At 72.0% G+C, this 115,343-nt stretch carries 83 protein-coding genes, 1 pseudogene and 1 riboswitch (2 of these 85 only partly in view); of the genes and pseudogenes, 39 read left to right on the top strand and 45 right to left on the bottom strand.

All coding sequences use genetic code 11. The features are described 5' to 3' along the window. Positions 1-184: the final stretch of an MFS transporter gene (locus ACIBI5_RS47180; protein WP_397257276.1), read on the top strand. It extends 1,064 nt beyond the left edge of the window; only the last 184 of its 1,248 coding nucleotides appear in the window; its start codon lies beyond the left edge, outside the window; it ends in the stop codon at positions 182-184. A gap of 67 nt (positions 185-251) precedes the next feature. On the opposite strand, the gene ACIBI5_RS47175 is transcribed toward ACIBI5_RS47180, so the two are convergent. Together ACIBI5_RS47175 and ACIBI5_RS47170 are read right to left on the bottom strand one after the other, a co-directional pair. Beyond that, positions 252-713, bottom strand: coding sequence for a flavin reductase family protein (locus ACIBI5_RS47175; protein ID WP_397257313.1), 462 nt, complete (start codon positions 711-713; stop codon positions 252-254). A 20-nt stretch (positions 714-733) separates the two neighbouring features. Further along, positions 734-1,699 carry an LLM class oxidoreductase gene (locus ACIBI5_RS47170; RefSeq protein WP_397257274.1) on the bottom strand — a complete coding sequence of 322 codons (966 nt, stop codon included), beginning with the start codon at positions 1,697-1,699 and terminating at the stop codon, positions 734-736. An 80-nt stretch (positions 1,700-1,779) separates the two neighbouring features. On the opposite strand from ACIBI5_RS47170, the gene ACIBI5_RS47165 reads away from it, so the two are divergent. Further along, positions 1,780-2,382, top strand: coding sequence for a TetR/AcrR family transcriptional regulator (locus ACIBI5_RS47165; protein WP_397257272.1), 603 nt, complete (start codon positions 1,780-1,782; stop codon positions 2,380-2,382). A gap of 109 nt (positions 2,383-2,491) precedes the next feature. On the opposite strand, the gene ACIBI5_RS47160 is transcribed toward ACIBI5_RS47165, so the two are convergent. Genes ACIBI5_RS47160 through ACIBI5_RS47140 form a run of 5 tightly spaced genes read right to left on the bottom strand, consistent with a single transcriptional unit; the run spans position 2,492 to position 7,902 of the window. Further along, on the bottom strand, positions 2,492-3,733 hold the full coding sequence (locus tag ACIBI5_RS47160; protein ID WP_397257270.1) for a Gfo/Idh/MocA family protein: 1,242 nt from the start codon (positions 3,731-3,733) through the stop codon (positions 2,492-2,494). Between the two features lie 10 nt (positions 3,734-3,743). Then, entirely contained in the window at positions 3,744-4,910 is a 1,167-nt protein-coding gene (locus ACIBI5_RS47155; protein ID WP_397257268.1) for an ROK family protein, read from the bottom strand. A gap of 60 nt (positions 4,911-4,970) precedes the next feature. After that, on the bottom strand, positions 4,971-5,789 hold the full coding sequence (locus tag ACIBI5_RS47150; RefSeq protein WP_397257266.1) for a carbohydrate ABC transporter permease: 819 nt from the start codon (positions 5,787-5,789) through the stop codon (positions 4,971-4,973). Continuing rightward, positions 5,786-6,601 (bottom strand): carbohydrate ABC transporter permease, encoded by an 816-nt coding sequence (locus ACIBI5_RS47145; protein ID WP_397257264.1) that lies wholly within the window; start codon positions 6,599-6,601, stop codon positions 5,786-5,788. Before ACIBI5_RS47145 ends, ACIBI5_RS47150 begins: the two co-directional genes overlap by 4 nt. A 35-nt stretch (positions 6,602-6,636) precedes the next feature. Then, a complete protein-coding gene (locus tag ACIBI5_RS47140) occupies positions 6,637-7,902 on the bottom strand; it encodes an extracellular solute-binding protein (protein ID WP_397257263.1) in 1,266 nt (421 codons plus the stop codon). Positions 7,903-8,148: 246 nt separating this feature from the next. Here ACIBI5_RS47140 and ACIBI5_RS47135 point away from each other — a divergent pair, with 246 nt between their 5' ends. The 4 genes from ACIBI5_RS47135 to ACIBI5_RS47120 all read left to right on the top strand — a co-directional run bounded on the left by ACIBI5_RS47135 (position 8,149) and on the right by ACIBI5_RS47120 (position 11,818). Further along, positions 8,149-9,678, top strand: a complete 1,530-nt coding sequence (locus ACIBI5_RS47135) for a phosphodiester glycosidase family protein (RefSeq protein ID WP_397257261.1) — start codon at positions 8,149-8,151, stop codon at positions 9,676-9,678. A 123-nt stretch (positions 9,679-9,801) separates the two neighbouring features. Continuing rightward, complete coding sequence (locus ACIBI5_RS47130; RefSeq protein WP_397257260.1) at positions 9,802-10,200, top strand: VOC family protein; 399 nt, start codon at positions 9,802-9,804, stop codon at positions 10,198-10,200. Between the two features lie 41 nt (positions 10,201-10,241). Next, positions 10,242-10,580 (top strand): YciI family protein, encoded by a 339-nt coding sequence (locus ACIBI5_RS47125; protein ID WP_397257259.1) that lies wholly within the window; start codon positions 10,242-10,244, stop codon positions 10,578-10,580. Then, a complete protein-coding gene (locus tag ACIBI5_RS47120) occupies positions 10,577-11,818 on the top strand; it encodes an RNA polymerase sigma factor (RefSeq protein ID WP_397257257.1) in 1,242 nt (413 codons plus the stop codon). Before ACIBI5_RS47125 ends, ACIBI5_RS47120 begins: the two co-directional genes overlap by 4 nt. Positions 11,819-11,842: 24 nt before the next feature. Here ACIBI5_RS47120 and ACIBI5_RS47115 read toward each other — a convergent pair whose 3' ends face one another. Further along, positions 11,843-12,520, bottom strand: a complete 678-nt coding sequence (locus ACIBI5_RS47115; protein ID WP_397257255.1) for a response regulator — start codon at positions 12,518-12,520, stop codon at positions 11,843-11,845. After that, positions 12,517-13,719 (bottom strand): sensor histidine kinase, encoded by a 1,203-nt coding sequence (locus ACIBI5_RS47110; RefSeq protein WP_397257253.1) that lies wholly within the window; start codon positions 13,717-13,719, stop codon positions 12,517-12,519. Before ACIBI5_RS47110 ends, ACIBI5_RS47115 begins: the two co-directional genes overlap by 4 nt. A 198-nt stretch (positions 13,720-13,917) precedes the next feature. Between ACIBI5_RS47110 and ACIBI5_RS47105 the strand changes: the two genes are divergently transcribed. The 5 genes from ACIBI5_RS47105 (at position 13,918) to ACIBI5_RS47085 (ending at position 17,015) form a co-directional block, all read left to right on the top strand. Next, the gene (locus ACIBI5_RS47105) at positions 13,918-14,265 is read left to right on the top strand and encodes a DUF6223 family protein (protein WP_397257251.1); all 348 of its coding nucleotides are present in this window, start codon (positions 13,918-13,920) and stop codon (positions 14,263-14,265) included. Between the two features lie 66 nt (positions 14,266-14,331). Next, a complete protein-coding gene (locus ACIBI5_RS47100; protein ID WP_397257249.1) occupies positions 14,332-14,961 on the top strand; it encodes a MarR family winged helix-turn-helix transcriptional regulator in 630 nt (209 codons plus the stop codon). 164 nt (positions 14,962-15,125) lie between these two features. Further along, positions 15,126-15,863, top strand: coding sequence for an MOSC domain-containing protein (locus ACIBI5_RS47095; RefSeq protein WP_397257247.1), 738 nt, complete (start codon positions 15,126-15,128; stop codon positions 15,861-15,863). Then, positions 15,860-16,450: a protoglobin domain-containing protein gene (locus ACIBI5_RS47090; RefSeq protein ID WP_397257245.1), complete on the top strand. Its 591-nt coding sequence runs from the start codon at positions 15,860-15,862 to the stop codon at positions 16,448-16,450. Before ACIBI5_RS47095 ends, ACIBI5_RS47090 begins: the two co-directional genes overlap by 4 nt. A 166-nt stretch (positions 16,451-16,616) precedes the next feature. Further along, positions 16,617-17,015 (top strand): hypothetical protein, encoded by a 399-nt coding sequence (locus ACIBI5_RS47085; RefSeq protein WP_397257243.1) that lies wholly within the window; start codon positions 16,617-16,619, stop codon positions 17,013-17,015. Between the two features lie 21 nt (positions 17,016-17,036). On the opposite strand, the gene ACIBI5_RS47080 is transcribed toward ACIBI5_RS47085, so the two are convergent. Together ACIBI5_RS47080 and ACIBI5_RS47075 are read right to left on the bottom strand one after the other, a co-directional pair. Then, positions 17,037-17,489 (bottom strand): hypothetical protein, encoded by a 453-nt coding sequence (locus ACIBI5_RS47080; RefSeq protein ID WP_397257241.1) that lies wholly within the window; start codon positions 17,487-17,489, stop codon positions 17,037-17,039. A 152-nt stretch (positions 17,490-17,641) separates the two neighbouring features. After that, the gene (locus ACIBI5_RS47075) at positions 17,642-22,951 is read right to left on the bottom strand and encodes an SDR family NAD(P)-dependent oxidoreductase (RefSeq protein WP_397257240.1); all 5,310 of its coding nucleotides are present in this window, start codon (positions 22,949-22,951) and stop codon (positions 17,642-17,644) included. A 370-nt stretch (positions 22,952-23,321) separates the two neighbouring features. Between ACIBI5_RS47075 and ACIBI5_RS47070 the strand changes: the two genes are divergently transcribed. Continuing rightward, the gene (locus ACIBI5_RS47070; RefSeq protein ID WP_397257238.1) at positions 23,322-29,609 is read left to right on the top strand and encodes an amino acid adenylation domain-containing protein; all 6,288 of its coding nucleotides are present in this window, start codon (positions 23,322-23,324) and stop codon (positions 29,607-29,609) included. Then, the gene (locus tag ACIBI5_RS47065; protein ID WP_397257236.1) at positions 29,600-32,659 is read left to right on the top strand and encodes an amino acid adenylation domain-containing protein; all 3,060 of its coding nucleotides are present in this window, start codon (positions 29,600-29,602) and stop codon (positions 32,657-32,659) included. Before ACIBI5_RS47070 ends, ACIBI5_RS47065 begins: the two co-directional genes overlap by 10 nt. 22 nt (positions 32,660-32,681) lie before the next feature. On the opposite strand, the gene ACIBI5_RS47060 is transcribed toward ACIBI5_RS47065, so the two are convergent. Next, positions 32,682-33,155, bottom strand: coding sequence for an Lrp/AsnC family transcriptional regulator (locus tag ACIBI5_RS47060; RefSeq protein ID WP_397257234.1), 474 nt, complete (start codon positions 33,153-33,155; stop codon positions 32,682-32,684). A gap of 204 nt (positions 33,156-33,359) precedes the next feature. Between ACIBI5_RS47060 and ACIBI5_RS47055 the strand changes: the two genes are divergently transcribed. Further along, positions 33,360-34,703 carry a transaminase gene (locus tag ACIBI5_RS47055; protein ID WP_397257233.1) on the top strand — a complete coding sequence of 448 codons (1,344 nt, stop codon included), beginning with the start codon at positions 33,360-33,362 and terminating at the stop codon, positions 34,701-34,703. Here ACIBI5_RS47055 and ACIBI5_RS47050 read toward each other — a convergent pair whose 3' ends face one another. Beyond that, positions 34,704-36,131, bottom strand: coding sequence for an MFS transporter (locus ACIBI5_RS47050; protein WP_397257231.1), 1,428 nt, complete (start codon positions 36,129-36,131; stop codon positions 34,704-34,706). It lies immediately after the preceding gene. A gap of 24 nt (positions 36,132-36,155) precedes the next feature. After that, positions 36,156-36,599, bottom strand: a complete 444-nt coding sequence (locus ACIBI5_RS47045) for a MarR family winged helix-turn-helix transcriptional regulator (RefSeq protein WP_397257229.1) — start codon at positions 36,597-36,599, stop codon at positions 36,156-36,158. A 131-nt stretch (positions 36,600-36,730) separates the two neighbouring features. Between ACIBI5_RS47045 and ACIBI5_RS47040 the strand changes: the two genes are divergently transcribed. The 7 genes from ACIBI5_RS47040 to ACIBI5_RS47010 are packed head-to-tail and all read left to right on the top strand — an operon-like array spanning position 36,731 to position 46,689. Beyond that, positions 36,731-38,167, top strand: coding sequence for an amidase (locus tag ACIBI5_RS47040; RefSeq protein WP_397257227.1), 1,437 nt, complete (start codon positions 36,731-36,733; stop codon positions 38,165-38,167). After that, on the top strand, positions 38,164-39,402 hold the full coding sequence (locus tag ACIBI5_RS47035) for an alpha/beta hydrolase family protein (RefSeq protein WP_397257225.1): 1,239 nt from the start codon (positions 38,164-38,166) through the stop codon (positions 39,400-39,402). The genes ACIBI5_RS47040 and ACIBI5_RS47035 overlap by 4 nt, the downstream gene beginning before the upstream one ends. Positions 39,403-39,429: 27 nt before the next feature. Continuing rightward, the gene (locus ACIBI5_RS47030; RefSeq protein WP_397257223.1) at positions 39,430-40,797 is read left to right on the top strand and encodes an MFS transporter; all 1,368 of its coding nucleotides are present in this window, start codon (positions 39,430-39,432) and stop codon (positions 40,795-40,797) included. Between the two features lie 4 nt (positions 40,798-40,801). Continuing rightward, positions 40,802-41,545, top strand: coding sequence for an SDR family NAD(P)-dependent oxidoreductase (locus ACIBI5_RS47025; protein ID WP_397257221.1), 744 nt, complete (start codon positions 40,802-40,804; stop codon positions 41,543-41,545). A 20-nt stretch (positions 41,546-41,565) separates the two neighbouring features. Then, the gene (locus ACIBI5_RS47020; RefSeq protein WP_397257220.1) at positions 41,566-42,819 is read left to right on the top strand and encodes an aminotransferase class V-fold PLP-dependent enzyme; all 1,254 of its coding nucleotides are present in this window, start codon (positions 41,566-41,568) and stop codon (positions 42,817-42,819) included. Further along, positions 42,809-44,890: a hydantoinase/oxoprolinase family protein gene (locus ACIBI5_RS47015; RefSeq protein ID WP_397257219.1), complete on the top strand. Its 2,082-nt coding sequence runs from the start codon at positions 42,809-42,811 to the stop codon at positions 44,888-44,890. The genes ACIBI5_RS47020 and ACIBI5_RS47015 overlap by 11 nt, the downstream gene beginning before the upstream one ends. Next, positions 44,887-46,689: a hydantoinase B/oxoprolinase family protein gene (locus tag ACIBI5_RS47010; protein WP_397257218.1), complete on the top strand. Its 1,803-nt coding sequence runs from the start codon at positions 44,887-44,889 to the stop codon at positions 46,687-46,689. Before ACIBI5_RS47015 ends, ACIBI5_RS47010 begins: the two co-directional genes overlap by 4 nt. On the opposite strand, the gene ACIBI5_RS47005 is transcribed toward ACIBI5_RS47010, so the two are convergent. Then, positions 46,668-46,970, bottom strand: coding sequence for a flavin reductase family protein (locus ACIBI5_RS47005; RefSeq protein ID WP_397257217.1), 303 nt, complete (start codon positions 46,968-46,970; stop codon positions 46,668-46,670). The genes ACIBI5_RS47010 and ACIBI5_RS47005 overlap by 22 nt on opposite strands. Before the next feature lie 300 nt (positions 46,971-47,270). Here ACIBI5_RS47005 and ACIBI5_RS47000 point away from each other — a divergent pair, with 300 nt between their 5' ends. Then, entirely contained in the window at positions 47,271-48,161 is an 891-nt protein-coding gene (locus tag ACIBI5_RS47000; RefSeq protein ID WP_397257216.1) for an oxidoreductase, read from the top strand. A 42-nt stretch (positions 48,162-48,203) separates the two neighbouring features. Continuing rightward, positions 48,204-48,503, top strand: a pseudogene (locus ACIBI5_RS46995) (hypothetical protein); the annotation flags it as partial. 58 nt (positions 48,504-48,561) lie between these two features. On the opposite strand, the gene ACIBI5_RS46990 reads toward ACIBI5_RS46995, so the two are convergent. The 13 genes from ACIBI5_RS46990 to ACIBI5_RS46930 form a co-directional block, all read right to left on the bottom strand. Beyond that, on the bottom strand, positions 48,562-49,782 hold the full coding sequence (locus ACIBI5_RS46990) for a helix-turn-helix domain-containing protein (protein ID WP_397257215.1): 1,221 nt from the start codon (positions 49,780-49,782) through the stop codon (positions 48,562-48,564). A 14-nt stretch (positions 49,783-49,796) separates the two neighbouring features. After that, complete coding sequence (locus ACIBI5_RS46985; protein WP_397257214.1) at positions 49,797-52,148, bottom strand: S8 family peptidase; 2,352 nt, start codon at positions 52,146-52,148, stop codon at positions 49,797-49,799. An 80-nt stretch (positions 52,149-52,228) separates the two neighbouring features. Beyond that, complete coding sequence (locus tag ACIBI5_RS46980; protein ID WP_397257213.1) at positions 52,229-53,878, bottom strand: BTAD domain-containing putative transcriptional regulator; 1,650 nt, start codon at positions 53,876-53,878, stop codon at positions 52,229-52,231. A gap of 157 nt (positions 53,879-54,035) precedes the next feature. After that, positions 54,036-54,455: an SMI1/KNR4 family protein gene (locus ACIBI5_RS46975; protein ID WP_397257212.1), complete on the bottom strand. Its 420-nt coding sequence runs from the start codon at positions 54,453-54,455 to the stop codon at positions 54,036-54,038. Then, positions 54,452-61,276 (bottom strand): RHS repeat-associated core domain-containing protein, encoded by a 6,825-nt coding sequence (locus ACIBI5_RS46970; RefSeq protein ID WP_397257211.1) that lies wholly within the window; start codon positions 61,274-61,276, stop codon positions 54,452-54,454. The genes ACIBI5_RS46975 and ACIBI5_RS46970 overlap by 4 nt, the downstream gene beginning before the upstream one ends. 67 nt (positions 61,277-61,343) lie before the next feature. Continuing rightward, positions 61,344-65,777 carry a LamG-like jellyroll fold domain-containing protein gene (locus ACIBI5_RS46965; RefSeq protein ID WP_397257210.1) on the bottom strand — a complete coding sequence of 1,478 codons (4,434 nt, stop codon included), beginning with the start codon at positions 65,775-65,777 and terminating at the stop codon, positions 61,344-61,346. A 133-nt stretch (positions 65,778-65,910) separates the two neighbouring features. Beyond that, the gene (locus tag ACIBI5_RS46960) at positions 65,911-66,324 is read right to left on the bottom strand and encodes a hypothetical protein (protein ID WP_397257209.1); all 414 of its coding nucleotides are present in this window, start codon (positions 66,322-66,324) and stop codon (positions 65,911-65,913) included. 96 nt (positions 66,325-66,420) lie between these two features. Further along, positions 66,421-66,981, bottom strand: a complete 561-nt coding sequence (locus tag ACIBI5_RS46955) for a YbhB/YbcL family Raf kinase inhibitor-like protein (protein WP_397257208.1) — start codon at positions 66,979-66,981, stop codon at positions 66,421-66,423. A 192-nt stretch (positions 66,982-67,173) separates the two neighbouring features. Beyond that, on the bottom strand, positions 67,174-68,265 hold the full coding sequence (locus ACIBI5_RS46950) for a DUF917 domain-containing protein (protein ID WP_397257207.1): 1,092 nt from the start codon (positions 68,263-68,265) through the stop codon (positions 67,174-67,176). After that, the gene (locus ACIBI5_RS46945; protein WP_397257206.1) at positions 68,250-69,836 is read right to left on the bottom strand and encodes a hydantoinase/oxoprolinase N-terminal domain-containing protein; all 1,587 of its coding nucleotides are present in this window, start codon (positions 69,834-69,836) and stop codon (positions 68,250-68,252) included. The genes ACIBI5_RS46950 and ACIBI5_RS46945 overlap by 16 nt, the downstream gene beginning before the upstream one ends. Before the next feature lie 46 nt (positions 69,837-69,882). After that, the gene (locus ACIBI5_RS46940; protein ID WP_397257204.1) at positions 69,883-71,217 is read right to left on the bottom strand and encodes a purine-cytosine permease family protein; all 1,335 of its coding nucleotides are present in this window, start codon (positions 71,215-71,217) and stop codon (positions 69,883-69,885) included. 343 nt (positions 71,218-71,560) lie between these two features. After that, positions 71,561-71,977, bottom strand: a complete 417-nt coding sequence (locus ACIBI5_RS46935; RefSeq protein ID WP_397257202.1) for a hypothetical protein — start codon at positions 71,975-71,977, stop codon at positions 71,561-71,563. Between the two features lie 138 nt (positions 71,978-72,115). Next, positions 72,116-72,751 carry an NADPH-dependent F420 reductase gene (locus ACIBI5_RS46930; protein WP_397257200.1) on the bottom strand — a complete coding sequence of 212 codons (636 nt, stop codon included), beginning with the start codon at positions 72,749-72,751 and terminating at the stop codon, positions 72,116-72,118. Between the two features lie 102 nt (positions 72,752-72,853). Between ACIBI5_RS46930 and ACIBI5_RS46925 the strand changes: the two genes are divergently transcribed. From ACIBI5_RS46925 to ACIBI5_RS46910, 4 genes are all read left to right on the top strand, one after another. After that, the gene (locus ACIBI5_RS46925; RefSeq protein WP_397257198.1) at positions 72,854-73,195 is read left to right on the top strand and encodes a winged helix-turn-helix transcriptional regulator; all 342 of its coding nucleotides are present in this window, start codon (positions 72,854-72,856) and stop codon (positions 73,193-73,195) included. 55 nt (positions 73,196-73,250) lie between these two features. After that, positions 73,251-74,414 carry a hypothetical protein gene (locus tag ACIBI5_RS46920; RefSeq protein WP_397257197.1) on the top strand — a complete coding sequence of 388 codons (1,164 nt, stop codon included), beginning with the start codon at positions 73,251-73,253 and terminating at the stop codon, positions 74,412-74,414. 78 nt (positions 74,415-74,492) lie between these two features. Beyond that, complete coding sequence (locus ACIBI5_RS46915) at positions 74,493-75,416, top strand: SMP-30/gluconolactonase/LRE family protein (protein WP_397257195.1); 924 nt, start codon at positions 74,493-74,495, stop codon at positions 75,414-75,416. 282 nt (positions 75,417-75,698) lie between these two features. After that, positions 75,699-75,902, top strand: a riboswitch (cobalamin riboswitch). A 43-nt stretch (positions 75,903-75,945) separates the two neighbouring features. Continuing rightward, the gene (locus tag ACIBI5_RS46910) at positions 75,946-76,758 is read left to right on the top strand and encodes a hypothetical protein (protein ID WP_397257193.1); all 813 of its coding nucleotides are present in this window, start codon (positions 75,946-75,948) and stop codon (positions 76,756-76,758) included. A gap of 329 nt (positions 76,759-77,087) precedes the next feature. Here the strand turns inward: ACIBI5_RS46910 and ACIBI5_RS46905 are convergent, their stop codons facing one another. The 8 genes from ACIBI5_RS46905 to ACIBI5_RS46870 form a co-directional block, all read right to left on the bottom strand. Beyond that, complete coding sequence (locus tag ACIBI5_RS46905; RefSeq protein ID WP_397257191.1) at positions 77,088-78,239, bottom strand: DUF418 domain-containing protein; 1,152 nt, start codon at positions 78,237-78,239, stop codon at positions 77,088-77,090. Positions 78,240-78,340: 101 nt separating this feature from the next. Continuing rightward, on the bottom strand, positions 78,341-79,126 hold the full coding sequence (locus ACIBI5_RS46900; protein WP_397257189.1) for an ABC transporter permease: 786 nt from the start codon (positions 79,124-79,126) through the stop codon (positions 78,341-78,343). Next, positions 79,123-80,046, bottom strand: coding sequence for an ATP-binding cassette domain-containing protein (locus tag ACIBI5_RS46895; RefSeq protein ID WP_397257187.1), 924 nt, complete (start codon positions 80,044-80,046; stop codon positions 79,123-79,125). Before ACIBI5_RS46895 ends, ACIBI5_RS46900 begins: the two co-directional genes overlap by 4 nt. A gap of 19 nt (positions 80,047-80,065) precedes the next feature. Continuing rightward, on the bottom strand, positions 80,066-80,857 hold the full coding sequence (locus tag ACIBI5_RS46890; protein WP_397257185.1) for a DUF4097 family beta strand repeat-containing protein: 792 nt from the start codon (positions 80,855-80,857) through the stop codon (positions 80,066-80,068). Between the two features lies 1 nt (position 80,858). Then, positions 80,859-81,386: a sigma-70 family RNA polymerase sigma factor gene (locus ACIBI5_RS46885; protein WP_397257183.1), complete on the bottom strand. Its 528-nt coding sequence runs from the start codon at positions 81,384-81,386 to the stop codon at positions 80,859-80,861. Positions 81,387-81,417: 31 nt separating this feature from the next. Continuing rightward, positions 81,418-82,599, bottom strand: a complete 1,182-nt coding sequence (locus ACIBI5_RS46880; protein ID WP_397257181.1) for a cytochrome P450 — start codon at positions 82,597-82,599, stop codon at positions 81,418-81,420. 19 nt (positions 82,600-82,618) lie between these two features. After that, positions 82,619-83,404 carry a DUF4097 family beta strand repeat-containing protein gene (locus ACIBI5_RS46875; RefSeq protein WP_397257179.1) on the bottom strand — a complete coding sequence of 262 codons (786 nt, stop codon included), beginning with the start codon at positions 83,402-83,404 and terminating at the stop codon, positions 82,619-82,621. A gap of 97 nt (positions 83,405-83,501) precedes the next feature. After that, on the bottom strand, positions 83,502-84,698 hold the full coding sequence (locus ACIBI5_RS46870; RefSeq protein WP_397257178.1) for a cytochrome P450: 1,197 nt from the start codon (positions 84,696-84,698) through the stop codon (positions 83,502-83,504). A 46-nt stretch (positions 84,699-84,744) separates the two neighbouring features. Here ACIBI5_RS46870 and ACIBI5_RS46865 point away from each other — a divergent pair, with 46 nt between their 5' ends. Further along, entirely contained in the window at positions 84,745-84,870 is a 126-nt protein-coding gene (locus ACIBI5_RS46865) for a hypothetical protein (RefSeq protein ID WP_397257176.1), read from the top strand. Here the strand turns inward: ACIBI5_RS46865 and ACIBI5_RS46860 are convergent. The 3 genes from ACIBI5_RS46860 to ACIBI5_RS46850 all read right to left on the bottom strand — a co-directional run bounded on the left by ACIBI5_RS46860 (position 84,867) and on the right by ACIBI5_RS46850 (position 89,849). Then, positions 84,867-86,402 carry a gamma-glutamyltransferase gene (locus tag ACIBI5_RS46860; RefSeq protein ID WP_397257175.1) on the bottom strand — a complete coding sequence of 512 codons (1,536 nt, stop codon included), beginning with the start codon at positions 86,400-86,402 and terminating at the stop codon, positions 84,867-84,869. The genes ACIBI5_RS46865 and ACIBI5_RS46860 overlap by 4 nt on opposite strands. An 81-nt stretch (positions 86,403-86,483) precedes the next feature. Further along, a complete protein-coding gene (locus ACIBI5_RS46855) occupies positions 86,484-88,763 on the bottom strand; it encodes a DPP IV N-terminal domain-containing protein (RefSeq protein ID WP_397257173.1) in 2,280 nt (759 codons plus the stop codon). A 150-nt stretch (positions 88,764-88,913) separates the two neighbouring features. Beyond that, a complete protein-coding gene (locus ACIBI5_RS46850; RefSeq protein WP_397257172.1) occupies positions 88,914-89,849 on the bottom strand; it encodes an AraC family transcriptional regulator in 936 nt (311 codons plus the stop codon). Positions 89,850-89,938: 89 nt separating this feature from the next. On the opposite strand from ACIBI5_RS46850, the gene ACIBI5_RS46845 reads away from it, so the two are divergent. Further along, complete coding sequence (locus ACIBI5_RS46845; protein ID WP_397257171.1) at positions 89,939-91,582, top strand: alcohol dehydrogenase catalytic domain-containing protein; 1,644 nt, start codon at positions 89,939-89,941, stop codon at positions 91,580-91,582. Positions 91,583-91,585: 3 nt separating this feature from the next. Here the strand turns inward: ACIBI5_RS46845 and ACIBI5_RS46840 are convergent, their stop codons facing one another. After that, positions 91,586-92,821, bottom strand: a complete 1,236-nt coding sequence (locus ACIBI5_RS46840) for an RICIN domain-containing protein (RefSeq protein WP_397257169.1) — start codon at positions 92,819-92,821, stop codon at positions 91,586-91,588. 34 nt (positions 92,822-92,855) lie between these two features. Then, positions 92,856-93,740, bottom strand: a complete 885-nt coding sequence (locus tag ACIBI5_RS46835; RefSeq protein WP_397257167.1) for a helix-turn-helix domain-containing protein — start codon at positions 93,738-93,740, stop codon at positions 92,856-92,858. Between the two features lie 75 nt (positions 93,741-93,815). Between ACIBI5_RS46835 and ACIBI5_RS46830 the strand changes: the two genes are divergently transcribed. Continuing rightward, positions 93,816-94,598, top strand: coding sequence for an alpha/beta fold hydrolase (locus tag ACIBI5_RS46830; protein WP_397257165.1), 783 nt, complete (start codon positions 93,816-93,818; stop codon positions 94,596-94,598). On the opposite strand, the gene ACIBI5_RS46825 is transcribed toward ACIBI5_RS46830, so the two are convergent. Then, positions 94,586-95,077, bottom strand: a complete 492-nt coding sequence (locus tag ACIBI5_RS46825; RefSeq protein WP_397257163.1) for a cupin domain-containing protein — start codon at positions 95,075-95,077, stop codon at positions 94,586-94,588. The genes ACIBI5_RS46830 and ACIBI5_RS46825 overlap by 13 nt on opposite strands. Before the next feature lie 2 nt (positions 95,078-95,079). Next, the gene (locus tag ACIBI5_RS46820) at positions 95,080-95,868 is read right to left on the bottom strand and encodes an alpha/beta fold hydrolase (protein ID WP_397257161.1); all 789 of its coding nucleotides are present in this window, start codon (positions 95,866-95,868) and stop codon (positions 95,080-95,082) included. 108 nt (positions 95,869-95,976) lie between these two features. On the opposite strand from ACIBI5_RS46820, the gene ACIBI5_RS46815 reads away from it, so the two are divergent. After that, the gene (locus tag ACIBI5_RS46815) at positions 95,977-96,486 is read left to right on the top strand and encodes a MarR family winged helix-turn-helix transcriptional regulator (RefSeq protein WP_397257159.1); all 510 of its coding nucleotides are present in this window, start codon (positions 95,977-95,979) and stop codon (positions 96,484-96,486) included. A 203-nt stretch (positions 96,487-96,689) separates the two neighbouring features. Continuing rightward, complete coding sequence (locus ACIBI5_RS46810; RefSeq protein WP_397257158.1) at positions 96,690-98,465, top strand: discoidin domain-containing protein; 1,776 nt, start codon at positions 96,690-96,692, stop codon at positions 98,463-98,465. Positions 98,466-98,667: 202 nt separating this feature from the next. Here ACIBI5_RS46810 and ACIBI5_RS46805 read toward each other — a convergent pair whose 3' ends face one another. Continuing rightward, on the bottom strand, positions 98,668-99,069 hold the full coding sequence (locus ACIBI5_RS46805) for a hypothetical protein (RefSeq protein WP_397257156.1): 402 nt from the start codon (positions 99,067-99,069) through the stop codon (positions 98,668-98,670). Between the two features lie 138 nt (positions 99,070-99,207). Then, the gene (locus ACIBI5_RS46800) at positions 99,208-99,930 is read right to left on the bottom strand and encodes a TetR/AcrR family transcriptional regulator (protein ID WP_397257154.1); all 723 of its coding nucleotides are present in this window, start codon (positions 99,928-99,930) and stop codon (positions 99,208-99,210) included. Positions 99,931-100,047: 117 nt separating this feature from the next. On the opposite strand from ACIBI5_RS46800, the gene ACIBI5_RS46795 reads away from it, so the two are divergent. The 7 genes from ACIBI5_RS46795 to ACIBI5_RS46765 form a co-directional block, all read left to right on the top strand. Beyond that, positions 100,048-100,743 (top strand): DUF2306 domain-containing protein, encoded by a 696-nt coding sequence (locus ACIBI5_RS46795; protein WP_397257152.1) that lies wholly within the window; start codon positions 100,048-100,050, stop codon positions 100,741-100,743. A 31-nt stretch (positions 100,744-100,774) separates the two neighbouring features. After that, on the top strand, positions 100,775-101,758 hold the full coding sequence (locus tag ACIBI5_RS46790; RefSeq protein WP_397257150.1) for a linear amide C-N hydrolase: 984 nt from the start codon (positions 100,775-100,777) through the stop codon (positions 101,756-101,758). Between the two features lie 911 nt (positions 101,759-102,669). Further along, positions 102,670-103,899, top strand: a complete 1,230-nt coding sequence (locus ACIBI5_RS46785; protein WP_397257148.1) for a thioesterase II family protein — start codon at positions 102,670-102,672, stop codon at positions 103,897-103,899. Between the two features lie 11 nt (positions 103,900-103,910). After that, entirely contained in the window at positions 103,911-108,920 is a 5,010-nt protein-coding gene (locus ACIBI5_RS46780) for an amino acid adenylation domain-containing protein (RefSeq protein WP_397257146.1), read from the top strand. Next, positions 108,917-114,421: an SDR family NAD(P)-dependent oxidoreductase gene (locus tag ACIBI5_RS46775; protein ID WP_397257145.1), complete on the top strand. Its 5,505-nt coding sequence runs from the start codon at positions 108,917-108,919 to the stop codon at positions 114,419-114,421. Before ACIBI5_RS46780 ends, ACIBI5_RS46775 begins: the two co-directional genes overlap by 4 nt. A gap of 1 nt (position 114,422) precedes the next feature. Beyond that, positions 114,423-114,614 (top strand): MbtH family protein, encoded by a 192-nt coding sequence (locus ACIBI5_RS46770; RefSeq protein ID WP_397257143.1) that lies wholly within the window; start codon positions 114,423-114,425, stop codon positions 114,612-114,614. A gap of 13 nt (positions 114,615-114,627) precedes the next feature. After that, positions 114,628-115,343, top strand: partial view of an amino acid adenylation domain-containing protein gene (locus ACIBI5_RS46765; RefSeq protein WP_397257142.1) — the start only. It continues 2,368 nt past the right edge of the window; 716 of the gene's 3,084 nt are visible here — the first part of the coding sequence; the start codon lies at positions 114,628-114,630; its stop codon lies beyond the right edge, outside the window.

Genomic DNA, 115,343 nt, shown 5'->3' with positions numbered 1-115,343 from the left:
ATGGAGTGCCGGCGCCGTGTTCGGCCCGCTGGCCGGCACCGCCCTGCTCGACCATGCCGGACGGACCGCCCTGGGAGCGGCGGGTGCGATCGCCGGGCTCGCTCTCTTCGCCGCCCAGCAAGCGCTCGGCCCGGCCCTCCGCGACCGAACCGCGGCGCGAGCGGACGCTCCGCCGTGCTGCTAGGCGATGGAGCCCAGCGCCAGGGCGGCGAGGGGGAGCCTGGTCCTTGGTGGTCGGTCCGGGTCCTTCGCTACGGTTCGGCGAGCCTGTGGTAGACGCGTCTGGCGTACACCAGCGGCTCCTCGGACGTACGCAGGTGGTGCACCTCCTCGACGGCGCCGACGAACAGGGTGTGGTCGGCGGCCGGGACGGTCGCGGTGATCGTGCAGTCCATCGCGGCCAGCGCCCCGGCCAGGACCGCGTTGCCGGAACACGGGGAGGGCGACCAGCCCACGCCCAGGAACTCGCTCTCCCCGACGGGACGCTCGCCGGCGAAGTGCGCGGCGAGGCCGCTCTGCCCGGCGGCCAGGAGATTGGCGGTGAAGCTCCGGTTCTCCATGATGAGCTGATGGGTACGGCTGCGCCGGCTCAGTGACACGAGGAGCGTCGGCGGCTCCAGCGACACCGACAGCAGGCTGTTGATCGTGACGCCGTGCGGCCCCGTGGCGGAGCGGGTGGTGACGACGGCGACCCCGGTGGGCCACTGGCGCATCACGGCCCGCATCCTGGTGCTCACCACGCGGGCACCAGGGGCGCGGCGGTCTCGATGGCCGGGAAGTGCGGCAGTACCTCCTCGCCGAGCTGGGCGATGACCTCGTGGGCGGGCCGCCTGCCGTGCTGGACGCCCAGGGCGGCGTGGTTGATGCCGGCGTCCTGCCAGCGTCCGAGGAGTTCCAGCAGGCCCTGGCTGCCGGTGCGCAGGATGAAGCCGCCACGCAGCGGGGTGGGCGGGTGGCGCGGGTCCTCGGCCAGGTCGATCCATTCGTTGGTGGCCACGGGCTTGAACGCGCCGCCGGGGATCAGGCCGCGCCAGCCCGCCGCCTTCTTGCCCAGCGCGATCGGGCCTTCGGGGACGACGCTGGCGCCGGGGTAGACCAGCCATCCGTCGGCGTGCTCGGCGATCCACTCCAGAGGCTGCTGGGATGAGCCCGTCACCAGCACCGGAATGTGCCCGTGCACCGGCTTGGGAAGCAGGTCCACGCCGGAGGCGGAGGGCCGGAGGAGGTCGCGGAACGCGTTCACCGCCTCCCGGAAGCGGAGGCCGCGGCCCTCGTAGTCGACGCCATAGGCGGGGAACTCGCTGGGCCGGTCGCCCGAGGCGGCGCCGAGCACCAACCGGCCTCCGGACAGGTGGTCGATGGAGGCCGCCTGCTTGGCCAGGTCGATGGGGTGCCGCAGGCTGAAGATCACGCTGCCGGTCGCCAGGGTGATCCGCGAGGTGTGCGCGGCCAGCCAGGTCAGCGCGGACCAGGGGTCGTACACCTGCCCGACGTCCCCGAAGCTCGCGTCCGCCAGCGGGATGTCCCTGACCCACGCGGCGGCGAAGCCCGACCGTTCGGCTTCCTGGACCAGCTTGCTCTGCCCGTGCAACGCCGCCATGTCACCGGTGTAGGGCCACAACGGCAGGAACAGCCCGACTGTCAGCCGGCCGTTCGCGAACATGCGGTCGAAGCCGACGTGGGCGGTTCGGTCACTCATGACATCCCCTTCTGGTTGGAACGTTCGATCCAGAGCATAGCTGGATTGGGTCGAACGTTCCAACCAGGTAGGGTGAAATCATGCACTCCCAGGACACGCGCACGCGGATCGTGCGGGCCGCCGCCGAACTGCTGCAGCGGCAGGGTTACGAGGGCGCCTCCGTCAAGCCCATCGCGAAGGCGGCCGGAGCCTCGGTGAGCTCGGTATACCACTTCTTCCCCGGCGGTAAGCAGGAGCTCGCGGTCGAGGCCCTGCGCCACGGCGCGGCCGAGTACGCCGACCTGCTCAGCCAGGGCATGGCCACCAGCGCCGATCCGGCGGAGGGCGTCGCCGCCTGCGCCCATCTGATGGTGTCCTCGCTCAAGACCTCGTCCTGGGTCGACGGCTGCCCGGTGGCGGTCACGGCGCTGGAGACCGTGGGACGGGTGCCGGGCATCCAGCAGGCGGCCGAGGAGGCGCTCGCCCACTGGCAGCAGCTCGTCAGCACCTCGATCCAGGCCTCGGGAGTCCCCGCAGAGACGGCGGACGAGCTGGCCAGCACCGTCATCAGCACGCTGGAGGGCGCCGAACTGCTCAGCCGGGTCCGGCGCGACGACCTTCCCCTCCTGCGCGCCGCCGGCCACCTGTCCCAGCTCGTACGTCTCGCGACGCGAGGGGCGACCGCCTCCGCGGCGACCGGCTGACACGGCCCAGGGCCGGCGCAACGCTCTGTCCTTCTCCGCCGGCGGCTCGCTCCTGGCCACCTGCGCCGAGAGCGGCGAGATCTCCCTGTGGGACGGCGGGCCGGGAAACTCACTCCACCGTGACGGTCCTGCCGGTGAGCCTGGCTCGTTCGGCGGCGAAGACCGCGAGGTGGGAGGCGAGGGATTCGGCGGGGCCGGAGCGGATCCGGTCGTGCTCGCCGGTGGCGACCGCGGCGACGAACGCGGCCATGAGGCGCTCGTCGCCGCCCGCGTGGCCGCCGCCCGCCGTCGCGTCCCCGTCCGGCGTCACCGCGATGACCGCCGAGGCGCCCGTGCGGAAGTCGTCGACCCGCACGTGCTCGCCGTCGCACGACAGCTCGCCGTGCGTTCCGAAGATCCGGGTACGGCGGTGCCCCCCGGTGGTGAAGGCGGTCATGGTGAACGTCGCGCTGGCCCCGCCGTCGAACTCCATGGCGACGACCTGGTGATCGACGACGTCGTTGTCGCAGTCGTAGACGCATCTGCCGTATGGACCGTCCCGGAGCGCGCCGCTGAGTGCCTCCTCGGTAAAGGTGGGCGTGACCACGCTCAGCGGCCACCCGTGCCGCCCCTCGCGCAACCGGCCGAAGTACAGCCGCGGGGCCGAATAGGGGCATTCCGGCTCGACGCCGCAGTCCAGGCATCGCGCGGTGGCCCCTTCCGGACGATTGCCCGCGCGGAAGTGCTGGAGCCCGCCGAAGCTGGAGACCCGCCGGATGCGGCGGCCCACGACGTACTGCAGCCAGTCGAGGTCGTGGCACGACTTGGCCAGCAGCATGAACGCCGACCGGTCCGCGCGGCGCCAGTTGCCGCGCACGTAGGAGTGCGCCTGGTGCCAGAAGCCCACGGGCTCGAGGTGCTGGACCGACACGATCTCCCCGATGCGCCCGGAGTCCAGCACCGCCTTGACGGTGTCGGTGTAGGGCGCGTACCGCAGGACGTGACAGACGGCGAAGATCACGCCGGCCTTCTCGACGGCCGCGACGATGTCACGGCACTCGGCCTCGGTCGGCGCCAGCGGCTTCTCCACCAGGATGTGGTAGCCGAGCTCGGCGAAGGCCTTGGCGGGCTCGGCATGCTCACCGTCCTGGGTGGCGATCACCACGGCGTCGGCGATCCTGCCCCGCCCGGCCAGGTGCCGCCAGTCGGTGAAGTGCTCGGCGCCGCTCTCGGCGGCCAGGGCCGGGCCCCGCTCCGCCGCCGGGTCGGCGACGGCCACGATCCGCGCCTGCTCGGGCCGCGCCAGCGCCCACCGGGCGTATCCGGTGCCGCGGTCTCCGGCTCCGGCGATGGCCAAGGACACGGGTGACATGCTTCTCCACTCAGGTGTTCAGGTCGTCCAGCAGGGAACTCTCGACCGCGTCCAGCGCGGTGCGCAGCGCGCCGGCGGTGACCGCCCGGTCGCCCAGCAGCGAGACCCTCAACTGGGGTGGCAGGGAGGTCATCTGCGGCAGCCTGCGCCGGATCGGCTCGGCTATCTGCTCACCGGCCGCCGCCACACCGCCTCCGATGACGATCAGCTCGGGGTTCAGGAGCAGTGCCAGGGTGCCGACCGCCCTGGCCATGCGGGCGAGGATCTGTTCGAGCACCTGCTGGGCCTCGGCGTCGCCGTCACGGGCGGCGGCCAGCAGGAGCGCGGCGTCACCGGTCAGCTCGTGGGTGTGCTCGCGCAGCCGGGCCACGACCTCCTTGCCGATGTTGGTGGCCAGCGCGCCGATGCCCTCGGCTCCGGGTGTGTGCTCCAGCAGGCTGAGGAAGGCCATTTCCCCCGCTCCCCCGTCATGGCCGCGGAAAACCTGGCCGCCCGAGACGATGCCCGCGCCCAGCCGTTCACCGGCCAGCACGTAGATGACGTCCTGGCTCTCGGCCGCGACGCCGCGCCAGCGCTCGCCGACCACGGCGAGGTTGGCGTCGTTGTCGGCCAGCACGGGCGCGGCGAAGGAGCGTCCCAGTTCGGCCCGCAGGTTCATGCCCGTCCATTCGGGCAGGACGTCGCAGGTCAGCACCACCCCGGTGCGGGGGTCGACGATGCCGGGCGTCGCCGTGCAGGCGGCCAGTACGGCCGAGCGCTCGACGCCGGCCCGCTTCAGGGTGTCACGTACGGCACGGCGGACCCCGTCCAGCCGCGCCTTGCGGCCCAGTTCCTGACCGAGTGCCCGCACCTCGGTGGCCAGGACGGTCCCGCGCAGGTCCGCCACCGAGACCATGCACTTGTGGACCCCGATGTCGATGCCGACGACATGCCCGTTCTCCGCCTTCAGCCGGACGAGCCGGGCGGGACGGCCGCGCCGTCCGGGAGTGTCGTCCTCCACCTCGGCGATCAGCCCGATCCGCCGCAGGTCCTCGATCACCGCGTCGACCGTCGGCCGGGACAGTCCCGCGGCGTCGGCGAGTTCGGTGTGCCGGATCGCCTCGACCTCCCTGAGCACGTCGAGGACTCGTTCGGCGTTGAGCCGGCGAAGCAGGGGGGCGGTCGCGGAAGCGGTCATGGATACACCTTCGGGTAGACACCGGTGATTCTGGCAAGATCGGCGAGTTCCCGCATGAGATCACCCCTTGACCGCGCCGGAGGTGAGCCCGGCGACGATGCGGCGCTGGCTGAGCAGCACGAGAATCACGACGGGCACGGTCACCAGAAGGGCGGCCGCGGCGATGGCGCCGTACGGCTGCTGGAACTCCGAGTCCCCGGTGAAGAAGGCCAGGGCGGCGGGCACCGTACGGGAGGACTCCGTCGAGGTGAGCGAGATCGCGAACAGGAACTCGCCCCAGCAGGCCAGGAAAGTGAGCAGGAACGTGGTGACCACCCCCGGCGCGGCGACCGGAAGGATCACCCTGACCAGCGCCTGGAGGCGGGTGGCGCCGTCCATCTGCGCGGATTCCTCCAGATCCCACGGGATGGTACGGAAGAAGGCGGTCATCAGCCAGATCGCCAGCGGCAGGGAGAACGACACGTAGGGGATGATCAGCCCGAGCCACGTGTCGAACAGGCCGATGTCCGTCCACAGCGTGAACAGCGGGCCCACCAGCGCGATCGCCGGGAACATCGTCAGGCTCAGCGCGACGCCGAGCACCAGGCGTCCGCCCCGGAAGCGCAGGCGGGCGATCGCGTACGCGGCCAGCACCGCGACGAGCACCGACACGCCCGTGGCCACCAGCGAGATGCCCACGGAGTTGCCCAGCGCGCTGGTGAACACCGGCTTGGTGAACAGCCCGGTGTAGTTGTCCAGCGTGGGCGAGGCGGGCAGGAAGCGGCCGTCGTTCTGCAGCGCGGGCGGCTTCAGCGACAGGCTGACCACCCAGGCCAGCGGGGCCAGCGTCCAGACCGCGACGACGAAGGTGACCAGCGGGTCGCCGACGCGACGGCTCATCGCCCGCCTCCCAGCTCGGATCGGAACGCCCTGACGAAGCCGCTCGCGATCAGCGCGACGCACACGAACAGCAGCACCGACACGGCCGAGCCCAGCCCGACCTCCAGGTCCCTGATCAGGAAGCGGTAGCTCAGGAACGACAACGTCTCGGTGCCGACCGCGCCCTGGGTCTGGATGTAGACGGTGTCGAAGATCCGGAAGGCGTCCATGGTGCGGAACAACAGGGCGACCATGATCGCCGGCCGTACGCACGGGACCGTCACACGCCAGAACCGCTGCCAGGCGCCCGCCCCGTCCACCTTCGCGGCCTCATACACCTCGCCGGGCACGGTGACCAGCCCGGCCAGCAGCATCAGCGCCATGAACGGCGTGGTCTTCCAGACTTCGGTGAGCACGATCACGGTGTAGGCCGACCAGGTCTCGCCGAACCAGTTGAAGTCGCCGCCGACGAACCCCACCGACGGCTGGAAGGCGAAGCGGAAGGCGAAGGCGGACACCACCGTGAGCACCGCGTACGGCACGAGCACGACCGTGCGCAGCAGCCGCCTGCCCCACAGGACCTTGTGCATGGCCATCGCGAGGGCGAAGCCCAGCACGAACTCGACGCCCACGCTGGTCACGGTCAGCACGATCGTGGCGGCGAGGTCCTGCCACCAGTCCCGTGCGGTGAGGATCTCGCGGAAGTTGTCCAGCCCGGCGAACGCGCGCTCGTCCGGGGCGCTCAGCGAGTAGCGCTCCAGCGACAGCCCGGCGGTGCGCAGGATCGGCACGACCGTCACCGCCGTCATGAGCAGCAGCGCGGGCCCGGCCATGAGCCGGCCCAGCCGCCGCTCGGCGCGCGCCCCGTTCAGCTCCCCACCGCCTCGGTGACGGCCGCGTTCGCCTTGGCCGCGGTCTCCGCGGACACCGACGCGGGCGGGTGGAAGGCCGTCTGGACGGCGGTGGACAGGGCGTTGTACTTGCGGACCATCGGACGGGGCGCGGCCTCGGCGATCGAGTCGCGCATCACGTCGGCGAACGGGAACGCGGCGCGGATCTCCGCGTCGTCGTAGACCGCCGCGCGCGCGGCGGGGATGCCCGCCCGCGTCATGAAGCCCTTCTGCGCCTGCTCGGAGGTCAGGCAGGTCAGGGCGGCGAAGGCGTTGCCGCGCTGGTCCTCGGGGGTGCCGGCCCCGACGGCGATGTTGGAACCGCCGAGAGGGGGTGCGCTGGCCTGCCCGGCCGTGACCCTCGGGTAGCGGGCCCAGCCGTAGTCGTCGAAGACCTTCTTGAACGCCGGCTCCTTCCGGGCGCGTTCGGCGGCGGCGGCGTAGACGTAGCCCCAGTTCGTCATGAACGAGGCCTCGCCCTTCTCGAAGGCGGCGCGCATGGTCTCCTCGTCCAGGGTGCTCATGCCCTTGAGCGCGGACGGGCCGGTGGCCAGGGATCCGATGACGGCCGCCGCCGCCCGTCCGGCGTCGCTGTCGAGAGCGGGCCTGCCGCCGGCGTCGACGATCTGACCGCCCGCCGAGGCGACGAGCGCGTTGACGAAGACGGTGTAGCCCTCGTAGCGGTTGCCGGGCGTGGCCACGCCGCGCTCGCCCTCGGGCAACCGGGCGGCGGCCGCGAGCAGCTGTTCCCAGGTCGGCTCGCCCTTGGCCAGGTCGATGCCCGCCCGCTGGGCGCGCGACTTGCGGTACCAGAGCAGTTGCGAACCGGACAGCAGCGGCGCGGCGTACAGCTTGTCCTTCCACGTCGCGGACTTGAGCGCGCCCTCCAGCGTGCCCCGCGTGACGGTGTCGGCGGTGGCGGCGGGGAGCGGCAGAATCCAGCCGGCCTCGGCGAACTCGGCCGTCCAGACGACGTCCATGGTGACCAGGTTCACCGCCCTGTCCTTCGCCGACAGCCGCCGAACGAGCTGCTCGCGCTGCTTGTCCGACCCTTCGGGCAGGGTCTCGACCTTGATCGCGTACTTGCCGTCGCGGGTGCAGGCGGCCACGGCTGCCTGGGTGGGGGTTTCGGCGTTGGGGCCCTGCCACCAGGTGAGCGTGACGGGGCCCTCGCTCCCGGCGGAGCACGCGGCCAGCGGCAGCGCCGTGAGCGCCGCGGCGGCCAGGCGAAGCGGGTTCTTCATGGGGGTCCTCCGGGGGCGAGAGGCTTTATTTAATGACATTTATTAATTGACCCGGAAGAATAAGGTCGTGTGGCGCCGTCGTCAAGCGTCAGCGACCGCGCAGGTCAGATGGGGTGAACGGCGCGTGTACGCGATCAGTCTCGGCGGCGGCGGTACGGCGCAGCCCCCGTACATCGTCTTGACGGCAGCTCCGAGAGACCGGTAGTCAATGAGGCCTCACGACGGCCAGAGACCAGAAGGACGCCCATGCAGCACAGAGTTGGACCCGCCTTGACGTGCCTGGCGGCGCTCGCCGTCCTGCTGCCCGCCGCCGCGGCGGCACCCGCGGCGGCGGCCCCCGCGCCGCTCCCTCCGGGCGTGACGCTGAGCACGCTCTCGCTGGGCGCGCAGGACACCGACGACGTCTGGACGGTGCACGTCTACCTCCCCGCCACCATCGACGGCCCACTCGGCACGGCCGCGACCGCGCTCGGCTCGAAGGAGATCGCCGACCGGGTCGCCGCCGCGCTGCGGGACAAGGGCTTCGAACCCCGCCTGGAGCAGGTTGACCTGCCCGAGTTCGCCGACCGTCCGGCGGGCGTGCTCGGCTGGATCGTACGGCTGGGCCGCTACCCCACCAGCGGCGCGGCGGCGACGGCGCTGGCCCAGGTCAAGGCGGCGGGCTTCGCCGGCGGCACCCGCTACACCGCGCAGGACGGCGCCGACCCGGGCGCGCCGCAGAAGGTCCATGTGCTGCGCGTCGACTTCCGCCGGTTCCGCGGCACCGTGGACACCGACTTCGGTCCGGCGCTGAAGGGCGCGGAGACGTTGACGGACCTGATGGCGGCGAGCGGCGCCGCGGCCGGGATCAACGCCCAGTGGTTCTACAACAGCGCCCCGGGCGGGCTGTACGTCAAGGACGGCAGGCTTCTCGGCTCCGCCACTCAGGGCCGCGGCGGCATCAAGATCACCCATGGCGGCCGGAGGGTCGACGTCGACGCGTACACCGCACGCGTGACCCTGCGCGCGGGCAGGGAGTCGATCGAGCTCGACGGGGTCAACCGGGTGCCGGGCGAGATCTGGAACTGCGGCGGCGTCGGCGGCGACCAGCCCACGCAGAAGCCGCAGCACGACCTGAAGTGCACCGACGCCAGCGAGCTGGTGCGCTTCACCCCCGAGTGGGGCGTTCCCCCGCAGGGTGACGGCGCCGAAGCCCTACTCGACGCGCGTGGCAGGGTCCTCGCGGTCAACACCACGCGCGGTGCGAGCGTCCCGCCCGGCGGGTCGGTCATCCAGGCCATCGGCGACAGCACGGCCTGGCTGCTCGAACACGCCAGGCCGGGACGGCGGCTGACCGTCTCGGAACGCGTCGAGGACAGCCGGGGACACCGCGTCCCCCTCACCCCCGGCACCACGATCCTGCAGGTCGGACCCACTCTGGTCCGCGACGGGCGGACGTCGGTCAACGCCGGGGCCGACGGCCTGATCCGTGAGGGCGCGGACCAGACGTTCACCTACAACTGGACCGTGCGCGCCAACCCGCGCTCCATGATCGGCGTCGACGCGCGCGGCCGGTTGATGCTCGTGGTGGTCGACGGCCGCCAGGCCGGCTACAGCGAAGGGCTCGGCATCGCGCAGACCGCCGAGCTGATGAAGCGGCTCGGCGCGGTGGAGGCCATGAACCTCGACGGCGGCGGCTCCAGCGTCATGGCCACCGCCGGAACCGGCATCGTCAACCGTCCCTCGGACGCGGCGGGCCAGCGCTCGCTTGGCAACGTCATCCTGGTCCGGCCGTAGCGAGCGGAGATCCCGGCCGCCCGGAACACGTGCGCAGGTGTCGTATCGAGGATCCCGCCGATCGTCGTCCTGGTGAAGGGGCCGGTCCACAGGCCCCCCGGGAGCACACAGGGAGCGCGCGTCATGAATCCGACGCTCAACATCATCGGCATCGTGGTGTCCGATCTGCGGGCCTCGATCGCCTTCTATGGCCGGCTCGGGCTGGAGTTCAAGATCGACGAGTACTCGCCGGAGCACGCCGGCTGTGACCTGCCCAGCGTGTTGCACGTGATGCTCGACACCGAGGGATTTCGCACCCCGTTCCTGCCCGGCTGGAGCAAGCCGTCCGGCGGGCCGCGCACGCTGCTGTGCTTCGAGTTCGAGACCCCGGCCGGGGTGGACGCCAAGTACCGCGAGCTCGCCGAGGCCGGGTACCGGGGGATCGCCGAGCCGTTCGACGCCTTCTGGGGCATGCGCTATGCCACGGTGGCCGACCCGGACGGGTGCGGCGTCGACCTGTACGCCACGTTGCCGGCCGGCTGAGCGCTCACGGGTACATCATCGACAAGCGGGAGGAAACAGAGATGAAGTATGTGCTGATGTTCATCGAGACCGAGCGGTTCGCCCGGCAACTGGAGGAGATGGGCGAGCTGGAGCAGCGCGAGGCGTATGAGGCGGTGGGCCGGTGGTTCGCCGACAACGCCGCCGTGATCACCCACCATGTGCATCTGGCGCCGGTGCACACCGCCACCACCATGCGCCTGGACGGTGCCGAGCCGGTCGTCACCGACGGGCCGTACATGGAGGGCAAGGAGGTGGTGAGCGGGTTCGCCGAGGTCGAGGTGGCCGACCTGGACGAGGTGCTGAAGCTGGCCCGCTCGTGGCCGGCGTGCCCGATCGTGGAGATCCGCCCCGTCTCATGACCGGCCCCGACGACCCGCCCGCACGTACCGGGGAGTACCCGGACGGCGACAGCGGGCGCGTGCTCGCGCAGGTGCTGCGTGAGCACGCGGGCCGGCTGGCGGCGAGCCTGATCTCGCTGCTGGGCGACTTCTCGGCCGCCGAGGATCTGGTGCAGGACGCGGTGGAGACGGCGCTGCGCCGCTGGCCGGTGGAGGGGGTTCCCGACCGGCCGCAGGCGTGGCTGTACACGGTCGCCCGGCGGCGGGGCCTGGACGTGCTGCGGCGCGAGTCGAACTACCGGGCCAAGCTGGCTCAGCTGCGCTGGCCGGAGCCGCAGGAGGCCGATGACCGGCTGCGGCTGATCTTCACCTGCTGTCATCCGGCGCTGGCCCCGGAGGCCAGGATCGCCCTCACCCTGCGGGTGGTGTGCGGGCTGTCGGTGCCCCAGATCGCCGCGGCGTTCGTCGTGCCGGAGGCGACGGTCGCCCAGCGGATCACCCGGGCGAAGAAGAAGATCGGCGAGGCCGGCATCCCCTACCGTGTCCCCGAGGCCGAGGAACTGCCGGAGCGGCTGGCCTCGGTGCTGTCGGTCGTCTATCTGTTGTTCAACGAAGGCTACCTGTCCAGCACTCCCGAGCGGGCCCAGGCGCGTGACCTGGTCGACGACGCCGAATGGCTGGCCGCGCTGCTGGCCAACCTGGTGCCCGGCGAGCCGGAGGTGGCCGGGCTGCTGGCGCTGATCCGGCTGCACCGGGCCCGCGGCCCGGCCCGGTTCGACGACCGCGGCCGGCTGGTGCTGCTGGCCGACCAGGACCGCTCCCGCTGGGACCACCAGGCGATCGAGCAGGCGGCCACGCTGCTGACACGGGCGGCGCGGGCGCACCGGCGGCCGGGGCCGTACCAGCTGCAGGCGGCGATCGCGGCCTGCCACGCCGAGGCGCCGTCGTTCGCCGACACCGACTGGGCGCAGATCCTGGTGCTCTACGACATGCTTGCGCACTTCGCTCCCTCGCCCATCACCCGGTTGCACCGGGCGATCGCGGTACGCCAGGTGCACGGCGCGGCGGTGGCGCTGACCGAGGTCGACGCGCTGGAGCACGGCCTGGCCACCTACGCGCTCTGGCACGCCACCCGCGCCGAGCTGCTACGCGAGCTGGGCCGGGCCGGGCAGGCGCGGGCCTGCGACGAGCGGGCACTGGAGCTGACCACCAACCCCGCCCAGCAGGCGCTGCTGACCGAGCGGCTCACCTGGACCTGAGCGAGGCCGCCGGCGGTTCGGGCGTCAGCGGTCGGCCAGGCCCGTCTGGTAGGCGATGACGACCAGTTGCGCGCGGTCGCGGGCGCCGAGTTTGGTCATCGCGTGGCTGACGTGGGTGCGCGCGGTGGCCGGGCTGAGAAACAGTTCCCTGCCGATCTCGTCGTTGTTCAGGCCCCGGCCCACCAGGGCCAGCACCTCGCGTTCGCGGTCGGTCAGCACGGCGAGCCGTTCCTCGGCGGCCTGGGCGGCTCGGCGCCGCGCGGTGAACTGGCCGATGAGGCGCCGGGTGATCCGTGGCGCGAGCAGCGCCTGCCCGGCGACGATCACCCGGATGGCGTGCAGGAGTTCGGCCGGTCCCGCGTCCTTGAGCAGGAAGCCGCTGGCCCCGGCCTGCAAAGCGTCGAAGACGTGCTCGTCGGTGTCGTAGGTGGTGAGGATGAGGACACGAACCTCTTCCAGGCCGCGCGTCCGGGCGATCTGGGCGGTGGCTTGGATGCCGTCCAGCCCCGGCATGCGGATGTCCATCAGGACGATGTCGGGACGCAGGGCGCGGGCCCGCTCGACCGCTTCGGCGCCGGTGGTGGCCTCGCCCACGACCGTGATGTCGTCTTCAAGGTCGAGCAGCACCTTGAAGCCCGACCGCACCAGACCTTCGTCGTCGGCGAGCAGCACCCGGATCGGAGCGTGGTCCGCCGCGCTCACGCGCGTGAACCGCTCGGGAGGAGAGGCAGCCGGGCATGGACCTCGAACCCGCCGCCGGGAAGCGGACCGGCCTCGAGCTCCCCGCCCAGCAGCAGGCAGCGCTCGCGCATGCCGAGGATGCCCCTTCCGGGCCCGCCGTCCGGGCCCGCGACGGCCCGGCGCCCTTCGTCGCGCACGCGCACCTCCAGGGCCTCCGCGCCGGCGGTCAGCGCCACCGTCACCCGGGTCGGGCCGGCGTGCCGGATCACGTTGGTGATCGATTCCTGCAGGATGCGGTAGGCGGCGCCGCTCACCGCGCTCGGCACCGGCACCGCGGGTGAGATCTCCTCAAGCTCGAGGTCGAGTCCGGCCGCGCGCGCCTTGGCGGCCAGTTCGCCGATCTGTCCCAGTCCGGGGTACGGCGCGCGCCCGTCGTGGTCCCCGTCGTCGCCGCGCAGGACCCCGAGAATGGCCCGCATCTCCCCCAGCGCCCGCGAACTCGTCTGCTCGATGACCCGCAGCGCCTCGCGCGCCACCTCCGGCCGCCTGTCGAGCACGTGCGCGCTGACACCGGACTGCACGTTGATGATCGCTACGGCGTGCGCGACCGTGTCGTGCACCTCGCGGGCGATCCGCAGCCGCTCGGCGTCGACGCGCGCCCGCGCCTCCTCCTCACGGGTCCGTTCGGCACGCTCGGCGCGCTGCTGAGCCTCGGCCGCGATCACCCGCCGGGAACGGACGGACTCGCCCAGGGCCGCGCTCATCACCGAGGCGCCGATGCGGAAGAACACCCAGCCGATGGCGGCGCGCGGCTCGATGTCGGCCGCGGCGGCCAGCCAGACGACGGTGAGCACCGTGATGCCCGCACCGGCGATCACCAGCGACCGCCGCCCGTCACCGTAGGCCGTGAGGGTATACAGGGCGACGAAAAGGGCGAGCCAGCCGGGTCCGTCGGGGAAGTCCAGGCCGTAGTACACCAGGCTGGCCAGCGCCGTGGTGAGGAACACCGGCACCGGCCACCGGCGGCGCACCACGAGGGCCAGGCCGCCGGCGATCAGCAGGCCGTACCCCGCGTATCCCAGGTCGGTGAGCGGCCGCTGCACCACCTCGCCGGCATTGCGGACGACCGTGCCCTGAACCTGCATCACGGTGACGAACAGCGCGAGCAGCGCCTCCTGCGCCCATGCGGGCGGGCGCAACGGCACGCCGCGGTGTTCCATGCCGCGATCCTATGGTCGCCGCCCGCCGGAACACTCCGCCCCAGAGCGCGAGCGCCTACGACAACGAGCGTAGACGGGTCACCGCCGGCCGCGCCGGAGGGCGTAGAGGCCGCCATCCCCTGCCGCAGGCGCCGCCGCTTCGACGCGGAGACGATCGAATCGTCGCGAGTAGCGCACCACGCCCCCGAAAGGATCCCCATGTCCGTCCACCCCTTGACCGCAACCGTTCTCGCGCAGCCCGTGGGCGCATACGACCTGACCTCCGGCCGGCTCTGGTCGGTGATCGCCGCAGTGATAGGGCTGGCCGGCGTGGTCGTCGGCGGGCTGGCTCTGGCCCGATCCACCGCTCCTCGGAGGAGAGGGGCTGTGGTGGCGCTGGTGGCGGGGGCCGCCTGCATGGTCATCGGCGCCCTGGTGGTGGCCGCCGCCAAGGGTGGGCCCGGCACCGGCTACGGCATCGTCGGAGGCTTCGTGGACCTGGCGGTCGGGCTGGTCGCCCTGGTTCTCGGCGGCGTGGCCGCGGCCCGGACCCGCCGCACCACCTGACTCCGGCCCGGAGCGCCGGGGCTGTAGTCTGGTTGGGTTAGGAGTCCTATCTTTACGGGCGGGTACATGACGGAGACGGACGGCGTGGGCAGCCTGGAGCATGGCGCGGGAGACGACCTGGAACGGCGGCTGGCCGACGCCGTCGAGCGCCTCGGGCACGGTTTGCGCTCGCTCGCCCAGAGCAGCGCCCGCGAGCACGGGTTGTCTCCGCTGCAGCAGCAGGCGGTGCTCGCCCTCGTCCGCATGCCGGCGGCCCGCCGGGAGGTGAGCGCGCTGGCGGCGGAGTTCGACGTCACCTCGCCGACCTTGTCCGACGCCGTCGCCGCGCTGCAGCGCAAGGGGCTCGTGACGCGCTCGCCCGGCCCCGACGGGCGCCGGCGGCTGCTCAGCCTGACCGACGACGGCCAGGAGGTCGCGCGGCGGCTCGCGCCATGGGACGGGCCGCTGCTGGAGGCGTTCGCGAGGCTGCCGGACGCCGACCGGGCCACGACGCTGCACAGCCTGCTGCGGGTGATCGCGGACCTGCAGCGCCGGGGCGTGGTGAGCGTCGTGCGCACGTGTACGACCTGCCGCTTCTTCGAGTCCGACGCCCACGCCGACCCCGCCGCGCCACACCACTGCCACCTGCTAAGGGCGCCGCTGCCCCTGGCCGACCTGCGTATCGACTGCCCCGAACACGAGCCGGCCACGGCGTAGCCCGCCGGTCCGCGCGCGGTGTCGCCGAACAACGCCCGCCGCTGCTTGCCCGCAAGTAGGTAGGACTCCTAACAAGATTGTGGCATGCTTCCTGAAGGCGCCACAACCGACAGGAGGCCCATGGTGGTTCAGCACGTCTCGTTCGAGTCGCGGAAGTCCTGGTCATGACCGGCGGACGCGTACTGGTCGTGTCCACCGGCGCCGTGCGGCCGCTGTCCTGGCGCGGCCGTACCGTGCCGTCGGGCATCGAGAAGACTCCCGTCCACGGCCCGGTCGAGGTCACCAGGCTGGGCTTGACCGGTGACGAGCAGGCCGACCGCAAACATCACGGCGGACCGGACAAGGCGGTCCTCCTCTACCCCGGCGAGCACTACCGGGCCTGGGCACCGCGGCTCGGCCCGATCACCCCGCCGGCGTTCGGCGAGAACCTCACCATCTCCGGCATCGTCGAGAGCGACGCGGTGCTGGGATCGGTCTACGCCGTCGGAACCGTCGTCCTGCAGGTGACCCAGCCGCGCCGGCCCTGCTACAAGCTGGCCGCCCACCACGGCGTCCGCGACCTGGCCGTCCTGACCCAGCGCAGCGGCAGGACCGGGTTCTACTGCCGCGTCCTGCGCCCCGGCCACCTGGCCGCCGGCGACCACATCCGTCTGCTCTCCCGTCCCGGACACGGCGTCACCGCGGCCGAGGCGCACCGCGTACTCAACGTCGACCGCGCCGACCGGGCGGCCGCCCGGCGGCTGCTCGACCACCCGCAGGTGCTGCCCACCTCCTGGGCGGGCGTGCTCCGCGACCGCCTCGACGGGCATCTCGACGACCAGGCGGAACGCCTGCACGGCTCGCTCCACGCGGCCGAAACCTCATCCACGCCCAATCCACGACACGACCAAGGAGCGACATGAGCACCACAAGCCCGATCCCCGGATACGCCCACGACGACCCGACGCTCGCCGCGTCACCGGTCACCCTGGACGACCTCGCCAAGCTGCAGGCCAGTGTGCTGTTCGGCCCCGACGACCAGGCCGCGCTGAAGACCGCCGGAGACGTCCTCGGCGGGCAGATCGAGCAAATCCTCGACGTCTGGTACGGCTTCGTCGGCTCGCACCCGCATCTGCTCGCCTACTTCTCCACGCCCGGCGGCGAGCCGATCGGCGACTACCTGACGCGCGTGCGGGCGCGCTTCGGCCGCTGGATCGTCGACACCTGCACCCGGCCCTACGACCAGCGCTGGCTGGCCTACCAGCACGAGATCGCCCTGCGCCACACCCGGGAGAAGAAGAACCACACCGATCGGGCCGGCTCCGTGCCCGACATCCCGCTGCGCTACCTCATCGCGTTCATCTACCCGATCACCGCGACGATCCGGCCCTTCCTGGCCGCGGACGGGCACGACGAGGACCAGGTCGAGGCCATGTTCCAGGCCTGGTTCAAGGCCGTCACCCTGCAGATCGCCCTGTGGTCGCAGCCCTACGCCGGCCCCGCCTGGTAGCCACCGTGACGTCACGGGAGGAGCGCCGGCGCCTCCTCGGCGTTGTCCTCGACCACGGCGACGTCCGTCCGATACCGACGCCATCGTGAAACGAGCTCAGGAGCCCACCTTGTGCGGGCTCCTGAGGTCATGGCGTTCCCAGCCGGAATGGGGCAGTATCGCCGCCATGACGACCAGCGGGGGCGACCTGATCGCGATCACGATGTCGGTCGATCACTGGCTGGTCATCGACACCGCGCTGGACAACGAGAGCGCCGTCCTCGCCGACGACCACGGCCGGAGCCTGCGTGAGCTGCGCGCTCTCGGCTGGGCCGCGCTGCCTGAGCGGCCCGTCGACGCCGAAGGCGTACGGTGCCGGCCGCGCCTCGGCCAGACCGTGACGCTCACGCTGGCTCGCGGCCAGTGGAGCGCGATCGCCTCCGTGCTGCGCAGGGAAGCCGACGCCATCGCCGCCGGCACCGATCCCGGCAGCGGGGCTGCGGGCCTTCATCGTGCGATCGCCGCGTTTCTCGGCTCCCGCACCGGCGACGCCGACCCGCCGCCGCCGGCGTCAAGCACCCTGTAGCGGGCCGCAGACCCGGCCGGCCTACTTGATCGCGGCCAGGCCCAGGACGTACATCTCGTTCTTGATCGGATAGGTCATCAGACGGTCCAGGCCGCCGTCGGGGATCGCCATGCTGCCCCGCGCGTCCGGGCGGACGCCGAGATCGGCGGATCTGCCGGTGTCGGCGTCGTACAGGGTCAGGACGGACCGGTCTCCCGGTCCTCGCAGCGTGACCTTGAAGAAGCGCTCCAAGCCGGCGTCGTCGCCGAACTGGAAGGTGCTCGGCAGTTCGCGTTCCCGGGAACCATCGCGATCGCGGACGAACCATCGCAGGATGGTCTGGGACTGAACCGTGTCCGGGCACCGGCGCGTTCCGCACCGGATCTCCTTGCCGGAGCGGTCACGGGGGCGTTCGACCTTGACGGTCTTGTTGCGCACCAGCACGCCCGCGCACCGCTCGACGCCGCACCTGACCTCCTCGCCGGCCTTGACCACGGCGTCGCGCCGTTCCCCGGTCTCGGCTCGGCCACGAAGTCGTCGAAGCCGGGTTCGTCATCCACGTGTCGTCCCTTCGGTCGTCATGTCCCAGACGACCGAAGGGACGACGATGTTGCATCGCCCGGCGAATGTCTTGCGGAGACCGGTGCTCAGGCGCGGGCGTTCCTGGGCTGGGGTGTGATGCCGGTGGACGGCGGCGCCGTGCCCTCCGCTCTCGCCTGTGCCACCAGGGCGGCCATCCCGGTGACCGTCGCCTCCCTGAAAAGGCTGCGCATCGGCAGCCGGACACCCAGCTTCTTGCGGATGAGCGAGATGAGCTGGACCGCGACCAGCGAGTTGCCGCCCAGCTCGAAGAAGTCGTCCTCGACGCCGACCCGCGGCGTGCCCAGCACCTCCGACCACAGCGCGGCCATGGCGGCCTCCACCCCGTCCCGCGGCGCGACGTAGCCGGTGCCGTCCTGCTCGCCGCCCTCGGCGGCGGCGCCCGCGGGAAGCGCGGACTCCAGGGTCTCCTTGGTCAGCGTACGCACGCCGGTCACGAACTCGGCCAGCGGCGTGGCGTTGACCACCACCTGGGTGCCGACCGCGTGCGCGAGCAGGCGGCGGAAGGCGTCGGCGCCCAGCGCGGGCAGGATGCCGGCCTGGGCGCCCTCGCGGTCGAGCGCGACACCGGCCGCCGCCGACTTCTCCGGCACCTCCGGCTGCCCGTCGTCCTCCCCCACGCTCTGGGTGACCGACTCGACGTCGACCCGCCGCAACACGAACTCCGAGATCTCCACGACCGGCCGCCCGGTGTCGTCGTACATCGTGAGGTCCACGGCGATGATCTCGCCGCCGCCCTCCCGGTGTACGGCGTGGCTCCACACCTTGGCCGGCAGCGGCGCGCGCACGGTCAGCCGGCCGTACCCGAGCGGGAGATGGCTGTGCTCGCCGGCGGCGCTGACGAACGCGGTGGCCTCGTCGAGCAGTGCCGGATGCAGGCCGTAGCGGTCGAGCTCGGCGGCGGTCTCCGGCGCCGCCTCCAGCAGGGCGATCTCCTCCCCCGCGCCCTGATCGACCGAGCGCAGGCTGCGCCAGCGGGGGCCGAAGGTGACCAGGCCGGAGGCGGAGGCGAACATGTTCTCCGTGCGCGTGCCGTACGAGCAGCGGGCACGGATCCCGGCGAGGTCGGCCGTGCTCGCGGCGGCGCCGGCCACCCAGGCGGCGCTGCCTCTCGCGTGGGTGCGCGGGGCGCCGCCGGCGACGCTGACCACCTCGAAGTCGGCGCCCTCGCCGGTCGCGGTGAACAGCACCCGCAGCTCGGCGGAGGTGGTCACCGGCAGCGGCGCGGTGAAGGCCACGTCGCGCAGTTCGACCACGTGCTCCGGGCCGGGGGCGGGCACCACGGAGGTGAAGGCGAAGCGGGCGCATTCGAGGTAGCCGGTGCCGGGCATGACGGGGACGCCGGCCAGGCGGTGCTCGTCCAGCACCCAGTGGGTGGCGGGTGCGAGCCTGCCGCCGCACCAGGCCGGGCGGCCGTCGCCCGGCTCGTGCAGCTCGGTGAGCAGCGGATGCGCCAGGGGGCTGGTCCGGTCGCCGCGCTGGAGCGCGCGGAAGACCTTGGGCGCCTCGACCTCGGCGGCCATGCCCACTTCCAGCCAGGCGCCCCAGTTGACCGACAGCACCCGGCCGGGCCAGGTGGCGGCGTAGGCGTCGAGGAAGGCGTTGGCCGCGCAGTAGTCGACCTGGCCGAAGCCGCCCGCCACGGCGGTGACGGACGAGCAGAGCATGACGAAGTCGAGGTCCAGGTCGCCGAAGACGTCGCGCAGCGCCCGCGTCCCGGCGATCTTCGGGGCCATGACGCGCTCGGCGTCGGCGCGATCCTTGACCTCGGCCATGCCGCCACCGGGCAGTCCGGCGGCGTGGACCAGGCCGTCCACGCGGCCGAAGCGCTCCAGCGCGCTCGCGCGCACGCGGCGCAGCGCCTCCGGGTCGGTGACGTCGGCCGCCAGCACGAGTACCCCGGCTCCGGCCGCCTCCATGCGCGCGACGGCCGCCCGCGCCCGCGGTCCGGGCGTGCCGGTGCGGCTGAGCAGGACCACCGCGCCGCGCGTGCGCGTGGCCAGGTCCTCGGCCAGGGTGAGGCCGATGCCGCCCAGGCCGCCGGTGATGACGTAGACGCCGCCTTCGCGCAGCCCGGCCATCGGGTCGGGGGACGGCGGCAGTTCGACGGCCTCGTGGTGCAGCGTCCACCGGCGCCCCGAACGCAGGACGACCGGTGTGGTCGTGGCGCCGGTCAGCTCGGCCACCAGCGCGTCCAGGTCGCCGGCGGCCGACTCCACGTCGATGTGGCGCACCGACAACCACGGCGCCTCCAGCGGCAGCACGTTCGCGATGCCGGTCACGGTGGCGTGCTCCGGACGGCGAACGTCGTGGCCGAGCACGTTCTGTACGCCTTCGGTGAGGACGTCGAGCCGGACCTCGTTCTCCCGTTCGGACTGGGCCAGCGCCTGGAACAACGCCAGCAGGGTGTAGAAGCCGTCCTCCTCCGCGGTGCCCGGGTCCAGGGCCCAGGCGTGGACGACGTGCCCGGGTGTCCCGATCTCCGCCAGCAGACGCTCGCAGTCCTCCCGCGATCCCGGGCGCAGGGTGAACGAGCCGTCGGCGGCGCCGTACGCCTCGCCCTTGCGGACGGTCACCACGTCGGCGCCGGCCGAGCGCAGCGCGGCCGTCAGCGGCTCGCTCGCGGGTCCGGCGAACACGAGCACGCGCTCCGTCAGCGGTGCGCCGGCGACGGGCCTCGGGGTCTGCCGCCAGGCGGGCAGGTTGAACCACTGCTCGATCGGCAGCGCGCCGGTCCGGGGCGACCTGGGGTAGATCAGCTCGGGGTCGGCCGTGATCGGCACCCAGTGGCGGGTGCGCTCGAAGGGGTAGGTGGGCAGCGGGACGCGGCGGCCGGGCTCGCCGGGGGCCTCCAGCGGCGCCCCGGCGACCCAGAGCGCGCCCGCCGCCGCGTACAGCACCCGCAGGTCGGAGCCGGAGTCGGCGGGACCGGGCAGGCTGGGCAGCGGCTTCGGCGCGCTCTTCGGGAGCTGGCTCCTGACCAGGCCGGAGAGCTGCCGGCCGGGGCCGCACTCGACGAGCTGCCACTCGCCCTCGGCCGCCAGCGCGGCCACGCAGTCGCCGAACCTGACCGGTTCGCGCAGGTGGCGGGCCCAGTAGGCCGGATCGACCGCTTCCCCGGGGGTGATCCAGGTGCCGCTCACGTTGGACAGGAACGGCAGCGCCGGCGCACGCCGCTCGGTGGCGGCGACGAGCTCGTGGAACTCACCCACGATCGGGTCCATCATCGGCGAGTGGAAGGCGTGTGAGGTGCGTAACGCGGTCGAGGTGACGCCCTGCCCGGTGAGCCGGTCGTGGTACTCGGCGACCAGGCTCTCCGGCCCCGCGACCACGCAGGTGCCGGGGCCGTTGACGGTGGCGATCACCAGGCCGTCGGGCAGGCCGGGCCGTACGTCGTGCTCGTCGAGGCGGACGGCCAGCATCGAGCCGGCCGGCATGGTCTGCATCAGCCGCCCGCGGGCGGCGACCAGGCGGATCGCGCCGGGCAGGTCGAAGACGCCCGCGACGGTGGCGGCGACGTACTCGCCGATGCTGTGGCCGATCATCGCGGCCGGCTCGATGCCCCACGAGCGCCAGAGCCGGGCCAGCGCGTACTCGATGGTGAACAGCGCGGGCTGGGTGAGCTCGGTGCGCCGCAGTGCTTCGGCGTCGTGGGTGAGCGGGTCGAAGCCGAGCAGCCGGGCGCACTCGTCGACGGCGTCGCGGAAGACCGCTTCCGTCTGGTAAAGCTCCCGGCCCATGCCCTCGTACTGGGCGCCCTGGCCGGGGAACAGCCAGGCCACGCGCGGATTGCCGGCCACGCCCTTGACCAGGCGCCGCTGGTCGGCGAGCGCCCGTACGGCCTCCTCGTGGCTGCCCGCCACCACGACCGCGCGGTGCTTGAACCGGCGGCGGCCGGTTCGCAGGGTCTGCGCGACGTCGGCCAGGTCGAGGTCGTCGGTGGCGAGCCGGGCGGCCAGCCGTTCCGTCATGGCGGCCAGCGCGGACGGCGTGCGGGCCGACAGCCGCAGCAGGTGCTGACCGCGGTGCTCACGCACGGCCGGAGGAAGCGGTGGCGCCTCCTCGACCACGATGTGGGCGTTGGTGCCGCCGATGCCGAAGGAGCTGACGCCCGCCCGGCGGGGCACGCCGTTCGACTTCCACTCGGTCAGCTCGGCCGCCACGTGGAACGGGTTGGCGCCGAAGGGGATGCGCGGGTTGGGCCGCTCGTAGTTGAGCGTGGGCGGGATCTGGCCGTGCTCGATCGCCAGGACGGTCTTGGTCAGCCCGGCGATGCCGGCGGCCGGGCCCAGGTGGCCGATGTTGGTCTTGACCGACCCGATCGCGCACCAGCCCGCGTCGTCGGTGTCCCGGCCGAACACCGAGCTCAGCCCGCTCACCTCGATCGGGTCGCCGACGGAGGTGCCGGTGCCGTGCGCCTCCACGTAGGTGATCGTGCGCGGGTCGATGCCGGCGACCGCGAGCGCGCCCGCGACCGCCCCGGCCTGTCCCTCGGAGCTGGGCGCGGAGAAGCCGGCCTTCGAGGAGCCGTCGTTGTTGATGGCGTTGCCGCGGATGACCGCGCGGATGTGGTCGCCGTCGGCGACCGCGTCGGACAGTCTCTTGAGTACGGCGACGCCGCCCCCGCCGCCCCAGATGGTGCCCTGGGCCGAGGCGTCGAAGGCGCGGCAGTGGCCGTCGGGCGAGTAGATGCCGTCCTGGTGGTACAGATACCCCCACTCCGGCGGCAGCTCGAAGGAGGCGCCGCCGGTCAGCGCCATGTCGCACTCCCCGCCCCGTAGCGCCTCGCACGCCACGTGCACGGCCACCAGCGAGGAGGAGCAGGCGGTGTGCAGGGTGAGGCTGGGGCCACGCAGGTCGAGCTTGTAGGAGACGAACGTGGCCAGGTAGTCGGGGTGGTTGCCCACGTAGACGGCGAGGTTGCCGGCCGAGGCGTGGGTCTTGCGGTCGCGCCGGATGTAGACCCACTGGTACTCGTCGGAGCCGATGGCCCCGTACACGCCGATCTCGCCGTCGTAGCGGGCCGGGTCGTAGCCCGCGTCCTCCAGAGCGGTGTGCGCCAGTTCCAGGAAGAGGCGCTGCTGCGGGTCGCGCAGCTCGGCCTCCCGTGGGGACATGCCGAAGAAGGCGGCGTCGAGGGCGCCGTACTCGGCGGCGATGGACGAGGCCCGGACGAAGTTCGGGTCGTCCAGCAGGTAGCCGGGCACGCCGAGTTCGGCCTGCTCCTCCCGGCTGTAGAAACGCACAGACTCCACGCCGTCCACGAGGTTGCGCCAGAACTGCGGCACATCCCCCGCGCCGGGCAGCCGGCAGGCCAGCCCGACGACTGCGATGGGCTCGACCGTCGGTTCGGTCATGTCTCACTCTTTCCTTGTGGGCCTGGTCCGGGCGCGGCTTGCGGCGATCCGCCGAGCGGCGCGGCCGGAACCGGGGGTGGTGCTGCGGCCGTCGGGGTGGGCGGCCGGTGGGCGTTCGCGCCGCCGCCCGCGTGGGGGAGGCGGAAGAGCTGGACGTCGGCTGGCGACGGGAACGCCATACTCAATGGTTCACCAGGCATTCACTAGAGTCCGGATAAATCCTTATAGCCAAGGACATAATTCCGAGTCAACGCCGATTTCGGGCGTATACAAAACCGATAAAGAGCGTGACAGAAAGTAGTGATTGTCAGCCCTGTGGTGAATGTGTATGAATCTCGTTTAATGTGGCGTTCACCGAGAAAGTGAGGCAGTGGTGACATCCTCGGCGGGGCTGTCCTCAGACGAAATCCAGCTTTCCGACACCAAGCGAGCTCTGCTGGAGCAACGCCTCCGCCGCCGGTCCACCGGCAAGTCAGCGGGCATCCCGCGGCGGGAGCCGGATGCCGAGATCCCCTTGTCCTATGCCCAGGAGGGCCTGTGGTTCATGGAGCAATTCGCTCCGGGCACAGCCGCCTACACCATCCCTTTCGTCCTCCGGCTGCGCGGAGGCCTCGATGGTGAACGACTTCACCAAGCGCTTGAAACGGTCGTGTCCAGGCACGAGATTTTGCGCACCCGATTTCCGGCCGACGCGGACGGCAGGCCCCGCGTGGAGGTGTCCGATACCGGACACGTCGAGTTGCGGCGGCTGACCGCCACCGACGAGGCGCACGCCCGCGACCTCCTGGGCGCCGAACTCGCCCGCCCCTTCGTGATCGCCACCGAGCTGCCCGTACGCGCCGCGCTCGTCCGCCTGGCCGACGACGACCACATCCTGCTGGTGACGCTCCACCACATCGCCGGTGACGGATGGTCACTGGAGATCCTGGCCGGGGAACTGCGCACGCTCTACGCCGGCGAGACCCCGCCCGAACTGGCCCTGCAGTACGCCGACTTCGCCCTCTGGCAGCGCACCCGCCCGGCCGACCAGGCCGACCTGGCCTACTGGCGCGAACGGCTGGCCGGCGTGCCACCCATCGACCTGCCCCTCGACGGCCGGCGCGGCGCCGTGGCCACCTTCGACGGCGCCTCCCACTCCTTCCGGCTCGGCCCCGGCCTGCTGGCCGCCGCCAACCGCCTGGCCAGGAAGCACGACGCGACGCTCTACATGGTCGTGCTGGCCGCCTACCAGGTGCTGCTCGGCCGCCACAGCGGGCAGACCGACTTCGCCGTCGGCACGCCGGTCGGCGGGCGCCCGCGCAGCGAGCTCGAACCCCTCATCGGCATGTTCGTCAACATGCTGGCCATGCGCGCCGACCTCGAAGGCGACCCCACCTTCACCGAACTGCTCACCCGGGTCAGGCAGAACACGCTGGACGCCTTCACCCACCAGCGGCTGCCGTTCGAGCAGTTCGTCGGGGAGCTCGGGCACGCCCGGGACGTCTCGCGCACCGCCGTCTTCCAGGCCGCGCTCGCCCTGCAGAGCTACGACGAGGACAGCTTCGCCTGGCCGGGGCTGGCGGCCGAGCCGTACCCGCTGACCGCGCGGGCCGCGCCGTACGAGCTGGAGTTGTTCCTCACCGAACGCGAGGACGGGCTCGACGCGCTGTTCGTCTACAACCGGAACCTGCTGGACCCGGTCACGGTCGAGGAACTCGGCACCCGGTTCGCCGCGCTCCTGCGCGCCGCCGTCGCCGGGCCGGACGTACGGGTGTCGGACCTGGAGATGCTGACCCCGCCGGAACACGAACACCTCCTGGCGCTGGCCGAGGGGCCGCACGAGCCGTACCCCGGAGAGAAGACGCTGGGCGGGCTGTTCGAGGAGCAGGCCGCCCGCACGCCCGGCGCCGTCGCCCTGGAGTACGGCCGGCAGCGCCTCACCTACGCCGAGCTGGAGCGGCGCTCGGGCCTGCTGGCCGGGCGATTACGCGAACGGGGCGCCGGACCGGGAGTCCGGGTCGCGGTGGGCATGGAACGTTCGCTGGAGCTGGTCGTGAGCCTGCTGGCCGTGGTCAGGTCGGGCGCCGCGTACGTGCCGCTGGACCCCGACTACCCGCGGGAGCGCCTGGACTTCATGCTGGAGGACGCGCGGGCCGCGATCCTGCTGCCGCAGGAGACGGTCCGCGCGCCGAGCCCGGCGGCGGACACGCCGCCGGCCTCGGCCCACCCGGCCTACATGATCTACACCTCCGGCTCGACCGGCCGCCCCAAGGGCGTGCCCAACACGCACGCAGCCATCGTCAACCGCCTGGACTGGATGCAGCGCCGCTTCGGCCTGACCGGCGCGGACGCGGTCGTGCAGAAGACGCCCGCGGGCTTCGACGTCTCCGTCTGGGAGTTCTTCTGGCCGATCGTCACCGGGGCCCGTCTCGTGGTGGCCGAGCCGGGCGGGCACCGGGACACCGCCTACCTGCGTGACCTGATCATCGGCAGCGGCGTGACGACCGTGCACTTCGTGCCGTCGATGCTCGCCGCCTTCCTGGAGGAGGAGGGCGTCGAGGGCTGTACCTCGCTCAAGAGGGTCATCTGCAGTGGCGAGGAACTGCCGCCGGCGGTCGCCGCCCGGTTCTTCGAGCGTCTGCCGGACACCGAACTGCACAACCTCTACGGCCCCACCGAGGCCGCCGTCGACGTCACCGCCTGGCGGTGCGCGCCCGGCGAGAGCCGGATCCCGATCGGCCATCCGGTGCAGAACACCCGCATCCACGTCCTCGACGCGCGGCTGCGGCCGGTGCCGTCCGGCGTGCCCGGTGAGCTGCACATCGGCGGCGTCCAGGTCGCCCTCGGCTACCACGACCGCCCCGCGCTGACCGCCGACCGCTTCGTGCCCGACCCTTACGGCCCGCCCGGCTCACGCCTGTACCGCACCGGCGACCTGGCCCGGGTACGGCGCGACGGCGCCGTGGAGTTCCTCGGCCGGCTGGACGACCAGGTCAAGATCCGCGGCCAGCGGGTGGAGCTGGGGGAGATCGAGGCCGTGCTGCGCGAGCAGGCGGGCGTGCGCGAGGCGCTCGTCGTCGCCGGCGCGGACGGCCTGGTGGCCTACGTCGTCACCGACGTCCCGGACACCGGCCTCCGGGCGGCGCTGAAGGAGATCCTGCCCGACCACATGGTGCCCGGCGCCTACGTGACCATGGACGCGCTGCCCCTCGGTCCCAACGGCAAGGTGGACCGGGCCGCGCTGCCCGCCCCCACCCGGACCGCCGGGGACGGCGCCCCGCCCACCACCCCGGCCGAGATCGCCGTCGCCGGGATCTGGGGCGAACTGCTCGGCCTGACCGGCATCCGGGCCGACGACGACTTCTTCGAGATCGGCGGGCACTCCCTGGTCGCCATCCAGGTGGTGGCCCGGCTGCGCAAACTGCTCGCGCCGGTCGAAGGACGCTCGATCGGCGTCATGGACCTGTTCCGGAACTCCACCGTGCGGGCGCTGGCCGAGCTCATCGAGGGCCCCGCCCCGGCCGAGGACACGCCGCGCGAGCTCCTGCACCGCCTCACGCGCTCGCGCACCACGCCCGCGCTCACCCTCGTCTGCTTCCCCTACGGCGGCGGGAGCGCCCTGGTCTACCAGCCGCTGGCCGACGCCCTGCCGGAGGAGTGCGCGCTGTACTCCATGGCCTTCCCCGGCCACGACCCCGGGCGCCCGGACGAGCCGGTGATGCCCCTGGACGAGGTCATCGGCCAGTGCGTGCGCGAGATCCTCGACGGCATCGAGGGACCGATCGCCCTGTACGGCCACTGCGGCATCGGCGGCGCCGTCACGGCCGAGGTCGCCCGGCGCCTGGAGGCCGCCGGCCGCGAGCTGCGGGCCGTCTACATCGGCGCCATCTTCCCCTTCGCCCGGCCGCAGGGCCGCGTCGCCGGGCCCCTGGGCAGGCTGCTGCGCTCCGACCGGCTGCGCGGCGACCGTACCTACGAGAACCGCATGAAGGCCATGGGCAACGACATCTCCGGCCTGGACGAGGAGCAGGTCAGGTTCATGGTCCGCAACCAGCGCCGGGACACGCTGATCGCGGAGGAGTCGTTCACCCGCATGCTCGGCGAGCCCGCCGAGCCGCTGCGCGCCCCGGTCATCGCGGTCGTCGGCGAGCAGGACCCGGCGACCGACTACTACCGCGAGCGTTACCGGGAGTGGCGGTTCCTGTCGCCCACCACCGCGCTCGTCGTGCTCAGCGAGGCCGGCCACTACTACCTGAAGTACCGCGCCGACGACCTCGCCCAGATCCTCACCAACACGCACATCGCGATGGAGTACGGCTCGTCCGCCGCGCTGAACCGCTCCGCGAGAGGACCGGCCGCCCGGTGGTGGGTCGAGGAGACGGAACAGGAGCGGCCGGCGAGGCAGGCGCCGCCCCCGAGCATGCGGCGCTTCCTGAGCGTGTCGGCCGCCCAGCTCGTCGCCCTGGTCGGCACCGCGATCACCGACTTCGCGATCCCGATCTGGGTCTACACCACGACAGGATCCCTGCTGAACTTCGCCCTCCTGGTCGCCCTGGCGATCATGCCGGGCGTCCTGGCCGCCCCGCTCCTCGGCGCGATCGTCGACCGGTCGGGCAAACGCGCGATGATGGCGCTGGGCAACAGCCTCGCCGGCGGCGTGCAGCTGATCTTCGGCGCGCTGTTGTGGACCGGCGCCCTGGCCACCTGGCACATCTATCCGCTCGTGGCGACGCTCTCGGTCATGATGGTCTTCCAGCGGCTCGCCTACTCCGCGGCGCTGCCGCAACTCGTGCCCAAGCGCTATCTCGGACACGCGGCGGGCGTGGTCCAGATGCTCCTCGGCACCTCCCAGTTCGTCGCCCCGCTCCTGGCCGTCGCGCTCCTGGCCGGTGTCGGCCTCAGCGGCATCCTGGCGATCAACGTCGCCGGCTTCTGCGTGATGCTGGGCGCGCTGGCCGTCATCCGCTTCCCCGCCACCCTCGGGCTGGAGCGGCGCGAGACGCTGGCCGCCGAGATCGCCGGCGGGTTCCGCATGTCGCTGGGCAACCGGCACCTGCGGGCCGCGCTGCTCTACTTCGCCGTGCTCAACGTCATGCTGGCCGCCGTGCTGATGTCGATCTCGCCGCTGGTGCTGTCGTTCTCCGACCTCGGCACCGCCGGGCGCATCGCGTTCGCCGGCGGCCTCGGCGCCACGCTCGGCGGCATGATCGTCGCGCTGTGGGGCGGGCCGCGCCGGCGCCGCATGCGCGCCGTGCTGCTGGGCACCCTGGGGCTCAGCCTGTTCGCCGTCGTCACCGGGGCGTACGCCTCGCCGCTGACCGTCGGTCTCGGCGCGTTCGGGCTGTGGTGCAGCCTGTCCGTGGTCAACGGCGTCTTCATGACGATCATCCATGTGAAGGTGCCGCAGCGCTTCCACGGCCGGGTCATGGCGTTCAACCAGATGATCTCCTGGTCCACGCTGCCGGTCGGCATGGCCGTGGTCGCGCCACTGGGCGAGCGGGTGCTGGAACCGCTGCTCATGCCGGACGGCGCGCTGGCCACGACCGTCGGCGCGGTGATCGGGGTGGGGCCGGGGCGCGGGATCGGGTTCATGTACGTCCTGCTCGGCCTGGGCATCGCCGTGCACGCGCTGGTGTCGATGCGGATCCCGGTCCTGGCCAGGTTCGACCGGGAGGTGCCGGAGGCCGATCCCGACGACCTCGTCGGCGCGCAGGCGCTGCAGGCCGGCGCGGGCAACACCGTCAGCCTCGCCTGGAGCGCGCCCGCCTTCGCCAAGGCGCTGACCATGCCGCTGAGCGCGGACACGGCGGCCGCCCTGCTCGGGGAGCCGGTCGAGCGGGTCCTGCTGCGCACCGGCGGCGAGATCAGCGCGGTCTACGAGGTCAGGACGCCGAGCCGCGAGCTGATCTTCAAGCTGTACCCCGGCCTGTTCACCGACCGCATGCGCAAGGAACAGCGGGTGTACGAGCTGCTCGGCCGTACCGGCGCGGCGGCGCCCGGTGTGGTCCTGGCCGACGACTCCAAGCGTGACCTGCCCCAGGCGTACCTGGTGATGACGAAGATCCCCGGCCGGCCGCTCTCGCAGGTCTCCGCCTCCCTCGACGGCGAGACCGTCGAACGGCTCTACCACGAGATGGGCCGCGTGCTGCGGGCCGTGCACAGCGTGGAACTCAGCGCGTACGGCCCGCTGGACGGCGTTCAGGAGCCCACGAACGACGCCTACCTCGGCGGCCAGTTCGACCTCAAGGTCGCCCAGTTCGCCGAGTTCGGCGGCGACCCCGACGTGCACGCGGCGCTCGTCGCCCGCGTGCGGGCCGACCGCCACCTGCTGGGGCGCTGCGCCTCCCCCGTCCTGCTCCACCACGACTTCCACGAGCGCAACGTCATGGTCGACGAGCTCGACGGCCGATGGGAGCTGACCGGCGTCATCGACGTCGAGAACGCGCTCGCCGGCGACCCCCTCATGGACCTGGCCCGCACCGAGTACTTCGCGGTCCAGGACGACCCCGCCCGCCGCCGCGCCCTCCTGGACGGGTACGGCACGCTGCCCGGCGACTGGGCCGAGCGGCTGGCCTTCTACCGGCTCTACCACGCGCTGGACCAATGGCACTGGCTGGCCACGCTCGGCGAGGTCAGCGCGCTGGAGCCGATCACCCGGGAGATTCGCGCATGCCTGTGACCGAAGACGCCTTCCCCGCCTCCTCCGCACAGGAACGGGTCTGGTTTCTCAGCACGCTTCTGCCCGGCCTGCCCCTCTACAACATCGCGGGCATCTCCCGGCTGGAACGGCTCGGCGAGGTCGACCCCGCGCTCATGGAGCGGGCGCTCGGGATGGTGGCCGAGCGGCACGAGCCGATGCGCACCCGCTTCGAGCTGCGCGAGGAGAAGGTCATGCAGCTCATCGCACCCGAGATCCCGGTACGGCTGGCCTACACGGACCTGACCGCCGACGAGGGGGCTTTGGAAGCGCTGGCCGCGCGGGACGCCGCGGAGCCGTTCGCCCTCGACCGGGCGCCGCTGTGGCGGGCCAGGCTGGTCAGGCTCGGCGGCGGCCGGTGGCGGCTCGTCCAGGTCTTCCACCACGCCGTTTACGACGCGTGGTCCGCGGAGATCTTCGGCGCCGACCTGACCGAGGCGTACCTGTCGCTGCGCGAGCGACGCGCCCCCCGCTTCGCCAAGCTGACCGTCCAGTACGCCGACTACGCCGTCTGGCAGCGCGAGCAGCCCTTCGAGGACGACCTGGCGTACTGGAAGCGGCGCCTGGCCGGATCCAGCCCCCTCGAACTGCCCGCCGACCACCCCCGCCCCGCCGAACTCGGCTACGCCGGAGCCAACCACCCGTTCACCGTGCCGGCCGAACTGACGGCCCGGGTGGCGGCGCTGGCCAGGCATCGCGGCGCCACCCCCTTCATGGTGCTGTTCACGGCCTTCGCCGCCCTGCTCGCCCGCTGGAGCGGCCGGAACGACGTCGTGATCGGCTCACCCGTGGCCGGCCGCGAGCAGGACGAGCTCAACCCGCTCATCGGCATGTTCGTCAACACCCTGCCCCTCCGCGCCGACCTGGGCGGCGACCCCGGCTTCGGCGAGGCACTGGACCGCGTGCGCACCACCGTCCTGGAGGCGCTCGAACACCAGGACGTGCCCTTCGCCCGCATCGTCGGCGCGCTCAACCCGCCCCGCGACCCCGCCCGCACCCCGCTCTACCAGGTCGCCTTCAACCAGCTCCCCTTCGACGTCCGCGGCCAGATCGGCACCGGGACCACCAAGACCGACCTCACGCTGGAGCTGCAGAACGCGCGGGGCGACATGAGCGGGTGGCTGGAGTACAGCACCGGCCTCTACGACCCGGCCACGATCGCCGGGCTCGCGGAGGGATATCTCGCCCTGCTCGACGCGGCCACCGCCGATCCGTCGCTGCCGCTGTCGCGCCTGCCGCTCATGCCCGCCTCCCGCCGTTGCGAGGTGGCCGGCGCCTGGCACGGGCCGCGCCTGCCGTACCCCTCGCTGCCTCTTCACGACCTCGTGGCGGCGCGCGCCGCCGAAAGCCCGGATGCCCCCGCGGTGATCGTCCCGCACGAGGACCGCACCCTGACCTACGCCGAGCTGGACGCCCGCGCCGAGGCCCTGGCCAGGACGCTCGTCTCCCGCGGCGTGGGAGTCGAGTCCCCCGTCGCGGTCTGCCTCCCGCCCGGCGCCGACCTCGTGATCGCCCTGCTGGCCGTCCTGAAGTCCGGTGCCTGTTATGTCCCCCTCGACCCCCGCTACCCGGCCGACCGGCTGCGCTTCATGCTCGAGGACTCCGGGACCGAACTCGCGATCACCACCCCGGGACTGGCGAGCAGCCTGCCCGGCGTCGCCCTGCTGACCGACCTGGCCGCGGAGGTCCTGGATCACCGCCCGCTGCCGGCCGTCACGCTCGACCACCTCGCCTACGTGATCTACACCTCCGGCTCCACCGGCGTGCCCAAGGGCGTCATGGTCCCGCACCGGGGCGTGGTCAACCTCGCCGAAAGCCTGGCGTTCCCGGCGGCCGAGCGCGTGCTGCTGCTGACGCCGCTCTCCTTCGACATCGCCGCGCTCGAACTGTTCGGGCCGCTGCTGCGGGGAGGGGCCGTCGTGGTCGCCCCGCCGGACGGCAAGCTCACCCCGGCCCTGGCGGAGGTGACGACCGTCCAGGCGCCCCCGTCCGTCCTGGAGGAGATCATCGCCGACCTCCCGGACGGCCTGCCGAAGATCCTGAGCGGCGGCGAACCCCTCGGCCTGCCCCTGGCCCGCCGCCTGCTGGGCAAGACCAAAGAGCTCCACAACATGTACGGCCCCACCGAGACCACCATCTGGTCCCTCACCCACCGGGTTCGTCCGGAGGACACGGCCATCTCGATCGGCCGCCCCGTGGCCAACACCACGTCCTACGTCCTGGGCCCCGGCCTGGACCCGCTCCCGCCCGGCGTGGTCGGCGAGCTCTACCTGGGCGGCGACGCCCTGGCCCGCGGCTACCACCGCCGCCCGTCCCTGACCGCCGCCCGCTTCGTCCCCGACCCCTTCGGTCCGGCCGGCGGCCGCCTCTACCGCACCGGCGACCTGGTCCGCCGCCGGCCCGACGGCACCCTCGAATTCGTCGGCCGGGCGGACGACCAGGTGAAGGTCCGCGGCGTCCGCATCGAACTGGGCGAGGTCGAAACCGCCCTCGCCACCCATCCCGGCGTCACCCGCGCCGTGGCCGCCGTCCGCGACGACGCCCCCGGCGGTCGCGCCCTCGTCGCCTACGTGGACGACCGGGCCCCGCTGGCCGAGCTGCGCGCCTACCTCCAGGACCGGCTGCCGCCCACCATGGTCCCCAGCCTCTACGTGCCGGTGGACCGGTTCCCGAGACTCCCCAACGGCAAACTCGACCGCGCCGCCCTCCCCTCCCCCCAGGCCACTCCCGCCACCGCCGCACCCGCCACCCCGGAGACGGCCGCGGAGGAACTGGTCCACGACGTCTGGACCGACGTCCTGGGCAGGGACGCGTTCGGCGTCGACGACGACTTCTTCGACCTCGGCGGCCACTCGATGCTCGGCACCCGGGTCGTGGCCAGGATCTGCTCGGAGCTGGAGATCGAGCTGCCGCTCAACACGCTCTTCCTGACCCGGACGGTCCGCCGGCTGGCGGCGGCGGTGGAGGCGCACCTGGCGGCGGAGATCGACCAGCTCTCGGAGGAGGAGGCGGCGGCGCTGATGGAGGGGTGAGGTCAGGTGGCGGGCGTCTCCGTCACAGCGCGCCCCAGGAGTACGTGACCTTCTCGATCTTCATGTAGGTGAACAACTCCGTGCTGCGCACACCGGGAATGCGCCGGACGACGTCGTTCAGGATGGCCAGCAGTTCGCCCGAGTCGCGCCCGATGACCTCGACGAGGATGTCGTAGCGCCCGGAGGACAGCACCACGTACACGATCTGGTCGACGTCCGACAACGCCGCGGCGACCGCCCGCAGGTCCCCGTCCGCGTTGATCCCGATCATGGCCTGGACGTTGAAGCCCATCTTGAACGGCTCGGAGACGGCGACCACCTCGATGACGCCGCTGTCGAGGAGCCGTTGCACCCGCTGGCGTACGGCGGCGCGCGACAGCCCGACCTCCGGCCCCAGCTTGGAGTACGGCATGCGGCCGTCCACCTGGAGAACCCGGATGATCGACTTGTCGATCTCGTCGAGTTCGACCTGGTGTGCCCGGATGTCCTCGGCCACGCGGCGCCTCCCACGCTGATCTTTACTGCGGCGGGTCCCACCGTACGGCACCCGGCCGCCACGTCGGCCCCTCGATCGTATCGCTTCCCGATACCGAACATGGCGAGCGATTAGCTTGCTCAGACTTAAAGAGCCAACGAAAAGCTTGAAAACAGCGCGAACCGGTGTACAGAATGACTGTCTCATCCATAGGAGGCAGTCACGATGAGCGACCTGTTGAGCGAACTTCTGGCCAAGGAGCGGGCCGCCTACGCCGCCCGCAACCCCCGATCGCGCGCGGCGCACGAGCGCGCGGACCATCTGCTGGGCCGGGTGCCGATGACCTGGATGGCCAAGTCGGCGGCGGAGTTCCCGCTGTACCTGGATCGTGCCTCCGGGGCGCGGGTGTGGGACGCCGACGGCCATGAGCTCGCCGACTTCTGCCTGGGAGACACCGGGGCGATGGCCGGGCACTCGCCCCCGGCCACGGTCGAGGCGGTGAGCAGGCGCTACGCCCAGCTCGGCGGCGCCACCACGATGATGCCGACCGAGGACGCCGCGGCCGTGGCCGAGGAGCTGTCCCGGAGGTTCGGCCTCAGCCGGTGGAGCTTCGCCCTGACCGCCACCGACGCGAACCGGTGGGCGTTGCGGCTGGCCCGCGCGGTCACCGAGCGGCCGCGGGTGCTGGTGATGAGCTTCAGCTACCACGGCAGCGTCGACGAGTCGTTCATCGTGACCGGGCCGGACGGCCCGGTGTCGCGGCCGGGCAACGTCGGCGCGCCCTACGACGTCACGCGGACCAGCCGGGTGGTGGAGTTCAACGACGTGGAGGCGCTGGAGCGGGAGCTGGCTCCCTGCGACGTGGCCGCCGTGCTGATGGAGCCGGCCATGACCAACATGGGCATCGTCCTGCCGGAGCCGGGCTACCTGGCCGCGGTCCGCGAGCTGACCAGGCGGGCCGGGACACTGCTGATCAACGACGAGACGCACACCGTCTCGGCGGGACCGGGCGGCTGCACCAGGGCGTGGGGGCTGCGGCCCGACGTCGTGACCGTGGGCAAGGCGATCGCCGGCGGACTGCCCATCGGCGCCTACGGGCTGACCGGCGAGCTGGCCGAGCGGCTGCTGGGACGCGGCGACCTCGACCTGGTCGACACCGGCGGCGTCGGCGGCACGCTGGCCGGCAACGCGCTGTCGATGGCGGCGGCGCGGGCGACCCTCGGCGAGGTGCTCACCGAGGGCGCCTACGACCGGATGATCGCCCTGTCGGCCCGGTACACCGAGGGCGTCCAGCGGCTCATCGACACCCACGGGCTGCCGTGGGTGGTGACCCAGCTCGGCGCGCGCTCGGAGTACCGGTTCATGACGCCCGGGCCGCGCAACGGCACCGAGTCCTACCTGTCGACCGACGCCGAGCTTGAGGACTACCTCCACCTGTACCTGCTCAACCGGGGCGTGATGCTGACGCCCTTCCACAACATGGCCCTGATGTGCCCGGACACCACCGGGGCCGACGTCGATCTGCACCTGGAGATCCTCGGCGCCGCGGTCGCCGGGCTGACCGCCTGATCAGGTGCGCAGGGGGACCGCCCTGATCGCCAGCGCGGCCAGCAGGCTGACCACCGCCAGCCCGGCCGAGACGGCGAAGACGGTTCCCGTCGCCCCGGCATAGGCGTCCCGTACGGCCGGGCCGTACCCCTGGGCGGCGCCCACGGCGTGGGTGACGATCGCGCCCAGCACGGACATCCCCATCACCCCGCCGAGCGAGCGGAAGAACGACACCGACGCGCTCGCCGCGCCGACCCGGTCGGCGGGCGCGCTGTTCTGGACGGCGAGCACATAGTTCTGCATCACGACCCCGATGCCGAGACCGACGAGGATGGTCGATGCGACGACGTACCAGGTGGGCGGCCCCGAGCCGAGGACCGCCAGCAGCGCCAGGCCGGTGGCCAGCGCGGCGGAGCCGCCCACCAGAAAACCCTTCCAGCGTCCGAACCGGGTGATGAGATGACCGGAGCCGAGCGAGGCGAGCGTGGTGCTCACCATCATGGGCATGCACAGCAGCCCGGCCTCGGTCGGCGAGTAGCCGCGGGCGAGCTGGAAGTACTGGCTGATGAAGACGATCGAGCTGAACATGACCATCCCCACCGCCGAGCTCCCGGCGATCGCCAGCGCCGTGGTGCGCAGGCGCAGCAGGGACAACGGTACGACGGGGTCGGGGTGCCGCCGTTCGGCGAGGCAGAGAAGGACGCCGGCGACGAGCGTGCCCGCCAGGCACGCGGCGCTCTGCCAGGACCACCACGGGTAGGCGCGGCCGGCGAAGGTCACCCACACCGCGGGGGTCGTGGCGGTCACGGTGGTCAGCAGCGCGCCGAGGTAGTCGACGCGGGCCTCGCGCCGGATCCAGGGCACGCGCAGGTACCGGTTCAGGATGACCAGGCTCACGATCGCGAAGGGGACCACCACGAAGAAGCACCAGCGCCAGCCCAGCCAGGCGGTGTCGACGATCGCGCCGCCGATCAGCGGTCCGCACAGGGTGCCGAGGGCCATCACGGTGGCGATGTAGCCGCCGTAGCGCCCGCCCTGCCGCGGCGGGACGATGCCGGCCACGATGGCCTGGGCCGTCGCCAGCAACCCGCCCATCGCGACGCCCTGGACGGCGCGCATGCCGATGAGCATCTCGATGGTGGGGGACGTCCCGGCGGCCACCGACCCGGCGGCGAACAGCGTGAGCGCCACCTGAACGACCTTGCGCTTGTCGAACTGGTCGGCCAGCCGCCCCCACAGGGGGATGCTGACGGTCATCGTGAGCAGGGAGGTCGCCACGAGCCAGGTGTACTGCGCCTGGCTTCCGCCGAGCGCGGCCACGATCGACGGCACCGCGTTGGTGACGATCAGCGTGCTGGACACGGCGGAGAACAAGGCGAGCAGCAACCCGGCCAGTGCCTTCAGGATCTCGCGCTCGGACAGCCGGGAGGGGGGAGCATCTAGTTCCATGCTTTAACTATATGGACATACGCACTACTTGGCAGGACCGAAGTCCTTGTCCGCCTGACGTTCGAGCGCCTCCTCGAGCGCCTCGCTGTTGAGCACCTTGAGGACCTCCCGGGCGTCGCCGAGCACTTCCTGGAAGCGCTCAACGAGCAGGCGGTTCACGGTGTCCAGGACCTCGTGCCCATGCCGGGTGACGTCGAAGACCACGCCGCGCCCGTCGGAGGCCAGCCCTCCGCGCTCGATCAGGCCGCTCCTGACCATGCCGTTGGTGAGGGCGGAGATGGCCGGCCGGCTGACGGCCGTGTACCTGGCCAGCTCGTAGGCCCGCTGCCGGCCGGCCGCCGCGCTGGTCAGGGCCCGGTACTGCGGCATGGTCAGACCGCCCTCCTCGCACGCCTGCTGGGCGATGCGGGCCAGGCGGACGATCGTCCGGACGGCGGCGAGCAGGTCGGCGTCCATACCCTTGTCCATGTCTCTCCTTCACACTGCGTCCTTGATCGGCCACAGCCTAATTGAATGGATTGAGGCGCTCCGCCCCATTGCGTACGACGAGAAAGTGGCTACACTCCCCATATGATTAAAGCACTTAACTACTTCTGGCCATGGGCGGCCGAGTAGCGCCCGACGGCCTGGACGCACTGGCCCAGGCCGAGCTCGTCCGCACCGGCCAGGTCACCCCGGCCGAACTCCTGGACGACACGATCGACCGCATCGGGAAGACGAACCCGGCGATCAACGCGGTCGTCACCACGATGTACGACGAGGCCCGCGCGACGCTGGCCGCCCCGCTGCCGGAAGGGCCGTTCACCGGCGTGCCGTTCCTGCTGAAGGACGGCGGCGGCGTGGCCTACGCGGGCGTTCCGATGACCTCCGCCAGCAGGTTCCTGGCCGGCTACGTCCCCGACCGGGACGGCGAGCTCACCCGCAGGTACAAGGCCGCCGGGCTCGTCGTCTGCGGCAAGACCAACCTGCCCGAGTTCGGGCTCCAGCCGACCACCGAACCGGAGCTGTTCGGCCCCACCAGGAACCCCTGGGACCCGGACCTGTCGGCCGGCGGCTCCAGCGGCGGCGCCGCCGCGGCGGTCGCGGCCCGCATGGTCACGATGGCCAACGCCAGCGACAGCGGCGGGTCCATCCGGGTGCCGGCCTCGTGCTGCGGCGTGTTCGGCATGAAGCCGACCCGGCTGCGCATCGCCTCCGCACGCCGGCGGGCCGGGGTCTCCATGCGCATCGCGGTGCTGAGCGAACACGCGATCACGCTCAGCGTCCGCGACTGCGCGGCCCTGCTCGACGCCACCGCCGGACCGCTGCCCGGCGACCCGTTCGTCGCACCCCCGCCACCGCGCCCCTACCTGGAGGAGACCAGAACCGACCCCGGCAGGCTGCGGATCGTCTTCACCAGGGAGCCGCTCCTCGGCGCGCCGCTCCACCCGGACGCCGTCGCGGCCGTGGAGGACGCGGCCCGCCTGTGCGAAAGCCTCGGCCACCACGTGGAGGAGGGCACGCCCCGGCTGGACTCCGACCTCGCCAGGCCGTTCACGACCGTCTCCGCGGGCGGTCTGGCCTGGGACATCGCCCACCTCGAACGCGTCACCGGCAAGAAGGCCCGGCCGGAGGACTTCGAGGCGGCCACCTGGGCCATGATCGAACAGGGCCGGTCCGGCTCGACGAGCCTGAGCGCCTACATGGACGCCCTGGCCGAGTTGCAGACCCTGTGCGACGACCTGGCCGCCTTCCAGGCGCCCTACGACCTCTGGCTCACGCCCGCCACCGCCGCCCCGGCCCCGCCGCTCGGCGCGTTCGCCACCGGCGGCCTCGCCCTCATGGGCGCCTTCCTGCAGTTCACCACGCTCATCAACATCACCGGCCAGCCGGCCGTGTCGATCCCCCTCTACTGGAACGCCGCCGGGATCCCTCTCGGCGCCCACTTCGTCGCGCCCTACGGCGACGAAGGCATGCTCTTCCGTCTCGCCGCCCAGCTCGAGGCCGCGCGCCCCTGGGCCGCGCGGGCTCCCCACCAAGCAGAGAGGTTCTCATGACGACGTCCACCGACACCCGGCCCAATCCGTACTTCCCCGGCGACCACTGGACCTCCCACGTGTTCATCGGCAACGAGGTGATGGACGACCAGCTCAAGCACACGCTCGGCATGATGTTCTTCGGCATGTCCGACCTCGGCGAATGCCTGGAGGCCGCGGGGAAGATCCGGGTCGACGACGAGGAGAGCTGGGTCACGGCCTGGTCCGACGTGGCCTCGCGGCTGCAGCAGCGGGCCGAGGCGGCCGAGCGCAAGGGCCGGCTGGTCAGCGCCGCCGGCGCCTACCTGCGGGCCTCGACGTACTGGCGCACCTCGCTGCTGCACTTCAGCTTCCCCGACGACCCCAGGGTCAGGGCGAACGCGGTCGCGGCCTACGCCTGCTACGACCGCTACCTCGAGCTGTCGGACTATCCGGGGCAGCTGCTCAAGATCCCCTACCAGGACAGCTTCCTGCCCTCCTACCTCTACCGTTCCCCGCTGGCCAAGGGGCCGGCGCCCCTGCTGATCTTCTTCCAGGGGCGTGACGCCTGGGCGGAGGACACCCGCTGGGTCTACGACAACGCGATCCGCCGCGGTTACCACTGCCTCGCCGTACAGGGACCGGGGCAGGGCGCGGCGCTGCGGGTGAACAACCTCCACTTCCGCCACGACTGGGAGAACGTCGTCTCCCCCATCGTGGACGTGGCCGAGAAGCTCGACGGCGTCGACCGCGAGCGCATCGGCCTCATGGGACTGAGCTTCGGCGGCTACCTCGCGCCCCGGGCGGCGGCGTTCGAGTCCCGGCTGAAGGTGTGCGTGGCCAACCCGGGCGTGCTGAAGTGGGGCGCCTCCATCAAGGAGAACCTGCCGGAGGCGCTCAGCCACGCCCTGGAGGAGGGACCCGGCGCGTTCAACGCCGCCGCGGGCGCCCTCTGCGAGGCCTCCCCGCTGGCCGAGTGGTTCATCCGCGACGCCTCCTGGAAGCACGGCGTGCAGACACCGTACGAGCTGTTCAAGGAGCTCGACGCCTGCGACCTGACCGACGTGGCCGGGCAGATCACCTGCCGCACGCTGGTCATGGACGGCGCCGAAGAGCGGTTCTCCGCGGGACACGCCGAGCAGCTCTACGACGCGCTGACCTGCCCGAAGGACTTCCTGCTCTTCGACACGACCTCGACCGCGCAGCTGCACTGCCAGACCGGCGGGACCGCGACGGCGGCCGAGTTCACCTTCGACTGGCTGGACGAGCACCTCTAACGGCGCCCTGAAGGAAGAGGGCGACACATGACCGCCGCCGATGTGCCGGATTCGTCCGAACCCGTCGTCCTGCCGGACGACCTGCTGCCCGGTGCCGAAGCCACGGAGCCGGGACTGCTCGACACACTCCGCCACGGCGGCTGGTCGATCTGCGCGACCGCCATCCCGCTCGTGGCCCTCGAACAACTCACCCGCGAGGCGACCACCACGCTCGCGCCGGACATCAGGGACTACTTCGGCATCTCCGCCGCCTTCCTCACCGCGATGGCCGGGCTGGCGGGCGTCGCGCTGACGGTCGGCGGCATCCCCATGGCGTGGCTGGCCGACCGGGTCAACCGCAAGCATCTCGTGGTCGCCTCCGGCGCGCTGGGCACGTTCGCGCTGACACTGGCCGGCCTGGCGCAGGACACCTGGCAACTGCTCGTCGCCTACCTGCTGACCGGCGTCGCCGCCGCGTACTCCAACCCGGTCTTCCTGTCGATGTTGTCCGACGCCTACCCGGTTCAGGGGCGCGGCCGGATCCTGTCGCTGCACGCCATGGCCACTCCGCTGGGACAGGCGCTGGGCCCGGCCCTGGCCGGCGGGGTCGCCGGGCTGGTGGGCGGACCGCAGGCGTGGCGGTGGGCCTACTTCGCACTGGCCGTGCCGTACGCGCTGGCCGCCCTCGCCGCGGCCGTCTTCCTGAGGGAGCCCGGCCGCGGCCGGGCCGAGCACCAGCCGTTCTCCGGTACGGCGGGCCCGCCGGTCGGGATCACGCAGGCGTTCCGCCAGATGATGCGGGTGAAGACCTTCGTCCACATGTGCGTGGGCATCGGCGTCCTGGGCCTGGCGCTGGCCACGCTCCCTCTCCAGATGTCGATCCTGCTGGGCGACGAGTACGGGTTCGACGCCTCCGCCCGCGGCGTCGTCTTCTCCCTGGCCCAGATCCCGGTCATCGCCGCGATGATCATCACCGGGCACCACTTCGACCGTTCCTACCGGCGCCATCCCGAACGGATCATGCACCTGGCCGGCTTCGCCATGCTCGCCTTCGGCGTGCTCGTCCTGGCCGGCGTCTGGTTCCCCTCGGTCTGGCCCCTGCTCACCTTCTACGTGCTGGCCTGCATGTGCAGCGGCGTCGCCCTCACCGCGGTCAACCCGCTGATCGCCTCGGTCACCCCGCCCCGGGTGCGGACCCAGGCGTTCGCGATCCTGCCGGTGTTCACCTTCCTCATGGGCGGCTTCCTCGGGTCCGTCTTCGCCGGATTCGTCGCCGACTCCTTCGGGCCGCGCATGGCGCTGACGGTGGTCATGCCGATCTCGGCGTTCGCCGCCGGATACGTGTTCCTCCACAGTGCCCGCTTCCTGCGGCCGGACATCGCCGCGGCGCTGTCCGAACTCACCAGAAAGGCGTGACAGCATGTTCGACCTGTCAGGCAAGGTCGCCGTGGTCACCGGCGCCAGCTCCGGCATCGGGGCGGAGATCGCCCGCGCGGCCGGCGCGGCGGGCGCCCGCGTGGTCCTGGCCGGCCGCTCCGAGTCCCGGCTGGAGGAGGCCGCGAAGGCGGTGACCGCCGCCGGGGCCGACGCGGCCACCGTGGCCGTGGACCTGCGCGCCGACGACGCGCCCGAGGCGATCGTCGCGGCGGCGCTGGCCCGGTTCGGCCGGATCGACGTCCTGATCCACTCGGCCGGCATCTACACCCAGGCATCCCTGGCGGAGACCACCGACGAGGTGTTCGACGACCAGTGGACGATCAACGTGCGGGCGCCCTTCCGGCTCACCCGGGCGGTCCTGCCCCACCTCGGCCACGGCGCCTCGATCATCTTCGTCTCCTCCATGTCAGGACATGTCGGCTCGCCCGGCGACAGCGCGTACTGCGCCTCCAAGGGCGCCGTGGAGCTCATGGTCAAGGCCCTGGCCACGGAGCTGGCGCCGGCGGGGATCCGGGTCAACGCGGTCGCGCCGGGAAACGTGCACACCCCGATCAACCGGGAGCTGATCACCACCGAGGTGGAGCGGGAGATCGTGGCCGCCACCCCGGCCGGGCGCATCGGGCTGGTGCACGACATCAGCCCGGCGGTCGTGTTCCTGGCCTCCGACGCCGCGGCGTACGTGGTCGGCGCGAGCCTGCCCATCGACGGCGGCTTCATCGCCCAGTAGCTGATTTCTAGGAGTTTGGCATGACCCGTTTTCCCAGTGGCGTCGGATCCGCCGACTGGCACCGCGAACTCGACCGGCTGGAGCTGGTCTCCCGATTCCCCGAGACCGCGCGCAACCTCTTCGACGAAGGCCCGCACCTGGTCTCGACACCCGATCTGCCCTGGGGAGACGCGGTCCGCGAGGCGTCGGTGGAGGCGTATCGCCGCTTCATCCACGGTGAAACCTGGATCACCGGGGGCGGCGCGCGCGAGATGGAAGCCGAGATCGTGCGGTGGATGGGCCGCCTGCTCGGCGCCGAGGAACCGGCCGGTTTCGTGACGTCCGGCGGCTCGGAGTCCAACATGTGCGCCATCCTGACCGCCAGGCAGCTGTCCGGGCGCCGTACCGGAAGCGTCGTCTATCCCGACAACGGCCACTACTCCCTGCCCAAGCTGTGCGCGATGTTCGGCCTCGACCCGGTGCCCGTCCCCGCTCCCGCCGAGGGGCTGCACCTGGTGGACCCGGCCGCGATCGAGGCGGCGATCCGCCCGGACACCATCGCCCTGATCGCGACCGCCGGCACGTGGGCGTACGGCAGCGTCGACCCGATCGAGGCGATGAGCGAGATCGCGCGCAGGCGGGGCCTTTACCTCCACGTCGACGGCGCGTTCGGCGGCTACATCCTGCCCTTCCTGGAGCGTTCCGGCTACGACCCCGGCATCCCGCCCTGGGACTTCCGCCTGCCCGGCGTGTGCTCGATCAGCGCCGACCTGCACAAGAACGGCATGGCCCCGCCGCCGGCCGGGACGTTGTTCTTCCGTGACACCTCCCTGCTCGCCGCGGCGAAGGAGATCTGCCCGCCCAACGGCACGATGTCCGGCACCCGCGGCACCGGGCCCATCGCGGGCGCCTGGACCATGGTCAAGCTCCTGGGCGAGGCCGGGTACACCGCCGTCTCCCTGGCGTCGATGGCCATGCGCGACGAACTGGCCGCGGGCGTGGGCGAGATCGACGGCCTGAGCGTGTATCCCGGGTCGCGGATCAACATGTCGCTCATCCACTCCGGCACCCTGGACCTGCGGCCGGTGGCCGACGAGCTGCGGGCGCGCGGGTGGATGTTCGCCGCCCGCGCGGTGCCCGCCCCGGTCGGCATCGTCGTGGTGCCCATGCCGCACAACCATGGGCAGATCCCCCACTTCCTCGACGATCTCCGCGATGCGGTACGGCTGGCCGTACCGCTGAACGGCGACGCGGACGAGGCCGAGCGAGAGAGCGTGTCCAGCTATGGCTTCTGAAGCCTCCCTGCGGGTGTCGGTGGACATCGGCGGGACCTTCACCGATCTGGTGGTGGAACGCGAGGCCTGCCTGCGCCTGTTCAAGTCGCCGACGGTGCCGGACGACCCGGTGCTCGGCATCCTGAACGTCCTGGGCATGGCCGCGGCGGCCGACGGCCTGCCGCTGGAGGCGTTCCTCGGCCGGGTGGAGACGTTCGTGCACGCCACCACCCGCGGCCTGAACGCCGTCCTCACCGGCACCACGGCCCGGACGGCGCTGCTCACCACCGCCGGTCATCCGGACATCCTGCTGCTGCGCGAGGGCGGCAGGCGGGACCCGTTCGACTTCACCACGCCCTTCCCCGAGCCGTACGTCCCCCGCTCGCTCACCTTCGAGGTGGACGAACGCGTCTCGGCCACCGGCGCGGTCCTGCGGCCGCTCGACGTGGCGGAGCTGGAACGCACCTGCGACCGGCTGATCGAGGCGGAGATCGAGGCGGTCGCGGTCTGCCTGCTGTGGGCCACGGTCAACCCCGAGCATGAACGGGCCGTGGGCGAGGTGCTCCGGCGCCGGCTGCCCGGGGTGCCGCACACGCTCTCCCACGCGCTCAACCCGTCCCTGCGCGAGTACCGCCGGGCCTCCTCGGCGGCCATCGACGCCTCGCTCAAGCCGTTGATGAGCGCCTACTTCGACGGGCTCACCGCACGGCTGCGCGCGGCCGGGCTGACGGGCCGGGTTCTGATGGTCACCTCCGTCGGCGGCGTCGCCGACGTGGACGACGCCATCGCCATGCCGATTCTCACGATCAACTCGGGCCCGTCGATGGCGCCGGTGGCCGGGCGCGCCTACGCCTTCACCGATCTGGGCGCGGACGAGGTGATCGTCGCGGACGCGGGCGGCACCACCTACGACGTGACGCTGGTGCGCAAGGGCGAGATCCCCTCGACCCGCTCGGCGTGGGTGGGCGCCGAGGGCACCGGGCACATGACCGGCCTGGCGTCCATCGACGTCAAGAGCGTCGGCGCGGGCGGCGGCAGCATCGCCTGGGTGGACTCCGGCGGCCTGCTGCACGTCGGTCCGCACAGCGCGGGCTCGGTGCCGGGCCCCGCCTGCTACGGGCGCGGCGGCACCGCGGCCACGGTGACCGACGCCGCGCTGGTGCTGGGCTACCTGGACCCGGACTCCTTCTCCAACGGCTCGATGACCCTGGACCCGGCCGCCGCCGTGGCCGCGGTCACCCGGGACGTCGCCGGGCCGCTCGGGCTCGATCCGGTCGGCGCCGCCCAGGCGATCCTGGAGCTGACCACCGAGCAGATGGTCCGCGCCATCGAGGAGATCACGCTGCAGCAGGGCATCGATCCCGGCCGCGCCGTCCTGGTCGGCGGGGGCGGCGCCGCCGGGCTCAACGCGGTCGCGGTGGCGAGCCGCCTGGGCAGCCGCAGCCTGGTCGTCCCCGCGGTGGGCGCCGCCCTCGCCGCGGCGGGCGCGCTCATGTCCGACCTCACCGCGGTGTACTCCGCCACGGTCCCGGCCGTGACCAGCTCCTTCGACACCGGGAAGGTCAACCTCGCGCTCGCCGGCCTGCTCGGCCGCTGCCGGGAGTTCGTCGCCAGGATGCCGGGCTCCGGCGCCTCCATCACCCTGTACGCCGAAGCGCGCTACCCGCAGCAGATCTGGGAGCTGGAGGTGCCGTTGCGGGTGCGCGCCTTCGAGCCCGGCGACGTCGGGGAGTTCGAGACCGACTTCCACGCCATGCACCGGCAGATCCTCGGCATCAGCGACGAGGCCTCGCCGGTGGAGGTGGTGAGCTGGGACGCGAGGGTACGCGTCGCGCTGCCCGGCTCCGGGGGCACGCTGACGACCCGGCTCACCGATCCGCGGCGGCCGTCGGTACGGCGGGCCTTCGTGACCGGTCACGGCATGGCCGACGTTCCCGTACGGCCCCTGGCCACGATCGCGCCGGGCGAACGGGTGCCGGGACCGGTGCTCATCGAGTCGCCGTTCACCACGGTGGTGATCGCCGACACCATCAGCACGGCGGAGCTGGGCCCCTCCGGCTCCCTGATCATCAACAGAGGTGACGCCGCATGACCAGTGTGGAAGCGCCAGCGCCGGGCCGTACCGGGGAGAGGCTGGACGGAGCCCGGCTCGCGGTGCTCAGCCACCGCTTCGAGGCCATCGTGCGCCGGATGTCGAACACTCTTGCCCGGTCGGGACGCTCCGGCGTGCTGAACACCGCCAGGGACTTCTCCTGCTGCGTGCTCACCGCGGCCGGCGAGGTGCTGATGACCGGCGACAGCCCGCCGATCCACGTGATGGGCGGCCCGGACCTGCAGGCCCGGTCGATGCTGGAGTTCTATCCCCGGCCCCGGGCCGGTGACGCCTTCCTGCACAACTCGCCCTACCACGGCAACACGCACGCGGCCGACCACTCCATCCTCGTGCCGGTCATGGACGACGACGGCGTGCACCGCTTCACCGTGCTGGCCAAGGCCCACCAGGCGGACTGCGGCAACTCGGTGCCCACCACCTACATGGCCAGCGCCCGCGACGTGTACGAGGAGGGGGCGCTGATCTTCCCGGTCGTCCGGGTGCAGGACGCCTACGCCGACTGCGCGGACATCCTGCGCATGTGCGAGATGCGCATCCGGGTGCCCGAGCAGTGGCGCGGCGACTACCTCGCGGTCCTGGGCAGCGCCCGCATCGGTGAACGCGCGCTGCTCCAGCTCGCCGACGAGGTCGGCTGGGACACGCTGACCGGATTCGCCCGCGACTGGCTCGACTACGGCGAAGCCCGCATGGAGGCGGCGATCCGCGCGCTGCCCGCCGGCGTGGCCACCACCGCGACCCGGCACGATCCCTTCCCCGGCGTGCCCGACGGCGTGCCGATCCAGGCCACGGTCGCCGTCCGGCCGGAGGCGGGCATCATCGAGGTCGATCTGCGCGACAACCCCGACTGCGTGCCGTCCGGCCTGAACCTCAGCGAGGCGTCCTCGCGTACGGCGGCGCTCATCGGCGTGTTCAACAGCATCGACCACACCGTCCCGCACAACCAGGGCAGCTTCCGCCGCGTGCGGGTGCGCCTGCGCGACAACTGCGTCGTCGGCATCCCCCGCCACCCCTTCAGCTGCTCGGTGGCCACCACGAACCTGGCCAACCGGGTGGGCAACATCGTCCAGCGCGCGATGGCCGAGATCGGGGCGGACATGGGGCTGGCGGAGGTCGGCTCCGGCATGTCGCCGTCCGAGGCCGTCGTGTCCGGCACCGACGAGCGTACCGGCGCCCCCTTCGTCAACCAGATCTTCATCGGCCCCAACGGCGGCGCCGGCGGACCGGCCGCCGACGGCTGGCTGACCATGAGCGACCTGGGCAGCGGTGGCACGCTGCTGCTGGACAGCGTGGAGATCGACGAGCTCAAACAGCCGATCGTCATCCACCGGCGGCGGCTGGCGCCCGACACCGAAGGAGCGGGCCGGCATCGCGGCGCCCCGGGCCTGGAGGTCGAGTACGGCCCGCTCGGCGGCACGATCGCGGCCATCTACGCCAACGACGGCTCGATCAACCCGATGATGGGCGCCAGAGGCGGCCTGCCCGGCGCGCCCTCGGCCCAGCTCAAGCGGGAGCGCGACGGGACACTGCGCCCGGTGGACATCTGCGGCCCTGTCCACGTCGAGGACGGCGAGCGGCTGCTCGCCCGCACGAGCGGAGGCGGCGGGTACGGTCCCCCGCACACCCGCGCGCCCGGGGCGGTCGCCCGCGACGTGCGCGAGGGCTGGATCACGGCGGCGCGGGCACGCGAGGTCTACCTGGTCGCCCTCGACGCCGACGGTCACCCGGACCCGGACGGCACGGCCCGCCTGCGCGCCCGTCAGGCGTCCTCGACGGCGTAGAGGGTTCCTCGACGGGCTAGAGGGCGGAGAGTTCCAGGCGGGAGGATGTCGACCTCGAAGTGGTCGGCGGCGCCCAGCTGGGGCCAGGTGGCAGAGGAAAGGTCCACGGAGAAGGAGACCAGGGGTGGTTCGAGGCTGACGGAGGAGAAGGACGTGGTGGTGAGGCCGACGGGCAGGCCGTCGCTCTGGGCGGTGATGACCACGACGCCGCCGGCGTGCACGGCCGGCGCCCGCCTGAACTGGTCGGCGGCGATGGAACGGCCGGGCAGCGGGTCGGTCATGCGGGCGAGCTCGTTCTGTCGGGGTGACCGAAGGTGGGCGTTGGCTTGACCACGAGGGATTCCTCACGAGAGTGGGCATGCTCGCGCAGGGGGACGCGGAGAAGGAGGAGTCGTCGGTGAGGTGGCTACAGGTCCGTGATCAGCGACACCGGGCGCTGGCGACGTGACCGTGGTCGACGTGCGAGCGCCTGGTCAGCGGGAAACCCTGGCTCATACCAGCGACGCTAGGCCGGGATCCCCTTAAGTTCAATATTTCCTACTTGTTTATAGGGTTATATCCCTGTCTGCTTTGCTGTCGCCATGACCACAGCACGCACGCCAGACGCCAGGTCTGCCGGACACCTCACGATCGGCGGCGACCTCGACCTCACCCGGATCGGCTATGGCTCCATGAAACTGACCGGCTGGCCGCAGGGCGCCCGGCGGCCGGATCACGACACCGCGCTCGCCGTCCTGCGTCGTGCGGTGGAGCTCGGGGTCGGCCACCTCGACACCAGCTACTACTACCGCCGCGACGGTGTGGCCGCCAACGACCTCATCCGCGAGGCGCTGCACCCGTACCCGGCCGGCCTGGTGATCGCCACCAAGGTCGGGCCGATCATGGAAGGCGAGGAGGACCGCGCGCCCGGCACGCGCGTCGGGCTCACCCCCGACGGGCTGCGCCGCGCCGTCGAGGCGAACCTGTCATCGCTGGGAGTCGACCGGCTCGACCTGGTGAACCTGCGGATGGACGGCGCCGTCACACCCGAGGAAGGCTCCATGGAGCCGGCGCTCGAGACGCTGTCCGGCCTGCGGGACGAGGGAATGATCCGGCACCTCGGCATCTCTAACGTGTCAGCGCCCCAGCTGGCCCAGGCGCAGGCCATCGCGCCGATCGTGTGCGTGCAGAACCTGTACAACGTCGGCCGCCGCCGGCACGAGGCCATGGTGGACTCCTGCGCGCGGGCCGGGATCGCGTTCGTACCGTTCTTCCCCATCAGCGAGTTCGACGAGGCCGTGACCGCGCGCCTGGCCAAGGTCGCCGCCCGGCACGACGCGACCGTGCCGCAGGTCGCGCTGGCCTGGCTCCTGGCCCGGTCGCCGTCGATCCTGGTGATACCGGGCACCGGGTCGGTCGCGCACCTGGAGGAGAACATCGCCGCCGCAGATCTGCGGCTGAAAGCCGAGGACCTCGCCGAACTGGCCGGCTAGTTGTTCCGTCCTCAGAGGTTGGGTACGCGGCTGGCCGCCGCGGTGGTGATTGTAGGTGTGGAGCCATTGCGGGAGTGCTTGGCGGCGTTCGGTCCTGGCGGGCATGGAGGGCGGGGTCCAGCCGGCGTGCCTGACCATCTAACCCAGGGCCAGGGCCGAAGGCATGCAGGGAGCGGAGTGCAGTACCCGCGGCTGCGTGCCATCCTGGCCCCGCACGAGGAGGCGGCCCGCGAGCAGATGCGCGCCTTCCTGGAACGGGCCGGAGCGCCCGGCCCGCGGGCGCGCGCCCGCGACTACGTGGCCCGCGTCGACGGCCTCATCTTCGACCGCCTCATGGGCGGCGCCGACGCCCCGGAGCCGCCGCCGCGCCTCCCAGGACCGCATGGACCGTCCCGGCGCCTCAACCTTCGGTCTGCTGACCGACGACCTCGGCACCTGCCACGCCCTCGCCGTCACCGCCGGCGCGACCGAGGCCGTCCCCCCGCACGACCCCGACGGCATGCCCCGCTGCTCGGCCGTCCGCGACCCGAGCGGCAACTGGATCTGGCTCTACCAGGCCTGACGGGAGGTCCTGGTGCTCGATCAGGTAGGCCATGGCCAGCGTTTCCACGAGTTCGGCCGGGCCGTCGCGCAGGCCCAGCACGTTGAACGCCCATACCGCCTGGGCCCGTGCCGCCTCCCGGCCGGCCCATCGGCGCCGGTCGGCGAGGAGGCCGGCGATCGTGAGCGACGGGCGCACGATGAGCTGTTCGGCCGCCACACGCAGGTTCAGCGGGAGATATCCGCACTGCCGTGTCAGGCGGGCGGCGGCCTCGGGTTCCGCGGCGACGCGTCCGGCACCGGCGGCGGCCGCCAGCAGATCGGCGGATTCGGCGGCGGTGAGCGGGCTCAGGGCCAGGTGGTGGGCGCCGTCGCGGGCGACCAGACCGCCCAGGCGGTGCCGGCTGGTGACCAGGACGAGGCATCCGGCGTTGCCGGGCAGCAGGGCGCGGACCTGGTCGGTGGTGGCGGCGTCGTCCAGCAGGACGAGCAGGCGCCGCTCGCCGATCAGGCTGCGCAGCAGGGCGGCCCGCTCGCCCACCTCGGCGGGCAGGTGCCGCAGGTCCGGGGCGAGCGCACGGAGGAAGCGGGCCTGCGCTTCTGCGGGCGGCATCGGGCCGGCGCCGGAACCGCGCAGGTCGACGTGCAGCTGGCCGTCCGGGAACCGGCCGGCCACGCGGTGCGCGAAGTGCACCGCCAAGGCGCTCTTGCCGACGCCGGCCACTCCGTCGATCACCGCGATCGCGACGGCGTCGCCCGCGTCCGGCACGAGGGCCGCCAGGCGGGCGAGCTCGGAGGAACGGCCGGTGAAGCCCGCCACGTCATGCGGCAACTGGGCCGGGCGCCGCCACGCGGGCGGATCGGCCACGGCCAGTTCCCACAGCGCCACCAGCCGCGCGGTGTCCCCGCGGCACGCCTGGCTGATGGCCTCGACGGCCTGCCGGGAGGGCAGCAGCTTGCCGTTGAGGTAGCGCTCCAGTGAGGACTTGCTGCAGTGCGTACGCGCCGCCATCTGGACCAGCCCCAGACCGGAGGCGGCCTTGAGAACACGCAGTTCCGCCGCGAGTCTGCGGCCGTGCAACCCGTCCACCACTTCTAGGCCCTCGCGAAGTGGGCGTAGGCATCGACGTCGACACTCACCTGTCCGGTCCCCTCGTTCTTCAGCACCACCGACCCGTCGGCGCGCACGGCGGCGGTGGTGAAGCCGACGGCGTCCTTGCCCGCCGGATACGCGACCACCCGCGAGGTCGCGGGCCCGCTCTGCGGCACCACCGAGACGACCCCGGCCGCCGCGCCCCTGGCGGCGACGGTCAGCCCGACCGCCGTGACGCCGGCGAACCGCAGCGTCCTGGTGCCGCCCGCCGGAATCTCCAGCGCCCTGGCCGCGGGCGCAGGGCGGATCGCCTTGACGACCGAGGCCCGTTGCCCGGCGGTGTAGTAGCCGGCGACGTCCACGGAGATCTCGACGTTGTCGAAGCCGAGGTTGTGCACGTTGATCTTCCCGTCGGGGCCGGGCCTGACGATCGTGTGGAACTGCGTGGCGACGCCCGCCGGGTAGTCGGCGTTGGCCTCGGCGGGGAAGGCGTCACCGGCGGCGTAGACACGCATCGTGCCCGTCGAGGGGCTCTTCAGGATGACCGTGAGCGCGACCTGGGCCACGCCGGTCGCGGGCAGTCCGGGCATGGCGGCGGTGGACAGCTGGTGGTTGCCCCACGCGGGGACGACGGTGCGGTCGGCCACCCGCGCCGGCGTGATCGGGACGTAGGTGCCGCCCACGAAGGCCGCCGCGCGGTCGAGAGTGTGACCGTGCGCGTCGAGCGTCACCCTGACCGCACCCGTGCCGCGGTTGACGACCTTGACCTTCCCGTCCGCGCCGACCCTGGTGATGATCATCGTGGACGCGAAGCGGGTGTGGTCGTAGGCGAGGACCTTTCCGTCCGGTTCCTGCTCGTTCGAGGCGTGTACGGCCAGCGCCCCCGACCCGAATCCCTCGCCCTTGGCGCTGACGTTGAGCGAGATGGCCCGCAGACCTTCGGCAGGCAGTCCGGCCACGCCCGCGACCTGAACGGCCATAGCGGAGTTCGCGCTGATCTGGACGTTGTCCAGGAGCCTGCCGCGGGAGTGGAAGTACTGGTCGGGTCCCGGCCGGGGCGTCGCGTCCAGGGCGGCGTCATCGAGCTGGAGGCGGGGCGTGGTGGCGCCCGGATAGCTGATGGCCCGCCCGCTCTCCTTCAGCCTGGCCTCCAGAGCGGCGGGGCCGAGCCCGGGGAAGGCCTGGCCCAGGACGGCGAGCGCGCCGGAGACGTGCGGGGCGGCCATGGAGGTGCCGCTCATCGGCGCCCAGCCGTTCCCCGGCACCGAGGAGATGATGTCGCTGCCCGGGGCGAGGAGGTCCAGGAGCGGGCCGCGGTTGCCGAAGGAGGACAGGGTGTCGGCGTCGGTGGTGCTGCCCACGGCGATCGCCGAGGACACGCAGGCCGGAGCGGTGATCGCGTCCGGGTAGGCGTCGTTGCCCGCGGCGACCACCGTGGCGACGCCCGCGGCGAGCAGGGTGTCGATGACGGCCTTGCGGGGGTCGCCGTCGCAGGGTGCGGTGTGCCGGCCGGCGCCCAGGCTCAGGTTGGCCGCGACGATGGGCAGCGTCTGCTTCAGCGCCTGGACCTTCTCCAGCCCGGCGAGCTGGGCGCTGGGGAAGCTGAGCACGCATGGCGCGCGGCCGGAGCCGCAGAAGTCGTCGGAGTCGAACCTGCTGAAGATCTGGATGGCCACGATGCCCGCTCCGGGCGCCACACCGCTGCCGTCGTCGCCGTCGAGCCCCTCGCCGTCACCGGCGACGATCCCGGCCACGTGCGTACCGTGCGAGCAGTCGAGCAGTTCGTCGGCGCACTGGCCGCTCTCGGCGTCGGCGGAACCCGCGCCCTCCTGCCGGGCGGCGCCGTTCGGGCACAGGCTGGAGGCGGAGTAGTCGAAGTCGGCGGGCGAGAAGCACGCCTCCGCCACGACCCGGCCGCCCAGGAACGGATGCCCGGCGGCGACCCCGGTGTCCAGCACGGCCACGACGCCGCCCGCGCCGGTCAGCCCGGCCGCCCTGGTGCGGTCACCGCCGATCAGCGGAACGCTCCGCCCGAGAACCGGAGGCGCCGGCCGGTCCTCGGACACGCTGACCACGCCCGGCAGGCCGGTCAGCCGCCGGAGCCCAGCCTGGCCGGTACGCAGGGTGACCACGGGCAGGCGCGCCAGCGTCTGGAGCACCTGCCCGGTCCCGGACGCGGCGGCCAGATCGGCGCGTTCCCTCGTCACCACGTTGACCCGCAGCTCGGCTCCCGCGGCGAGCCGCGCGGCCAGTCCCGGCTCCACCCACGGTCGCGCCGCCGCGTTCGACGTGCCGGCCGCCACGGTGATCGAGGACAGCAGGAACGCCACCGCGACGATGGCTAATCGCCTCATGAGCCTCTCCTTCGCGGCGCAGGGCACGCTGCTCGTGCGCACTGTAGGCGGGCCCTGTTGCCACGCGGTTGCCGGCGACGTCAGCGGCCCTCGCGGCTGCCGATCCGGCCGAAGATGGCGCTCGACTCCCGGCGGGCGGCGCCGGCCTGGGCGGCTTCGCCGTACCGGTGCTCCAGGTGGGCCAGGACGGTGAGCGTGCGGGCACGCCACAGCGGGAGCTCCAGCGCCTCCCAGAGGGTGAGCGACGCCGACAGCGCGACCCTGGCCTCGGCCGTCGCGCCCTGCTCCAGGCGGAGTTCGCCGAGCGTGCGCAGGCCAAGCGCGCGGCCGAAGCGGTCGCCCTGGCCGGCGAAGACGCGCAGGCTCGCCTGGAGTGCCCGCTCGGCCTGCGGGAGGTCGCCCACGCGGATCCGGATCTTGGCCAGCGACTGGTCGGCGTAGGCGGCGCCGTGCGGGTCGGCCAGGGCGGTGAACAGCCGGCGCGACTCCCGCGTCCTGGCCGCCGCGGGCGCGTACTCGCCCCTGGCCCGGTGCACGAGACCGACGCTGCGCTGCAGCAGCGCCTCGCCGCGCCGGTCGCCGATCTTCTGGTACGCCCGCAGCGCCCGCCCGAGCAGCCACAGGGCCAGTTCGTCGTCGCCCCGCTCGCGTTCCACGAAGCCGAGCATGTAGACGGCGTGCGCGTGCCCGGCCAGGTCGCCGAGCGAGGCGAAGATCGACGCCGCCTCCAGCAGGTCGGACTCCCCCTCCGCGAACCACCCGCCCTCGGCCCGTACGGTCCCCAGCCCGGACAGGGCGGCCGCCAGATGCCGCCGGTCGCCGAGCCGCTGGAAGGCGCGCCTGGCCTCCTCGTAGGCGGCCACGGACTCGGCGAAGCGGTCCTGGGCGAAGCGCATCCGGCCCAGCCCCAGCATCACCAGCCCCTCGCCCTCAAGATCGCCGGTCCGCCCGACGGCCTCCTGGCCGCCGGAGCGCCCGCCGAGGCGGGGGTCGCCGCGCAGGATGTCCTGGCGCAGCCGTACCAGGGCGGGACCGGGGTCGAGCCCGAGCTCCCCGGACAGCCGCGCGCGGACCCGCTCGAAGACGTCGAGCGCCTCGGCGACGCGCCCGGAACGGTACAGCGCGAGCATCAGCAGCCCGGCCGGCCGCTCACGGGCCGGGTCGGCCGCCACCTCCTCGGCCAGCGCGCCGAGAACCTGCCGGTGGCGCCCGAGCCGCAACGACGCCTCGGCAAGATCTTCGAGCGCCTCGCGCCGCGCCTCCTCCAGCCTGACGCAGAGCAGGTCGCGCGCCCCGCCGACCGCCGCCTCGTCGAGGGCGGGACCGCGCCACAGGTCCAGCGCCTGCCGCAGCAGCCCGGCCTTCTCCTCGTCGTCGAGGCTGGCGGCGGCCTGTTCCCGCAGTACGGCGAAGCGATGCGTGTCCACCGCCATGGGGTCGATCCGCAACCCGTAGCCGGACCCGGCGGCAAGAACCTCCACGTCGCTCCCGGCGAGCAGCCCACGCAGCCGGGACACGAGCACCTGAACCTGCCTGCGCCCGCCCTGCGGCGCCCCGTCCGGCCAGAACGCCTCGGCCAGCCGCTGCAGCGGAACCATCCGGTTGGCCGAAAGGGCCAGCACGCCGAGCAGCAGCCGCTGCTGACGCCTGGGCAGCGCCACCGGCGCCCCCGCGCGCCGGAACTCGACCGGACCGAGCAACAGGACGCCGTCACGTGGTGACTTGATCACCTGTCCATGATTGACCGGGCGTCGAGTAATGACGTCAACGGATATTCAACCGAGACGAATCCCACTATTTCCCGAAAAAACCTTAGCGTGTCCGAGGCACGGCCGATATGCGAATGATACGGATCAATGTTCGGGGAATGGGGTACGTCACCTTCCGTCATGGATCATCGCCGTAGAGGCGACTGATGAGCTCCTCAACGCTCGATGCGATGTGCACCCATTCCGGAGATCCGGAGAATCTCAGGTGGAGCACCCTCGGAACCGTGGATGTGGCTCGATAGTCCAAGGCGATGGGCATGTCCGGGCCCAGGTCGCCGATCACAATGGAGAGGGACGGCTCGATGCCGACGCTTCGCCCCTCGACCGGTGACCCGTAGACATCCTCGGTGCCAGAGCGCTGCCAGAATTCGTTCTGTCGTTTCATGTCGGGCAGGTCATAGAAATAGGGGTGGTCCGGCTCTGCTCCGAAAATGTCCAGATAGACGCGCTCACATGGTGGCGGCACCCACCTGCCCGCCCTGATCAGCGCGATCAGAGCGGGCGGAAGTGGAAGTCCTCCTATCAGGAGGTCCGTCACTGAGGTTGGCTCCATGCTTCGAGGCCCGTGGCCCTTCGGAGCGCTGCGAGGATCGGCTCCCGGAATTCCATCGGCGCTTCTAGTTCTCCATGGTGACGCATGTTGACGCCCAGTGACCTCCAGCCTACTTCGAGACCTCCGTTTCGCACGAACGCCGTGAAGGCGACCGTGTCGCGGGATCCGTCGAAGAACTCCATGTTGGTGGGCCTATGCCCGCCGTTGCGAGCGACAAGGGCATGGGGGCCGCTGCTGAGCCGCGCCACCAAACGGCCTGTGCCGGGATCGAACACACCGCTGAATGCATAGCCCTCTTGCATGATGGTCGCGGAGGCCCGGTTGTGCGGAAGGGACTGATCCGTTGAGATCACCCTGAGGTCGCTGACTTCACAGTTGTGGACGAGTGCGGACGTCGCGCCGGCGAGAACGTAGTAGGTGTGGAGGTCGGCGACGGTGAGGTTGTGCACTCGGGCCTGGGCGCTCCAGGCCCTGACCGCGGTGATCTGGACGTAGGTGCCGGCGGCGGTGCGCAGGAGCTGGCCCGGCCGCAGGTCCTTGGCGTCGCGCCAGGCCTTCTCGTTCTCCACCCAGAAGGGATGACCTTCTGTGGCGATGATGTCCCCGGAGACCACGGTGATGGTGACGAGGTTCTTGACGCCTTCGCCGACGATGGTGGCGGTGACGTCCTTGGCTTCGGTGCGGCCGGTCTCCGGGTCGGTGGCCAGGACCTTGTCACCAAGGTCGAGCTGGTCTATGCGTCTACCGGAGCCGTCGGCGAGCAGGACCTTCGTGGACGGAGCGAAACTGTTGGACGTGCAGGAACCACCGCCCGAGCCACGCGATGCCGCCCGGGGATTCTTGCTGCGTTTCGCGGCGCGGGCCATCAGCCCGTCGATGGCGGCGATCCTTTTGTTGATCTCCTCGATTCTGGCGTCGAGCTGTTCGATGGCCTGCCGCGCGGCCTTGACGGCGCCTTGGACCTTCTTGTAGATCTTGATGCCCATCCGGACCCTGGTGGAGAGTTTCCAGATCAGGCCGCCGATTTTCTTGGCGGGCACCACTTCGAGGAGCAGGCTGACGCACTTGCCCACGCTGCCGCTGAAGCAGCCCTTGATGTCTTCGATCTTGAGGAAGTCTTTGATGAAGCCGATGCCGGCGGCTTTCAAGGCTTCGAGCACCGCGTTCCGCTTGGCGATCTGCTGTTGCTGCCGACGCTCGTTCTCCGCGTTGTCGCGCCCGGATTCCAGGCCCTTCCTGGCCCTGTCGAAGTCGCAGGGGCCCTCGCAGTCGTCGTCGTCCAGCTGGTCGTCTCTGCAGGGGGGATCGAGGGACTTCGTGCAGGCGATGCCGCTGCAGCAGGGGGCCATGCCGGTCGGGTCGGACAGGGTGACGGGGTTGTTGCTGGCGTAGTTGTAGCCGTTCATCTGCTGCGAGTCGCCCATCTGGATGAGGGGGTCGACGGAGATGAAGCGGCCGGTGACGGGGTCGTAGCCGCGGGCGCCGAGGGTGGTCAGGTCGGTGCTGTCGTCGGTGATGCCGCCGACGAAGCCGCGCTGGTGTTCCTGAGGCCATTCGCCCTGGGCGCCGCGTAAGCGGCCGAAGGGGGCGTAACGGCGCTGGCCCAGGGCTCCGGTTTCGGCGTTGATGGCCAGTTCGGAGCTGCCCTGGTGGTCGCCGATGAGGTAGGTGACCCCGGCGGTGGTCCGCATGGCGTTGCCGACGAAGCGGCGCGCGGTGGTGGCGGTGGCGCCCTTGGCCAGGTGGACTTCCAGGCCGGGCAGGTACAGGGTGGTGCCGTCCTTGTCGCGCCGGATGAGGCGCTCGCCGTCGGCGGTGTGAAGGAAGCGGGTTTCGCCCTTCTTGTCGTCGTTGACCTGGGTGAGTTCGCCTTCGGCGTCCCAGGTCAGGGTCTGGTTGCCGCCCTGGGTGTGGCGTTCTGTGGTGTTGCCGGAGGCGTCGTAGGCGTAGGAGGCGGCTCCGGAGACGGTGGTGAGTCGGTGGGCCTTGGCCGGGTCGTAGGCGTAGGTGCGGTCGGACTGCCGGGCGCCGCCGGAGGGGCCGGCACCGTAGAGGGACTCGCTGCGGCGGTTGCCGGTGTCGTCGTAGGTGTAGGCGGCCCGGTAGGGGGCGGGGCCGCCGATGGTGGTGTCCGCGCCGGTCTCGGCGCACGGCGTGTCGTCGGGCTGGGTCCAGGCCTCCGACAGGCGCGACAGCTCGTCGTAGCGGAAGCACTGGTTGTCGACGCCGTCGCGGGAACTGTCCTTGACCTGGGTGATGTTCCCGGCGGGCTGGTAGGCGTACTGGGTGCTGCGGTCGGTGCCGGGCATGCCGAAGTGCCAGGTGGTGGCCTTGGCCAGGCGGCCGGTGCCGAACTCGTAGTCGAAGGTCTGGTCGATCTGCTTTCCGGCGGCGCCGGACCGCATGCGCAGGCCGATGAGCCTGCCGGTCTTGGTGTAGTCGGTGCCGATCAGATAGGTGGACAGCTGGGACTTGGTGGAAACCAGGCGGCCGAGGTCGTCGTAGGTGTAGGCGATGTTCTCGGCGGGCAGGCCGCCGGCGGCGGGGCTGCTGCTCGCGGCCACGCTGCCGTCGAGGTTGTAGCCGGTGTCGAAGACGTAGCCGCCGGCCGGCGCCAGGGCCCCTTCGCCCGCGGGGAGCGTCACCCTGGTGCGCTGGGGGCGGTCCAGGTTGTCGTACTCCTCCACCTGCGTGGTGTAGCTGTCGTTGCCGACGATGCGCGAAGAGCTGGTCAGCTGGCCCTTGCGGACGGTGTCGTACACCCATTCGGCGATCTTGGTGCCGGGTGCGGAGGTGGTGGCGTCGTACTTGGCGATCGGGCGGCCCAGGCCGTCGTACTGAATGCCGATCTTGTGGTTGCGGGCGTCGGTGGTGAGCACCGGCCGGTCGAGGTCGTCGTAGGCGACCTTTTCCACGCCGCGGTCGGGATCGTCGCTCCGCACCCGGCGGCCGAGCAGGTCGTAGGTGTAGGTCCAGACCTGGTTGCCGGGACCGGTCACCGAGTCCGGCCGGCCGAGGTGGTTGTAGCCGAACTTCGTGACGACCGGTCCGGCCGCGCGGTGCTGGTGCACTTCGCGGGTACGGCCGTGCACGTCGGTGTAGGTGGTCACCGGGGTACCGCCGGACGGCGGGATGACCTTGGTCCAGTCGTCGCCGTACTCGTAGCGGGTGCTCCACAGCTCGTTGGCCGCGCCGTCGCTGTTGCCGGACAGCAGCCGTTCGGTGAGCAGCCGGCCGCGGCCGTCGTAGGTGTTCCAGAGCTGGCTCTCCACCGCGCCCACGACCGCCGCGCCGAACCGGGCGGGTCGCGGGTCGCCTTCGGCGTAGTAGGGCGCGAAGGTGTAGTGGACCTGCCCGGCCCCGTTGTAGATGGTGTCGGAGATGATCCGGCCCTTGGTGCCGCCGCTCTTGCCGGGAGCCTGTGACTGCCGTGGCCGCAGCCAGCCGTCGAACAGCGTGAAGGAGAGTTGCTGGCCGCCGTCGTTGGTCAGCGTCCTGGCGCCCACGGCCACGATCGCGCCGGGGTTCATCAGGTACTGGTACTCGTTGTCGGGAACCTGGCTCTTCGTACGGCCGGGCCCCCAGACCTTCGAGGTGCGCCCCAGCGCGTCACGGTCCGCGATGGTCGTCTTGCCGCTGGGATTGGTCTCCCGGATCGCCAGGCCCCACGCCGGATCCAGCACCCTTGTGGTGCTCATGGCCGATTCTGGGTCACCGGCCCTGGCCCGCGGGGTGGTCGAGGTCACCTCGGTGGTGACGCCGTGCGGTTCTGAGTAGTCGGTGGAGGAGATCAGCCCGGCGGCGTCGGTCACGGTCTTCGGCCGGCCTAGGACGTCGTAGCTCGACCGGGCCATCACCTGGTAGGAGGTGATCGCGGTCGCGGTGGCCGCGACGGCCCGCTCGGTCTTGGTCACCTCGCCGTGCGCGGGCGCCGCCTTGAACGCCTTGTCGTCGTAGTAGCTGCGTACGTCGGCGACCAGGTCGGTGGTCAGGTTCGGCGTGTCGGCGCAGCGCCGGGCCACCGTGATCACCCGGGCCGCCAGCCTCAGCACCCGCGACCCGTCGGCGGTCAGCTCGGTCCTGGTGCATTCCTCGTCACCGGGGACGCCGACCTCGCCTTCGTCGTCGATGGCCAGCGCCGTGCCGTTGGTGAGGTCGAAGTCGGTCACGGTGGAGCGGGTCTGCTGCCAGGAGGAGCCGGCCTGGGCGAAGGTGCGGGTCGTCTTGGTGCCGGTGAGGTTGGCCGTCATCGTGCCCCACGGCCGGGACTTGCTGGCGGTCTGGTGGTGCCATGGGCTGGTGACGGACTTGCTGACCGCCGCGCCGTCCACCTTGTCGTAGGTGACGGTGCGCAGGGTCATGCCGTGCAGCGACTCGTGGTCGGTGGGGTTGCCGCCCTCGCCGTCGGGGAGGGTGACGTTTTTGGTGCCGCCGGAGGGGCCGGCGCGGTCGCCGTGCATGCCCTGGAAGAACCAGTGGTCGGTCTGGGACGGCGTGCCGCCGCTGGCCTGGCTGGTCGCGCCGCTGATCACGCGGACCCGGTCGTAGCCGCGCCAGTTCGACCACGTCCTGTACTTCTGCGGGGTGATGCCGTCGTCGTCGGCGTAGTGCCAGGCGGGCCGGCCGATGCTGTAGTCGTAGCGGGTGACCATGTCCGAGCCGCCGCCGGTCAGGTCGGTCTGGATCAGCGCGCGCACCACGTACTTGTGGAACCAGTCCAGGCTCGGGTCGGCCCCGCCGTTGGCGTTCTGCCAGAACGTGGGGAAGCAGCGGCGCCGGTTGGTCGCCGGTTCGGGCAGGTCGGAGGGGGTGCAGTCCGTCTCCGAGTAGGTGATGTCGAGTTTGCCGCCGGTCTCGTTCTGGATGGCGGCCACGCGTTCCTTGATGAACGGGCCGACGTCGTCGCCGAGTTCGTCCACCCGGTTGGCCAGTTGCTGGTAGACGAAGCTGACCGGCGGCGTGGTGATCGGCGCGGGTCCGGCGTGCCCGGTGTGGGCGATGTCGGTGAGCTTGAGCTGCCGGTCCACGTCGGCGATGCCCCACAGGTGCTTGAACTGCCACGAGTCCACCTCGCGGTGGCCGGTGCCCGCCGGGTTGACGACCTTGGTGGTGACCTTCGTCAGCCGCTTGCGGGTCCAGAAGCTCGGCGTCGCCGTACCCTTGCCGTCCTTGCACTCGGTGCCCTGGTCGCAGTTCATGTCCCAGGGCACGTCCGGCCAGCGGGCCGGGTGGGCGCCGATGTCGCCGCATTCGTCGGCCAGGCAGCGTTCGGCGTTGGTGAACTCGACCACGGCCGGAGGCGTGGCCGGGAAGAGGTCGCCGCCGCGCAGGCCGTACTGGATGGAGGTCAGGTAGCCGCCGCGGGTGTAGGGGGTGTCGTCGGCGGCGCGCAGGTTGCGGCCGTAGTGGTTCTTCTCCTTGGCGTAGTAGAGGGCTACGGCGTTGCCGCGCGTGTCCTCGATGTAGTCGAGGTTCCACCGCCAGCCCTGCGCGCACCAGGAGTCCTTGAAGGCGTCCTTGTGGCACGGCTCGCCGCTGTCGTTGCCGAAGACCGGCACGTCCCAGGCGGCGTTGGTCTGCGGCTTGCCGGAACTCCAGCCCGGCAGGCGGTTCTTGCCGAAGTAGTACCGGGTGCCGTCGGGGGTGGTCACCCGCCAGTGCTCGTTGTCGTCGTCGCCGTTGCCGGTGTCGGCGTCGGTGCCGGTGAGCCGCTGGACCTTCGTCCCGTTGTCCTTGGCCAGCACCCAGGAGTCGGCGCCGGTCGGGATGAGCTCGCCGCCCGATCCGCCCAGGGAGAGCGTGGCGTTGTCGTAGGCCCAGCACTGGTCCATCGGCTCGACCTGGTAGGTCGGGTCCTTCGGCACGCCGTCGTCCTTGCAGGACTTGTACTTGCGCTCGATGTACCCGGGCGACAGCTCGAAGCCGTCGCCGGCCCACGAAGCCTGGTTGTTGCTGCTCACCGTGCGGCCGTCGATGGCCGCCGAGGAGTAGTTGACCGCCAGGTTCGGCACCAGCCCACCCGGCACCGGCGGCACCCGGAGCGGGTAGGACCAGGAGAAGTCCCCCGACTGGGCGCTGACCTGCCACGTGGACGACGGCGAGAGCGAGGTGACCCCGAAGTCGCCCTTGTCGCCCGCCGCCGCGGACGTCACGGCCAGCACCATCGGCTCGGCGCCGAGGTCCACGCCCGCGCTGAGCGTCCTGGCCGCGCTGTCGTTACGCCCCTTCAGCGGTACGGCCCGCCGGCACTCGGCCCGGTCCGGGCTGGTCAGGGCGCACGCGGGCAGCGCCGCCAGGCGCATGCGGGAGCCGAAGCCGCCTCCGTAGGCTTCGGCGAAGGGCGCGTAGTCCACCGTCATCGTCACCTTGCCGGATGGCCCGGCGGTGCGGGCCGCGGTGATGATCGGGCCGCTGACGCCGGCACGCTGTGAGGCGGCGCGGTCGTGGGTCTGGATCTTCACCCGTCCGGTGGACGACGGGCCGGCCGGTGCGGCCGCCACCGCGCCGGCCTTGCGGGCCGTGACGGCGGCCGCCGCCAGGTCGACCTCGGCCGTGGCCGGCGCGGGCCAGTTGACGACCGGGTCGGGCGCCTTCGGCTCGCTGATCCGGGGTTTGACCGCGGCGGATCTGCCGGGCACGACCCATTCCCTGTCCACGGGTTTGGGCCGGTCGCGCTCGGAGTCGGCGATGGCCGAGCGGTAGGTGGGCGGGACGAAGAGCAGTCCCGCCGTGAGCACCAGGGTGAGCGCCGCCCGGAGCGTCCGGGATAAGGACGCGCGACGGCGGCGTGCGGCATGGACGCGCATGCCGTACCTCCAAACGAAGAGTGGGGGTGACGGGGTCGCCGCGGCGGCGCGGCGACCCCGTGGCAGGTCAGTCGGAGTCGTTGTCGTTGAGCGCGTCTTCTGAGACGACTGACATCTCCGACCACAGGGACAGCAGGTCGATCAGGGTCTCGTCGGCGGGGCCGCGCAGCACCCAGATGTCGTCGACGTGGCCGGACCAGTTGGCCGAGGTGCCGCCGCGGCCGATCTGCGCCGAGGTGACGGGCCCGGTGAGGGCGACGTCGTGGCGGTAGGACTTGACCTCCGCCTCCGGAGCCGCTTCGAGGGTGCCATTCACCCAGAACTCCAGCGTCTTCTCCCGTGCGTTGTAGACGATCGCCAGATGGTCCCAGTCGCCGAATCCGGTGTGGAAGGCCGGGTGTTCGACGATGCCGGCGCCCGGGATCTCCACGACGTAGCGGCCGATCTCCCCCATGTCCGGATCGCCGCGGCCGGGGTCGAACTTCACCCGCAGCGCGCTGCCGGTGGCCGTGGGCAGGTCGAGGACGGTCATCGCCTTGCGCGCGTTCCCGCTGGTCTCCACCCAGGCCGAAAGGGTGAAACTCTCCCTCGGGTCCAGGATCGCCGCGGCGACGCCGGCGTAGTCGGCCGCCGCGCCGGGCAGGTGCAGGGAACCGGGCACGGCGCTGTTGCTCATGGGGGTCTTGGGCACGAAGCGGGCCGCGCCGTACAGGCGGACGGGGGTTCTGATCGCCTCGCCGCTGTCGTCGGGAGCGCGGTTGAGGTGCCACTTGTGCGCCACCGTCAGCATCTCCCTCGACAGCGCCGCCGCCTCCTCGACGGTGACGATCCGGTCGTAGACGCGTACGTCGTCGATCTTCCCGGGGAAGAAGTCGAGCGGCGTGGCGGCCCACTGGACCCGGCCGATCGTGAGCGGGCCGCCGGCCCGCCAGGCGCTGGTGTAGTCCATCTCGCTGCCGGGCTCGCCGTTGACGTAGACGCGCACCTTCTTGGCGACGGCGTCGTACACGCCCATCAGGTGGGTCCACTCGCCGGGCCTGGCGGGCTTGGCCGACCAGGCGCTGGAGGACGGAACCGACGTCGAGTCGGAGTTCATCCGCCAGAACACCCATTTCTTGGCGTTCGGGTCGTAGCGCAGGCAGAAGCCCGACACGTTGACGCCGTCCTGGGCCGCCACGGTCGCGTACCCCGTGGGCAGGGTGTCGGGCAGCTTGGCCCACGCGGTCACCGTGAAGCTCTGCGTGGTGTCCAGCACGGCGCCGTCGGTACGGGCGAACGCCGTCGTGCCGTCGCCGGCCATGGCGGTGCCGCGCGAACCGGCCACGCCCAGGTGCGGCGTTCCGGACACCCGGGCGGGGAAGCGGCCCTGCGTGTCGGCCAGGATGACCGATCCCGCGGGGTCGTTGAGCTTCCAGTGCGCCTTCGGCGCGCGGCCGGGGGCGACCCGGAACCGGTAGACGGCCGAGCCCTTGGAGTAGTTGCCCGCCTGGTCCCTGACGCGCACGTAGAGGCTGTTGCTGCCGATGACCTTGGGGAGCAGGTGCAGCGTCTCGGTGGCGCTGCCCGCGGTCCGGCGGCGGAACTGGGCGGGTTCCTCGTTCACCGCGTACGCCCACTCGGTCACCGACGGGTCGAAGGTGACGACGAACCTGCCGTAGCGGCCCATGCCGTCCTGTGGCACCTGCGCCGGATCCAGGGGGTTCTCCGCGACGTACCCCTCGGGCCCCGGCGAGGTGATCGCCGGCAGCGGCGGCGCCTTGGTGTCGAAGACGAAGTAGCAGGCGGTCGCCGCGCCGTTCGAGCTCCACGGCCCCTTGCCCTTGCGGCTGTCCCAGGCCCTGACCTGCCAGTCGATGACCGTGTTCTCCGGCAGCAGCCCGCGCGGGACGTGCGCCATGAAGCTGTTGGCCACCTTGCCCGACCTGGCGCTCTTCGGGTCGGTGAAGTGCCGCCATGTCCGGGGCTGCCCGGCGGCGTTCTTCCAGGACACCAGGAACTCCGCCCGGACCTTGTCGGCGGTGCGGTTGTAGGTGTCGGGGTCGCGCAGGTTCTTGGCGATCAGTTTCGGCGTGGACCAGTTGAACACCGACGGGTTGCCCGGCCCCTTGCACGGGCCGCCCGGCTCCATCTCCAGCTGGCTCATCCTCGGCTGCAGCGGCGGCCGGTTGTAGTGCACGCGCAGGAAGGCGCGCGACTCGAACCGCTTCCAGGCCAGCTGATCGCCCTCGTCGGCGGCGCGCAGCCCGAACGTGGTGTCGCGCCAGCCCTTCTGCGCCGCTTCCCTGACCCCCGAGGTGACGTTGAACAACACGTCACCCGCGGGGCAGGTGCTGGCTGCGCACCCCGACCAGCCCTTGGCCACGTTGCGGCTGTCCAGCTTGCGCAGCCAGTTGTCGGAGGTCGAGTTCCAGGTGGAGTTCTTGCCGAACGCCTTGGTCAGATGGATGTTCACCGGCCGCTTGCTGCCCGAGGCCGCCCACACCTCCCGCACGTGGAACTCGGCCGACAGGATCTGCTTGCCCGCCAGCCACCCGGTCGGGACGCGGTAGAACAGCCGCTTCTTATGCGGGGAGCCGCAGCTGCGGCCGCTGGAGGGCAGGCCGATCGGGCACCGGCCCATCCCCTGGTCCTTGGTGAAGTTGTAGATCTCGAACCCGCTGCTGGCCACCATGAGGTTGGCCGAGCTCATCGGCGTGCGGTACATCGGGTCGATGTACACCGGGAACGTCGTGTCGGCCGCGCTCAGCATCGCCGCGTCCGGGACCAGCGTGAGCCGCCCGCCGGACAGCTCAGCGCCGATCGCGGCGATCTTCGACGCGTCGCCCGGCGCCGCGTCCGTCGCGTGCGTGGTCGGCGGATCCACCGGGCCGTCCTCACCCGTCGTCAGCTCGGCCGCGCCGCCTCCCGGAGCCGGCGCCGAGTCCCACATGATGGGCTTGGGCGCCTCGAAGATCACCGCGTCGTTGGCCGGATCGACCGCCTCCTGCGTGCCCTCCGCGTTCGTGCTCACCGTCAGCGTCGGCGCCGCCAGCGTCAGGGTCAGACTGGCCAGCCGGGGATCCTGCGCCGCGGCCGGGGTCTTGACCACCAGCGTGTGCGCGAAGCCGTCCGGAGTCGCCTTCACCCGCAGGTCCACGTCCGGGCCCATCACCCCGGTGTACACGGCGGTGTCGTGGTCCAGGGTCGGCGCGGGCAGCGCGCCGGGCCAGGTCAGCGACATCGTGTGGCCGGAACGGGTGAGCGTCGCCATCGGTCCCGTCCCGCCGGCCGACAGCCGCAGATCCACCAGCGAGGTGTACGGCCGGACCGCCCCGTCCTTGAACCGCAGGCCGTTGTACAGGGGAACCCACGTGTCACCCTGCTTCACGCGGATCGGGGTGAGCCGGTCCTGGACGTACATCGTGCCCTCGGGGGTGGCGTACACCTCCCGCGCCTCACCCCGCTCGGCGAGCACCTCCACCAGCTGGCCGGAGGTCTCCGCGGCGGCCAGCGCCTCAGCCTCGGTCGGCCGGGGGTCGGTGGAGACGGTCCACTTCCGTTCCGTCAGCGACACGTTGTCCAGGAAGGCCGTCAGCTCGCCCTTGCCGCCGAGCTGGAACGTGAGCGCGCCCTGGGAGGTGTCGGCCGTGGAGTCGAAGGTGTAGGCGAAACGCTGCGGCTGATCGGTCAGCTCCACGTCGGCGGCGAAGATCTCCGGGCAGGTCTCGGTCTCCTCGCAGACCACGGCCCTGATCGCCGCCTCGGCCGTGGCGTGGGCGTCGAAGGACAGCGTGTAGGTCCGCTTGGCCTGCAACGTCCGGCCGCTCTGGCGTACGTGCGCCTGCGCGGGTTCGGTGGTGCCGCCCGCCACGGTGATCTTCGCGGCGCCGTTCTCGGCCGCCAGCGTGGCCGGGCCGGCCGCCTGCCAGGACGCGGTGTCGGTGGTGAACTCCCCGTTGACCAGCACCTTCTTCGTGAACGAGCCCCGTCCGTAGAAGGCGACCTTCTGGTAGGTCCAGCCTTCGGCCAGCGCGCGGGCCTTCTCCGTCTCGCCCACGACGTACCGGTGGGAGGGGCCCTTGATCAGCTGGTGGACGGGGAGCAGTCCCTCCCCGTCCGCCGCCTGCGCGTGGAACCGGACGCCCTCGTCCACGTACCCCTGCGCCACGGCCTGATCGCGCTCGGCCGGGTCGAGGGTGAAGATCCGGTCGCCGCCGGACTTCCGCATGCCGGTCACCGGCGACAGGCCCGTCACGGCCTCACGCGCGACGTGCAGAACCTGGCCCTCGGGGGTGTAGCCCCATCTGGCCACCGCGCTGTCGTACTCCGTCTCCCAGGTGGTGAACAGCGTGTTGTCGTTCGTGGTGGTGCCCCGTAAGCGGTACAGCGGTTTGACCATCCACGCCGTCGCGATGTCCACCGCCTCGGCGTCCGCCCTGGGCGGCGTCCAAGCCGTGACGAGCAGGCCCGCCATGACCAGCGCCGCCGCGGTCAGGACGGCCGTCCACCTTCGTAGCCCCATGCGTGCTCCCCTGGTACACGATTCCCCGTGGCATGTGATTCGCCTCAGCATCGATCGGGGCTCGCCCGGTGGGTAGAGCGGCGCCGCCGCTTGGGAAAACGTGGGAAACCGGGGCGCCGATCCCTGGGGATCTCTAGGTGAACAGTGAGCCGAAGCGGCCGGTCACCGTGTTGGAGTTACGGCTCCCGCTGCTCCCGCCCGGTATCTGGTACGACACCTTGGCGTAGACCTCGTCGCGGGCTCCGATGTCCTCGTTGAGAAAGTCGCCTCCGATGACTTTCGACGAGCCGAGGATCCGGACCAGCCGGTCATCGGGGTTGGGCCACGGGTCCGAGCCCATGAGCGTGAAGTTGAGCACCTGGGCGTCGGTACAGGAGACGTCCACCTGGTACAGGTCGGGCCCGGGGACCCGCTGAATGGTCAGCCTGCACGTGCCCGCTGTGGCCTGGCCGGCGGCCGAGGCGGGTGTGACGACCCCGGTGAGCGCGAGTGCCGCGATCAGCAACACTCCGCCCACCCGGATGATCCCTTTGCCGGTTGCCTGCATCTCTCATGTCCTTCCGTTTCGCGGGAGTCTGTCCTCACCCGGGAGGGCGTGACACCCGGTTCCACGGCGTTCCACGGCGAGATGTGGCGCTCTGGTTCACGACTCGCCGGACAGCCTCGCCGATCCCAGCGACGCGTTGGCGATGATCCTCGCCGCGGTCTGCGTGGACGAACCGGAGGTCAGTTCGGACAAGGTCGCCCTGTTGAGCGCGTGGACCACGAACTCGTAGGTGTTCACCGTGCGCGGCGAGCAGGGGCCCTGGTATCCGAAGAGGCTCGCGCTGCCGCGGTAGTAGACCTGCCTGGATCCCGAGGGGATCGAGGGCCTGTAGGCGTGGTCGACATTCTGCGGGAGCGAGGTCACGCTCACCGGAATGTCATAGATCACCCAGTGAATGAGATTGTTGTTGTCGAGGTCGCGCATCACGATCGCGTGGCTCCTGGCGGCGGCCGGGGCGCCGGCCCAGGACAGGGGCGGGGACTCGTTCCGCTGGCGCGGGTCGCTGCCGCCGCTGGTGCATTCGTGAACCTTCGGGATCACGCCACCGGGCGAGAAGGCGCTGCTGGTCAAGGTGAACGCCTGGGACGAGGCCGCGGCCGGCGGGGTGGTGACGCACAGGACGAGGAGGGCGTACAGCATGACGCGGACGACGGTCATGGAGGGCTCCTAAGGATGGTTCCGATCCCATCCACACATATACGGAGATCGTCGTCACAGTTTATGAATGACCCTTTTATCCCACCACCATTCGCTTATGCATAACATCGCCTTTTGTGTGATTTCGTCGTCAATATCGGAGGAAATTGATTGTGGCAGCCGGAGCCGCGCGGGCGCGGCTCCGGCCGCTGATCACAGATCTTCCAACGGGACGTACGGGTCGGGCAGGCCGAAGCCCGCGGGGCCGAAGCAGGCCAGGGCTTCGGGGGTGCGCATGATCGGCGGGGTGGAGATGCCGTAGACGGTCAGGCGCTGGCCGTAGGCGAGGGATTCGGTGGGGATGGGCGCGCCGGACTCGCTGTTGAGGGTGCAGATGAGGTCGGGGACGATGGCGACCATCGTGCCGTTGCGGCGGGCGACGAGGTGTTCGTTCTGGAAGGTGATCTCCAGGACGTCGCCGGGGTCGCCGGTCGCCTCCAGCCTGGCCCTGCCGCGGGCGAAGCCGTCCACGGTGCGGCGTTCGACGTCGACGACCTTGCCGTGGAACAGGACCGTGCCGAGGCTGTAGATCGTGCCGGCGAGCATCTTGGTGAGGGCGTCGAAGGGGTCGGCGTGGGTGGCGCGGGCCTCGCGCAACGTCTCGCCGATGCGGCGGCAGAGCGTCAGCGTGCCGTGCACGGAGGTACGGCGGACCTCTGCCGTGTCCATCGGGTAGTCGCTGATGGAGGAGGCGCCGCCCATCTGGATGGTCAGCGCGCGGGCGAGCTGTTCCATACGCTTGTTGTCGCCGGCGGTGATGATGGCGGTGTCGCCGTGGTCGGAGGCGATGGCCATGGGCGACCCGGACACGCCCAGCACCCCGAAGGTCTGCATCTGGAGCTCGGGGAAGGCCCGTCCCATGCCGTCGGCGTCGACGACCGGCAGGCCGAGCTGGGCGGCGAGCATGAGCGGGATCATGCTGTTCAGGCCGCCGCACTCGGTCGGCATGACGGCGTAAGCCGTACGCCCGAGATGCCTTTCCAGGGCGCGGAACGCGGCCGCGTTGCCGTCGCCGGACGGGAGCTTTTCCACGAACACCGTCGGCGCGCCCATCATCGACGACGGCAGGACGAGCGCGCCGTCGGGCAGCTCGTCGGCGCCGATGATGTGCACGGTACGGCCCGCCGCCATCTCCTTCTCCACCAGCAGGCGCCCGATGTAGGGGTCTCCCCCGCCGCCGGTGCCCAGGACGGCGGCGCCTTCCGCCAGGTCGTGCAGGCCCTGCGGGGTCAGGTCGTAGCCCACTGGGACGCCTCCTTCGGGGTGCGGCCGAGGTCGAGGTCGCCAACGGCGCGGACGATGACGCGTACGGCGTTGCCGGGCAGGTAGTTGACGTGGATCTCGTCCACGTGCACGACCTGGACGCCGGCCGGTTCGGCTCCGGCCGAGACGGCCAGGTCGATCGCCTCGGCGCGGGCCTGGTCGAGGACGTCCTCCCGGGTGAGCTGGGGGCCGGTGACGAACAGGCGGTCGACCTCGCCGCCGATCTGGCCGATGGCGGCGCCGATGGCGTTGGCGACGCCGTAGTGCTCAGGGACGCGCACCTCGGGTACGCCGGGCAGTTCGGGCGGCATGAGGATGCTGCCGCCGCCGACGATGACGACGGGCAGCGGCTCGGCGCTCAGGCGCATCCGGTCGACGAGCCCCGCCACCCGATCGGCCATCCACGCCACTCCGCGCCGCACCAGATCGCGGTCCAGATGGCGGACGAGCGCCGGGTCTCCGAGCTCGGCCATGCCCGCGGCGACGGCCAGGTCGGTGGCGGTGAGGGTGTCGCCGCCGAAGACCAGGGCCTGCTCGGTGAGCCGGTAGCCGACCGAGTCGGGGCCGATCCGCAGGCCGGGGTCGAGGGTGACGCGGCTGCCGCCGCCCAGGCCGACGGAGACGACGTCGGGCATGCGGAAGTTGGTGCGCACGCCCGCGATGTCCACGTCGGTGCTGGCCTGGCGCGGGTAGCCGCCGGTCAGCACGCCGACGTCGGCGGTGGTGCCGCCGAGGTCGACCACGGCGGCGTCGGTGACGTCGGCCAGGAAGGCGGCGCCGCGCATGCTGTTGGTGGGGCCGCTGGCGAAGGTCCTGACGGGGTATCTGCGCGTGTACTCGGCGTCCATGAGGGTGCCGTCGTTCTGCGACAGGAACAGCGGGGCGCGCACCCCGACGGCGGTGAGCGCGCCGGTGAAGGCGTCGACGATCTCGTCGGCCAGGTCGAGCAGGCAGGCGTTGACGATCGTGGCCGACTCCCGTTCCAGCAACCGGATGCGGCCGATCTGGTGGGACAGGCTCACCCGGAGGTGCGGCAGCTCGGCGCGCAGGATGTCGGCGGCGGTCAGCTCCGCCTCGGCGGTGACGGGGGAGAAGACCGAGCTGATCGCCACCGTGGTGATGTCGTGGGCGGCCAGGTCGGCGGCGGCCCGCTTGAGCTCGTCGGGCTCCAGCGGCGAGATGGGACGGCCGTCGACCTCGTGCCCGCCGTGACACAGGTGCACGCTCGGGCGGATGGCCGCGATCAGCTCGGCCGGCCAGTCGGAGGTGGGCGGCAGCGCGGCGGTCGCGGGCAGCGCGAGCCGTACGACGCCGGTGCGGGCCAGGCGGCGGCGGGTGACGAGCGCGTTGGTGAAGTGGGTGGTGCCGATCATGACTGCGGTGACCTCGCCGCGGTCGAGATTGTGGCTGTCCAGCAGGTCGGTCAGCGCCGTGACGACGCCGCGGGTCACGTCCGCGGTCGTCGCCGTCTTGATCGTGGCCACGACGTTCATGGCCGGGTCGAGGAGGACGGCGTCGGTGTGGGTGCCGCCCACGTCGATGCCTATGCGCACGGTGCGGCGCTCCTGTCTGCGGGAAGGCCGGGGTACGGCGCCGCGCTCATGCGGCGGATGCCCGGTTGGAACCGGTGAGCCCTGCCTTGCCGGCCAGGGCGTACAGGACGAAGGCGGCCAGCAGCGCGTTGAGCGCCGGGATGCCCCAGGTGACGTAGTGGCCGATGAGCGCGGCGGCCACCCAGACGGCCAGCGCCGCGGGCACCCAGCCGGGCGAGCGCGCGGGCAGGGCGCCCTGCTCGCGGGAGGTGTCCAGGACGGCCCGCCACGTGCGGACGACGTAGTACTCGGCCACCATGATCCCGGCGATCGGCGGGATCGCCACGCCGAGCAGGATGAGGAAGCCGACCAGGTGGTCGGCCATGCCGAGGGCGGCCAGCGCGGTGCCGACCACGCCCAGCCCGACGGTGACCGCGGCCCGCCCGGCCTTCAGACCGAACGCGGTGTAGAGGGTGTTGGTGACGCCCAGGCTGGCGGCGTACAGGTTCCAGTCGTTGACCTTCGCCGTCGCGGTGATCAGCACGAGGATGCCGACCGTGCCGGAGGTGGTGGTGACGATGGTGACGACGTCGCCGGTACGCAGCGCGTGGGCCAGCAGGACACCGACGAGCGCGAGCACGTACTCGCCCAGGGAGATGCCGAGCACGGTCTGCTTGACGACGTCGGCGGCGTTGCGGTTGAAGCGGCACATGTCCGGCGAGATGACCGCGCCGACGATGAACCCGCCCGCGACCAGGGTCGCTCCCTGGGCCAGGCTCATCGCCGGGCCCGCCGGGCTGGAGGCGATGAGCTCGCCGAGCGGGCGCTGGGCCAGTTCGACCGCGATCGCCCAGCCGGCCAGCGCCAGGAACGCCGGGACGGTGATCCAGGCGGTCCAGGCCATGCCGGCGAAGCCGTGCACCACGATCGCGGTGATGACCAGTCCGCCGGCGATCGCCCAGATCCACGCCGGTGAGCCGCCGAGCAGGCCCGAGACGCCCTGGGCCAGCACGGCGGTCTGCACGCCGAACCAGCCGAGCAGCGCGGTGGCGATGACCAGGCCGACCAGGCCGGAGCCGTACCGGCCGAAACCGGCCCAGCGCGCCAGCAGGCTGGTCGACAGGCCCTCGCGCATCCCGGCGATGCCGAGCGCGATCGCGACCAGTTCCAGGATGGCGGCGCCCAGGGTGACGGCCAGCACGGCCTGCCAGAATGTCATGCCGAGGCCGAGGGTGGCGCCCAGGAGGAACTGCGACAGCGCGCTGAGCAGGCCGAAGCGCTGCACGGCGATGGTCATCCAGCCGTAGCGGGCCGACGCGGGGACGCGCTCAAGCGCGTAGTCCTCGCGGGCCAGGCCGGTGTCGGGGGGTAAGGCCGCCTCGGCGGTCGGGGGGTGCGACATCGGTGATCCCTTCCGGGTGATGTGCCAGCGGATATGCCGACGCTAGAGAAGAGATCGCGATATCAAAAGAGGCACGCCGCCCGGGAGCGTTCCGGGATGGCGGCGATCTTCGGATGGGGCGGGTCCGGGCACGTCCCGAGGCGGTAGGCCCGGCTATCGGCCGGCCAGTTCGCAGGCCTCGTCGAGGTGGTCCTCGGTGAAGGGGATCGTGGCGCGGATGCCGCTCCTTCGCGGATCAGGGCCCTCGACGTTGAGGGCCCTCCACCGCACAGCCTCCCCCCTGTGGAGAGCTTAGTAACAGTAATCACTGGAACGACTACATAATGTAGCCACTTGGATGGGCCTACTTGACGAGCCAGAGCTTCTTGCCGCAGTTGTCGGCCTTGCCGGCCCAGCAGGTGTAGGTGAACAGCTTCTTGATGCCGCGCAGCTCGAACTGGCGGATGCCGGTGACGCCGTCCCAGGCGGTGACGCGGCTCTTCCACTGGCCGTTCTTCTGGTAGCGGAACCAGGCGTAGCCCTTCTTGCCGCCGGCCTTGTCGAAGCCCTTCCAGCTGATCCGCCACACACCGGGGCCGGTCTTCTGCACGACGCCGCGGGTGTAGGCCTTGCCGTCGCTGGAGAACAGCTTCTTCCAGGCCACGATGCCCGACTGGCTCTGTGCGGCGGTGGTGGCGCTCTGCGCGTTGGCGGCGGGCGCGATGGCCAGACCGGCGGCGATCGAACCGGCGATGGCCGTGGCGGCGAGAAGCTTACGCATGATTCCTGACTCCCATCAGTGGTGGTGCCGGTGGTGTCCGGCAACGCAGAACCTAGGAAGGATCCGGAGCGACATCCGCGTCCAAATCCACACAGAGCGAAAGAACTTCGCGCCTGGTCTACGGCGTGGCGACCACCCTCACACGGCCGCTGTGGGGAGGCTCGGGACGGCGGATCCGGGGTCGGTACCGGCGAAGGCCAGCCCGATGACGAAGCCCGCGACCTCCTCAAGCTGGCGCGCCCGATCCAGCGGCCCCAGCACGGCCGGGAGTCCGCCGACATCGCGGACCAGGTCGCCGACGACGCGCAACGCCCGCGGATCGTCACCGCACATCGCCACCGTGACGGGGGGTCCGCCGCCGGCGCGGGTCCACTGGGCGGAGGGGAAGACGTTGAAGGCCTTCACGACGTGCGCGCCGGGAGCCAGCGCGGCGATCCGCTGTGCCATCGCCTCGCCGGGGCCGGTCAGCACCACGCCCACGCCGTGCTCGACGGCGTTCGTCGGATCGATCAACGGGGTTCCCGCCAGCGAGCCGCCGCCCGCGTCGCGCAGCATGTCCTCGGCGCCCTGCCAGGACACCGCGAGCAGCACGGCGTCACGATCCTCGACGGCCTGGCGGGGCGTGAGCGCCCGTGCTCCCCCGCCCAGCCGGCCGGCGAGCTCACGCGCCTTGGACGGAGATCGTCCCGCGACGGTCAGCTCGTGCCCGGCGCGCGTCCAGCCTTCGCCGAGCGCCGCCGCCAGCGTTCCGGTGCCCAGAATGCCAATGCGCATCCGCGTACTCCCCTCATGTCGAACAATGTCTGGGCGTAACGGTAGAAAAGTCGTTACGCACCGAACGGTGCGCAACGATCACGCTGGGCGGAGAGGCAGGTCATGGATCGGGATGAGTTCGTGGCGGATTGCCGGGTGCGTGCGGCCACCGATCTGTTCGCCCACACGTGGGATCCGGTGGTCCTGGCGGCTCTCGCCTCCGGTCCGCGCCGTCGGCGCGACCTCCGCCTGGCCATCGGCGGCATCAGGGACAAGGTGCTGACGGACGCGTTGCGTCGCCTGCTCGCGTACGGGCTGATCGACCGCCGGGCACACGCCGAAGCGCCGCCGCGGGTCGAGTACGCCCTGACCGGCCTGGGACGGAGCCTGGTCGACGGTCCGATGCGGGCCCTCGGCCGCTGGGCGATCGAACACGGTGACCAGCTTCTCGACGCCGAGAGGTGACGATCTCCAGGGTGCCACGCATGACGTGGGCACCCACCTTCGTGAAGGCGGCGCCATGACGGCCTGGGCGCGGGTGCGTGATCTCGTCACCGGCCGCGACGCCGGCGGCCTGGCCGACTTCGTGATCGCCCTGTCCGACGCCGGGCGCGCCGAGGTCGCCCGGCGCCTGCCGGAGCTGCGCGACGCCGCCGTTCTCCGGGCGGGCACGGACCATGACGAAGAGGGCGAAGAGTGGGATGCGCCGGGAGATGGCGTCGGCGGCCACGGGAAGGTGCTGCGGATCGCGGGGGCCGGTGTGCTGGCCGGTCCCGCCGCGGCCGTCGCCTGGCTGACCCGGCGCGAGTTCGCCGACCGGCACGCCGGGACGGAGGAGGTGATCCGGGTGCTGGCCGCGCAGCCGGCCGCGTGGCAGGCCGAGGTGGCCGCCCGGCTGGCCCGGAAGATCCGCACGGCCGACGACCCCGGCGCCCCTCTGGCGCTAGGGCTGCTGCGGGCCTGCGGCGCCCCGCCGCCCGAGCACGACCCCCTCGTGCTCGCCTGGCTCCGAGCCCGGCCGTCGGGCGACGATCCGCTGCTCGGCTCACTGTTGCCGCAGATCTTCGAGGCCGAGGGCGCCGGCCGCGTCCTGCGTGAGGAGCGTGGCGAACCCGTCCCCACCCGCTGGCCGGCCTTGCTCCGGCGGCTGCCGGCCGAGGGCCGGGTGTCGCGGGCGGAACTGCTCGACGGGTGCCTGCGCCGGTTCCTGCGTGGCGGGGACGAGATCGGGCTGCGCTTCTTCGTGCGGCTGCACCACCTGCTCGACCCGACGCCGCAGGAGGCCGCCGCGCGCGTACGCGACTATCTGCGGTTGCTGCCCGCCGCTCCCGGCGCGGTCGCGGAGCTGGCGCTCGCCCAGATCGGGTACAGCGGCGCCGCCGCGGCAGGCGAGGTCGTCGAGACGATCGGCGCGCTGACGTTCCGGCCTGCGGCCAGGCTCGCCCTGGAGGGCCTGCGCCGGTTGGAACGGGAGCTGCCGCATGCCGCCGAGCCGGCGCCCGCGCTGGCGGCCGCGTTCGGGCACGCCTCCTACGAGGTCCAGGGGCGGGCGGCCAGGATCGCGCTCAGGCACGCCGCCGCCTTCGCCCCGGGCGGTGCGGCCATCGCCGAGGCCGCGCCGCTGCTGCCCGCGGCGCTCGGTGTGAAGGTGACGGCCGTGTACGGCGGGAGCCCCGCCCGTTAGCCGGAGGCCTCGCGGCACTTGCGCACGGCGCCCGGCGATCTAGCGTGGGTCCCGAGACGATTGGAAAGAGGGCATCAGATGCTGCGAACCATCAGGCTCCTTTGCGCGATTGTCACCACGCTCGTCCTGGCCGCCGCCACCGGCGCTCCCGCCGGGGCGGCCGCGGACCGGGAGTTACCCGAGTCGATCCCGTTGCCCAACGGCTTCCGGCCCGAGGGCATCGCCATCGGCTCCGGCCCGCTCGCCTACTTCGGCTCGCTGGCGAACGGCTCCATCTACCGGGCCGACCTGCGTACCGGGCGCGGCGCGATCATCAGCGAGGGTCCCGGCACCCCGTCCGTCGGGATGAAGATCGACGAGCGCGGCCGCCTGTTCGTGGCGGGCGGCACGGCCGGGGACGCCCGCGTCGTCGACACCCGCACCGGCCGGATCCTGGCCTCCTACCGGCTGGCCACCGCCGCCGGATTCGTCAACGACGTCATCCTCACCCGCGACGCCGCGTGGTTCACCGACTCCGCCAACCCGGTGCTCTACAAGCTGCCGCTGCGCGGCGGACGGCTGCCCGCCGACGTGGTGCGGGTCCCGCTCACGGGCGATCTGGTGTACGGCACCGGCATCAACGCCAACGGCATCGCCGCCACCCCCGACGGCCGGGGCCTGATCCTCGTGCAGTCGAACACCGGCGGCCTGTTCCGCGTGGACGGCACCGGTACCACCTCCCGGATCGACCTGCACGGCGAGTCGCTGCCGCAGGGCGACGGCCTGCTGCTGCGCGGCCGGACCCTGTACGCGGTGCAGAACCGGATCAACACCGTGGCGGTCCTGCGGCTGAACGCGGCGGGGACCGAGGGCCGCGTGGTCCGGCGGGTGACCAGCGTCCTGTTCGACGTGCCGACGACGGTGGCCGCGTTCGGGTCCCGCCTGTACCTGCCCAACGCCCGCTTCACCACCCCGCCGACCCCCGACACGACGTACGACGCCGTCGCCATCCCCCGCCCCTGACCCGGCACGCGGGCCTCATCGATCGGAGACCAAGGCCCGGTACCCGCACGGCACCACGGCCATGCACGCGACGCATCCGATCTCCCGGCACACGCGAGATCGGATGCCCGAGCCCCGAAGCGCCCCCGGCCCGAGGCGCGACGCCCGAGATGCCACAGCCCGAACATGCCGCGGTCCGAGGTGCCGCGGCGTGAGATGACGCGACCCCATGCCGGGAACACCTCGCCGCGTCACGCCCAGGCCGGGCGAGGCATGGCCGCGTGCGCGACCCGCGCAGGGCATATGCTTCCTCCTGCGGCTGGCCCGGCCCCGTTGAGGGATCGGCGCAAGAGGGAACCCGGTGTGAATCCGGGACTGCCCCGCAGCGGTGAGCGGGAACGACCGCCGTCCACGCAAGCACTGGGCTCCGGCCTGGGAAGCGACGGCCAGTAGGAACGTGTGAGACGCCCGCGAGTCCGAACACCTGCCACCGCCCGCGCGCCGCCCGGCGCGCGGCCCCCAGGGGTTCCGCGAGGGAAAAGGACCCGACGTGAGACAGCGCACCACCGTGCTCGGACGCCCGGCGACCACCACCGGCCTGTGGGAAGGATGGCGGGCGCTCGGCCTGACCGACCTCCCGCTCCACCACCCCACCTTCCGCTCCCCCGCGACCTTCGGCGTCGCGGAGGGGTCGGCGCTCACCCCAGCCACCCGCTTCCGGCTCGACCACGGCGCGCCGCTCGCCGCCTACCTGGCGGTCAGGCGGCTCGGCTTCGAGGTACGCCCGGTGCTACCCGGCCCGCTCGCCTTCCTGCGAAGCACCGGCGGCCGAAGCGCCGGCGGCCCGGGCTTCGATCCGCTCAGCCTGCTGGAGGCGTTCCTGGAGCCGTACGCCGAACTGCTGGAGCGGCTGGCCACCGCCGGAGCGCAGGAGGTCCAACTGGACGAGCCCGCACCGGCCGACCCTGCGGACCTGCGCCGCCTGGCCCGCGTCTACCGGCGGCTGGGCGAGCTGAGCAACCGTCCCCGGCTGATGGTGTGCCTGTGCTCGGGCGAGGCCGGTCCCGCGCTGGCCGTCCTGGGCAGGTCGCGGGTCGAGAGCATCGCCCTGGACTTCGTGACCGCGCCCGGCGCCCTGGACGCCCTCACCCGGATGGGCGGCCTGCCCCGCACGACCGTGGTGGCCGCCGTCGTGGACGGCCGGTCGCCACACGCCGGGCCGGTGGACAGCGCCGCGGCGACGTGCGCCACGATCTCGGGCCTCGCCGACCGGCTCGTGGTGGCCGCCTCCTGCTCACCACGCCAGCCCGCGCCCCTGGAGACCGCCGCCACCGTGGTCCGCGTAGGACTCGGCCATGCCTGAACCCTGCTGACCCCGCCACGATCTTCACGGGCGTCCGTGACGGCCATGTGACCGTCACGTGTGGACCGCTACCTCGCTCGGGGACATGCGTTTGTTCGGTTTCATGTCCGATGCCCCGGAGCTTCCGTCGCTCACCCCGAGGGGACCAGGGGTCTACGGGCTGCGGGTGCCTGGTGCGGCCGGCCGTTCGCGCCTACCGGGAACGGCTGCGCGTCGCGGATGGCGACGGCACGTCTCGAACGTGACGCCCCTCGGCGGTCGCCGGATCGTGATCCTGGGCATCCCCCGCGCTCCGCAGAGCGCCTGCGGGAGGAAACGGCCGTCCGGAACTAGCGGTACGACATGCGGCGCACGAGCGCCTCGAACGGGCCCCGGTATCCCTTGCGGTGCATCCAGGCCGCCGCGGGAATCGAGGCCGCCCAGATGACGACGGCGACGGCGAGGCTGGCGGCGAAGCTGAGGTCGTCGCGCAGGCCCAGGGTGAACGGGTAGAAGAGCGCCACCCATACCACCGACTGCGCGAGGTAGAACGTCATCGAGCGCTGCCCGAGGGCGGCCAGGGCGGTGGTGAGGGGGCCGTGGTTGTGGCCGATGCGGACGGCGGCGAGCCCGATGGCCGCGGCCGCGCCGATGCCGCCGATGTAGCCGGTGAAGCTGTGCGCGGCGTACGTCACCCATACGACGGGCGTCGCCACGTCGGGCCAGGTGCCGACGGCCAGGAACGCCGCCGGGAGCCGTCCGACGACCGCGGCGCCGATGCACAGCAGGGCGATCCGCTTCAGGAGAGCCATGTGCTGTCCCGGCTCGTCGAGGATCTTCTTGCGGGCGGCCAGGAGTCCCCACGCCATGCCGGGGATCGCGAAGAGGATGGACACCAGGGTTCTGCCCGGCCACGCGATGGCGTTGGTGAGAAGGTGATCGACGAAGGTCGGCTCCATGTACTTCGCGATGGTGAACGGCGAGCCCTCCGCGGCCGTGGTGTAGACCTGAACGCTCTGCCAGGTGAGGAAGAGTCCCCCCGGGATCAGGGTCAGCAGGCCCAGCCGCCACAGGACGGCGTCGCGGGCGCGTACGAGGAAGGCGAGGAAGAGCATCGTCACGCCGTAGACCGCGATGACGTCGAACGGCACCAGGACCACCGCGTGTGCCAGCCCGATGACGATCAGCCACAGGCTGCGCCGGCGTAGCAGCGCGCGCACGGACGGCCATTCGCTGCCGCGCGCGTACTGACGCTGGGCCAGTTGCCCGAGCCCGTAGCCGAACAGGAAGACGAACATCCCGCGGGCCTGGTTGTCGGTGACGAGGGTGGTGAAGAAGTGGGCGATCGTGTTGAGGGCCGAGGACCCGCGTGTCCAGTCGAGCAGGAATTGCGGGGCGTGGGCCAGGGCTATGCCCAGCAGCATGATGCCGCGTGCCAGATCCGGCGCCAGGGATCGGGCGGTCGTGCTGAGGGGAGCCGCCAGGGTGGCGGAGGCGGTCACGCCGGCCCCCGCTCCGAGGCGAACTGATGCATGGTGCGTCTCCTTGTTTCTGGGTCGATGGCGCCGTCATCCGGGCGTGGGCAAGTGCAGGCCGGCGGTTCTCACTTTCCGGGGTCGCGGTTGTACAGCTTCTTGGCCCACAGGTATCCGAGCAGGGCGATGACGGCGCTCCAGGCGATCGAGCGGGTGAGGCTGTCGCCGACCGGCGCGCCGGTGAGCAGGCCGCGCAGGGTCTCGATGATCGGGGTGAAGGGCTGGTTCTCGGCGAACCACCGCAGGGCGTCCGGCATCGAAGCGGTGGGGACGAAGCCGCTGCCGAGGAAGGGCAGGATGATCAACGGCATGGGCAGGTTGCTGGCGGCGGCGATGTCGTCGGTGACCATGCCGAGCGCCGTGGACAGCCAGGTGATCGCGAAGCTGATCATGACCAGGACGCCGGCGACGCCGAGCCAGCCGCCCACGCCCGCGCCGGGCCGGAAGCCCACCAGCAGCGCGACGGCGACCACCGCGACGACGGCGAGCATGGTCTGGATGATGCTGCCGAGTACGTGCCCGGTGAGCACGGAGACGCGGGCGATGGCCATCGTCTTGAAGCGGGCCACGATGCCGCCGGTCATGTCGGTGGCCACCGAGATGGCGGTGCCCTGGGCCGCGCCGACGACGGTCATGAGAATGATGCCCGGCGCGAGGTAGTTGGCGTAGGCGGTGCGCGGGTCGCCGGTGCCGACGTCGATGCCGGCGCCCATGGTGCCGCCGAAGACGTACACGAACAGCACCAGGAAGATGATCGGCATGCCGGCCGCGGTCAGGGTCAGCGCCGGGTAGCGCAGGATGTGCCGGAACTGGCGGCGCAGCATGGTCGCCGAGTCGGTCAGGGCGCGTGTCATCGTGACTCCGTGAGGGCGAGGAAGACGTCGTCGAGGTCGGGGGTGTGCACCGACAGTTCCTCCACCTTGATGGCGTTGCCGTCGAGCCAGTCGATCAGGCCGCGCAGGGTGGCGGTGCCGCCGTTGCTGGGGACGAGCAGGGTGAGGGCCTCGTCGTTGCGGGAGATCGGGCCGACGCCGCGCAGGGCGAGCTCGTAGCTCGCCGAGTCGGCGAACTTCAGGCTGATGTGCCCGCCGGGTACCAGCCGCTTGAGCTCCTCCGCGCTGCCTTCGGCGACGATGCGGCCGCCGTTGAGCATGGCGATGCGGTCGGCGAGCTGGTCGGCTTCCTCCAGGTACTGGGTGGTGAGGAAGATGGTGACGCCGCCGTCGACGAGTTCGCGCACGATCGCCCACATCGAACGCCGGCTGCGCGGGTCGAGGCCGGTGGTCGGCTCGTCGAGGAAGATGACGCTCGGGTCGCCCACCAGGGTCATGGCCAGGTCGAGGCGGCGCCGCATGCCGCCGGAGTAGGTGGCGGCCCGTTTGCGGGCCGCGCCGGTCAGGTCGAAGCGCTCCAGCAGCTCGCGGGCCGTCTTGCGGCCCTTGGAGCGGCCGAGCAGGTGCAGGTCGGCCATGAGGCGAAGGTTCTCCTCGCCGGTCAGCAACCCGTCGACGGCGGAGAACTGGCCGGTGACGCCGATGGCGGCGCGTACGGCGTCCGGCTGCTTGGCCAGGTCGTTGCCGGCCACGGTGACCTGCCCGGCGTCGGCCTTGATGAGCGTGGACAGGATCTGCACGGTCGTCGTCTTTCCCGCGCCGTTGGGCCCGAGCAGGGAGAAGATCGATCCTTGCGGGATGGACAGGTCGATGCCGTCGAGTACGCGGTGGGAGCCGTAGGACTTGCGCAGCCCGGAGACGGTGATGGCGGTGCCGGTCATGGTCGGATTCCTTGGCAGGTCAGGCGCGGTGGACATGGATGTCGCCATAGGTGGTGCGGGCGTAGATGTCCGCCTTGGCGTCGGTGTGCACGGGGGCGCGGCCGGAGTCGAGGGTGTCGCGGACCTCGCCGTGCCGGGAGTTGACGTCCACGTCGGCGGCGGTGGTGCGGGCAACGCCGACGGAGACGGCGCCGTAGCCGCTCTCCAGTACGGCCTTGCCCGAGACCAGCCGTCCGATGCGGATGCCGCCATGGGCCGAGGTGGCCTTGATGTCGGCGCGCACCCGGTCGATGTCGATGTCGCCGCTGCCCGCCTCGATCGTGAGGGTGGAGCCGGCCTCGCCGACGCGGACGGCCCCGTCGGTGGCGATCTCCACCACGCCGACGGGCCGCGTGATGGTGATGGAGCCGTGCTCGCTGCGGGCGCGCACGCCGGCCGTCTCCTCCAGGGAGATGTCGCCGTGCGAGGTGCGCGCCTCGACGTCGCCGAGGCTTCCGGTGGCGCGGATGGCGCCGTGGAAGGCGTCGGCGTTCAGCTCGGACTCGGCCGGCAGCCGGATGACCACCACCACCGACGGCGGCGTCTTGGCGGACCAGCGGCGCGAGGACTGGCGGGGCGAGCGCACGGCCAGGCGTCCGTCGGCGTAGGTGACCTCGGTCTGCCCGGCCAGATCCACGTCCGCGGAGCGCGCGGGGTCGGCGGGGGTCACCTCGACCGTGGTCTCCTCGTACGGCCCCGCGTCGACGCGGACCTCGCCGGAGCCGAACTCGACGAGGGCGTGGATGGGGCCGGGGGTGTCGAAGGTGTGCATGTCATGTCCTTTCACAGGCTCGGTGGTGCAGGTATTGCTTGAGCTGGGCGCGGCCGCGGTGGATGCGGCTGCGGACGGTTCCGGTCTTGATCCCGAGCACTTCGGCGACCTGCTCGTACGGCAGGCCCTCCACGTCGCTCAGCACGACCGCGGCCCGGTTCACCGGGGTGAGGGCGAGCAGGGCGGCCTCGATGTCGGGCTCGAACCGCCGCTCGTCGAGAAACTGCTCGGGAGTGGAGTCGCGGGCGGGCAGCCGGTCCGCCGAATCCTCGCTGAGCGGGTGCACGGGGGCGCGGGCGCGCCGCCGTACCCCGTCGAGGAAGAGGTTGGTGGTGATGCGGTGCAGCCAGCCCTCGAAGGTGCCCGGCCGGTAGGTGTGCAGGGAGCGGAAGACCTTGCAGAAGACGTCCTGGGTGAGGTCTTCGGCGTCGTGCGGGTCGCCCGTCAGCCGGTAGGCCAGCCGGTGCACGCGCGCGGAGTGCGCGGTGACGATGTTCTCCCAGCTGAGGGCGGGTTCGGCCACGGTCATGGTCAGGGACTTTCGGCGGGTCGCTGGACGCTCACCATGTGACCGGCAGGCGGTGCACGCCGTAGATGTCCAAGCCCTCACGCATCGGCACCTGATCGGCGGGTACGGCCAGCCTCAGCCCGGGGAAGCGGCCGAGGAGCGCGGGGAAGGCGGCGCGCATCTCGACGCGGGCCAGTTGCTGGCCCAGGCACTGATGGATGCCGTGGCCGAAGCTGATGTGGCCGGAGGCGTCGCGGCGCAGGTCGAGGACGTCCGGGTCGGGGAACTTCCCGGGGTCGCGGTTGGCGGCCTGCACCGCCAGCGCGACCGTCTGCCCGGCCTTGATCGTCTGCCCGCCCAGGTCGACGTCCTCCAAGGCCGCGCGCGCTCCGGTGTGGGTGATCGTCAGGAACCGCATCAGCTCCTCCACCGCGTTGCCGGCCAGGTCCGGGTCTTCGCGCAGCAGCGCGAGCTGGTCCGGGTGCCGCAGCAGGGTGTAGGTGCCCAGCGCGATCATGTTGGTGGTGGTGTCGAGCCCGGCGCCGAGCAGGAACGCACCGACGCCGGCCAGCTCCTCGTCCGTCAGGTCGCTCCCGGTCAGGTCGCTGAGCACGTCGTCGGTGGGAGTGGCGCGCTTGGCCTGGACGAGCTTGCCGATGTACTCGCCCATCTGGGCGTAGGCGGCGTACTGCTCTTCCGGGGTGGCGTCCAGCCCGCCGATGGTGGCGGCCATCTGCTGGAACTCCTGCCGGTCGGCGTACGGCACGCCGAGCAGCTCGCAGATCATCACCGCGGGCACCGGCCGGGCGAAGGCCTCGATCAGATCGGCTTGCGAGCCGGACGCCGCCATGGCCTCCAGGTGCTCCTTCGTGACCTCCTCCGCGCGCTCGGCCAGCAGGCGCATGCGGTGCACGGTGAACTTGCCCGCCAGCAGCTTGCGGTAGCGGGTGTGCTGCGGCGCGTCCACCCCGACCAGGTCGCCGGGCGGAGCTGGCGGCATCTGGCCGACGTCGGCCAGCGCGTAGTGGATCAGCTCGTAGCGGGAGCTGAAGCGCGGGTCGGCCACGATGGCGCGGACCTCGTCGTAGCCGAGGGCCAGCCAGCCCTCGTGCCCGTCGGGGAAGATCAGCGGCCGCAGTGGCTGCTCCGCGCGCAGCCGCGCGAGCTCGGCGGGCGGATCGAAAGGGCGGCCGGCGGGCCGTTCCAGGGGCAGGGTGCTCAACGGCTCGGTCATGGTGGATTCCTCTCGCGGGTCAGGAGTGGTGGATGAGGACGTCGCCGTGGGTGGTCGAGGCGCTGACCTCGACGTGGTCCTCGGCGGGTCCGGGTGCTGCGCCGGGCTGGAGCAGGTTGCGGACCCGGCCATAGGTGGAGCCGAGGTTCAGGCGGGCCACGGTGCCCTGGCGGACGCCGACCTCGACCTCGCCCAGGCCCGTGGAGACGGAGATGAGCCCGCGGACCACTTCGCCGATGCGGATGTCGCCGTGCGCGGTCTTGGCCTGGACGCCGGACAGGGCCCGTTCGACGACGATGTCCCCGTGCGCGGTGCCGGCGCGCAGGTCGCCGGAGATCTCGCCCAGGTGCACGTTCCCGCTCAGCGTCTTGATCAGGGCCTGGCCGTCGACGGCGGCGACCCGGATCGCCCCGGAGCCGGAACCGGCCTCCAGGCGGCCGGTCCGGTCGAGGTCGATCTCGCCGTGCGAGGCGGTGACGCGGGTCTCGCCGAGCCGCCCGGCGCAGCGCACTCCCCCGGCGGCCACGTCGGCCTCCAGGCCGGAGGCCTCCGGCAGTCCGACGGTGACTTCCACCGATCCGGCGCGTCTGGCGGACGCGTCCTGGCGCGGTGTCCTGACCGTGAGCCGGCCGGCGAGGAACTCGACCTCGCACGATCCGGCGGCGCTGACGTCCTCGTCATTGGCCGCGTCGCTCGGCCGTACCTCGACGCTGGTGTCGCCGCGCCCGGTGGCGGTGATCCGGACGTCGCCGGCCGCCAGGGCGATGACGGCGAGGATCGGTTCTGGGGTTTCGAAGACAGGCATGATCAGTCCTTAGGCGCACGTCGTACACTCGCTGTGCACACTGTACGCATTCGGATCGGTGTGCGCAACTCGCATACGACGTGCACGGGACGGAGTCTCAGGCGTCCCAGGTGACCGGCAGGCTCTTCACACCGACGACGTCCCCGGTCTCGGGGCGGACGGCGATCTCCTCGGCCGGTACGGCCAGGCGCAGCGACGGGAACCGTTCGAACAGCGCCGGGAAGGCGGTGCGCAGTTCGACGCGGGCGAGTTGCTGGCCGAGGCACTGGTGCACCCCGTGGCCGAAGGCCAGGTGGCCACTGGCCGATCGCCCGGCGTCGAGGGCGCCGGGGTGCTCGAAGCGCCCCGGATCGCGGTTGGCGGTGCTGAGCGACAGGATCACCTGGTCGCCGGCCTTGACGGTGTGGCCGGCCAGCTCGACGTCCTCAAGGGCCACCCGTGGCCGGACGTGCACGACGCTGAGGTAGCGCAGCAGTTCCTCGACGGACCGGTCGGGGTCCTCGCGCAGCACGGCCACCTGACCGGGGTTGCTCAGCAGGGCGAAGGTGCCCAGCGAGAGCATGTTCGAGGTCGTGTCCATGCCCGCGGCCAGCAGCAGTCCCGCTGCGCCGATGAGCTCCGCCTCCGACAGGTCGGTGCCGGTCAGGTCGCTGAGGACGTCGTCGGTCGGGGCCGCGCGCTTGGCGGAGACGAGAGTGGCGATGTACCCGTGGACCGCCGTGTGGCTCGCGTAGCGCTCCTCGTCCGGGGCGTCCTCGTCGAACATGGTCGCGACATGCCCCTGGAAGAAGGGCCGGTCGGTGGCGGGAACCCCCAGCAGCTCGCAGATCATGATCGCCGGAATCGGCTGGGCGAACGCGCTGACCAGGTCGGCGGGAGGACCGGCGGCGGCCATCGCGTCGAGCCGTTCCGCGGTGACCCGCTCGACGCGTTCGGTGAGCAGCCGCATCCGGCGGACGGTGAACTTGCCCGCCAGCAGCTTGCGGTACCGGCTGTGCCGCGGCGGGTCCATCATGATGAACATGCCGGGCGGCGCCGGGGGAACCGGGCTGTCGCCCAGGTCGGCGATCGGGGAGCGCATGAGTTCCTGGCGGGAGCTGAATCGGGGGTCGCCTAGCACGGTACGGGCGAGTTGGTGACCGGTGACGACCCAGCCCTCGTGCCCGCCGGGAAAGGGCAGGCGGCTGATGGGGCCGTGCTCGCGGGCCCGCGACAGCTCTCGCGGCGGGTCGAAGGGGCAGCCGGAGGCGCGGTTGGCCGGCAGCGCCGGCACGGTGTACGCATCGTTGATCATGGGTGCACCCTGCTCGGGCACACTGACAAGTTGCTGATACAGGTGGATGGGCCGATGTCAGCGTAAGCGGGCGTCGACGTTCGGCAACGCGGTGTCGAAGACACCCAGCGTCGTCATGACCGCGCCGGAGGAACGCGGGCACGCCGGCGTGCCCGCGCTCCGCGACCGCTAGTACCCGGCGGCGCTGCCCAGCCTGCGGGGGTCGGCGACGCCGTGCAGGGTGCCGTCCTCGCCGAACGCGATGGCCTGGCAGCTGCCCATCTCCAGCTCCCACGGGGAGACGCGGGTGATGCCGACGCCGCGCCGTTCCACCTCCGCGAGGACGATGTCGCCGAAGGAGGACTCCACCATCGGCCGCCTGCTCGGATACACCGACGCGCCGAACAGGGGCTGGTTCACCGATTCGAGCGCCGTCATGCCCCGCTGCAGGACGTTCACGGAGTTCTGGTACACGTTCTGCACCGCCGAGATCGCCGGCGACCCGGCCACGTACGCCGGCTTGCCGTCACGCATGGCCAGCAACGAGGTTCCCCAGCCGACCGGGATCTTCACCCAAGGGTCGGCGAACAACGTGATCGGCCGGGGCATGATCACCCCGTCCGTCATCAGCCCGACGCCGAACGCCGTGGAACTGGAGGAGTGCGTGCCGTGCGCGATCATGCCGCGCTCGTCCACGACCACAATGGCGTTGGTGCCGCCGTTCATCGAGTCGAACGGCCGCGGCTTGCCGTGCACCACCCTGGGCACCAGCCGTTCTGCCGCCTCCGGCGAGATCGCGCGCAGCGTGTCCTCGATCGGGACCGCCGGATCGGTGAAGGGGTCGGGGATCTCGTCCAGGCCGTAGGCCCACACTTCCTCGAAGACGCGCATCCGGGTGTACAGGTCGTCGGTCTCGATCAGCGACGACAGGCTCAGCAGCAGCGGGTAGAGCGCGCCCACCGTGTGCAGCTCGTAGCCGCCCGCGGTGGGCAGCGGCGGGAGCGGCATCTCGACCGCACCGGCCGCGGCCATGTCGTCGAGCGTGATCCGGCCGCCGTGCAACCGGGCCGTCTCCACGTACCTCTTGGCGAACTCGCCTTCGTGGAAGTACTCCGGTCCCTGTTCGGCGAGCTGCTCGATGGTCCGCGCGAGCGCGGGCTGGCGCAGCACCTCGCCGGCGCGGAACAGGTGACCGCCGGGGAACCAGGTGTCGTACCCCTCCTGATAGCGGCCGGCGGCCATGCGGTAGGCGAACGCCCACCCCCACAACAACGGGTCGGCCACGAAGCCTTCACGCGCCGCCACCACCGCGTCGGCGAACAGCTCCGCCCACGACAGGCGGCCGAACCTGCTCCAGGCGGCGTGCGCGCCGCGTACCCAGCCGGGCGGCACCACCGTACGGCCCGACAGCCGGGCCCCGGCGTCCAGGTCGCCCTTCTCGCCCGCCGGCAGGCCCGCCATGCCCGCGATCACGAGGCTCTGCCGGGTGTCCGGGTCGTAGACCGTGACCGACAGGCCGCCGGCCAGCGTGGTCATGGTCGGCTCGACCACCGTCTGCACCGCCGCGGCGGCCAGGTAGGCGTCAACGGCGCTGCCGCCCCGGCGCAGCACGGCCACGCCCGCCGACGACGCCGCCGGGTGGGAGGTCGAGATCATGCCCTTGCCGCCGGTGGCGGACATGTGCTCCGGGTCGGGGCGCGCCGGACGCGCTGGTACTCCACTCATCAGGTCTCTCCTTCGGCTCGTACGCTCCACGTGCTGTGACGGCACGCCCCGGGCGGTCCCCCGCCGCCCGGGACGGCCGGGTCATCCGACGAACATCTCCGCGATGCGCTCCTCGTCGAGCACCGAGGGAGCCAGCCGGTACGCCGGCGGCTCCACCTCGAGCAGGTGACGGACGAAGTAGTCGAACAGCTTCCTGAACATGTAGTGCTCGTAGCCCAGGTAGAGGTGCTCGGCGCCGGGGATGATCAGCAGGTCGACGTCCTTGTCATGGGCGATGAGCCGGTCCACGAAGCGCAGCGTCTGCTCCGGAAGGACCTTGGTGTCCACGCCGCCCTGGATGAGCAGCAGCTTGCCCTGCAGGCGGGCCGCGGATTCGGCGTTGGACGACAGCGCGTAGTCCACCTCGCCCACCGGGCCGTCGTAGGTCTCCGCCCAGCCCTGCTGGTAGGTCAGGCTGTCGTGATTGCCGGAGCGGGAGACGCCGACCTTGTAGAACGCGGGGTGGTCGAGCATCGCCCGCGCGGTCTGGTAGCCGCCGCCGGAGATGCCGGTGATGCCCACCTTGTCGATGTCCATCCATGGCCGGCTCCGCGCCAGCTCCGTGATCGCGGACACGTGGTCTTCCATGCCGCCGGCGCTCTTGTAGTTCCGGTAGGAGTGGTCGTGGAAGGCCTTGTCGCGGCCCGGAGTGCCGCGGCCCTCCATGGCGACCACCACGAAGCCGAGCGCGGCCAGGGCCTCGGCCTCGTACCCGAACGGGCCCGGGTCGAACGTCGGGAGCACGCGCAGGACCTGCGGGCCCGGGTACGCCACGTCGATGACCGGATAGCACTGGTTCGGATCGAAGTCGTGCGGCTTGTAGAGCACGCCGAAGACGTCGGTGATGCCGTCGGCGGCCTTGGCGCGGAAGCGCTCGGGGGCGCTCCAGCCGGTGGCCCGCAACGCGGAGATGTCGGCCCGCTCCAGCTCGACGCGGACGGCCCCGTCCCAGCCGCGTACGGTGATCACCGGCGGCGTGCTCGTCGTGGAGGCGTTGTCGACGAAGTAGCGGCCGTCGGCCGAGACGCTCACCACGTGGTGGAGGGCGTCGTCGGTGATCCGGGTGAACCCGCCGCCGTCCAGCCCGGCCTTGCAGACCGAGCGGCGATAGGGGTCCTCGGAGATCAGCCCGCTGGCGGTGAAGTAGACGGTACGGCTCGCCTCGTCGACGTGCAGGATCTCCTGGACGGCCCAGCCGCCGGAGGTCACCTGGTTGCGGAGTTCGCCGGTCCTGGTGTCGTACAGGTAGAGGTGGCCCCAGCCGTCGCGCTGGGAGTACCACAGCACCTCCGTCCCGCCGTTGATCACCTTGATGATGGGGAAGAAGTTGAGCGCCGTCTGGGTGGGCTCCACGCGGGTGGGGCCGGTCTCGGTGATCAGGGTGGTCACCTCGCCGGTGACCGGGTCCATGCGCTTGAGCTTCAGGGTGCGCACGTCGCGGGACTGGCTGAGGTAGTAGACGGCCGAGCTGTCCTCCGCCCAGAAGGCCCAGCGCACCACCATCGGCGAGATGATCGTCATCAGCACGGGCTCGTCCTGCGCCTTCACGACCCGGCCGCCGATCACGTCGACCACGGTCATCTCGGCGGTCGGGATGTGCGTGTCGCCGGGCAGGGCCAGCCGCTGCGGCTGCAGGCCCGGACGGCCGCCGCCGCGCGGCCGGTTGTCGATCAGGTGCGCCAGGCCGATGCCCGACTGGTCGGTACGGTGGCTCAGCACCTTGGTGGCATCGGGTGACCAGGCGGCGCAGATCGGGTTCTCCGGCAGCCCGATCGCCGCCATGAGGTTGTCGTACTGGAAGTAGTCGGGGCTCACGCCGTACTCGTGGCCGGCGTCGCCGTCGGTGGTCAGCGGCCGGGTCTGGTCGTCGGCGATCCGGCGCAGCCCGAGGTTGGGCCCGTCGCGGTAGACGGTGTACTGCCCGTCGGGCGAGACGGCCTCGATCGGGTTGACGGCCGGCGGGGCCGGCGTCTCCTGCGCCTCGTAGGTGTCCAGGGACACCTGCCAGGTCTTGTCGAAGGCTGCGAAATAGACGGAGTCGCCGACCGGCGCGATGGCCAGGAAAGGCAACTTGGCCGCGCTCACCTCGTGGCCGGAGGCCGTCTCCAGGGCCTTGGCCAGCCGCTCGTGGTCGAAGGCGGGGCGCCGGGTGCCCGCCTCCGGGTCCACGACGAGGAACTGCCGCCGGGTGGCGGTGCTCGACCGGTACCAGAAGCGGGCCCCGTCACCGAGCCAGTTCGGCACGACCCTGTCACCGAAGACGATCTTGCTCCGGTTGTGCATCAGGAGCTTTTCGGCGGTCTTGTAAGGGGAGTCGCTCATTCGCATGGAGTCTCCTTTCGACGGCCGAACCGGCCGTGCGATGTGTACGACGTTCACTATAGGCACAACGTACGCAATGCGCACACCGTTCCATTCGCGAATGTCGTACGCACGCGAGATCCATGTGCGCGAGAGCCCGGACGGTCGTGGTCAGCGGCCGGGCGACGGGCAGCCCAGGCGGCGGTACTTGCCGGGGGCCATGCCGTACTGGCGCTTGAAGGCGTTGGAGAACGCGTACTCCGAGCTGTAGCCGACCGCGGTGGCGATCTCGCTCAGCGCGGCGTCCTTGTCGCGCAGCATGCGGGCGGCCGTGCCCAGCCGCCACCAGGTCAGGTAGGTCAGCGGCGGCTGCCCGACGAGCTGGGCGAACCGGCGGGAGAACGCCGCGCGGGACAGGCCCGCGCGGCGGCCGAGCGATTCGACGGTCCACGGGTCCGCGGGGCGGCGGTGGATGCCGTCCAGTGCGGCGCTGATGGCGGGGTCGGCCAGCGCCGCGGCCCAGCCGGTCGCGCAGTGCTCCGTCGAGAAGTCGAACCAGGCGCGCAGGATGTACAGGAGCAGGGTGTCCAGCAGCGCCGACACCACCAGGTCGGCGCCCGGCCGCGGGGCGTCCATCTCCTTGCCGAGCAGTTCGACGGCGGCGCGCAGGTCGGTGTTGTGGCCCAGCCTGGCGGGCAGGTGGATCATCTCGGGCAGATCCCTGAGCAGCGGATGCGCCCGGCCGGGGTCGAGCCGGTAGCCGCCGCAGAGCGTCACCGTGGTGAGCCCGGCGCCTTCCATGGTGGCCGAGGCGAACAGTTCGGCGTCGGCGTAGGGGTCGCAGTCGGGCTCGGCGACGGGCGTGGCGGGCGAGTCGGCCAGCGTGTAGCCGTGGCCGTGGGGGAAGAACAGCACGTCGCCGGTCCCGACCGGGATCGGTTCGCCCTCCGGCGGGATCGCCCAGCATGAGCCCTTCAGGACCACCTGGAAACCCGCCGAGCCGGGCGCCGACGGGAACCGCTGCCCCCAGGGCGCCGGCCAAGCGACCCGCGCCGAGCGCGGCACACCGATGCGCATGGAGGCGATCACGTCGCTCAGGACGTCCATGACATCAGTCTAACTCGGTAGACGATCGCGTATCTCTCGCAGACGGGAGGGCATTGGGTGACTCTCCAGCGCGCCCTAGCGTGGACGGCATGACAAGAATTCTGGTCAGCGGGGCCACCGGCACGATCGGCCGGCCGCTGGTGAGCCTGCTTCAGGACGCGGGCGCCGACGTGCGCACGGTGACGAGGGAACTGACCGACCCGGCCGCGCTGGCGGCGGCGCTCGACGGTGTGGACGCGATGTTCCTTCTGTGGCCGTTCGCGTCGGCCGAGGGTGCTCGTGAGGTGCTGGAACTGGTCGGGGCGCGGCGGGTGGTGTATCTGTCCTCGGCCGCCGCCCGGCCGTACGAGGTGGAGATCGAGCGTCTGGTCGCCGGGACCGCGCGGGAGTGGACGGTCCTGCGTCCGCACGCGTTCGCGGCCAACACCTTGCGGTGGGCCGGGCAGGTTCGTGCGGGCGTCGTGCGGCAGCCGTACGGGAACGCGGGCTTTTCTCCCCTGCACGAGCGGGACGTCGCGGCCGTCGCGGTACGGGCGCTGCTCGGCGAGGGCCACCACGGCGCGGTCTACACGCTGACCGGACCCCGGGCGCTGACCCAGCGCGAACAGGCGACGGCGATCGGCGCCGCGATCGGACGGCCGGTGCGCTGGGAGGAGGAGCCGCCGGAGGAGGCGCGGAAGCGGCTGCTCGGGCTGGGGTGGCCCGCGCCGGCGGTGGACGGGATGCTGCGCGCGCTCGCCGCGCCAGGACCGGCGCCCACCAGGACCGTGGAGGAGGTCACGGGCGTGCCCGCGAGCACGTTCGAGACCTGGGCGAGCGAGCACGCCGCGGACTTTCTCGCCCCCATGCGCGCCGCCCGCATCCACGAGTACGGCGACGCCTCGGTGATCTCGCTGGACGAGGTGCCGGTGCCGCGGCCGGGTCCCGGTGAGGTGCTCGTCCGGGTGGCCGCGACGTCCTTCAACCCGTCGGAGATCGGGCTGCGGACGGGGCTGCTGAAGGACACGCTCGGCATCACGCTGCCGCACACGCTCGGCTGGGATGTCGCGGGCACCGTCGTCACCGGCGCGGACGGCCTCTCCCCCGGCGACCGGGTGATCGGGCTGATCGGCGGGGCGGCGGCCGAGTACGCGGTCGCCCGGGCGGACATGCTGGTCAGGGCGCCCGAGCGGATCCCGCTGGCGGACGCGGCGGCCGTTCCGGTGGCCGGGCTCACGGCGTGGCAGGCGGTCTTCGAGCATGCCCGTGTCGGGCCCGGCAGCCGGGTGCTGATCAACGGGGCCGGGGGCGGGGTCGGGCTGTTCGCCGTGCAGCTGGCCAAGCACGCGGGGGCCCATGTGGTGGCCACCGCGAGCCCGCGCAGTGCCGCCGCGGTGCTCGCGCTGGGCGCCGACGAGGTCGTCGACTACACCGCGGCTCCCCTGCCGCCGGGCAACGACGTGCTGATCAATCTGGCCGGCGAGGTGCCCGCCTCGGTGACGCGGCTCGCCGGGGCGTTCGTGTCGATCACCCGGCCGATCGAGCATCCACGCGCGGTTCACTTCGTGGCCCGCAACGATCCGGGCCAGCTGGCCGAGCTGGTGGCGCTGATCGACAAGGGCGTGGTGGACGTCGAGGTGGACGCCCGGCCGCTGGCGGCGCTGGCGGACCTGCACCGTGCGGCCGAGCGCGGGAATATCCGGGGAAAGGTCACGGTGAATATAGGCGGCTCCGAGAGAGCGCGTTCTCATTAAGTGTCAACGTGTCCAGCGTTGATGGGCGCCGCCCGAGCAGTCCCAGATCTGCAGGCGGGTGCCGTTGGCGGAACTCGCTCCGGTCGCGTCGAGACACTTGTTCGCCTGAGGGTTGACGATCTGGCCGGTGCCGGAGTTGAAGGTCCATCGCTGGGCGCCGGTGCCGTTGCAGTCGTAGAGCTGGACCCGCGTGCCGTTGGCGGTGCCGGCGGCGGTGACGTCCATGCACTTGCCGAGCGCCCGCACGGAGCCGTCGCCGTTCCACGTCCAGTTCTGCGCGGCGGAGCCGTTGCAGTCCCAGAGCTGCACGGCCGTGCCGTTGGCCGGGTTGGCGCCCGCCACGTCGACGCACTTGCCGCCGACGCCGGTGACCTGGCCGCCGCCGGGCGGGGCGTGGACGCGGACGTAGTCGACGGTCATCGTCTGCGGGAACGTGGTGGTGGCGTCGGGGTAGCCGGGCCAGTGCCCGCCGACGGCCACGTTCATGATCATGAAGAAGGGGTGGTCGAAGACCCATCGGTTGCCGCCGAGATCGGCGGGCGTGCGCCTCTGGTACTCGTTGCCGTCGACGTACCAGATGATGAGGTTGGGCGACCAGTCGACGGCGAAGGTGTGGAAGGCGTCGGCGTACGCGCCGCTGATCGAGTACGCGGCGCCGATCCCCGCGCCGCCGGAGTAGCCGGGGCCGTGGATGGTGCCGTGAACGGTGCTGGGTTCGCGGCCGATGTTCTCCATGATGTCGATCTCGCCGCTGCCGGGCCAGCCGACCGACCCGATGTCGTCGCCGAGCATCCAGAACGCCGGCCAGATGCCCTGGCCGCGGGGCACTTTCAGGCGCGCTTCGAACCGGCCGTAGGCCCGGGTGAAGGTGGCGGCGGTCAGTAATCGGGCCGAGGTGTACTGGCACGTCCCGTAGTGGCACTGATGGTTGGCGGGGTTCTCCCGGCGGGCGGTGATCACGAGGTTGCCGCCGCCGTCCATGGCGGCGTTGCGGGTGCTGTTCGTGTAGTACTGCTGCTCGTTGTTGCCCCAGCCGCTGCCGCCGACGTCGAAGCGCCACTTCGACGGGTCCACGGCGCTGCCGGCGGATCCGTTGAACTCGTCGGACCAGACCAGCGGGCCGGGGGCGGGAGCGGCGGTCACGGTGGCGCCCGCTGCCGTGGGGGCCAGTGCCGCGAGGACGAGGGCGAGGGCGGCGACGAGGGCGAGCGACATTCGCGAACGGGGGGTGTGATCCATTCGGATTTCCTAACCCGGATTCACAGAAATGGATTTACCCGAGACTGTCCGGCACGACAAGCCCGCTGTCAAGAGAGCGCTCTCTTGCAATGAACTCCGTGGGCCAGGCGAGGTCGTCGACCGCCAGGAACGCCTCACCGGCCACGGTCGCCGGGGTCACCCCGGTGAACCCCATGACCTCCCGATGCAGATGGGACTGGTCGGCGTAACCCATCTCCGCCGCGACCCCGGCCGCGCCTTCACCCGCGACCAGCCGGTGGGCGGCGTGGTCGAAGCGGACCAGTCTGGCGGCGCGCTTGGGCGGCAGCCCGATCTGGTCCCGGAACCGCGACCACAACCGCTTACGGCTCCACCCGACCTCGGCCGCGAGGCCGTCGATCCGCGCCAGGCCCCGCCCGCCGACGATCAGCTCCCAGGCCCGAGCCACCTCCGGATCGACGCGCGCCCCCGCCTCATACCTGCGGGCGAGCAGCATCTCCGTCAGGGCGAAGCGGTCCTCCCAGGAGGGGACCTCGCCCAGCCGCTCAAGCAGCCGCGAGGACTCCCGCCCCCACAGGTCGTCCAGGGCCACGGCGGCGCCGTCCAGCTCAGCCGGGCCAACGCCCAGAACCGCGCGGGCGACCAGCGGAGACAGCCGTACCTGCACACATTCGACGTTCTCGCCCCGCGCCCAGACCGTGCCTCCGGTCCCGAACCCGGGCCCGGCGACGACGCTTCCCCCCTGCCGCCCGGCGGCGTGGTCGAGGACCGGCGAACCGCTCCCGAACTCCAGCAGCAGCGTCACGGCCGGGTGCGGGACCATCCGGAGCGCGTCCAGGTCACCGACCCGGAATCCGGCCATGCTGACACCTGCCACCCGGCCGGGCCGCCGCGGGACCGCGACCTCCCACCGGGCCGCACCGTGTACGAACGTCCGCACGGCCCCATGCTACGAGCCCCGTTGAGGGAACATTCGTCCAAGACACCGCCGCGTACCGGCGTGGACAGTGTCCTCATGACGGCATCCGAAACCCTGCACGTCCGCCAGGACGGCCCACGCGACGCCCCCGCGCTTCTGCTCATCCACGGGTCCGCGTCCTCGTCCCGCTCGTGGGACTGGCTGGTTCCTTTGCTGACCGGATCCCACCACGTGATCCGGATCGACCTGCTCGGCCACGGCCGATCGGCCAAACCGGACGACGTCAGCTACGCGACCGCCGACCAGGCTCACCGGGTCGGTGCGGCCCTGGACCGGCTCGGCGTCGGCCACGCCGTCGTGGCCGGTCACTCCAGCGGCGGCGTGGTCGCCACCGCTCTGGCCGAAGAGCGTCCCGGCCTGGTGAACGCGCTCGCGCTCATCAACACCGGCCCCAGCCTGGGCGCCTTCATCGCCTCGGAGTCAGCCGCCATCAGCCCGGAGCCGTGGCCGCCGGCCGACGAGCAGATCCGCCGGTTCGCGAGCACCGGCTTCAGCCGCCCGGGTTACGAGGTCCCCCGGGAACTCCTGGACGAGGTACGCGCCATGACGTACCACTCGCTCGTCGCGACGATGCGGGCGACGACCGAGTACCTGCACGAGCGGGCGCTCCCGGAACGGCTGGCGCCCCTCGGCAAGCCGCTCCTGGTGATCTTCGGCGAGGATGACCGCAGGTGGCGGTCGGCGTCCGCGGCCGACTACCGGGTCGTCCCGGGCGCGAAGGTCGAGATGCTGCCCGGCCTCGGGCACTCGCCCCTCCTGGAGGACCCGGAGCGGACCGCCACCGCCCTGCTGGCCTTCACCGCCGGTCAGAGGAAATAGCTGTCGTGGTGGATGAGGAACTCGGCGCGTTCGGCGTCGGTGAGGTCGCCGAGCTGGGTGATCCCTTCGAAGTACTCCTCGCGGGGCGCGCCCGGGGCGAACAGCATCAGCATGGACGCGGGTTCCCCCGACGCGTTGCGGAAGGCGTGTAGCCCGCCGACCGGGACGTAGAGGTAGTCGCCGGAGACGGCGTCGATCCAGCGTTCGCCGTCGAACAGCCGCATGGTGCCCGACAGGATGAAGAACGACTCCGACATCGCCTTGTGGAAGTGGGTGCCGGGCCCGCCGAACTGCGGCCCCATGTCCACCCGGTACAGGCCGTACTCCCCTCCGGTGGAGGCGGTGGTGGACAGGTAGTGGTAGCGGGTCTCGCCGCCGGTGCCCGGCCCCGAGACGAAGTCGGGCGCGGCACCGGACGGCCGGAACAGGGCGTTGACCTCGCCCTGGTCGCCGAAGTAGCGGGGGTCGGGGTAGGACATGGCTACTTCTCCCCGGTGAGGAAGCCGCCGGTGAGCTCGACCAGTCCGGTGGGGTCGGCGAACCAGTCCATGTGGCCCTGCCCCCGCACCTCGGCCAGACGGCTGCCGGCGATGGCCCGGTGCAGGTGCCGCGAGCCCTCCATCGGGATCATGGCGTCGTCGCCGAACCCGATGACCAGGGTGGGAGCGGTGATGGCGGGCAGCAGGTCCCGGATGTCCACGCGCGCCCCGAGCTCGATCTGACGGCCCATCCCGGCGGGCGGCCACGCGTCGGCCTGGGAGGCGGCGAGCCCGTCGTGGCCGAAGGAGTCCAGCGCCGCCGCGCTGAACCCGGTCAGGGCGGAGAACCTCTTGAACAGGTCACGGTCGGTCTCCAGCAGCCTGCGCCAGGTTTCGAAGTAGAAGGCGTCCCGGGGTCCGGTCGAATGCGCCCATCCGCCGGCCAGCACCAGACTGCGTACCAGCTCGGGCCTGGTCGCGGCGACGGCCGCGGCGGCGACCGCGCCCAGCGAGAAGCCGAGCAGGTCCACCGGGCCGTCCGCGGCCGCCTCGATGGACGCGGCGACCTGGCCGGCGATCAGTTCGACGGTCAGCTCCGAGCCGTCGTCCTCGGTCTGCCCGCTGCCGCTGAAGTTGGGACGGATCACCGTGTGGGTGTCGGCGAAGTACGGCACGACGTTGCCGAAGACCTTGTCGGCGTCTCCGCCGGTGCCGTGCACCAGGGCCAGGCCCGGCCCGGCGCCGTCCACCTCGTAGTGGACCTTGGAACCCCGGAGGGAGGTGAAAGGCATGCGACTCAACCCCTAAGAAAGGCGATAGCTGATAAGATGAGCGCTAAGATAATGAGCGGTTATGTGAGTGTCAAGTAGATGAGCGCTCGCCTATGTGGAGGAGTCGTCATGGCCGACGCGGTGGACGCGGTGCTGGAGCAGTGGCGCCGGGAACGTCCCGACATCGACATCTGGCCGGTCGGCATCGTCGGCCGGCTCATGCGGCTGTCGCGCATGTGGGACATGTCGATCAAGGAGGTGCTGGCCAGGCACGGGCTCGAACCCGGCGAGTTCGACGTCCTGTCGACGCTGCGGCGCTCGGGCGAGCCGTACGAGCTGACCGCGGGGACCTTCCTCAAGGTCTCCCTGGTCACCACCGGAGCGATCACCCTGCGCGTGGACAAGATGCAGGACAAGGGCCTGGTCACCCGGGTACGCGACACCGCCGACCGCCGCTCGGTCAAGATCCGCCTCACCCCGCAGGGCCTGGAGGTCATCGACCGGGTGCTCCCCGAGCACATCGCCAACCAGGCCCGCCTGCTCCAGTCCCTGGACGAGGAGCACCGCGACCAGTTCGCCGCGATCATGTCCGGCCTGCTGGAGTCCTACGGCGACACCCCGTCCACCGCCACCCCGTAACCGCACGTCTTTATTGTGGACTCCATAGATACTCTTCACCGGGGCTTGCGACAATGCGTCAGATGACGGGATGATCCCGGCATGAGGCGCCGTTTTCGGAGCAATATCCTCTGGAGTCCATCAATAGTGAGCAGCAACCATGGGTGGGCAGCACCGGCGGCCCTTCAGACGTCCCCTCGACATCTCGCCGTGAAGGAATGCCCATGCGCGTCTTAACCCCTCCCCTGGCCGTGGCCGTGGCCCTGGCCGGACTGCTCGCCGCCACCACCCCCGCCACCGCCGACCGGGGATCCAAGCCCAGCTACCGCCTCGACTGCGACGGCCGCACCTGCACCGTGGTCGCCACCGCCAAGTCCCGGCCGCACCGCGTCCAGGAGTTCGTCACCACCGTCAGAAGCGGCGAGCAGGTATGGGCACGAGACACCCTCTACAGCCGTGACGGGCGGGTACGCAGCCGCCCCTTCACCCTGCCCGAGCAGGACATCACGGTCGACGTCGCCGTCACCTCCCTGCCCGAGAACCACGTGGGCACGCCGCTCCGGCTGATGGCGTGGAACCTCTTCGTCGGCGGGACGTTCGACCGCAAGGAGACCACCGGCGAGAACCTGACCCAAATGATCGACTACATGAACGAGGTCAACCCCGACGTCTTCTTCGTGGTCGAGGGGTACGGCTCCGGCCAGAAGATCCTCGACGGGCTGAACGCCGGGCGGCCGTCGAACGACCGGTACTCCGGCGTGCAGCTCACCCAGCCCCAGGACTACAGCGTCAACGGCGACAACCTGTGGCTCTACACCAAGCTCAAGATCGAGAAGGTCTACCCCCGCTACGCCGACGCCGACATCTCCTCCTTCAACCTCGGCGGCGCCCGCCTCGGCCTGCCCAACGGCAAACACGTCCACGCGTTCAGCCTGTGGACCTGGCACGACGGCTGGGCGTACGGCGACACCCATGACGCGGCCGTGCAGAACACCCACGGCCTGCCCCGCACCAAGACCACCGAGCAGATCCTGGAGGGCGACCACTTCCGCCGGGTCGCGATGGGCAAGGCCATCCTCGAGAAGGCCATCCCGTCCTTCATCGGCGACGACGACGCCCCCGTCCTCATGGGCGGCGACCTCAACGCGCAGTCGCACCTGGACTGGTCCGAGCAGTTCGCCAACGCTCCCGGGCACGGCGGAGTGGTGCTGCCCTGGCCGTACAGCAAGCAGTACAGCGACGCCGGGTTCCTCGACACCTTCCGCTACGCCAACCCCGACGCGGGACGCCACCCCGGCCGCACGTGGAGCCCGTTCCACGGCATGGGCGCCATTCCCGGCCGCATCGACTACGTCTTCGCCCGCGGCAAGGACGTCCGCGTCCTGGGCTCCCGCGCCGACGTCGAGCGCCTGCCCCGCCATCAGCAGTCGCCGCTCAACCGGCCGTACCCGTTCTACTCCGACCACGGCTCCGTCATCACCGACGTCCTGATCCGCGGCAAGGGAAGGGGCCCCGACCGGGCGCCCGTCACCGAACAGCCCGGCAAGGGACGCGACATCTGGCCCGCCGCACCCGCCGGCCGCCGCGTCCCGCCCGCCGAGCTCACCGCCACCGCCAGCACCTTCAAGCCCGGGATCGGCGATCCGGCGAGGGCCGTCGACGGCAACCTGACCACCGACTTCCACTCCGACTACCCCGTGGTGCCGCCGCAGCCGCACACCATCACCGTCGACCTCGGCCGCGTCAGGAACCTGTCCGCCGTACGCTTCCAGCCCAAGCTCCGGGTCAACATGAACGGCACCATCCTTGAGGGCATGGTGCAGGTCAGCGACGACGGCGTCACGTTCAGGGACGTCAAGCGGGTCACGTGGCCCCGCATGACCGCGCCCAACGACGTCATGCTCGACGGCGTCACGGCCCGCTACATCAGGCTGCGCAGCGACTACAGCCTCGGCGGCGCCTCCGCCCTGGCCGAGATCATCCCCTACGAGAACGCCTGACACCCTGAAGCCGGACCCGCCGCCCTGGTCCGGAGCGGCGGCGGGGACCACGTGCCTCCCTTGAGCCCGATGGACTGCCGTCGGCCGGCCGGCCGTGGCCAGGGAAGGCAGCACGGCCGATTTCGCCCGGAGCGGTGCGCCGGCAGGACACCGCTCCGGGTCGTTCACCGATCGTCTCGCCCGGCAGCGCGACCCTCATCGGTCACTTCTGAACGGTCGCGGGACTCCGGTGCAGTTCCCGGACCGAGATGACGCTCAGCGTGAGCGGCAGCAGCCACAGCAGCGCCTTCACGGCGATCACCGTGATCTGCTGCGACTCCCACGTCTCGCCCTTGAGCTGCGCCTCGACCCGTCCCCAGAGGCTTGAGGTCATCATGCCCGTGGCGTACGCGCCCGCCGCCAGCATCAGCGGCCAGCTCAGGCGGGCCGAACGGAGGAGGGCCAGCGCGGCGATGATCAGCAGGATGCCGGCGACGTAGTCCTCCAGGATCGTGACCGGCGTCGTCCACCATGCCTGGACGCCTCGCCGAGCGGTCTCAAGGCCGATGAACAGGACGCCGAGGACGGCGGCGGAGATGGCGGCGAAACGGCCGATGGATGACATGGTGCCTCCAGGGGGCGGCTCTTCGCGTTCGTCGCATGCCGGGGAAAGTCATGACATCACCGGGGGCGGTCGCGATGGAAGGCTCGGGGGACGCACGGGTTTCGCCGTACCTTAATCCACCATAGCGGGCGGAGAGAATCACGGGCCGGGAATCCGGCGGCGGACGTCCGCGACCAGGTTCAGCATCGCCACGCGGAACACCTCCGCCTGGTGGGCGCCGACGAACGCCGTGTGCCCGAACACCTCCAGCGCGACGAGCCCGTACATGTGCCCCCACGTGCTCAGGAACAGTGCCGCCGCGGGAGCCGGGAGCGAACCGAGGCCGTCGGGCGGCAGCCGTTCCAGATGGGCCTGGAACGACGGGGACAGTTCCGGGCTCTCGCACGCGGCCAGTTGCGCGGGGGTGTAGCCGCCGAGCAGTTCGCGGCGGAAGACGGCGCTCATCCGGCGTACCGACTGGGTGGTGGCGCCTTCCACGGGCGCCTCGTAGTGCCGCAGCGGCGTTCCGTAGATGAGCTGGAAACGCTCGGGATGGGTGATGGCCCAGGTGCGGAAGCCCTCGGCGGCGGCCACCAGGCGTGGGACGGCCGGGTCGTGCGGCGGGGTGTCCGCGGCGGCCTGCACGGCGTCGGCGAGGTCGCCGAACGCCTTGGTGACCAGCGCCGTGATGAGGTCGTCACGCCGGGGGAAGTAGTGGTAGAGCGCCTGCACGGTCATGCCCAGGCTCCGGGCGACCGCGCGCAGCGACAGACCGGCCGGCCCGTGCTCGTCGACGTGCCGCTCGGACGCGGTGAGGATCTCGCCGACGGCCACGCCCCGGCGCCGCCGGCGCAGGGACGGCGCGGCTTCGTCTGATGCCATGCCGTAAATCTAACAGTGTCAAGGAAAACTAACACTGCCAAAACCTCGATCCGCCCCGTTAGCGTGATGCCGGGCGAAGCTCGTCGCCCATCCCCGCGCCGCCTTCTGGAGTCCGCCATGCCCGCCATCAGATTTCCGTCCACCCGCCGCACGTGGTGGGCCGCCTGGACGGTGCTCGCCGTGTCGGCCGCCGGTTTCGCCTTGTACGGAGCTCCCGCCTACCTGACCGGCGACCGGGCGCTGAGCAGGATCCCGCTCAATCCGGAGATCGTCCTTCACTACCTCTACCTCGTCAGCCACGCCCTGCCCGCGAGCCTCATCCTGCTGCTCGGACCGCTGCAGTTCGTGCCGGCGTTGCGCAACAAGTACCCCAGGCTGCACCGGGTGGTCGGCCGCGTGTACATGATCAACGTTCTGATCGCCTCCGTGGCGGCCATCCTGGCAGCGACGTTCACCGTCAGCGGGTTCCCCGTCCAGGTGGCCTTCTACCTGCTGACGGCCGCCTGGCTGTACTCGCTCGCCCAGGCCTACCTGGCGATCAGGCGCAGGCAGATCCAGGTGCACCGCGTCTGGATGATCCGCAACTACGCGCTGTCCTTCGCGGCCGTGGTGCTGCGGGTCTTTCTGCTGCTCGGGCTGGCGGTCCGCTCCCGCTACGACTGGCTGACCTTCGACGACATCTACACCTCCTCGGTCTGGGCGTCGATCCTCGTCAGCGCCGGTGTGGGCGAGTGGTTCATCGTCCAGCGCGTGCTCAGGCCGCGCGCCCGCAGGAAGCCGGAGCCCGCCGTCGCGGCCGCTTCTCCCTCGTGACACGGCGGGTGCCGGTGGGCAGACTACAGACATGCGGACCCCTGCTCTCGCGGTGTTGTCGGCCCTGACCCTCGCGGCAGCGACGGCGTGCGCGCCCGCCGAGGCGCCGCCGGCGCCCTCCTCGGCGGCACGCCCCGGGATTCTCCGGCAGACGGAGGACGAGATCGCCCGTACGGCGGCGGGCCTGCGCCGGCTGGACGACATGCCGCTGTACGAGATGACCTACCACGGCGGTTACGACGCCGAGGCGCCGCTCACCGAGGCGGAGCTGGCCAGGAACGGGGACCGCTGGGCGTGCTCGCTGTTCCACCGCCCCGGCCAGTTCGGCCGGAACTTCGACTGGGACCCCAATCCGGCCATGGTCGTCCACGCCGACCCGCCGGACGGCTACGCCTCGCTCTCCCTGGTCGACGTCTCCTACCTGTTCCCGCCGGCGGCCCGGCCGGACCTGAAGGCCGCGCAGGACCGGCGGCGGCTGGCGCACGCGGTGCTGATGCCCTTCGACGGCATGAACGAGAAGGGGCTGGCCGTCGGCCTGGCCCAGGCACCCCACGCGGAACTGCCCGCCCGCACCCCGGGGCGCACCGTCGTGAGCGGCACGCGGATCATCCGGCTCATGCTCGACCGCGCCGCGACCGTGCCCGAGGCGATCGAGCTGATGCGCCGCTACGACCTGGACTTCAGCGGCGGCCCGCAACTCCACTACCTGATCGCCGACCGGGCGGGCAAGTCCGTGGTCGTGGAGTTCGCCGAGGGGCGCATGAACGTCATCGACGAGCGCTACCTGACCAACATCACGATGACCGGCGCCGACCGGAACACCAAACTGGCCGACCGCCGCTACCGGCTTCTGACCGAAGGCGGCGGCACGGACCCGATGCAGCTGCTCAAGCGGGTCGCCCAGCAGCACACCCGATGGTCGATCGTCTACGACCAGGAGAACCTCACCGCCAAGATCGTCACGGCGCAGCGGTGGGACCGCGTGCGCGACCTGCGCCTTTCCTCGGGCGGTTAAAACCGATTCCGGCTGTGCGGAATAGGGCGCGGGCGTCAATCAGGAGAATGAGGGAACCGCCGTTCACGGATATGGCCGTTACGCCTGCGGCGGCACGGGACCCAAGGGTTCGATTGACACATCTGGTAAAGCGCCTTGCCGGTAATCCGGTCAACGATGTCGTGATCGACGATCTACCGGCGAGAGCCGCGCGGAGCGCCCGCGCCACCCAACTTCGCACGTCGAGCCGGAGTTTCGGGGTGACCAGAGCCCGGGTTAGGGTGATTGGACAATCGTCCTGACTGATATGGGGAAGTTTTTCGCGCCTCTTGACACACCGGGCGACAAACGAGTCCGAACATGAGTCGGTGACCTGTGGGAGGCCGGCGATCCCGGGGCGGCAGAGGTTCTTCTCACCCGGCCGTACAGAGGTTATTTCGCGTGGCTGCCGGAGGGACGACGGAAGGCGGCACCGCACTTCGGCAGGCCCCGCCCGCCTCTTGCCGAGGCCGCGGCGGACACCCCGGGCGAGCGGAAGATCCCCTGTCACCCTGGGACAGGTTTCGGATGCCCGAATCCTATTTACGGTCACGCATATCATCGCATGACCAGTGATGCAAGGGGCTCTCGTGCTGAATTCGCGCGACCTCCAGCCGGCACCCGCTAATCGGGCCGTTGACTACACCCAGCAAACATCGATATAAGAGTGAATGTCGTGAACGGCGTGACATCACACGCTAAGTCATGGCACTTGTACATCTCTCTATTTCGAGGTTGTTTCGAGGCAATTGTCGAGGAGCGCCGTAACATGGCGGTTGACGACCTCTCTATTCAGCGACGAATCCACCACTCGCCGCGCACGGCGACTCCCGGCAGGGGGGTGCTGGGCGATCAGTGATCAGTTAGCCGCGTCGGCGCAGAATCCCCACCCCATGGATCTCCGCCCCGCCAGCACGATGATCTGCCTCCCGTACGCCGGAGGCGGCGCCAGCGCCTACACCGGACTCGTGCGCGAGCTCGCCGGACTCACCGATCTCACCGTCGTCCCCGTCCAGCTTCCCGGCCGGGAGAACCGCATCGTCGAACCGCCGGCCTTCACGGTCACCGAGATCGCCGACGAGGTGGCGCCCGCCACGGCCGAGCCGTACGCGCTGTACGGCCACAGCATGGGCGCCCGCCTGGCCTTCGAGGTGGTGCGCGAACTGCGCAGGCGCGGTCTGCGCCGGCCGTCGCGGCTCTACGTCGGCGGCGCGCACCCGCCGGATCGCCGGGTACCGCTGGCCGCCGCCGTGGACCTGCCCGACGACGCCTTCATCGACCAGCTCGTCCGCAGGGCCGGCGCGCTCCTCGAGCTCAAGCACCTGCCCGAGCTGCGCGAACTGCTCATGCCGGTGCTGCGCTCCGACTTCACCTGGATCAAGAACTACTCCTACGCGCCCGAGCGGCCGATCGACTCCCCCATCGTGGCCTTCACCGGGCTGGACGACGGCGAGGTCGGGGCGGCGGAGATGCTCGGCTGGTCCCGGCACACCACCGCCGGATTCCGCCTGCGCACGCTGCGCGGCGGCCACCTGTTCGTCCAGGACCGCCCCGCCGAGCTGGCCGCGCTCATCGCCGCCGACCTCGCGGGCGAGCCCGCCCCGCCCGAGCCGGACGAGCTTCAGCTCTGGCTCGGCCGCCCCGCCGACCACGCCACGGTGGTGCGCCGGTACGCCGGCCGCGCCGCGCTCGGCACGAGCCACACCGGCGAGCTGACCCTGGTGGCCGCGGTCGCCGCGCACGAGCCCGGGGTCGGGGTGGCCATCCTGCGTGCGCCGGATCTCGGCGACGGCCTGTCCGAGCTGAGCGGGGACGAGCTTGAGCAGATCGAGGACGCCGCCGAGGAGGACCGGCGCTGGCTGGCGCTGCGCGCCGTCACCGCGAAAAGGGCGCTGATGGCCGCCGACGGGCAGGGAGCCGATCCCGCCGCGGCCGGCTTCCCCGACCTCACCGACCCCGGGCCGTGGCAGGCCCAGTGCGATCCGGGACTGGAACGGCTGGCCCGCTGGCAGGTCCTCCACCTGCCCCTGCGCACCTCACGGGGAGAAGCGCTGGGCGCGGTCGCCGTGCCGCACGACACGGTGCGGCTGAGCTTGGACATTCCCGCCGAAGAGCCAAGGTAACGGGGGACAGAGTGACCGACAGGACGCTTCTTCACGACCTCGTCCTGGCGCAGGCCGGGCGTACTCCCGACGCGACGGCCGTGCGGCAGGGTGATCGCGATCTGACCTACCGCGAGCTGGTCTCCGCGGCGGCGGCGCTGGCCCACCGGCTGCGCGAGCTCGGAGCCGGGCCCGAGGTGCGGATCGGCATCTGCCATCGCCGTACTCCCGACCTGCTGGTCTGCGTGCTCGGCGTCCTCATGTCCGGTGGCGCGTACGTGCCTCTGGATCCTTCGCACCCGCGCCGGCGCCTGTCCGGGATCGTCGAGGACGCCGGGATCACCACGGTCGTCGCGGACGGGACGGGCGCCGAGCTGCTGGCCGGACTCCCCGTCCGGCTGGAGGCGGTGCCCCGGCCCGGCGGCGGCGAGCCGCCCGCGCGGGTCACGCCGTCGGGCGCGGCGGCCTATGTGCTCTACACCTCGGGCTCCACGGGACGGCCCAAGGGCGTGGTGGTGAGCCATGACTCGGCGGTGTCCTTCGTGCGGATGGCGGGCGAGGTGTTCGGGCTCGACGCCGGGTGCCGGTCGATCGGATTCGCCGCGCTCGGGTTCGACGTGTCGGTGCTCGACGTCTTCGCCCCGCTGGCGCGCGGCGGGTCGGTGATGTTCATCCCCGAGGAGGACCGGGTCGATCCGGTACGGCTCCAGCGCTTCCTCGAACGCCACCAGGTGACCTGGGGCACCATCCCGCCCGCCCTGCTCCCGCTGCTGGAGCCGGACCGGCTGCCCTGGTTACGCGACCTGCTCACCGCGGGCGAACCGGCCGGACCCGAGCAGGTGGCCCGCTGGTCGACGGGCGGGCGGCGCTTCTTCAACTGGTACGGCCCCACCGAGACCACCGTGTGCGTGGTCGGCACCGAACTGGACGGCGTCTGGGACAGGCCCCTGCCGATCGGGTACGCGCTGCCCGGCTGCCGGGCCTACATCCTCGACGACCTGCTCCGGCCCTGCCCGCCCGGCACGCCGGGTGAGCTGTGCATCGGCGGCCCGCAACTGGCCCGCGGCTACCTGGACCGGCCCGGACTGTCGGCCGATCGGTTCGTGCCCGACCCGCAAGGCGAGCCCGGGGCACGCATGTACCGCACCGGCGACCAGGTCGTGCTGGAGGACGACGGCCGCATCGGCTTCATCGGCCGGCTGGACCGGCAGGTCAAGGTCCAGGGCCAGCGCGTCGAGATCGGCGAGATCGAGACGGTGCTGCGCGCCCATCCCGGCGTACGGCAGGCGGTGGCGGACGTGGCGACCGGCCCGGCGGGGCTGAAGGAGCTGACCGCCTACCTGGCGCCCGAGGACGCGCCGGGCATCGAGGACGTGCGGGCCCACTGCCTGGAGAGCATGCCCGCGTACATGGTGCCCACCAGGGTGGTCCGGCTGGCCGTACTGCCGCTGACGGTCGCCGGGAAGATCGACATGGCGGCCCTGCGCGCGACGGCCCCGGTGAGCGGCGCGCCGCGCGAGGCCGGACGGGAGCGGCCCGAGGCGAACGTGACCGAGCGGGGTGTCGCCGCGGCCTGGGCCGAGGCGTTCGGGACCGGGGAGCCGGGGCCGGACGACGACTTCATCGCCTCCGGCGGGCACTCCCTGGTGGCGATGCGCCTGACCGCGCTGCTGCGTACCGGGCTCGGCAAGGAGATCGAGGTCAGCGACGTGCTCGCGGGCCGTACCGTGACCGGGATCGCCCGTCTGGTGGAACTCGCGCCACCGGTGCGTGACGAGCCGCTCGCCGCGGCGCCGGCCGCGCTGTCGGCGGTGCAGCGGCGGATGTGGTTCGTGGAACGGCTGGCGCCCGGCACGCCCGCGCACAACATCGCCATGGCGCAGCGCCTGTCCGGACCGCTGGACGCCGACGCCCTGCGCGCCGCCCTGGCGACCGTGGCCGAGCGGCACGAGGTGCTGAGATGGCGCGTGCCGCAGTCGGACGGGGTTCCCGCCGTCGCGGTGTCGCCGCCCGGACCCGTGCCGCTGCCGGTGGAGGACGTCACGGAGGCGCAGGTGACCGAACGGCTTGAGGCCGAAGCCCGGCTCACCTTCGACATGGCGGCGGGACCGCTGTGGCGGGCCCGGCTGCTGCGCCTGTCCGATCGGGAACACGTGCTGGCCGTCACGGCGCACCACCTGGTCTTCGACGGCTGGTCGCAGCGGGTGCTCTACGACGACCTCAGCCGCGCCTACCGCCGTGAGTCACCCGAGCCGCTGCGCACGACGTTCGGCGGGTACGTGGCCTACCTCGGCGGGCGTGACCAGGAGGCGGGCCTGGAGTGGTGGCGGAACCACCTGGAAGGCGCGCCCAGCGTGCTCGACCTGCCCCGCGACCATCCGCGCCCGGCCGTGCAGACGTTCGAGGGCGCGGGGGCCGCCGCCGAGGCCGACGCCGCCGTCAGCGCCGGGGTCCGCACGCTGGCCGCCGGTCTGGGCAGCACGCCGTACGCGGTGATGCTGGCGGCGTTCGCGCAGGTCCTGCGGCGTCTCACCGGCCGGCACGACCTGGTCGTCGGCGCGCCCGTCGCCGACCGGCGCGACCCGGCCTTCCACCCGCTGACCGGCTGCTTGGTCCAGGTTCTTCCGGTACGGCTGCGCGTCGATGACGCCGGCTCCTTCGAGACGCACGTGCGGCGCTGCCAGGAGACGCTGTCCGGCGCACTCGCCCATCTCGACGTGCACCTGGAGCGGCTGGTCGACCGGCTCGGGCCCGGCCGCGACCTGTCCAGGAACCCGCTGGTCCAGGTGCTGTTCAACATGTACGACTTCACCGAGCCGCGGCTGGAGCTGCCCGGCGTCACGGCCGTCCCGCTGCCGCCCGGACTGCCGGGCGCGCTGTTCGATTTGACCCTGTACGTCGGAGAACGGGACGGGCGGTACGTGCTGCAGGCCGTGTACAACCCGCGGCTGTTCCGTGCGGAGCGGATCGAGGAACTGCTCGCGGGCTACCTCCGCATCCTCGGCGACCTCGTCACCGCTCCCGGGCAGCCGGTCCGGCAGGCGTCGCTCCGTCCCGCGCACCCGCCCGGCGGCCGCACGAGCCTGCCGGACGGCACCGCCCCGCTCCCCGCCTGGGACGGACCCGGGGTGGTGGAACGCGTCCTCGCGTGGGCCGACGACGATCACGTACCGGACGCTCCCGGACAGGCGGACGACGATCACGCACGGGCGGACGGCGCACGGGTCGCGGTCGCCGGTGAGGATGGCGAGCTGACCTTTGCCGGCCTGGTCCGCCTCGCGACGTCGACCGGCGGGGCCGTGTCCGCGGCCGTGCGTCCGGGCGACACGGTGGCGATCCTGGCCGCCCGCGCGGTCGAGCTGCCCGCCCTGATGCTCGGCGTCCTGGGCGCCGGAGCCCGCTGGGCCGTGCTCGACTCCGCCCTGCCGCCCGCCCGCCTCGCGGCCCAGGCCCGCTCGGCGGGAGCCCGCGCGCTGATCGCCTGCCCCGGCGTGCCCGTCCCGTCCGACCTGGCCTGGCTTCCCACCCTGACCCGGCTTCCCGGCCCGACCGAGCCCCCCGACCCGACCGAACGTCCCGACCCGACCGAACGTGCCGGACCGGCCGGGGCCATGCCGTCGTTCCCCGTGCCGTTCGAGCAGCGCGGCTACCTGTCGTTCACCTCCGGCACCACCGGCGAGCCCAAGCCGGTGCGGGCCGCCGAACGCCCGCTGGCCCGCTTCCTGTCCTGGTACGCGGCCGAGTTCGAGCTGACCTCCGCCGACCGGTTCGCGTTGCTGGCCGGGCTGGCGCACGACCCGCTGCTCCGGGACGCCTGGACGCCGCTGACCCTGGGGGCGACGCTGCACGTGCCCGCCCAGGACCGGGTGCGCGACCCGGCCCGGCTGGCGGCCTGGCTGCGCGAGCGGGCCGTCACGGTCGCGCACCTGACCCCGCAGCTCGCCACCCTGATCGCCGCGGCCGGGGTGGAGCTGCCCGACCTGCGGCTGGTGCTGTTCGGCGGGGACCGGCTGACCTACGCGGAGGTGGCCAGGTTCGCGGCGGTGGCGCCGAAGGCCCGCCTGGTCAACACCTACGGCACGACCGAGACGCCCCAGGCGCAGGCCGTCCACGAGATCACCGGCCGGCCGGGCGGCACGGGCGACCCGGTGCCGATCGGCAGCGGCGTGGACGGGGCGGAGCTGCTCGTGCTGGACGCCGGCGGGGCCCCGGCCGCCGTGGGGGAACTGGGCGAGGTGGTGGTCAGGAGCCGCCGGCTGGCGCGGGCGTACCTGGACGAGGAGCTCACCCGGCTGCGCTTCAGCCGCGAGCAGGACGGCGAGACGGCCCGCTACCGGACCGGCGACCTGGGCCGCCATGACCCGGAGGGCCGCGTGGTGCTGGCTGGGCGGGCCGACGGGCAGGTGAAGATCCGCGGGTACCGGGTCGAGCTCGGCGAGATCGAGGCCGTGCTGGCCGCCCATCCCGGGGTCCGGGCGGCCGCCGCGAAGGTGGCCGAGCAGCCCGGCGGGCCGGTGCTGCACGCCTACGCGGTGCCGGCGAGCGCGGCCGTACAGGCCGGTGAGTTGCACCGGCATCTCGCGGCGAGCCTGCCCGACTACGCGCTCCCGGCCGAGCTGGTGCTCCTGCCGGTGCTGCCGCTGACGCCGAACGGCAAGGTGGACAGGGCCGCCCTTCCCGCCCCTCCCCCGCGAGCCGCGGCCGGGCCCGGCCAGGAGCCCGCCTCCGCGACCGAGCGCCTGGTCGCCGGCATCTGGCGGGAGGTCCTCGGCCAGCCGCGGGTCTCCGCCGACGCGAACTTCTTCGAGATCGGCGGGCACTCGCTCGCCACCGCTCAGGTTCAGGCCCGCCTCACCGCCTCACTCGGGCGCGAGGTGCCGATCGTGGACCTGTTCCGCTTCCCGACCGTACGGACGCTCGCGGCACACCTGGACGGCGAGCAACGCACCGCAGGAACGGAGCGCGCCGCCATGCGGGTCGCGGCGCGCCGGGCACGACCCTCAACTCGGCCCCACCGGGCCAGACGGGAGAGTAACGAATGACCGCTGCGCACAACCACGAGGAAGAGGGGCTCGGCGTCGAGCCGATCGCGGTCGTCGGCCTGGCCTGCCGTCTGCCCGGCGCCGAGGACGTGCCCGCCTACTGGCGCAACCTGGTCGGAGGCGTCGAGTCGGTGCGCTTCTACACGCGGGAGGAGCAGGAGGCGCTCGGCGTACCGGACTATCTGCTGGACGATCCGACGTTCGTGGCGGCGTCCTCGATCGCGGACGACTACCGGGCCCTGGACGCCGCCCTCTTCGGCATGTCCCCGCGCGAGGCGGAACTGCGTGACCCGCAGCAGCGCATGTTCCTGGAGCTGGCCAGCAGCGCGCTGGACGACGCCGGCTACGATCCCGCCCGCTATCCCGGCGAGATCGGGGTCTACGGCGCGATCGGCTCGGACGAGTATCAATGGCTGTACATCCGGCCGAACAAGAAGGTGTTCGCCTCGGTCGGCAACCTCGCCGTCTACACCGGCAACCACCCCGACTACCTGGCCACGCTGGTGTCGTACAAGCTCGACCTGCGCGGCCCCAGCCTGACCCTGCACACCGCCTGCTCCTCCTCGCTCGTCGCCCTGCACGTGGCGTGCGAGGCGCTGCGCACCGGCGAGTGCGACATGGCGCTCACCGGCGGCGCCTCCCTGGAGATGCCCGCCGAGTGGGGGTATCAGTTCCACCAGGACGGCATCTACGCCCCTGACGGGCACTGCCGCGCCTTCGACGCCTCCGCGGCGGGCACGATCTGGGGCGGTGGCGGCGGCATCGCCGTGCTGAAGCGGCTGTCGGACGCCGTCGCCGACGGCGACCACATCCGCGCCGTGGTGATCGGCAACGCGATCAACAACGACGGCGCCACCAAGATGGGCTTCTCGGCGCCGAGCGCCGAGGGCCAGGCGGCCGCGGTCTCGCAGGCGCTGGGCGTCGCCCAGATCGACCCGCGCACCGTCACCTACGTCGAGGCGCACGGCACCGGCACCTCGCTGGGCGACCCGATCGAGGTGGGCGCCCTGTCCAGCGTGCTCGGCGCCGGCACCGACGAGGCGGGCTGGTGCGGCATCGGCTCGGTCAAGACCAACATCGGCCACCTCGGCCCCGCCGCCGGCATCGCGGGCTTCATCAAGACCGTGCTCGCGCTGGAGCACGGCATGATCCCGCCGAGCCTCAACTACGACAAGCCGAACCCGCGCATCGACTTCGGCACCAACCCCTTCCACGTCGTCTCGACGCTGACCAAGTGGGAGACGAACGGCTTCCCTCGCCGCGCCGGCGTCAGCTCGTTCGGCATCGGCGGCACCAACGCGCACGTCCTGGTCGAGCAGGCGCCGCCCGCGCCCCTGCCCACCGCCCAGCCGCGACCCGCCCACCTGCTGCTGTTGTCGGCGCGCACCCCGGCCGCGCTGGACGCGGCCGTGACCAGGCTGGCCGGCCACCTCAAGGGCAGCGAGGCCGACCTGGCCGACGTGGCCCACACGCTGCGGACGGGCCGGCGGCGGTACGCGCACCGGGCCGCCGTGGTGGCCGGCGACGCCGCCGACGCGATCACGGCGCTGTCCACCCCGCGCCGCGTGGTCAAGGGCAAGGCGGGCACGCCCAAGGTCGCGTGGCTGTTCTCCGGCCAGGGCGCGCAGTACGCGGGCATGGGCGCCGGGCTCTACAGCACCCAGCCGGTCTTCGCCGCCGCGGTCGACGAGTGCGCCGCGATCCTGCGCGACGAGCTGGGCCTGGACCTGCGCACGCTGCTCTTCCCCGCCGAGGAGGAGAAGGAGGCCGCCGACGAGCGGCTGCGGCAGACGGGGCTCACCCAGCCAGCGCTGTTCACGGTGGAGTGGGCGCTGGCCGCCCTGTGGCGCTCGTGGGGCGTGGAGCCCGCCGCGATGATCGGGCACAGCATCGGCGAGTACGTGGCCGCGACCGTCGCGGGCGTCTTCTCCCTGCCCGACGCGCTGCGCCTGGTGGCCACCCGGGGCCGGCTCATGCAGAGCATGCCGCCGGGCGCGATGCTCGCCCTGCGCCGCGACCAGGAAGAGGTACGCGGGGACCTGCCCGACGGCCTGTCGATCGCCACCGTCAACGGCCCGGGAACGTGCGTCGTCGCCGGACCCGGCGAGTTGATCGCCGCCTACGCCGCCCGGCTGGAGGAGAGCGGCGTCCAGCACACCGCGCTGCGCACCTCGCACGCCTTCCACTCGGCGATGATGGACCCGATACTCGGCGACTTCCACGAGGCCGTCGCCGCCGCGGCCCGGCACGCGCCCGGCCTGCCCTTCCTGTCGAACGTCACCGGCACCTGGATCACCGCCGAGCAGGCCACCGACCCCGGCTACTGGACGCGGCACCTGCGCGAGGCGGTCCGGTTCGGCGACTGCGTGGCGACGCTGGTCGCCGAGGGCGAGTGGCGGCTGGTGGAGTGCGGTCCCGGACGCCAGCTCGCCGGCCTGGCCAGGACCCAGCTGCCCAAGTCCGCGCCGCAGCCGCTGGCCAGCCTCCCCGGCCCCGCCGACGCCCGGCCCGACCTGGAGATCGTCTACGCCGCGGCCGGCGCCCTGTGGACGGCGGGGGTCCCGCTGGACACCGACGCCCTGGCCGAGCCCGCGCGCCGCGTCCCGCTTCCCGCCTACCCGTACGAGCGCGCCGAGCACTGGGTGCGCACCGCGTTCGACCCGGAGCTCGTCTTCACCCGGCCGCCGCGGGCGGGAGCGCTCCCGCTGGAGGAGTGGTTCTCGGCGCCGGCCTGGCGTCAGGCGCCCCTGGCCCCCGCCGGGACCGCCGCGCTGGCCGGCCTGCGCTGCCTGGTCTTCGCGGGCCCCGCCGCCGAGCCGCTGCTTGACGGGCTGCGCGCGGCCGGCGCCGACGCCGTGCGGGTGGTCCCCGGCAGCGCGTACGGCACCGCACCCGACGGCACCGTCACCGTCCGCCCCGCCGAACGCGACGACTACGAGGCGCTGCTCACCGAGACCGGCGTACCGGCCCGCGTCATCCACGCCTGGACGCTCGACGGCGAGCCGGCGACCACGGCCGCGCGGGCCACCGCCGCCCAGGACCTCGGCTTCCACAGCCTGCTCGCCCTCGTGCAGGCGCTGGCCGGCGCCGAGCGCGAGGCGGGGGTGCGGCTCGACATCCTGACCGCCGGCACGCAGGGCGTCACCGGCCAGGACGTCCACCGGCCCGAGCACGCCACCGTCGCCGGCATCACCGGCGTCGTCCCGCTGGAGGCCCGCTGGCTGACGGCCCGCCATCTCGACCTGGAGGCCGGGCCGTACGAGGTGGGGCCGTACGAGGTGGGGAAGGTGCTGGCGGAGCTGGCCACCGAGCCCGCGGAGCCGGAGGAGGGCGTGCCGCCGTCCCCCGTCGTGCTGCGTGCCGGCCGCCGCTGGGTGCGCGGTTTCGAGCAGGTGCCGCTGCCCCCGCAGGACGACCCGCTGCGCCGGCACGGCGTGTACGTCATCACCGGCGGGCTCGGCGGCATCGGCCTCACGCTGGCCGAGGACCTGGCCCGGCGCGTCCAGGCCAGGCTGGTGCTGCTCGGACGTTCCGGGCTGCCGCCCCGTGCGGAGTGGGACACGCTCGACGGCGCGCCGGAGCGGGTGCGGCGGGCCGTGGCCGCGGTGCTGCGCATGGAGCGGGCGGGCGCCGAGGTGATCGTGCTGGCCGCCGACGTGACCGACCCCGGGTCGCTGCGCCGGGCCAAGGACGAGGCGCTCGGCAGGTTCGGCCGCGTCGACGGCATCGTGCACGCGGCCGGCGTCCCCGGCGGCGGCATGGCCGAGGTCAAGGAGCGCGAGGCCGCCGACGACGTCATGGCGCCCAAGGTCGCCGGGACGCTGGCGCTGCGCGAGGTGTTCGGCGACCTGCCGCTCGACTTCGTCCTGCTCTGCTCGTCGGTGACCGCCGTCGCGGGCGGGTTCGGCCAGGTCGACTACTGCGCGGCCAACAACTTCATGGACGCCTACGCGCACGTCTGGCCCGGCCGGGTTCTGTCGGTGAACTGGGGGGCCTGGCTGGAGGTCGGCATGGCCGCCGAGGTCGCCGCCCCGGTGGCCTTCCGCGCCCTGCAGCGCGGCGACCGGGTGACCCGGCTGGAGCACCCCGTCCTCAGCCATCGGCACGAGAGCGCCGGCCGCCAGCCCTGGTACGCCGCGACCCTGTCGCCCGAGACGCACTGGCTCCTGGACGAGCACCGGGTGGCCGGGGTGCCGGTCATGCCCGGCACCGGCTACCTGGAGAGCGCCCGCGCCGCGTTCGAGGCGGCCGTGCCGCCCCCGGGTCCGGGGCACGCGATCGAGCTGCGCGACGTCGCCTTCATCGCGCCGCTGCCGGTCGCCGAGGGGTCCAGCGCCGAACTGCGGGTGCTGCTCACCCCCACCGGCGACGGCATGGACTTCGAGGTGGTCAGCATCGCCGGCGGCGAGCCGGCCCAGCACGCCAGAGGCTCGGCGGCCTGGGTGGCGGCCGGGGAGAGCGCCGGTGACCTGGCCGAGGTCCGCTCCCGCTGCGTCCACGGCTCCGACGAGGCCAACCCGTTCGCCTCGGCCTCCGGGCTGGTCACGTTCGGCTCGCGGTGGACCAGCCTGCGCACCGTACGGCTGGGCCAGAACGAGCAGCTCGCCCACCTGGAGGCCGGTCCCGGCGTCGCCGCCGAACTGGCCGCCCTGCCGCTGCACCCGGCGCTGCTGGACGAGGCGACCGCGTTCATCTCCGTCTCCGGCGAGCACAGCTACCTGCCGCTCGGCTACGGCCGCATCACCGTGCACGCCCCGTTGCCCGCCACGCTGTGGAGCCACGCCCGGCTGCGCGACACCGGCGGCGGCGAGGTGCTCGCCGCCGACCTCACCCTGTACGGCGAGGCCGGCGAGCCGGTGGTGAGCATCTCCGACTTCGTGCTCAGGCGCGTCGACCCGGAGGCGGTGTCCCGCTCCGTCGGCGAGGACGCGAAGCAGGCGGCCGAGGACGTGACGGTGAAGGAGGAGTCCGCGACCGCGGGCGTCGCCCTGGACCTCGACGGCGCCAAGCGCGGCATCCCGCCGGCGGACGGCGCCGAGGCGTTCCGCCGCCTGCTCGCCGCCGACCTGGGCGTCCAGGTCGTGGTCAACGCCACGGCGCTGCCCGAGTTCGTGGCCGGGGTACGCGAGCTGACCCAGGACACCGTCGCCGACGAGCTGGCCGCGGCCTCCGCCGCCGGCGAGGCCGGCCTGGACTCCGACGATCACGTCGCCCCGCGCAACGAGCTGGAGAGCGTGCTCGCCGGGCTGTGGGGCGAGGTGCTCGGCGCCCGCCGCGTCAGCGTCGAGCAGGACTTCTTCGAGCTGGGCGGCAACTCGCTGGTGGCGGTCCAGCTCATCGCCCTCATCAGGAAGAAGATCGGCGTCCGGCTGCCCATGCGCAGCCTCTTCCAGGTGCCCACCGTGGCCGGCATGGCCGGGCTCGTGGAGGAACTGCGCGGCCAGGGCGAGGAGAAGAAGCCGGCGACGATCACCCGGCTCCCCCGAGTGGAAAGGCACTGACATGCGCGACGGCCAGTACAAGGTCGTGGTCAACGACGAGGAGCAGTACTCCATCTGGTTCGCCGAGCGGCCCCTGCCGCGCGGCTGGCGGGAGGCCGGCTTCGAAGGGGCGAAGCAGAGCTGCCTCGACCACATCGAGCAGGTCTGGACCGACATGCGCCCGCGCAGCCTGCGCGAGGCCATGGGGCAGTAGAGGAGCGGCCCAGGTGACCGGCACGTACGTTTTCCCCGCCTCGTTCGCCCAGGAACGGTTGTGGTTCCTGGCCCAGCTCGATCCCGGCGCGCCCACGTATCACATCAACGCCATCATGAAGCTGCCCGAGCGGACCGATCCGGACCGTTGCGAGCGGATTCTGGGCGAGCTGGTCCAGCGGCACGAGGCGCTGCGCACCGCCCTGGCGATCGAGGACGGGAGCCTCGTCCAGATCGTCCAGGTCGACATGCCGGTCACGCTGCCCCGTACCGATCTGCGTGGGCTGCCGCCGGAGGAGGCCGAGCGCGAGTTCGGCGCGCTGGCGGTGGCGACGGCGCGGCAGCCGTTCACACTGGACCGGGCGCCGTTGTGGCGCTCGCACCTGGTGCTCATGCCGGACGGGGAGCAACGGCTGATCTCCGTGTTCCACCACGCCGTGTTCGACGCCCGCTCGGGAACCATCCTCGGCGAGGAGATCCGGGAGCTGTGCGCGGCCCTCGACGAGGGCCGTCCGGCGCGGCTGCCGGACCTGCCCGTCCAGTACGCCGACTACGCCGCCTGGCAGCGCGAGCACCTCGGACAGGGGGTGCTCGCCGCCCAGCTCGATCACTGGCGGGACCGGCTGGCCGGGCTGCCCGCCGATCTCGGGCTGCCGGCCGACCGGCCCAGGCCGCCGGTGCGCGGGCACGCGGGGGCCGAGCATCATCTGGTGCTGCCCGCCGCCCTGGT

The organism is Nonomuraea sp. NPDC050540 (assembly GCF_044457485.1).
GTDB lineage: Bacteria > Actinomycetota > Actinomycetes > Streptosporangiales > Streptosporangiaceae > Nonomuraea.
The sequence above is the reverse complement of the archived record's forward strand: the minus strand, read 5'-3'. Positions and strand labels throughout refer to the sequence as shown.

Bases quoted from the DNA above. Each gene is read 5' to 3' on its own strand.
- ACIBI5_RS47165 (WP_397257272.1), top strand. From the start codon at position 1,780: ATGCACTCCCAGGACACGCGCACGCGGATCGTGCGGGCCGCCGCCGAA.
- ACIBI5_RS47150 (WP_397257266.1), bottom strand. From the start codon at position 5,789: ATGAGCCGTCGCGTCGGCGACCCGCTGGTCACCTTCGTCGTCGCGGTC.
- ACIBI5_RS47035 (WP_397257225.1), top strand. From the start codon at position 38,164: ATGACGACGTCCACCGACACCCGGCCCAATCCGTACTTCCCCGGCGAC.
- ACIBI5_RS47145 (WP_397257264.1), bottom strand. From the start codon at position 6,601: ATGGCCGGGCCCGCGCTGCTGCTCATGACGGCGGTGACGGTCGTGCCG.
- ACIBI5_RS47065 (WP_397257236.1), top strand. From the start codon at position 29,600: ATGCCTGTGACCGAAGACGCCTTCCCCGCCTCCTCCGCACAGGAACGG.
- ACIBI5_RS46925 (WP_397257198.1), top strand. From the start codon at position 72,854: ATGGATCGGGATGAGTTCGTGGCGGATTGCCGGGTGCGTGCGGCCACC.
- ACIBI5_RS46880 (WP_397257181.1), bottom strand. From the start codon at position 82,599: ATGACCGAGCCGTTGAGCACCCTGCCCCTGGAACGGCCCGCCGGCCGC.
- ACIBI5_RS46985 (WP_397257214.1), bottom strand. From the start codon at position 52,148: ATGAGGCGATTAGCCATCGTCGCGGTGGCGTTCCTGCTGTCCTCGATC.
- ACIBI5_RS47045 (WP_397257229.1), bottom strand. From the start codon at position 36,599: ATGGACAAGGGTATGGACGCCGACCTGCTCGCCGCCGTCCGGACGATC.
- ACIBI5_RS47030 (WP_397257223.1), top strand. From the start codon at position 39,430: ATGACCGCCGCCGATGTGCCGGATTCGTCCGAACCCGTCGTCCTGCCG.
- ACIBI5_RS46915 (WP_397257195.1), top strand. From the start codon at position 74,493: ATGCTGCGAACCATCAGGCTCCTTTGCGCGATTGTCACCACGCTCGTC.
- ACIBI5_RS46895 (WP_397257187.1), bottom strand. From the start codon at position 80,046: ATGACCGGCACCGCCATCACCGTCTCCGGGCTGCGCAAGTCCTACGGC.
- ACIBI5_RS46790 (WP_397257150.1), top strand. From the start codon at position 100,775: ATGCGGACCCCTGCTCTCGCGGTGTTGTCGGCCCTGACCCTCGCGGCA.
- ACIBI5_RS46970 (WP_397257211.1), bottom strand. From the start codon at position 61,276: ATGCGCGTCCATGCCGCACGCCGCCGTCGCGCGTCCTTATCCCGGACG.
- ACIBI5_RS46805 (WP_397257156.1), bottom strand. From the start codon at position 99,069: ATGTCATCCATCGGCCGTTTCGCCGCCATCTCCGCCGCCGTCCTCGGC.
- ACIBI5_RS46900 (WP_397257189.1), bottom strand. From the start codon at position 79,126: ATGACACGCGCCCTGACCGACTCGGCGACCATGCTGCGCCGCCAGTTC.
- ACIBI5_RS47140 (WP_397257263.1), bottom strand. From the start codon at position 7,902: ATGAAGAACCCGCTTCGCCTGGCCGCCGCGGCGCTCACGGCGCTGCCG.
- ACIBI5_RS46890 (WP_397257185.1), bottom strand. From the start codon at position 80,857: ATGCACACCTTCGACACCCCCGGCCCCATCCACGCCCTCGTCGAGTTC.
- ACIBI5_RS46810 (WP_397257158.1), top strand. From the start codon at position 96,690: ATGCGCGTCTTAACCCCTCCCCTGGCCGTGGCCGTGGCCCTGGCCGGA.
- ACIBI5_RS46870 (WP_397257178.1), bottom strand. From the start codon at position 84,698: ATGATCAACGATGCGTACACCGTGCCGGCGCTGCCGGCCAACCGCGCC.
- ACIBI5_RS46785 (WP_397257148.1), top strand. From the start codon at position 102,670: ATGGATCTCCGCCCCGCCAGCACGATGATCTGCCTCCCGTACGCCGGA.
- ACIBI5_RS47040 (WP_397257227.1), top strand. From the start codon at position 36,731: ATGGGCGGCCGAGTAGCGCCCGACGGCCTGGACGCACTGGCCCAGGCC.
- ACIBI5_RS46850 (WP_397257172.1), bottom strand. From the start codon at position 89,849: ATGGACGTCCTGAGCGACGTGATCGCCTCCATGCGCATCGGTGTGCCG.
- ACIBI5_RS47105 (WP_397257251.1), top strand. From the start codon at position 13,918: ATGTCCGTCCACCCCTTGACCGCAACCGTTCTCGCGCAGCCCGTGGGC.
- ACIBI5_RS47055 (WP_397257233.1), top strand. From the start codon at position 33,360: ATGAGCGACCTGTTGAGCGAACTTCTGGCCAAGGAGCGGGCCGCCTAC.
- ACIBI5_RS46825 (WP_397257163.1), bottom strand. From the start codon at position 95,077: ATGTCCTACCCCGACCCCCGCTACTTCGGCGACCAGGGCGAGGTCAAC.
- ACIBI5_RS47015 (WP_397257219.1), top strand. From the start codon at position 42,809: ATGGCTTCTGAAGCCTCCCTGCGGGTGTCGGTGGACATCGGCGGGACC.
- ACIBI5_RS47155 (WP_397257268.1), bottom strand. From the start codon at position 4,910: ATGACCGCTTCCGCGACCGCCCCCCTGCTTCGCCGGCTCAACGCCGAA.
- ACIBI5_RS46830 (WP_397257165.1), top strand. From the start codon at position 93,816: ATGACGGCATCCGAAACCCTGCACGTCCGCCAGGACGGCCCACGCGAC.
- ACIBI5_RS46840 (WP_397257169.1), bottom strand. From the start codon at position 92,821: ATGGATCACACCCCCCGTTCGCGAATGTCGCTCGCCCTCGTCGCCGCC.
- ACIBI5_RS47120 (WP_397257257.1), top strand. From the start codon at position 10,577: ATGACCGGCCCCGACGACCCGCCCGCACGTACCGGGGAGTACCCGGAC.
- ACIBI5_RS46855 (WP_397257173.1), bottom strand. From the start codon at position 88,763: ATGAGCGACTCCCCTTACAAGACCGCCGAAAAGCTCCTGATGCACAAC.
- ACIBI5_RS47005 (WP_397257217.1), bottom strand. From the start codon at position 46,970: ATGACCGACCCGCTGCCCGGCCGTTCCATCGCCGCCGACCAGTTCAGG.
- ACIBI5_RS46875 (WP_397257179.1), bottom strand. From the start codon at position 83,404: ATGCCTGTCTTCGAAACCCCAGAACCGATCCTCGCCGTCATCGCCCTG.
- ACIBI5_RS46795 (WP_397257152.1), top strand. From the start codon at position 100,048: ATGCCCGCCATCAGATTTCCGTCCACCCGCCGCACGTGGTGGGCCGCC.
- ACIBI5_RS47010 (WP_397257218.1), top strand. From the start codon at position 44,887: ATGACCAGTGTGGAAGCGCCAGCGCCGGGCCGTACCGGGGAGAGGCTG.
- ACIBI5_RS47175 (WP_397257313.1), bottom strand. From the start codon at position 713: ATGCGCCAGTGGCCCACCGGGGTCGCCGTCGTCACCACCCGCTCCGCC.
- ACIBI5_RS47110 (WP_397257253.1), bottom strand. From the start codon at position 13,719: ATGGAACACCGCGGCGTGCCGTTGCGCCCGCCCGCATGGGCGCAGGAG.
- ACIBI5_RS46820 (WP_397257161.1), bottom strand. From the start codon at position 95,868: ATGCCTTTCACCTCCCTCCGGGGTTCCAAGGTCCACTACGAGGTGGAC.
- ACIBI5_RS47100 (WP_397257249.1), top strand. From the start codon at position 14,332: ATGACGGAGACGGACGGCGTGGGCAGCCTGGAGCATGGCGCGGGAGAC.
- ACIBI5_RS47000 (WP_397257216.1), top strand. From the start codon at position 47,271: ATGACCACAGCACGCACGCCAGACGCCAGGTCTGCCGGACACCTCACG.
- ACIBI5_RS46845 (WP_397257171.1), top strand. From the start codon at position 89,939: ATGACAAGAATTCTGGTCAGCGGGGCCACCGGCACGATCGGCCGGCCG.
- ACIBI5_RS46960 (WP_397257209.1), bottom strand. From the start codon at position 66,324: ATGCAGGCAACCGGCAAAGGGATCATCCGGGTGGGCGGAGTGTTGCTG.
- ACIBI5_RS47025 (WP_397257221.1), top strand. From the start codon at position 40,802: ATGTTCGACCTGTCAGGCAAGGTCGCCGTGGTCACCGGCGCCAGCTCC.
- ACIBI5_RS46930 (WP_397257200.1), bottom strand. From the start codon at position 72,751: ATGCGCATTGGCATTCTGGGCACCGGAACGCTGGCGGCGGCGCTCGGC.
- ACIBI5_RS47020 (WP_397257220.1), top strand. From the start codon at position 41,566: ATGACCCGTTTTCCCAGTGGCGTCGGATCCGCCGACTGGCACCGCGAA.
- ACIBI5_RS47125 (WP_397257259.1), top strand. From the start codon at position 10,242: ATGAAGTATGTGCTGATGTTCATCGAGACCGAGCGGTTCGCCCGGCAA.
- ACIBI5_RS47135 (WP_397257261.1), top strand. From the start codon at position 8,149: ATGCAGCACAGAGTTGGACCCGCCTTGACGTGCCTGGCGGCGCTCGCC.
- ACIBI5_RS46955 (WP_397257208.1), bottom strand. From the start codon at position 66,981: ATGACCGTCGTCCGCGTCATGCTGTACGCCCTCCTCGTCCTGTGCGTC.
- ACIBI5_RS47130 (WP_397257260.1), top strand. From the start codon at position 9,802: ATGAATCCGACGCTCAACATCATCGGCATCGTGGTGTCCGATCTGCGG.
- ACIBI5_RS46965 (WP_397257210.1), bottom strand. From the start codon at position 65,777: ATGGGGCTACGAAGGTGGACGGCCGTCCTGACCGCGGCGGCGCTGGTC.
- ACIBI5_RS46860 (WP_397257175.1), bottom strand. From the start codon at position 86,402: ATGAGTGGAGTACCAGCGCGTCCGGCGCGCCCCGACCCGGAGCACATG.
- ACIBI5_RS46920 (WP_397257197.1), top strand. From the start codon at position 73,251: ATGACGGCCTGGGCGCGGGTGCGTGATCTCGTCACCGGCCGCGACGCC.
- ACIBI5_RS46775 (WP_397257145.1), top strand. From the start codon at position 108,917: ATGACCGCTGCGCACAACCACGAGGAAGAGGGGCTCGGCGTCGAGCCG.
- ACIBI5_RS47170 (WP_397257274.1), bottom strand. From the start codon at position 1,699: ATGAGTGACCGAACCGCCCACGTCGGCTTCGACCGCATGTTCGCGAAC.
- ACIBI5_RS46815 (WP_397257159.1), top strand. From the start codon at position 95,977: ATGGCCGACGCGGTGGACGCGGTGCTGGAGCAGTGGCGCCGGGAACGT.
- ACIBI5_RS46770 (WP_397257143.1), top strand. From the start codon at position 114,423: ATGCGCGACGGCCAGTACAAGGTCGTGGTCAACGACGAGGAGCAGTAC.
- ACIBI5_RS47050 (WP_397257231.1), bottom strand. From the start codon at position 36,131: ATGGAACTAGATGCTCCCCCCTCCCGGCTGTCCGAGCGCGAGATCCTG.
- ACIBI5_RS46865 (WP_397257176.1), top strand. From the start codon at position 84,745: ATGGGCCGATGTCAGCGTAAGCGGGCGTCGACGTTCGGCAACGCGGTG.
- ACIBI5_RS46940 (WP_397257204.1), bottom strand. From the start codon at position 71,217: ATGTCGCACCCCCCGACCGCCGAGGCGGCCTTACCCCCCGACACCGGC.
- ACIBI5_RS46885 (WP_397257183.1), bottom strand. From the start codon at position 81,386: ATGACCGTGGCCGAACCCGCCCTCAGCTGGGAGAACATCGTCACCGCG.
- ACIBI5_RS46935 (WP_397257202.1), bottom strand. From the start codon at position 71,977: ATGCGTAAGCTTCTCGCCGCCACGGCCATCGCCGGTTCGATCGCCGCC.
- ACIBI5_RS46800 (WP_397257154.1), bottom strand. From the start codon at position 99,930: ATGGCATCAGACGAAGCCGCGCCGTCCCTGCGCCGGCGGCGCCGGGGC.
- ACIBI5_RS47095 (WP_397257247.1), top strand. From the start codon at position 15,126: ATGACCGGCGGACGCGTACTGGTCGTGTCCACCGGCGCCGTGCGGCCG.
- ACIBI5_RS47075 (WP_397257240.1), bottom strand. From the start codon at position 22,951: ATGACCGAACCGACGGTCGAGCCCATCGCAGTCGTCGGGCTGGCCTGC.
- ACIBI5_RS47090 (WP_397257245.1), top strand. From the start codon at position 15,860: ATGAGCACCACAAGCCCGATCCCCGGATACGCCCACGACGACCCGACG.
- ACIBI5_RS47085 (WP_397257243.1), top strand. From the start codon at position 16,617: ATGACGACCAGCGGGGGCGACCTGATCGCGATCACGATGTCGGTCGAT.
- ACIBI5_RS47160 (WP_397257270.1), bottom strand. From the start codon at position 3,733: ATGTCACCCGTGTCCTTGGCCATCGCCGGAGCCGGAGACCGCGGCACC.